General features: G+C 73.0%; 118 protein-coding genes, 4 tRNA genes and 2 pseudogenes (1 of these 124 cut by a window edge). 66 read left to right on the top strand and 58 right to left on the bottom strand.

Annotation, left to right across the window (positions count from 1 at the left end; genetic code table 11):
* The 4 genes in view from IF06_RS0123100 to IF06_RS0123085 are tightly spaced (each overlapping or abutting the next) and all read right to left on the bottom strand, a layout consistent with a single transcriptional unit that may run on beyond the window.
* Positions 1-447 carry the start of a SpoIIE family protein phosphatase gene (locus IF06_RS0123100; protein WP_013283525.1) on the bottom strand. Its footprint begins 567 nt before the window's first position, so the window shows 447 of its 1,014 coding nt (coding positions 1-447); its start codon is at positions 445-447; the stop codon falls past the left edge of the window.
* Positions 444-863 (bottom strand): ATP-binding protein, encoded by a 420-nt coding sequence (locus IF06_RS0123095; protein WP_013283524.1) that lies wholly within the window; start codon positions 861-863, stop codon positions 444-446. The genes IF06_RS0123100 and IF06_RS0123095 overlap by 4 nt, the downstream gene beginning before the upstream one ends.
* Positions 860-1,270 carry an STAS domain-containing protein gene (locus IF06_RS0123090; protein WP_013283523.1) on the bottom strand — a complete coding sequence of 137 codons (411 nt, stop codon included), beginning with the start codon at positions 1,268-1,270 and terminating at the stop codon, positions 860-862. Before IF06_RS0123090 ends, IF06_RS0123095 begins: the two co-directional genes overlap by 4 nt.
* Complete coding sequence (locus IF06_RS0123085) at positions 1,270-2,130, bottom strand: STAS domain-containing protein (protein WP_030273512.1); 861 nt, start codon at positions 2,128-2,130, stop codon at positions 1,270-1,272. The genes IF06_RS0123090 and IF06_RS0123085 overlap by 1 nt, the downstream gene beginning before the upstream one ends.
* Before the next feature lie 159 nt (positions 2,131-2,289).
* Between IF06_RS0123085 and IF06_RS0123080 the strand changes: the two genes are divergently transcribed.
* Complete coding sequence (locus tag IF06_RS0123080; protein WP_018789120.1) at positions 2,290-2,646, top strand: STAS domain-containing protein; 357 nt, start codon at positions 2,290-2,292, stop codon at positions 2,644-2,646.
* Between the two features lie 10 nt (positions 2,647-2,656).
* On the opposite strand, the gene IF06_RS0123075 is transcribed toward IF06_RS0123080, so the two are convergent.
* Positions 2,657-3,925: an MFS transporter gene (locus IF06_RS0123075; RefSeq protein ID WP_013283520.1), complete on the bottom strand. Its 1,269-nt coding sequence runs from the start codon at positions 3,923-3,925 to the stop codon at positions 2,657-2,659.
* 49 nt (positions 3,926-3,974) lie between these two features.
* Between IF06_RS0123075 and IF06_RS0123070 the strand changes: the two genes are divergently transcribed.
* The 5 genes from IF06_RS0123070 to IF06_RS0123050 all read left to right on the top strand — a co-directional run bounded on the left by IF06_RS0123070 (position 3,975) and on the right by IF06_RS0123050 (position 6,695).
* Positions 3,975-4,658 carry a FadR/GntR family transcriptional regulator gene (locus IF06_RS0123070; RefSeq protein WP_030273509.1) on the top strand — a complete coding sequence of 228 codons (684 nt, stop codon included), beginning with the start codon at positions 3,975-3,977 and terminating at the stop codon, positions 4,656-4,658.
* 40 nt (positions 4,659-4,698) lie between these two features.
* Positions 4,699-5,169, top strand: a complete 471-nt coding sequence (gene mscL / locus IF06_RS0123065; protein WP_013283518.1) for a large conductance mechanosensitive channel protein MscL — start codon at positions 4,699-4,701, stop codon at positions 5,167-5,169.
* A 77-nt stretch (positions 5,170-5,246) separates the two neighbouring features.
* Positions 5,247-5,495 (top strand): hypothetical protein, encoded by a 249-nt coding sequence (locus IF06_RS0123060; RefSeq protein ID WP_013283517.1) that lies wholly within the window; start codon positions 5,247-5,249, stop codon positions 5,493-5,495.
* 29 nt (positions 5,496-5,524) lie between these two features.
* Positions 5,525-5,890 (top strand): hypothetical protein, encoded by a 366-nt coding sequence (locus IF06_RS0123055; protein ID WP_013283516.1) that lies wholly within the window; start codon positions 5,525-5,527, stop codon positions 5,888-5,890.
* 79 nt (positions 5,891-5,969) lie between these two features.
* Positions 5,970-6,695 (top strand): DUF3800 domain-containing protein, encoded by a 726-nt coding sequence (locus IF06_RS0123050; RefSeq protein WP_030273506.1) that lies wholly within the window; start codon positions 5,970-5,972, stop codon positions 6,693-6,695.
* Positions 6,696-6,761: 66 nt separating this feature from the next.
* Here the strand turns inward: IF06_RS0123050 and IF06_RS0123045 are convergent, their stop codons facing one another.
* Positions 6,762-7,976 (bottom strand): benzoate/H(+) symporter BenE family transporter, encoded by a 1,215-nt coding sequence (locus IF06_RS0123045; protein WP_030273504.1) that lies wholly within the window; start codon positions 7,974-7,976, stop codon positions 6,762-6,764.
* 58 nt (positions 7,977-8,034) lie between these two features.
* Between IF06_RS0123045 and IF06_RS0123040 the strand changes: the two genes are divergently transcribed.
* The 5 genes from IF06_RS0123040 (at position 8,035) to IF06_RS0123020 (ending at position 12,812) form a co-directional block, all read left to right on the top strand.
* Positions 8,035-8,598, top strand: coding sequence for a helix-turn-helix domain-containing protein (locus IF06_RS0123040; protein WP_030273502.1), 564 nt, complete (start codon positions 8,035-8,037; stop codon positions 8,596-8,598).
* Between the two features lie 93 nt (positions 8,599-8,691).
* The gene (locus IF06_RS0123035) at positions 8,692-9,411 is read left to right on the top strand and encodes a PP2C family protein-serine/threonine phosphatase (RefSeq protein ID WP_013283512.1); all 720 of its coding nucleotides are present in this window, start codon (positions 8,692-8,694) and stop codon (positions 9,409-9,411) included.
* Between the two features lie 52 nt (positions 9,412-9,463).
* Positions 9,464-10,663: a GNAT family N-acetyltransferase gene (locus tag IF06_RS0123030; protein WP_030273499.1), complete on the top strand. Its 1,200-nt coding sequence runs from the start codon at positions 9,464-9,466 to the stop codon at positions 10,661-10,663.
* Positions 10,664-10,702: 39 nt separating this feature from the next.
* Positions 10,703-11,452: a ZIP family metal transporter gene (locus tag IF06_RS0123025; protein ID WP_030273497.1), complete on the top strand. Its 750-nt coding sequence runs from the start codon at positions 10,703-10,705 to the stop codon at positions 11,450-11,452.
* Positions 11,453-11,663: 211 nt separating this feature from the next.
* Positions 11,664-12,812 (top strand): hypothetical protein, encoded by a 1,149-nt coding sequence (locus IF06_RS0123020; protein WP_036311385.1) that lies wholly within the window; start codon positions 11,664-11,666, stop codon positions 12,810-12,812.
* A gap of 405 nt (positions 12,813-13,217) precedes the next feature.
* On the opposite strand, the gene IF06_RS0123015 is transcribed toward IF06_RS0123020, so the two are convergent.
* Both IF06_RS0123015 and IF06_RS0123010 read right to left on the bottom strand, forming a co-directional pair.
* Positions 13,218-14,300: an NAD-dependent epimerase/dehydratase family protein gene (locus IF06_RS0123015; RefSeq protein ID WP_030273493.1), complete on the bottom strand. Its 1,083-nt coding sequence runs from the start codon at positions 14,298-14,300 to the stop codon at positions 13,218-13,220.
* A 37-nt stretch (positions 14,301-14,337) separates the two neighbouring features.
* Positions 14,338-14,637 (bottom strand): hypothetical protein, encoded by a 300-nt coding sequence (locus tag IF06_RS0123010; protein WP_030273491.1) that lies wholly within the window; start codon positions 14,635-14,637, stop codon positions 14,338-14,340.
* A 183-nt stretch (positions 14,638-14,820) separates the two neighbouring features.
* On the opposite strand from IF06_RS0123010, the gene IF06_RS0123005 reads away from it, so the two are divergent.
* Positions 14,821-15,204 carry a DUF6223 family protein gene (locus tag IF06_RS0123005; protein ID WP_013473492.1) on the top strand — a complete coding sequence of 128 codons (384 nt, stop codon included), beginning with the start codon at positions 14,821-14,823 and terminating at the stop codon, positions 15,202-15,204.
* A 67-nt stretch (positions 15,205-15,271) separates the two neighbouring features.
* Here the strand turns inward: IF06_RS0123005 and IF06_RS0123000 are convergent, their stop codons facing one another.
* Positions 15,272-15,934, bottom strand: a complete 663-nt coding sequence (locus IF06_RS0123000; protein WP_030273489.1) for a response regulator transcription factor — start codon at positions 15,932-15,934, stop codon at positions 15,272-15,274.
* A complete protein-coding gene (locus tag IF06_RS0122995; protein WP_036311359.1) occupies positions 15,931-17,085 on the bottom strand; it encodes a sensor histidine kinase in 1,155 nt (384 codons plus the stop codon). The genes IF06_RS0123000 and IF06_RS0122995 overlap by 4 nt, the downstream gene beginning before the upstream one ends.
* Before the next feature lie 131 nt (positions 17,086-17,216).
* Here IF06_RS0122995 and IF06_RS0122990 point away from each other — a divergent pair.
* Together IF06_RS0122990 and IF06_RS0122985 are read left to right on the top strand one after the other, a co-directional pair.
* Positions 17,217-17,288: transfer RNA gene (locus IF06_RS0122990), tRNA-Lys, on the top strand.
* 127 nt (positions 17,289-17,415) lie between these two features.
* Positions 17,416-17,787 (top strand): hypothetical protein, encoded by a 372-nt coding sequence (locus IF06_RS0122985; protein WP_013473489.1) that lies wholly within the window; start codon positions 17,416-17,418, stop codon positions 17,785-17,787.
* Between the two features lie 15 nt (positions 17,788-17,802).
* Here IF06_RS0122985 and IF06_RS0122980 read toward each other — a convergent pair.
* The 3 genes and pseudogenes from IF06_RS0122980 to IF06_RS0122970 form a co-directional block, all read right to left on the bottom strand.
* Positions 17,803-18,168: pseudogene (locus IF06_RS0122980) on the bottom strand (tyrosine-type recombinase/integrase); the annotation flags it as partial.
* Between the two features lie 132 nt (positions 18,169-18,300).
* On the bottom strand, positions 18,301-18,825 hold the full coding sequence (locus tag IF06_RS0122975) for a pyridoxamine 5'-phosphate oxidase family protein (protein ID WP_030273482.1): 525 nt from the start codon (positions 18,823-18,825) through the stop codon (positions 18,301-18,303).
* A complete protein-coding gene (locus IF06_RS0122970) occupies positions 18,822-19,490 on the bottom strand; it encodes a DUF899 domain-containing protein (protein WP_013473487.1) in 669 nt (222 codons plus the stop codon). The genes IF06_RS0122975 and IF06_RS0122970 overlap by 4 nt, the downstream gene beginning before the upstream one ends.
* Positions 19,491-19,609: 119 nt before the next feature.
* Here IF06_RS0122970 and IF06_RS0122965 point away from each other — a divergent pair, with 119 nt between their 5' ends.
* Together IF06_RS0122965 and IF06_RS0122960 are read left to right on the top strand one after the other, a co-directional pair.
* Entirely contained in the window at positions 19,610-20,113 is a 504-nt protein-coding gene (locus IF06_RS0122965; protein WP_030273480.1) for a winged helix-turn-helix transcriptional regulator, read from the top strand.
* 135 nt (positions 20,114-20,248) lie between these two features.
* Positions 20,249-20,986: a class I SAM-dependent methyltransferase gene (locus tag IF06_RS0122960; protein WP_030273478.1), complete on the top strand. Its 738-nt coding sequence runs from the start codon at positions 20,249-20,251 to the stop codon at positions 20,984-20,986.
* A 127-nt stretch (positions 20,987-21,113) separates the two neighbouring features.
* On the opposite strand, the gene IF06_RS0122955 is transcribed toward IF06_RS0122960, so the two are convergent.
* From IF06_RS0122955 to IF06_RS0122945, 3 genes and pseudogenes are all read right to left on the bottom strand, one after another.
* Complete coding sequence (locus tag IF06_RS0122955) at positions 21,114-21,413, bottom strand: hypothetical protein (RefSeq protein WP_013473484.1); 300 nt, start codon at positions 21,411-21,413, stop codon at positions 21,114-21,116.
* Between the two features lie 161 nt (positions 21,414-21,574).
* A pseudogene (locus IF06_RS32285) lies at positions 21,575-22,751 on the bottom strand (endo-1,4-beta-xylanase).
* A gap of 290 nt (positions 22,752-23,041) precedes the next feature.
* The gene (locus IF06_RS0122945; RefSeq protein ID WP_013283488.1) at positions 23,042-23,470 is read right to left on the bottom strand and encodes a winged helix-turn-helix transcriptional regulator; all 429 of its coding nucleotides are present in this window, start codon (positions 23,468-23,470) and stop codon (positions 23,042-23,044) included.
* Between the two features lie 118 nt (positions 23,471-23,588).
* On the opposite strand from IF06_RS0122945, the gene IF06_RS0122940 reads away from it, so the two are divergent.
* A complete protein-coding gene (locus tag IF06_RS0122940) occupies positions 23,589-24,503 on the top strand; it encodes an NADP-dependent oxidoreductase (protein WP_030273476.1) in 915 nt (304 codons plus the stop codon).
* Here the strand turns inward: IF06_RS0122940 and IF06_RS0122935 are convergent.
* The 8 genes from IF06_RS0122935 to IF06_RS0122900 all read right to left on the bottom strand — a co-directional run bounded on the left by IF06_RS0122935 (position 24,485) and on the right by IF06_RS0122900 (position 32,589).
* The gene (locus tag IF06_RS0122935) at positions 24,485-27,646 is read right to left on the bottom strand and encodes a helicase HerA domain-containing protein (RefSeq protein WP_030273473.1); all 3,162 of its coding nucleotides are present in this window, start codon (positions 27,644-27,646) and stop codon (positions 24,485-24,487) included. The two genes, IF06_RS0122940 and IF06_RS0122935, sit on opposite strands and share 19 nt — an antisense overlap.
* Entirely contained in the window at positions 27,646-28,299 is a 654-nt protein-coding gene (locus IF06_RS0122930; RefSeq protein WP_030273471.1) for a hypothetical protein, read from the bottom strand. The genes IF06_RS0122935 and IF06_RS0122930 overlap by 1 nt, the downstream gene beginning before the upstream one ends.
* Entirely contained in the window at positions 28,286-29,278 is a 993-nt protein-coding gene (locus tag IF06_RS0122925) for an endonuclease domain-containing protein (RefSeq protein WP_030273469.1), read from the bottom strand. Before IF06_RS0122925 ends, IF06_RS0122930 begins: the two co-directional genes overlap by 14 nt.
* Positions 29,279-29,389: 111 nt before the next feature.
* On the bottom strand, positions 29,390-30,184 hold the full coding sequence (locus IF06_RS0122920) for an ABC transporter permease (protein WP_030273467.1): 795 nt from the start codon (positions 30,182-30,184) through the stop codon (positions 29,390-29,392).
* Entirely contained in the window at positions 30,181-31,086 is a 906-nt protein-coding gene (locus IF06_RS0122915) for an ABC transporter ATP-binding protein (protein WP_030273465.1), read from the bottom strand. The genes IF06_RS0122920 and IF06_RS0122915 overlap by 4 nt, the downstream gene beginning before the upstream one ends.
* Entirely contained in the window at positions 31,083-31,454 is a 372-nt protein-coding gene (locus IF06_RS0122910; RefSeq protein WP_030273463.1) for a hypothetical protein, read from the bottom strand. Before IF06_RS0122910 ends, IF06_RS0122915 begins: the two co-directional genes overlap by 4 nt.
* Positions 31,454-32,056 (bottom strand): helix-turn-helix domain-containing protein, encoded by a 603-nt coding sequence (locus tag IF06_RS0122905; protein ID WP_232236751.1) that lies wholly within the window; start codon positions 32,054-32,056, stop codon positions 31,454-31,456. Before IF06_RS0122905 ends, IF06_RS0122910 begins: the two co-directional genes overlap by 1 nt.
* Before the next feature lie 71 nt (positions 32,057-32,127).
* Positions 32,128-32,589, bottom strand: coding sequence for a MarR family winged helix-turn-helix transcriptional regulator (locus IF06_RS0122900; RefSeq protein WP_030273458.1), 462 nt, complete (start codon positions 32,587-32,589; stop codon positions 32,128-32,130).
* 94 nt (positions 32,590-32,683) lie between these two features.
* Here IF06_RS0122900 and IF06_RS0122895 point away from each other — a divergent pair, with 94 nt between their 5' ends.
* Positions 32,684-33,775: an epoxide hydrolase family protein gene (locus IF06_RS0122895; protein ID WP_030273456.1), complete on the top strand. Its 1,092-nt coding sequence runs from the start codon at positions 32,684-32,686 to the stop codon at positions 33,773-33,775.
* 9 nt (positions 33,776-33,784) lie between these two features.
* Here the strand turns inward: IF06_RS0122895 and IF06_RS0122890 are convergent, their stop codons facing one another.
* Positions 33,785-34,270 carry a carboxymuconolactone decarboxylase family protein gene (locus IF06_RS0122890; RefSeq protein WP_013283476.1) on the bottom strand — a complete coding sequence of 162 codons (486 nt, stop codon included), beginning with the start codon at positions 34,268-34,270 and terminating at the stop codon, positions 33,785-33,787.
* Positions 34,271-34,437: 167 nt separating this feature from the next.
* On the opposite strand from IF06_RS0122890, the gene IF06_RS0122885 reads away from it, so the two are divergent.
* Complete coding sequence (locus tag IF06_RS0122885) at positions 34,438-35,319, top strand: RNA polymerase sigma-70 factor (protein ID WP_030273454.1); 882 nt, start codon at positions 34,438-34,440, stop codon at positions 35,317-35,319.
* Positions 35,320-35,375: 56 nt separating this feature from the next.
* Positions 35,376-35,669 carry a hypothetical protein gene (locus IF06_RS0122880; protein ID WP_030273452.1) on the top strand — a complete coding sequence of 98 codons (294 nt, stop codon included), beginning with the start codon at positions 35,376-35,378 and terminating at the stop codon, positions 35,667-35,669.
* A 6-nt stretch (positions 35,670-35,675) separates the two neighbouring features.
* Here the strand turns inward: IF06_RS0122880 and IF06_RS0122875 are convergent, their stop codons facing one another.
* A complete protein-coding gene (locus IF06_RS0122875) occupies positions 35,676-36,449 on the bottom strand; it encodes an SAM-dependent methyltransferase (protein ID WP_030273450.1) in 774 nt (257 codons plus the stop codon).
* A gap of 115 nt (positions 36,450-36,564) precedes the next feature.
* On the opposite strand from IF06_RS0122875, the gene IF06_RS0122870 reads away from it, so the two are divergent.
* Positions 36,565-37,041 (top strand): hypothetical protein, encoded by a 477-nt coding sequence (locus IF06_RS0122870; RefSeq protein ID WP_013283472.1) that lies wholly within the window; start codon positions 36,565-36,567, stop codon positions 37,039-37,041.
* On the opposite strand, the gene IF06_RS0122865 is transcribed toward IF06_RS0122870, so the two are convergent.
* Positions 37,020-39,389, bottom strand: a complete 2,370-nt coding sequence (locus IF06_RS0122865; protein WP_030273447.1) for a glycoside hydrolase family 65 protein — start codon at positions 39,387-39,389, stop codon at positions 37,020-37,022. The two genes, IF06_RS0122870 and IF06_RS0122865, sit on opposite strands and share 22 nt — an antisense overlap.
* A gap of 108 nt (positions 39,390-39,497) precedes the next feature.
* Positions 39,498-40,274, bottom strand: a complete 777-nt coding sequence (locus IF06_RS0122860) for a prepilin peptidase (protein WP_030273444.1) — start codon at positions 40,272-40,274, stop codon at positions 39,498-39,500.
* A 559-nt stretch (positions 40,275-40,833) separates the two neighbouring features.
* On the opposite strand from IF06_RS0122860, the gene IF06_RS0122855 reads away from it, so the two are divergent.
* The 12 genes from IF06_RS0122855 to IF06_RS0122800 are packed head-to-tail and all read left to right on the top strand — an operon-like array spanning position 40,834 to position 49,782.
* Positions 40,834-41,400: a hypothetical protein gene (locus IF06_RS0122855; RefSeq protein ID WP_013283469.1), complete on the top strand. Its 567-nt coding sequence runs from the start codon at positions 40,834-40,836 to the stop codon at positions 41,398-41,400.
* Positions 41,394-42,347 carry a hypothetical protein gene (locus IF06_RS0122850; protein WP_013283468.1) on the top strand — a complete coding sequence of 318 codons (954 nt, stop codon included), beginning with the start codon at positions 41,394-41,396 and terminating at the stop codon, positions 42,345-42,347. Before IF06_RS0122855 ends, IF06_RS0122850 begins: the two co-directional genes overlap by 7 nt.
* Positions 42,344-43,012, top strand: coding sequence for an SAF domain-containing protein (locus IF06_RS0122845; protein WP_013283467.1), 669 nt, complete (start codon positions 42,344-42,346; stop codon positions 43,010-43,012). Before IF06_RS0122850 ends, IF06_RS0122845 begins: the two co-directional genes overlap by 4 nt.
* Positions 43,012-43,845, top strand: a complete 834-nt coding sequence (locus IF06_RS0122840; RefSeq protein ID WP_013283466.1) for a hypothetical protein — start codon at positions 43,012-43,014, stop codon at positions 43,843-43,845. Before IF06_RS0122845 ends, IF06_RS0122840 begins: the two co-directional genes overlap by 1 nt.
* Positions 43,835-45,376: a CpaF family protein gene (locus IF06_RS0122835; RefSeq protein ID WP_013473468.1), complete on the top strand. Its 1,542-nt coding sequence runs from the start codon at positions 43,835-43,837 to the stop codon at positions 45,374-45,376. The genes IF06_RS0122840 and IF06_RS0122835 overlap by 11 nt, the downstream gene beginning before the upstream one ends.
* Positions 45,319-46,272, top strand: coding sequence for a type II secretion system F family protein (locus IF06_RS0122830; protein ID WP_369752094.1), 954 nt, complete (start codon positions 45,319-45,321; stop codon positions 46,270-46,272). The genes IF06_RS0122835 and IF06_RS0122830 overlap by 58 nt, the downstream gene beginning before the upstream one ends.
* The gene (locus IF06_RS0122825; RefSeq protein WP_030273438.1) at positions 46,269-47,135 is read left to right on the top strand and encodes a type II secretion system F family protein; all 867 of its coding nucleotides are present in this window, start codon (positions 46,269-46,271) and stop codon (positions 47,133-47,135) included. Before IF06_RS0122830 ends, IF06_RS0122825 begins: the two co-directional genes overlap by 4 nt.
* Before the next feature lie 25 nt (positions 47,136-47,160).
* On the top strand, positions 47,161-47,370 hold the full coding sequence (locus IF06_RS0122820) for a hypothetical protein (protein WP_013283462.1): 210 nt from the start codon (positions 47,161-47,163) through the stop codon (positions 47,368-47,370).
* Positions 47,370-47,852: a TadE family protein gene (locus IF06_RS0122815; protein WP_036311379.1), complete on the top strand. Its 483-nt coding sequence runs from the start codon at positions 47,370-47,372 to the stop codon at positions 47,850-47,852. Before IF06_RS0122820 ends, IF06_RS0122815 begins: the two co-directional genes overlap by 1 nt.
* A complete protein-coding gene (locus tag IF06_RS0122810) occupies positions 47,849-48,322 on the top strand; it encodes a TadE/TadG family type IV pilus assembly protein (protein ID WP_030273434.1) in 474 nt (157 codons plus the stop codon). Before IF06_RS0122815 ends, IF06_RS0122810 begins: the two co-directional genes overlap by 4 nt.
* On the top strand, positions 48,319-48,750 hold the full coding sequence (locus IF06_RS0122805; protein WP_013473465.1) for a pilus assembly protein TadG-related protein: 432 nt from the start codon (positions 48,319-48,321) through the stop codon (positions 48,748-48,750). Before IF06_RS0122810 ends, IF06_RS0122805 begins: the two co-directional genes overlap by 4 nt.
* A 15-nt stretch (positions 48,751-48,765) precedes the next feature.
* Entirely contained in the window at positions 48,766-49,782 is a 1,017-nt protein-coding gene (locus tag IF06_RS0122800) for a LysM peptidoglycan-binding domain-containing protein (protein ID WP_030273432.1), read from the top strand.
* Position 49,783: 1 nt separating this feature from the next.
* Here the strand turns inward: IF06_RS0122800 and IF06_RS0122795 are convergent, their stop codons facing one another.
* A complete protein-coding gene (locus tag IF06_RS0122795; RefSeq protein WP_013283457.1) occupies positions 49,784-50,635 on the bottom strand; it encodes a Rieske 2Fe-2S domain-containing protein in 852 nt (283 codons plus the stop codon).
* 83 nt (positions 50,636-50,718) lie between these two features.
* Here IF06_RS0122795 and IF06_RS0122790 point away from each other — a divergent pair, with 83 nt between their 5' ends.
* Positions 50,719-51,483 carry a crotonase/enoyl-CoA hydratase family protein gene (locus tag IF06_RS0122790; RefSeq protein ID WP_030273429.1) on the top strand — a complete coding sequence of 255 codons (765 nt, stop codon included), beginning with the start codon at positions 50,719-50,721 and terminating at the stop codon, positions 51,481-51,483.
* Between the two features lie 4 nt (positions 51,484-51,487).
* On the opposite strand, the gene IF06_RS0122785 is transcribed toward IF06_RS0122790, so the two are convergent.
* Positions 51,488-52,972, bottom strand: a complete 1,485-nt coding sequence (locus IF06_RS0122785) for a dihydrolipoyl dehydrogenase family protein (protein ID WP_030273426.1) — start codon at positions 52,970-52,972, stop codon at positions 51,488-51,490.
* Between the two features lie 92 nt (positions 52,973-53,064).
* Here IF06_RS0122785 and IF06_RS0122780 point away from each other — a divergent pair, with 92 nt between their 5' ends.
* Complete coding sequence (locus IF06_RS0122780; RefSeq protein WP_030273424.1) at positions 53,065-54,165, top strand: serine hydrolase domain-containing protein; 1,101 nt, start codon at positions 53,065-53,067, stop codon at positions 54,163-54,165.
* Positions 54,166-54,535: 370 nt separating this feature from the next.
* On the opposite strand, the gene IF06_RS0122775 is transcribed toward IF06_RS0122780, so the two are convergent.
* A complete protein-coding gene (locus IF06_RS0122775; RefSeq protein ID WP_030273422.1) occupies positions 54,536-55,858 on the bottom strand; it encodes a cryptochrome/photolyase family protein in 1,323 nt (440 codons plus the stop codon).
* Entirely contained in the window at positions 55,855-56,781 is a 927-nt protein-coding gene (locus IF06_RS0122770; protein ID WP_013283452.1) for a phytoene/squalene synthase family protein, read from the bottom strand. Before IF06_RS0122770 ends, IF06_RS0122775 begins: the two co-directional genes overlap by 4 nt.
* Positions 56,782-56,845: 64 nt before the next feature.
* Between IF06_RS0122770 and IF06_RS0122765 the strand changes: the two genes are divergently transcribed.
* The 8 genes from IF06_RS0122765 (at position 56,846) to IF06_RS0122730 (ending at position 62,376) form a co-directional block, all read left to right on the top strand.
* Entirely contained in the window at positions 56,846-58,000 is a 1,155-nt protein-coding gene (locus IF06_RS0122765; protein WP_013283451.1) for a polyprenyl synthetase family protein, read from the top strand.
* A 29-nt stretch (positions 58,001-58,029) separates the two neighbouring features.
* Positions 58,030-59,511 (top strand): phytoene desaturase family protein, encoded by a 1,482-nt coding sequence (gene crtI, locus IF06_RS0122760; RefSeq protein ID WP_030273421.1) that lies wholly within the window; start codon positions 58,030-58,032, stop codon positions 59,509-59,511.
* A complete protein-coding gene (gene idi / locus IF06_RS0122755; RefSeq protein ID WP_013283449.1) occupies positions 59,508-60,101 on the top strand; it encodes an isopentenyl-diphosphate Delta-isomerase in 594 nt (197 codons plus the stop codon). The genes crtI and idi overlap by 4 nt, the downstream gene beginning before the upstream one ends.
* Positions 60,091-61,038 (top strand): MerR family transcriptional regulator, encoded by a 948-nt coding sequence (locus IF06_RS0122750; RefSeq protein ID WP_013283448.1) that lies wholly within the window; start codon positions 60,091-60,093, stop codon positions 61,036-61,038. Before idi ends, IF06_RS0122750 begins: the two co-directional genes overlap by 11 nt.
* A gap of 76 nt (positions 61,039-61,114) precedes the next feature.
* Positions 61,115-61,903, top strand: coding sequence for a polysaccharide deacetylase family protein (locus IF06_RS0122745; RefSeq protein WP_030273420.1), 789 nt, complete (start codon positions 61,115-61,117; stop codon positions 61,901-61,903).
* Positions 61,904-62,046: 143 nt separating this feature from the next.
* Positions 62,047-62,119, top strand: a tRNA-Glu gene (locus tag IF06_RS0122740).
* Positions 62,120-62,152: 33 nt separating this feature from the next.
* Positions 62,153-62,226 (top strand) — tRNA-Asp (locus IF06_RS0122735).
* Between the two features lie 76 nt (positions 62,227-62,302).
* Positions 62,303-62,376, top strand: a tRNA-Phe gene (locus tag IF06_RS0122730).
* Positions 62,377-62,472: 96 nt separating this feature from the next.
* Here IF06_RS0122730 and IF06_RS0122725 read toward each other — a convergent pair.
* The gene (locus IF06_RS0122725) at positions 62,473-63,000 is read right to left on the bottom strand and encodes a hypothetical protein (RefSeq protein ID WP_013283446.1); all 528 of its coding nucleotides are present in this window, start codon (positions 62,998-63,000) and stop codon (positions 62,473-62,475) included.
* A 202-nt stretch (positions 63,001-63,202) separates the two neighbouring features.
* Here IF06_RS0122725 and IF06_RS0122720 point away from each other — a divergent pair, with 202 nt between their 5' ends.
* A complete protein-coding gene (locus IF06_RS0122720) occupies positions 63,203-64,123 on the top strand; it encodes a TolB family protein (protein WP_232236750.1) in 921 nt (306 codons plus the stop codon).
* Positions 64,124-64,187: 64 nt separating this feature from the next.
* On the opposite strand, the gene IF06_RS0122715 is transcribed toward IF06_RS0122720, so the two are convergent.
* The gene (locus IF06_RS0122715) at positions 64,188-64,625 is read right to left on the bottom strand and encodes an ArsI/CadI family heavy metal resistance metalloenzyme (RefSeq protein WP_013283444.1); all 438 of its coding nucleotides are present in this window, start codon (positions 64,623-64,625) and stop codon (positions 64,188-64,190) included.
* Positions 64,626-64,805: 180 nt separating this feature from the next.
* On the opposite strand from IF06_RS0122715, the gene IF06_RS0122710 reads away from it, so the two are divergent.
* Together IF06_RS0122710 and IF06_RS0122705 are read left to right on the top strand one after the other, a co-directional pair.
* Positions 64,806-65,558 (top strand): hypothetical protein, encoded by a 753-nt coding sequence (locus tag IF06_RS0122710; protein ID WP_013283443.1) that lies wholly within the window; start codon positions 64,806-64,808, stop codon positions 65,556-65,558.
* On the top strand, positions 65,555-65,935 hold the full coding sequence (locus IF06_RS0122705; protein WP_013283442.1) for a winged helix-turn-helix domain-containing protein: 381 nt from the start codon (positions 65,555-65,557) through the stop codon (positions 65,933-65,935). Before IF06_RS0122710 ends, IF06_RS0122705 begins: the two co-directional genes overlap by 4 nt.
* A 57-nt stretch (positions 65,936-65,992) precedes the next feature.
* Here the strand turns inward: IF06_RS0122705 and IF06_RS0122700 are convergent, their stop codons facing one another.
* Entirely contained in the window at positions 65,993-66,823 is an 831-nt protein-coding gene (locus IF06_RS0122700; protein WP_030273419.1) for a hypothetical protein, read from the bottom strand.
* Positions 66,824-67,081: 258 nt separating this feature from the next.
* Here IF06_RS0122700 and IF06_RS0122695 point away from each other — a divergent pair, with 258 nt between their 5' ends.
* Positions 67,082-67,597, top strand: a complete 516-nt coding sequence (locus IF06_RS0122695) for an SRPBCC family protein (RefSeq protein ID WP_030273417.1) — start codon at positions 67,082-67,084, stop codon at positions 67,595-67,597.
* A 25-nt stretch (positions 67,598-67,622) separates the two neighbouring features.
* Here IF06_RS0122695 and IF06_RS0122690 read toward each other — a convergent pair whose 3' ends face one another.
* Positions 67,623-68,327, bottom strand: a complete 705-nt coding sequence (locus IF06_RS0122690; protein WP_013283439.1) for a DUF2786 domain-containing protein — start codon at positions 68,325-68,327, stop codon at positions 67,623-67,625.
* Positions 68,328-68,372: 45 nt separating this feature from the next.
* Positions 68,373-68,762 (bottom strand): hypothetical protein, encoded by a 390-nt coding sequence (locus tag IF06_RS0122685; RefSeq protein ID WP_013283438.1) that lies wholly within the window; start codon positions 68,760-68,762, stop codon positions 68,373-68,375.
* Positions 68,763-68,928: 166 nt separating this feature from the next.
* Here IF06_RS0122685 and IF06_RS0122680 point away from each other — a divergent pair, with 166 nt between their 5' ends.
* Positions 68,929-70,266, top strand: coding sequence for an ABC transporter substrate-binding protein (locus IF06_RS0122680; protein ID WP_013283437.1), 1,338 nt, complete (start codon positions 68,929-68,931; stop codon positions 70,264-70,266).
* A gap of 63 nt (positions 70,267-70,329) precedes the next feature.
* Here the strand turns inward: IF06_RS0122680 and IF06_RS0122675 are convergent, their stop codons facing one another.
* Together IF06_RS0122675 and IF06_RS0122670 are read right to left on the bottom strand one after the other, a co-directional pair.
* The gene (locus IF06_RS0122675) at positions 70,330-71,073 is read right to left on the bottom strand and encodes an enoyl-CoA hydratase/isomerase family protein (RefSeq protein ID WP_013283436.1); all 744 of its coding nucleotides are present in this window, start codon (positions 71,071-71,073) and stop codon (positions 70,330-70,332) included.
* A 52-nt stretch (positions 71,074-71,125) separates the two neighbouring features.
* Complete coding sequence (locus IF06_RS0122670; RefSeq protein WP_013283435.1) at positions 71,126-71,983, bottom strand: 3-hydroxyacyl-CoA dehydrogenase family protein; 858 nt, start codon at positions 71,981-71,983, stop codon at positions 71,126-71,128.
* A gap of 162 nt (positions 71,984-72,145) precedes the next feature.
* Here IF06_RS0122670 and IF06_RS0122665 point away from each other — a divergent pair, with 162 nt between their 5' ends.
* Entirely contained in the window at positions 72,146-72,433 is a 288-nt protein-coding gene (locus IF06_RS0122665) for a hypothetical protein (RefSeq protein WP_013283434.1), read from the top strand.
* Positions 72,434-72,486: 53 nt separating this feature from the next.
* On the opposite strand, the gene IF06_RS0122660 is transcribed toward IF06_RS0122665, so the two are convergent.
* Positions 72,487-73,266 carry a class I SAM-dependent methyltransferase gene (locus IF06_RS0122660; protein WP_013283433.1) on the bottom strand — a complete coding sequence of 260 codons (780 nt, stop codon included), beginning with the start codon at positions 73,264-73,266 and terminating at the stop codon, positions 72,487-72,489.
* 55 nt (positions 73,267-73,321) lie between these two features.
* Here IF06_RS0122660 and IF06_RS0122655 point away from each other — a divergent pair, with 55 nt between their 5' ends.
* Positions 73,322-73,714, top strand: coding sequence for a PPOX class F420-dependent oxidoreductase (locus IF06_RS0122655; protein ID WP_013283432.1), 393 nt, complete (start codon positions 73,322-73,324; stop codon positions 73,712-73,714).
* Between the two features lie 71 nt (positions 73,715-73,785).
* Here the strand turns inward: IF06_RS0122655 and IF06_RS0122650 are convergent, their stop codons facing one another.
* Positions 73,786-73,995 carry a BldC family transcriptional regulator gene (locus IF06_RS0122650; RefSeq protein ID WP_007073996.1) on the bottom strand — a complete coding sequence of 70 codons (210 nt, stop codon included), beginning with the start codon at positions 73,993-73,995 and terminating at the stop codon, positions 73,786-73,788.
* Positions 73,996-74,251: 256 nt separating this feature from the next.
* Entirely contained in the window at positions 74,252-75,091 is an 840-nt protein-coding gene (locus IF06_RS0122645; RefSeq protein ID WP_013283431.1) for a hypothetical protein, read from the bottom strand.
* Between the two features lie 175 nt (positions 75,092-75,266).
* Between IF06_RS0122645 and IF06_RS0122640 the strand changes: the two genes are divergently transcribed.
* Complete coding sequence (locus IF06_RS0122640) at positions 75,267-76,349, top strand: Glu/Leu/Phe/Val family dehydrogenase (RefSeq protein WP_030273411.1); 1,083 nt, start codon at positions 75,267-75,269, stop codon at positions 76,347-76,349.
* 291 nt (positions 76,350-76,640) lie between these two features.
* Positions 76,641-76,856, top strand: coding sequence for a DUF3073 domain-containing protein (locus IF06_RS0122635; RefSeq protein WP_013283429.1), 216 nt, complete (start codon positions 76,641-76,643; stop codon positions 76,854-76,856).
* A 150-nt stretch (positions 76,857-77,006) separates the two neighbouring features.
* Here IF06_RS0122635 and amcA read toward each other — a convergent pair whose 3' ends face one another.
* The 5 genes from amcA to IF06_RS33190 all read right to left on the bottom strand — a co-directional run bounded on the left by amcA (position 77,007) and on the right by IF06_RS33190 (position 81,670).
* Positions 77,007-77,219, bottom strand: coding sequence for a multiple cyclophane-containing RiPP AmcA (gene amcA / locus IF06_RS0122630; protein ID WP_013283428.1), 213 nt, complete (start codon positions 77,217-77,219; stop codon positions 77,007-77,009).
* Complete coding sequence (gene amcB, locus IF06_RS0122625) at positions 77,200-78,291, bottom strand: cyclophane-forming radical SAM peptide maturase AmcB (protein WP_174361756.1); 1,092 nt, start codon at positions 78,289-78,291, stop codon at positions 77,200-77,202. Before amcB ends, amcA begins: the two co-directional genes overlap by 20 nt.
* A gap of 127 nt (positions 78,292-78,418) precedes the next feature.
* The gene (purM, locus tag IF06_RS0122620) at positions 78,419-79,573 is read right to left on the bottom strand and encodes a phosphoribosylformylglycinamidine cyclo-ligase (protein WP_013283426.1); all 1,155 of its coding nucleotides are present in this window, start codon (positions 79,571-79,573) and stop codon (positions 78,419-78,421) included.
* Positions 79,574-79,630: 57 nt separating this feature from the next.
* A complete protein-coding gene (gene purF / locus IF06_RS0122615; protein WP_013283425.1) occupies positions 79,631-81,148 on the bottom strand; it encodes an amidophosphoribosyltransferase in 1,518 nt (505 codons plus the stop codon).
* A 168-nt stretch (positions 81,149-81,316) separates the two neighbouring features.
* Positions 81,317-81,670 carry a sterol carrier family protein gene (locus tag IF06_RS33190; protein ID WP_041798746.1) on the bottom strand — a complete coding sequence of 118 codons (354 nt, stop codon included), beginning with the start codon at positions 81,668-81,670 and terminating at the stop codon, positions 81,317-81,319.
* Between the two features lie 160 nt (positions 81,671-81,830).
* Between IF06_RS33190 and IF06_RS0122610 the strand changes: the two genes are divergently transcribed.
* Positions 81,831-84,155 (top strand): carboxypeptidase-like regulatory domain-containing protein, encoded by a 2,325-nt coding sequence (locus IF06_RS0122610; protein ID WP_030273409.1) that lies wholly within the window; start codon positions 81,831-81,833, stop codon positions 84,153-84,155.
* A gap of 91 nt (positions 84,156-84,246) precedes the next feature.
* Here IF06_RS0122610 and IF06_RS0122605 read toward each other — a convergent pair whose 3' ends face one another.
* From IF06_RS0122605 to purS, 4 genes are all read right to left on the bottom strand, one after another.
* Positions 84,247-84,996 (bottom strand): 2-phosphosulfolactate phosphatase, encoded by a 750-nt coding sequence (locus IF06_RS0122605; RefSeq protein ID WP_030273407.1) that lies wholly within the window; start codon positions 84,994-84,996, stop codon positions 84,247-84,249.
* A gap of 10 nt (positions 84,997-85,006) precedes the next feature.
* Entirely contained in the window at positions 85,007-87,718 is a 2,712-nt protein-coding gene (purL, locus tag IF06_RS0122600; RefSeq protein WP_030273405.1) for a phosphoribosylformylglycinamidine synthase subunit PurL, read from the bottom strand.
* Between the two features lie 64 nt (positions 87,719-87,782).
* Entirely contained in the window at positions 87,783-88,466 is a 684-nt protein-coding gene (gene purQ, locus IF06_RS0122595; protein ID WP_030273403.1) for a phosphoribosylformylglycinamidine synthase subunit PurQ, read from the bottom strand.
* Complete coding sequence (purS, locus tag IF06_RS0122590) at positions 88,463-88,726, bottom strand: phosphoribosylformylglycinamidine synthase subunit PurS (protein WP_013473439.1); 264 nt, start codon at positions 88,724-88,726, stop codon at positions 88,463-88,465. The genes purQ and purS overlap by 4 nt, the downstream gene beginning before the upstream one ends.
* A 470-nt stretch (positions 88,727-89,196) precedes the next feature.
* Between purS and IF06_RS0122585 the strand changes: the two genes are divergently transcribed.
* A complete protein-coding gene (locus IF06_RS0122585) occupies positions 89,197-89,880 on the top strand; it encodes a S1 family peptidase (RefSeq protein WP_030273401.1) in 684 nt (227 codons plus the stop codon).
* 12 nt (positions 89,881-89,892) lie between these two features.
* The gene (locus IF06_RS0122580; protein ID WP_174361687.1) at positions 89,893-90,468 is read left to right on the top strand and encodes a YbjQ family protein; all 576 of its coding nucleotides are present in this window, start codon (positions 89,893-89,895) and stop codon (positions 90,466-90,468) included.
* A gap of 94 nt (positions 90,469-90,562) precedes the next feature.
* Here IF06_RS0122580 and purB read toward each other — a convergent pair whose 3' ends face one another.
* From purB to IF06_RS0122560, 4 genes are all read right to left on the bottom strand, one after another.
* Positions 90,563-91,987: an adenylosuccinate lyase gene (gene purB, locus IF06_RS0122575; protein WP_030273397.1), complete on the bottom strand. Its 1,425-nt coding sequence runs from the start codon at positions 91,985-91,987 to the stop codon at positions 90,563-90,565.
* A gap of 88 nt (positions 91,988-92,075) precedes the next feature.
* On the bottom strand, positions 92,076-92,822 hold the full coding sequence (locus IF06_RS0122570) for a hypothetical protein (RefSeq protein ID WP_013283416.1): 747 nt from the start codon (positions 92,820-92,822) through the stop codon (positions 92,076-92,078).
* Positions 92,819-93,334, bottom strand: a complete 516-nt coding sequence (locus IF06_RS0122565) for a SigE family RNA polymerase sigma factor (RefSeq protein WP_013283415.1) — start codon at positions 93,332-93,334, stop codon at positions 92,819-92,821. The genes IF06_RS0122570 and IF06_RS0122565 overlap by 4 nt, the downstream gene beginning before the upstream one ends.
* Before the next feature lie 93 nt (positions 93,335-93,427).
* Positions 93,428-94,720, bottom strand: a complete 1,293-nt coding sequence (locus tag IF06_RS0122560) for an acetyl-CoA C-acetyltransferase (RefSeq protein ID WP_030273395.1) — start codon at positions 94,718-94,720, stop codon at positions 93,428-93,430.
* Positions 94,721-94,775: 55 nt separating this feature from the next.
* Here IF06_RS0122560 and IF06_RS0122555 point away from each other — a divergent pair, with 55 nt between their 5' ends.
* The 7 genes from IF06_RS0122555 (at position 94,776) to IF06_RS0122525 (ending at position 101,924) form a co-directional block, all read left to right on the top strand.
* Positions 94,776-96,134 carry a 3-oxoacyl-ACP reductase gene (locus IF06_RS0122555; protein ID WP_030273394.1) on the top strand — a complete coding sequence of 453 codons (1,359 nt, stop codon included), beginning with the start codon at positions 94,776-94,778 and terminating at the stop codon, positions 96,132-96,134.
* Positions 96,134-97,231, top strand: a complete 1,098-nt coding sequence (locus IF06_RS0122550) for a MaoC/PaaZ C-terminal domain-containing protein (protein ID WP_030273391.1) — start codon at positions 96,134-96,136, stop codon at positions 97,229-97,231. Before IF06_RS0122555 ends, IF06_RS0122550 begins: the two co-directional genes overlap by 1 nt.
* Before the next feature lie 80 nt (positions 97,232-97,311).
* Positions 97,312-98,070, top strand: a complete 759-nt coding sequence (locus IF06_RS0122545) for an NUDIX hydrolase (protein WP_013283411.1) — start codon at positions 97,312-97,314, stop codon at positions 98,068-98,070.
* A complete protein-coding gene (locus IF06_RS0122540) occupies positions 98,067-99,050 on the top strand; it encodes a serine/threonine protein kinase (RefSeq protein ID WP_030273389.1) in 984 nt (327 codons plus the stop codon). The genes IF06_RS0122545 and IF06_RS0122540 overlap by 4 nt, the downstream gene beginning before the upstream one ends.
* A 10-nt stretch (positions 99,051-99,060) precedes the next feature.
* Positions 99,061-100,020 carry a hypothetical protein gene (locus IF06_RS0122535; protein WP_030273387.1) on the top strand — a complete coding sequence of 320 codons (960 nt, stop codon included), beginning with the start codon at positions 99,061-99,063 and terminating at the stop codon, positions 100,018-100,020.
* Entirely contained in the window at positions 100,017-101,276 is a 1,260-nt protein-coding gene (locus tag IF06_RS0122530) for an adenylosuccinate synthetase (protein WP_030273384.1), read from the top strand. Before IF06_RS0122535 ends, IF06_RS0122530 begins: the two co-directional genes overlap by 4 nt.
* Positions 101,277-101,300: 24 nt before the next feature.
* Complete coding sequence (locus IF06_RS0122525) at positions 101,301-101,924, top strand: DedA family protein (RefSeq protein ID WP_030273382.1); 624 nt, start codon at positions 101,301-101,303, stop codon at positions 101,922-101,924.
* Positions 101,925-101,969: 45 nt separating this feature from the next.
* Here the strand turns inward: IF06_RS0122525 and IF06_RS0122520 are convergent, their stop codons facing one another.
* The gene (locus IF06_RS0122520; RefSeq protein WP_030273380.1) at positions 101,970-102,611 is read right to left on the bottom strand and encodes a TetR/AcrR family transcriptional regulator; all 642 of its coding nucleotides are present in this window, start codon (positions 102,609-102,611) and stop codon (positions 101,970-101,972) included.
* Positions 102,612-102,689: 78 nt separating this feature from the next.
* Between IF06_RS0122520 and IF06_RS0122515 the strand changes: the two genes are divergently transcribed.
* The 4 genes from IF06_RS0122515 to IF06_RS0122500 all read left to right on the top strand — a co-directional run bounded on the left by IF06_RS0122515 (position 102,690) and on the right by IF06_RS0122500 (position 107,671).
* Positions 102,690-103,142: an SCP2 sterol-binding domain-containing protein gene (locus tag IF06_RS0122515; RefSeq protein WP_013283405.1), complete on the top strand. Its 453-nt coding sequence runs from the start codon at positions 102,690-102,692 to the stop codon at positions 103,140-103,142.
* Between the two features lies 1 nt (position 103,143).
* Entirely contained in the window at positions 103,144-104,358 is a 1,215-nt protein-coding gene (locus tag IF06_RS0122510) for an acyl-CoA dehydrogenase family protein (protein ID WP_013283404.1), read from the top strand.
* A gap of 167 nt (positions 104,359-104,525) precedes the next feature.
* The gene (locus IF06_RS0122505) at positions 104,526-106,091 is read left to right on the top strand and encodes an AMP-binding protein (RefSeq protein ID WP_030273379.1); all 1,566 of its coding nucleotides are present in this window, start codon (positions 104,526-104,528) and stop codon (positions 106,089-106,091) included.
* A 77-nt stretch (positions 106,092-106,168) separates the two neighbouring features.
* Positions 106,169-107,671 carry a N,N-dimethylformamidase beta subunit family domain-containing protein gene (locus IF06_RS0122500; protein ID WP_013283402.1) on the top strand — a complete coding sequence of 501 codons (1,503 nt, stop codon included), beginning with the start codon at positions 106,169-106,171 and terminating at the stop codon, positions 107,669-107,671.
* Here IF06_RS0122500 and purD read toward each other — a convergent pair.
* On the bottom strand, positions 107,655-108,902 hold the full coding sequence (gene purD, locus IF06_RS0122495) for a phosphoribosylamine--glycine ligase (RefSeq protein WP_030273377.1): 1,248 nt from the start codon (positions 108,900-108,902) through the stop codon (positions 107,655-107,657). The two genes, IF06_RS0122500 and purD, sit on opposite strands and share 17 nt — an antisense overlap.
* 90 nt (positions 108,903-108,992) lie before the next feature.
* On the bottom strand, positions 108,993-109,916 hold the full coding sequence (locus IF06_RS0122490) for a type IV toxin-antitoxin system AbiEi family antitoxin domain-containing protein (RefSeq protein ID WP_030273375.1): 924 nt from the start codon (positions 109,914-109,916) through the stop codon (positions 108,993-108,995).
* Positions 109,917-110,116: the final 200 nt, after the last annotated feature.

Here is a 110,116-nt window from a genome sequence, read left to right as displayed (position 1 = left end):
CCCGCCCGCCCAGTCCGGCTCCGGCGGTGCGGCGTCCCAGACCTGGACGACCAGGACCGTGCCCCGCCCCGGCGACGAGTAGCCGTCGAACCGGCTCGACTGCCGGGTGATCGCGCCGAGCCCGATGCCGAGCGTGCCGGCGGTGGAGTGGCCGTCGGCGGAGGAGAGCGTGAGGTCGGCCATGCCGGGGCCGGAGTCGATCGCGACCAGCTCCACACCGGCCCGCCCGCCCCGGCGTGCCGGACGCATCAGGAGCGTGCCCTCGCGGGCGTGCTTGACCAGGTTGCTGGTGATCTCGGCGGTGACGATGGCCAGGTCCGCGACGCGCGCCGCGCTCAGTTCGAGCTGCCGGCCGAGACGCTCGGCCGCCCGGCGTACGCTGCCGGCGGTCGCGCCGGTGTCGACCCGGAACCAGATGCCGTGGTCGGGCACCACGTCGGCGATCATCGCGACCACTTGGTGACGGTGATCCGCGTCCCCTCGCCGACAGCCGTCCGGATGTCGAAGTCGTCGACGAGCCGGCGGGCGCCGCTCAGTCCCAGGCCCAGCCCGCCGCCGGTGGTGTAGCCGTCGGTGAGCGCCAGGTCGAGGTCGGGGATGCCCGGGCCCTCGTCGGCGAAGACGATCCGCACGCCGCGCCGGCGGCCGTCGGACACGGTGCTCACCTCGGCGCTGCCCCCGCCGCCGTAGATCAGCGTGTTGCGGGCCAGCTCGCTGGCGGCGGTGACGAGCTTCGTCTGGTCCACCAGGGAGAGGCGGACCGCGACGGCTGTGGTACGCGCCAACTGCCGGACCCGCACCACGTCCTCGTCGCTGCGGATCGCCTGGGTCGCCGGCACACCCAGGTCGACGCCCGTGGTCATGCCGTCGCCGTCGTCTCGGTGTCCTCGTCGTCGGCCGCCTCGTCCCACTCGTCGGCGCGGCTGGCCGCGATCAGCTCCATGCCGCGCTCGACGTTCAGCGCGGTACGGATGCCGTTGAGCGACAGCCCCAGCTCGACGAGCGTGATGGCGACGGCCGGGCGCATGCCGACCACCACCGTCTCGGCGTCCAGCACTTTCGAGATGGACGCGATGGTGGACAGCATCCGGCCGACGAAGGAGTCGACGATGTCCAGCGCCGTGATGTCGATGATCACGCCGTGGCAGCCGGTGGCGACGATCCGCTCGGCCAGGTCCTCCTGCAACTGGACCGCCGTCTGGTCGGACATGTCGACCTGGATGGAGACCAGCAGGATGTCGCCGATCTTGAGGATCGGCACCCGTTCCATCAGGACTCCCGGCGCGGGCGGCGAGCGGTGGTCTCGACCCCGGTCAGGCGCAGCACGTGGCGCAGCGCGTCGGCGAGGCTCGCCTTGGTGGCGATGTCACCGAACTCGATGCCGAGGGCCACGATCGTCTGGGCGATCTGCGGGCGGATACCGGAGATGATGCAGTCGGCGCCCATCAGCCGGGCGGCCACCACGGTCTTGAGGATGTGCTGCGCGACCTGCGTGTCCACCGCCGGTACGCCGGTGATGTCGATGATCGCGTACGGCGAGCCGGTGTCGACGAGCGTCTGGAGCAGCCGCTCCATCACCACCTGGGCGCGGGCCGAGTCCAGCGTCCCGACCAGCGGGACGGCGACCACGCCCTCCCAGAGCTTCACCACCGGGGTGGACAGCTCCAGGAGCTGCTCCGCCTGGTCGGCGATCAGGCTCTCGCGGGCCCGGACGAACGTCTCGAACGTGAACAGGCCCATCTGGTCGATGAGCGCGGAGAAGGAGACGAAGTCGCGCAGGGTCTCGTCGCCCTTCTCCTCCTCCATCAGCTCCAGCAGGGTGTCCTTGAGCGCGAACACGCTGATCGCGGTCTCGGTGGCGGAGAATCCCTGGCGGGCCCGGTTGGTGGACAGCTCGGACAGCACCGCCCGCAGCTCACCACCGTGCTCGTCGGCCAGGTCGGAGACGCCCTGCCGGCCGGCGTCGACCAGCGCGCGGTGCAGCTCCTGGACCTGCCGCGCCAGCTCGGCCCGGCTCAGACGACCGCGCAGCGAACTGCCGACGATCTCCGTCCAGCGGTTGGTCAACCGGTCCGCGTGCTGACTGAGCAGGTGGGCGAGCCGACCACCCTGTTCGGCGCTCAACGCCATGGTGACCTCCCTGATTTGGACGGGCGGACTCTATCACCGGAGGCCGGGGCGCTACTTGTCACGGAGCAAAGAATGATCGACCGCACCCGTGACCGCTCCCGTTCTGCGCGTCGCGCCCATCGTGGGATACCGTTTCCCCCGAACACAGGAGGTCGACGAATGTCCTTGACGGTGCACACGGAACAGCGCGGCGACGTGGTCGTCGTGTCGGTCGCGGGCGAGCTCGACATGGCCACGGCACCGCAGCTCCAGGACCAGATCACGGATCTGCTGGACAAGGGGCGCAGTCGCCTCGTCTTCGACCTGGCCGAGGTGTCGTTCTGCGACTCCACCGGCCTGTCGGTGTTCGTCCGGGCGAAGAACAACTGCGACGAGGCGGGCGGCGTGGTCCGGCTGGCCGCCCCGCAGCGCGGCGTGCTGCGCATCCTCGAGGTCAGCGGCCTGGTCGAGGTGCTGCACACGTACCCGACGGTCGAGCAGGCCGTCGCGGGCGATCCCACCCCGGCCTCCTCCTGACCGATCCCGCTCAGCGCTCGTCCTCGATGTAGCGGGGACGGGCGATCACCATGCCCGCCGCCGTCTGCACGGCCAGCGCCACCAGCAGGAAGCCGATCGGGGCGGTCCAGCCGCCTGTCGCCTCGTAGAGGATGCCCACCAGCAGCGGCCCGAGAGCCGCGATCACGTACCCGGTGCTCTGCGCGAACGCGGACAGCGCCACGGTGCCCTCGGCGGTCCGGGCGCGCAGCCCGATCGTGGTCAGGATGAGCGGGAACGCGCCCTGGCCGAGCGCCAGCAGCAGCACCCACAGCGGCGCCAGGCCGTGCGGGGCGAGCGCCAGCCCGGCGTACGCGGCGGCGGAGAACACGGTCAGCGACAGCACCAGCGGGCGGAGCGTGGCCAGCCGTCCGGCGAGCGCCGGCATCATCAGCGCCACCGGCACGCCCAGCGCGGTCACCCCGGCGAGCAGCAGCCCGGCCGTCTCCGGCCGGTATCCGGCGTCCCGGAAGAGCTGGGCCAGCCAGCCCATGATCGCGTACCCGCTGAGCGACTGCGCCCCGAAGTAGACCGCCATGGCCCAGCCGAGCCGGGTCCGCCCCGGCTGCACGCGGGCCGGGGCGGCGACCGCCACCGCCGGGGGCGCGGCCCGTCGCGCGGCGCGGGCGCGCAGCGCCAGCGGCACCCACGGGAGTACGGCCAGCGCGGCCAGCCCGGCCCAGATGCCGAGTCCGGCCCGCCAGGAGCCGAACGCGTGCGCGACCGGCACGGCGGAGGCGGCGGCCACCGTCGTGCCCACAGTCAGGGCCATCGTGTACGCCCCGGTGACCAATCCGGTGCGGTGCGGGAAGTGCTGCTTGACGAGCATCGGCAGCAGGATGTTCGCCACCGCGATGCCGGCCAGCGCGAGCGCGCTGGTGAGCACGAAGACCGCCGCCGAGCCGGTGACCGCGCGCAGCACCTGCCCGACGGTGAGCGCCACCATGGCCACCACCAGCACCCGGGGCGCGGCCCAGCGGCGGACCAGCCACGGGGTGAGCGCGCCGAGTCCGGCGAAGGCGATGGTGGGCAGCGTGGTGACCAGGCCGGCCATCGCGCCGGAGAGGCCCAGGCCGACCCGGATCTCGTCGAGCAGGGCGCCGAGGCTGGTCACCGCGGCCCGCAGGTTCAGCGCGACGAGCAGCATCCCGGCGAGCACGAGCAGACCGCCCCGGACCGGGCCGGCCGCCGGGGCGGGGCCCGCCGCGGGTGTGACGCCGGGGGCGGGCACTGTCGCGGCGGGCGCAGGTGGCGGAGTCATGACCTCGAACCTACAATCATGGGATGAATTTCGGCACGAGGTGTAACCGGTGACACCCGCCGTGGATTCCGTCGCCGTGCCTCCGCGCGGTCACCGGGTCCGGCAGACGATCGAGCAGCTCCGGGAACGGATCCTCGGCGGCGAGTGGCCGGTGGGCGGGCGCATCCCCACCGAGCCGCAACTGGTCGCCGCGCTCGGCGTCGGGCGGAACACGGTCCGCGAGGCGGTCCGCGCGCTCGTGCACGCCGGGGTGCTGGAGTGCCGGCAGGGCTCCGGCACCTACGTGGTGTCGACCGACGAGCTGGCGCCGGTGGTGGCCCGCCGGCTCACCGACGACCGGATGACCGAGGTGATCGAGGTCCGGCGCGCGTTCGAGGTGGAGGCCGCCCGGCTCGCCGCGCTGAGGCGTACCCCCGAGGACCTGGCGGCGCTCGACGGCGCGCTCGCGGCCCGCGAGGCCGCGTGGTGCGGCGGCCGGGTGGACGAGTTCGTGGAGGCGGACGCCGCGCTGCACACGGTCGTGGTGGCGGCCGCGCACAACGCCATGCTCGCCGAGCTGTACGCCTCGGTCGGCGCCGCGCTGCGCAGCACGGTGGCCCAGGCGATGGGTGAGGCGCTCACTCCGGAGCGGTACGTGGACCACGGCCGGCTGGTCGAGGCGATCCGGGCCGGCGACCCGCAGCGGGCGGCGATCGAAGCCGGTGCTTTTCTCGAAGGGCCCGCCGGGGCATAGGTTGTCCCCGACGCAGACTCATCAGGGCACGGGAGTACGGATGCTCAAGGGCTTCAAAGACTTCATCATGCGCGGCAACGTCGTCGACCTGGCGGTCGGTGTCGTCATCGGCGCCGCGTTCACCGGCGTGGTTACCCAGCTCACCAAGTCGTTCCTGGAACCGCTGGTACGCGTGTTCATCGCGCTGATCACCGGCAGCAAGGACGGCCTCAGCGGCTCGACCCCGAAGTTCCGGGGCATCCCGTTCGACTGGGTGGCCTTCGTCAACGCGGCGATCACGTTCGTGCTCACCGCGGCGGCGCTCTACTTCCTCGTCGTCTACCCGATGAACAGACTCGCCGAGCGGCGCAAGCGCGGCGAGGAGCCGCCGCCCTCGGCCCCCAGCGAGGAGGTCAAGCTGCTCACCGAGATCCGGGACGCGCTGCTCGCCGGCAACCACGGCACGCCCGGCCAGCGCAGCGCCCTGGACGACGTGCTCGGCCGCCGGCAGGAGCCGCCCGCGCCGCGCTGACGCCATAGCCGATCGGCCCCCGCGACGATCTCGCGGGGGCCGACGTGTATCGAACACATGTTCGATAGAGTCCGGGCATGGAGCAGCGTAGGCACTGGTGGAACGGGAAATGGGGACGCCTCGCCCGGCGTGACGTCTTCCTCCGGGTGGACGGCGACCGCTGGCACGTCGAGCAGCGGGCCGGCGGTGCCGAGGGGATCTCCCGCTTCTACGAGCACGCCAGCGTCGAGGAGGCCGAGGAGACGATCCGGGCGCTGCTGGACGGCACCGACACCTGGCGCGAGCTGTCCCCCCGCCCGCCGGGCGGCTGGGCCCCCTCCGTTTAGCTCCCGCGCGCCCCGGGAACCGCTTCTGCATGAGCCAGCAGCAGGACACCGTCTCCCGGGTCACCACCGGCATGCGGGTGGTCGACTCCGCAGGCGTCGAGGTGGGCACAGTCGATCTCGTGCAGCGCGGCGACCCGGCCGCGGTGACCGTGCAGGCGCCCGCCCCGGTCGACCCGGGCAGCAGCCTGGACGAGCTGATCGAGTCGGCGGCGGCCGAGGAGCCGGACGTACCGGCCGACCTGGCCGCCCGGCTGCTCCGCGACGGCTACCTCAAGGTCTCCACCGAGCTGGTCCGCACCGGCGCGGTCTACGTGCTGGCCGACCGGATCGCCGCGGTGGGCGACGGCGCGGTACGCCTCACCGTCCCGGCCGCGGAGCTGCCCGCCGAGGAGTGACACCCGGGGTCGAATGCGCCGATTCGGCGGCCCTGCGCGTCGAGGCGGCCACGCCCGGAAAGCGGCCTACGCTCGTCGGGTGCTCCTGACCTATGTGGACGAGTCGTACACCGATCGCTGGTACTGGATCGGCGCACTTCTGGTCCCGGAGGCCGTGGCCATCCCGCTCAGCACCGCACTCGACGAGGTGATGACGGACGCGGCCAAGGCGTACGGCATCGACCGAGCCGCCGAACTCCACGGGTACGACCTGTTCCAGGGGCGGACGGCCTGGGCGAGGGTGCCGCCACGCGCCCGGATCGCCGTCTACAACGCGGCGCTCAAGGCGATCGGCACGTACGACGTCACAGTCATCCTGCGCGGCGTCGACCGGCACGGCCTCACCCGGCGCTACGGGCTCACCCGCCCCGCTCACGAGGTGGTGCTGTCACACCTTCTGGAACGGGTGGACGGATACGCGGCGATGCGGGACGAACTGGCCCTGGTGATCGCGGACGAGGTCGACAACCCCGCAAGCCACCGCTCGGACCTGACCCGTTACCGGGTCGACGGAACCGGGGGCTACCGTTCCCGGCGGCTCAGCCGGATCGTGGACACCCTGCACTTCGCCCCGTCGCACGCCTCCCGGCTGGTGCAGGCCGTCGACCTGGTCACCTTCCTGTTCCGCAGGATGGCGAGCGGGGCGGGCGCGGATCCTCGGGAGGCGACGACGAACACGCGGCTGTGGTCCTGGGTCGAGCCGCGCCGATACCACTCGTGGTGCTGGCATCCGACCGGGCGGCCGACGCACGAAGGGCCCGCCTGAAAGCGGGCCCTAAGGCGGTTGCGGGAACCCTGACGGGCCTCCTGCGCACTCCAGGTTAACAGTTCGTCACCCGGTCCGGCCGGAAAGCGACGGGGCGGATTCGGTCCGGGGCGGCTCGACCGGCGGGGATGCGACCGCCCGGCGGCGGAACAGCAGCAGCATCAGCCAGCCCGCGACCAGTCCCCAGAACGCGCCACCCACCCCGAGCAGGCTCACCCCGGAGGCGGTGACCACGAACGTCACCACTGCTGCCTCCCGCGCGTCCGGCTGGGCGACCGCCGCCGCGACGGCCCCGGCGAGCGCGCCGAGCAGGGCGAGCCCGGCGACGGCCTCGACCAGCACCGGCGGGGAGAGCAGCACCAGGGCGGTGGCCACGCCGGCGCCCAGGCCGAGCAGGGCCAGGCCGATCCCGGCGGTGACCGAGGCGATCCAGCGCCGCTCCGGGTCCGGGTGGGCGTCCGGGCCGGCGGCCAGGGCCGCGGTGATCGCCGCCAGGTTCACCGCGTGGCCGCCCGCCGGGGCGCCGAGGGCGGTGGCGAGGCCTGTCACCCGCAACGCCGAGCCCAGCGGGGCCCGGTAGCCGTACCCGGCGAGCACCGCGGTTCCGGGCACGTTCTGGGCGGCCATGGTGACCAGGAACAGCGGCAGCGCGAGCCCGACGACTGCGGGCAGCGTCCAGGACGGCGCGGTGAACGCGACGACCGGTGCGACGTCCAGCCGGGCCGGCCCGGAGGTGGTCAGGGCGATCGCGACCACCGCCACGGCGAGCGCGCCCGGTACCGCCCAGCGGCGGGCGAACCGGTGCAGCAGCAGCCAGACCAGCACCACCGGCCCGGCGAGCCGGGGCACCTCGACCAGGGCGCGTACCGGGGCCGTACACAGCGGCAGCAGCACCCCGGCGAGCATGGCGGAGGCGATCGGGGCGGGGATCGCGGCGACCGCACGGCCGAGCGCGGGGATCAGCCCGGCCGCGACGATCAGCAGCCCGGCGAGCAGGAAGGCGCCGACCGCTGCGGGCCAGCCGCCGGCGACCGGTCCGGTGGCCACGAGCAGCGCCGCACCCGGCGTGGACCAGGCGATCGACAGCGGCAGCCGGTGCCGCAGGCCGAGCCAGACCGCGCAGGCGCCGCTGGCGACGCAGAGCGCGAGCAGGCCGGAAGCGGCCTGGTCCGGATCGGCGCCGACCGCGCGCAGCCCGGCCAGGACGACTGTGAACGAGCTGGCGAAGCCGACCAGAGCGGTCACCACGCCGGCCAGGACGGGCTGGAGCCGACCGCCCATGCTCTCCTCCTCCGACCGTTCCGTTTACGGAACGGCACGGTGTAGCACGATAGCCCCCATGACAGCCGCCGCACCAGCCGATGACCGGGGCGCCCGGGAGGTCGGCAGGCGCATCCGCTCGCTCCGCACCGAGCGGGGCATCTCCCTGTCCGAGCTGGCCCGCCTCGCGGGCGTCGGCAAGGCCACGCTCTCCGGCCTGGAGAACGGCGTGCGCAACCCCCGGCTGGAGACCCTGTACGCGATCACCGCGCAGCTCGGCGTACCGCTGACCGCCGTGCTCGCCACGCCCGACCAGGCGCCGCCCCTGCGCGGGGCCGCGGTGGGAGGCACGCTGCTGGAGGTCTTCAGCGACCGGGAGGCGACCTACGAGCTGTACCGGATGTGGGTCACCCCGGGTCCGGCGCAGCTCTCCCCCGCCCACTCCAGCGGCGTGACCGAACACGTGACGGTCTTCTCCGGCGTGCTCCGCGCCGGCCCGGCCGACGCCCCGCTGACCGCCGGTCCCGGGGGCTACCTGCGGTGGACCTCCGACGTGCCGCACACCTACGCGGCGGTGGGCGAGGAGGAGGTTCATGCGAGCCTCCTGCTGCGCTATCCTCGTCCGTCCACACCGGACAGTTGACGCATACCCAGGATGCAAGCTGATGACATTTCTTTCAGCAGACCCGCCAGCGCGTGCAGACGCGGACCCGTTCTTCTTGGCAAGCTTGTCGTCATGACGCTCATCCTCCGCTCGGCCATCCTCAACGACGTCGGCCTCGTCCGGACCAACAACGAGGACTCCGCCCTCGCCGGTGACCGCCTCGTGGCGGTGGCCGACGGCATGGGCGGGCTCCCCGCCGGCGAGGTGGCCAGCGAGATCGTCATCCGGATCCTGGACGAGCTGACGCCGCCCACCGGCGCCGACGAGGCCGCCGACGCGCTGCGCGCCGTCGTCAGCACCGCGAACCAGCGCATCCGCGCGGCCATCACGGTGGACCCGGCCCGCGACGGCATGGGTACGACGCTCACCGCCGCCCTGCTCGCCGGGGACACCCTGGTCCTGGCCCAGGTCGGCGACTCCCGCTGCTACCTGCTGCGCGACCACGAGCTGACCCAGCTCACCCGCGACGACACGTTCGTCCAGGCGCTCGTCGACCAGGGCGCGCTCTCCCGCGACCAGGCCCGGCACCACCCGCAGCGCTCGCTCGTCACCCGCGCGGTGCAGGGCTCCGACGCGCCGCCCGCCGTCGGGGCGCTCACCGTCTTCCCCGGCGACCGGCTGCTGCTGTGCAGCGACGGCCTCTCCGACTACGTGGAGGACGCCGCCATCGCGGCGGCACTCGCCACCTACGGGGACCGCCAGCAGTGCGGCGAGCAACTGGTGAAACTGGCCCACCAGGCCGGCGCGCCGGACAACGTGACTGTGGTCATCTCGGACGTCACCGAGGCGTGAGCGGGCGCCCTTTCCGGTTGCGGACCACGGCGGGTGCGGTTGGGATGAACGGATGCACATTCGCCGGCTGGCCGCCGATGAACGACTGACCACCAGCTTCCCGCTCCAGGCGTACGCGTTCGAGGCCTCGCCGATGGGCGCCACCCGGACCGACCAGTTCCGCGCTTACCTGCCGTACAACGCCGGGAACACGACGCTGGTGGCCGAGGAGGACGGGGTCACCGCGGCGGCCGTGTCGGCGATACCGATGCGGCAGAACCTGCGCGGCGCGGTGCTGCCGATGGCCGGTGTCGCGGGCGTGGCCACCCATCCGCTGGCCCGCCGGCGCGGGCACGTCCGCACGCTCATGCAGCAGCTCCTCGACGGCGTGCGCGACGAGGGCCACCAGCTCACCGCGCTGCACCCGTTCCGCGCCTCGTTCTACGAGCGCTTCGGCTACATCGGGCTGCCCCGGCGGCGTACCGCGATCTTCAACCCGGCGGACCTGGCGCCGCTGCTGCGCGCCGACCTGCCGGACGAGCTGGTGTGGGAGCGGATCGGCGCGGGGTATGCGCGGTGGCGCGCGTACACCGGGCGGTGCCTGCGCGAACGCCACGGATTCGCCGTCTTCCCGGACTTCCGGGCGGTCGGGCTGCGCGACCGGGACGACCGCTGGCTGGTCAGCGTGGTGCGCGGCGGCGAGACGGTCGGCGCTGTCACCTACCGCATCGACGACCACGCCGGCACGCTGTTGGCCGACGACCTGCTGGTCGACGACGCGTACGCCCGCGCGTCGGTGCTCCAGTTCTTCGCCCGGCACGTCGACCAGGTGGCCCGGATCAGCGTCCAGGTGACCCCCGACGAACTGCCCGAGCTGTGGCTCACCGACCTCGACGTGCAGGTGGAGGCGCGGGTCGCCCGGCCCGACCCGACCGCGCCGATGGCCCGCCTGCTCAGCCTGGACGCGCTCGCCGAGCAGCCGGTCGGGGTCGGCCGGGTACTGATCGAGGTAGTCGGCGACCGCTGGCTCGCCGGTCGCCACCTGCTCGACGGCACCACGGGCAAGCTCGCGGTGCTGCCCGCGCAGACCGCCGCCGAGGGCAGCGTGCCGGCCGCGCGGCTCACCGCCGCCGGGCTGTCCGCCCTGGCGTACGGGGTGCTCGACCCGGCCGAGGTGGTCGTACGCGGGCTGGGCGAGGTGCCGGTGGACGCGGCCGGTGAGCTGCGCCGCCTCTTCCCCCGGGAACTGCCGCACCTGTTCGCCGACTTCTGACCCGGTTGACGGCGCACGCCCCGGGGTAGGGTCCAGCGCGTGCCGGAGTGGCTGGAAGCGGGATTCTGGGGCCTGCTCGCCGGGTCGGCCCTGCTGATCGGGGCGGCCGTCGGGTTCTTCGCGCGCGTACCGCGCCGGGTGACCGCCTCGGTGATGGCGTTCGGGGCGGGCGTGCTGCTGTCCGCCGTCTCGTTCGAGTTGATCGACGAGGCGCACGAGCAAGGTGGGCTGCTGCCGGTGGCGATCGGCGCCGCGGCCGGTGCACTGCTGTACACCGCGGCGAACGTGCTGCTGGCCCGGCACGGCGCGCGGCACCGCAAGCGCTCCGGCGACGAGCAGCCCTCCGAGCGGGAACAGCCCGGCTCGGGTACGGCCATAGCGGTCGGCGCGCTGCTCGACGGCGTACCCGAATCGGTGGTGATCGGCGCGAGCCTGCTGGCCGGCGGCCCGGTCAGCCTGGTCACCGTCATCGCGGTGTTCCTCAGCAACGTGCCGGAAGGTCTGTCCAGCGCGGCGGGCATGCGGCAGGCCGGACGCACCCGGCGTTACGTGTTCGGGCTGTGGGCGGCCATCGCGTTGATCTCCGGCGCGGCGTCGCTGGCCGGGTACACGCTGCTCGGCGGCGCGCCCCCCGAGGTGCTGGCGACGATCACCGCGCTCGCCGCGGGCGCGATCCTGGCGATGATCACCGACACCATGGTCCCGGAGGCGTTCGCGGACGCGCACCTGCTGGTCGGGCTGATCACCGTGCTCGGTTTCCTTGTCGCGTTCGCGCTCTCGCACGCCTGACCGTCCCGCTCGGTGCTGCCGGCTGCCGGCTGCCGCGCGGTCGCAGGCTCAGGTGCCGGCTTGGGCTGCGGCTCCCGGTGCCGGCTGCGGCTGCGGTGCCGGCTGCGGCTGCGGCTGCGGCTGCGGCTGCGGCTGCGGCTTAGCGGCGGGTTAAGGATCGGCTGTGGAGTCGTGCCGGGGCGGCCGGTCCTCCTAGCATCGGGCGGTGCGCGTGAAGTCGGCTGTCACTCTGCTCGCCCTCGTCCTGACGATGGCGATGCTCCCCGCCTGCGGTGACGATCCGGCCCCCGCGCCCGCCGCCGGCGTCGCCGGCTCGTCGGCCGGTCCGGCAGCCGCCCCGTCGGCCTCCCCGAGTGGGCGGGCCGGTCTCGGCAGCGCCCGGCCGAGCCCCAGCGCGGCCACCGTCACGTTCCGCGCCGGCAACCCGAACGGCCGGGCCGCCGTACCGGCCGAGGCGCGTCCGGTGGACACCTCGCGCCCGACCCGTACCGTCGGCAGCGGCACCCCGGCGAGCTGCACCTCGGAGGCGGTGGTGAAGGCCGTCGCGGCCGGTGGCGTCATCACGTTCGACTGCGGGCCCGCGCCGGTGACAATCACGATGAAGGCCACCGCGAAGGTGGTGAACTCGCACGGCCCGCGCGTCGTGCTGGACGGCGGCGGCACTGTCACGCTGAGCGGCGGCGGGAAGCGCCGGATCCTCTACATGAACACGTGCGACGAGGCGCAGGGCTGGACCACCTCGCACTGCCAGAACCAGGACCACCCACGGCTCACCGTGCAGAACCTGACGTTCGCCGACGGCGACGCCACGGGCGATCGCACCGAGGGCGGTGGGGGCGGCGCGATCTTCGTGCGCGGCGGGCGGTTCACCGTGATCAACTCACGGTTCGTCGGCAACCGTTGCGACCGCACCGGCCCGGACCTCGGGGGCGCCGCGCTGCGCGTGCTGAGCCAGTTCGAGAACAAACCGGTGTACGTGGTGAGCAGCACCTTCACCGGCGGGGTGTGCGCCAACGGCGGGGCGCTGAGCAGCATCGGCGTCTCCTGGACGGTGCTGAACAGCGTCTTCCGGGACAACCGTGCGGTCGGTACGGGAGCGAACCCGGCCCGGGGCGGCACGCCCGGTGGCGGTAGCGGCGGTGCGATCTACTGCGACGGCAACGAGTTCGCGGTACGGATCGCCGGCACGGTGATCGAGGACAACAGCGCGAACGAGGGCGGCGGCGCGATCTTCTTCGTCAGCAACAACCGCACCGGCACCCTGAAGATCGACAGCAGCACCCTGCGGCGCAACCCCAGCCGAGGCTTCGAGACAAAGGGCCACCCCGGCATCTTCTTCCTGGGCGCCCAGATCTCCTGACCTCCCCGCCCGCTCCTGCCCGACCCCGCCCCGTCCCGTCCCGTCCCGTCCCGTCCCGTCCCGTCCCGTCGATCATGAAGTTGACGGCCTTCCCCGTCGGCGTGTCGCGCCGTCAACCTCATGATCGCCGCCTGACCGACCAGCTCGCGCACGCCGCCCTCGCCCGGGCCTCGTCGATCATGAAGTTGACGGTTCCGTCGTCGGCGTGTCGCCCCGCCAACTTCATGATCACCGGCCAACTCCCGGCCCGACGGCGCCCACCCCGCCCGCCTCACCTCGCGCCTGCCCTCTTAGCTCGGTGATCAAGGAGTTTGCGTCCTAGTTGATCTCTGGGAGGGACACAAACTCCTTGATCAACAGGGCGAGGTGGGGCGGGGCGGGCGGGGTCAGGCGGAGACGGCGGGGTCAGTAGGGGTTGGGGTGGCCCGGGAGTTGGCCTCTGGTCAGGGCTGCGGGCCGCCCTGGGAGCGCCGGGTCCGGGGACAGCGGCGGGGAGCCGGTCCCGGCACGAGTGGCCATGCCGGCGAACAACTCCTTCAGGGCGGTCACCGTGTCGATCTGAGGAGTCCACCCGAGTTCGGTCTCGACACGGTGGCTGGACATCAACGGCACGTTCAGCGCCAGATCGACCCAGCCGGTGTCGACGGGTTGCAGCCGCGCCCGCCACGTCAGCGCCGCCGCGGCGCGCAGCACCGGCACCGCCACCGGCAGCGTCCAGCCGTGGAAGTGCCGGGCCACCAGCTCCGGCGTCAGCACCGGGTCGGCCGCCACGTTGAAGGCGCCGCTCGCATCACCCACGACCGCCCGGGCGTACGCGTCCGCGACGTCGTCGGCGTGCACCGCCTGCATCCGGAGTCGCCGGTTCGACGGCACGAGCGGAATCCGGCCGTACCGCAGCAGGCGCACCGGCACCAGTGGGCCGAGGAAGTACCGGCTGATCTCCGTACCGGCCTCCCGCTGGAAGATCAGTCCCGGCCGCAGCCGTACCACGCGCAGCTTCGGGTGCTCCCGCTGTACGCCGTCGAGTAGTGCCTCGACCTCCGCCTTGTCCCGGCTGTACGACGACGTCTCCACACCGGTCGCCGGCCAGTTCTCGCTGACCGGCTGGTTCTTCGGGCCGGGCGCGTAGGTGCCGACAGATGAGGCGTACACCAGGGCCGGAACGCCGACCCGGACGGCGGCCTCGATCACCGCGCGGCTGCCGCCGACGTTGGTCCGATAGAGCGTGCGGCGGTCGTGGCTGGGCTGGATCTGCCAGGCCAGGTGCACGACCGCCCGCGCCCCGGCGAAGATCCGCACGAGTTGGTCGGCGGCACCCGGTGCACCGATGTCGCAGGAGTGCCACTCCACGTCGCCGTACGGTTCACCGGCGTCCGGTCCGGGCAACCGGCGGGCCACGCCGACCAGCTCGGTGCCCGCCTCCCGCCGCAGCCGGCGCAGCACTGCCGTCCCCACGTTGCCGGTCGCCCCCACGATCACGATGCGCATGACGGGTGCGGTACCCGCTGAACCGGGCAGCAACCGCTCACGGACGGGGGTTCGTCCGCACCCAGCCCCTCTCGCGGTCGCGGCGACCGGCGGTGGCGGCCAGGCAGCGCGGGCAGAGCCAGCCCTCCGGGTCGGCCTCGGTGAGCACGTCGGTGCCGGAGTAGTCGAACGGCACGTGCGGGAAGCGGCGTAGTCGGGTCCGGCTCAGCGGCAGCCCGCACAGCGTCTGGTTCCGGCCCGGCAGCCAGGCGTGCACCTCACCGCCGGGCCGGCGTACGCCGTCGTCGCCCGGCACCTCGCGGGACGCCGCCACGGCGGCGGTGCTCGTGACTCGCATGGTCGCCCAGGTTCCCCGGCCGCCGCCGTTCACGCCTGGCGGCGACAACCCCTGGGGTACGCGGGCGCAGCGCGTACTCCCGTGGTGGTAGCCCGATCGACGACTCCGGGGCGACGACCGGCGGCGATGCCCGTCCATACGCTGCCGCCGTCACCACTTGCCGCGACCCGAGGGAGTCCCAGAATGTCCATCCGTCACCTGCTCGCCACCACTGTCGTCGGAGAGTTCGCCCCGGCCGCGCACACCTCGCTCGCCGCCGGGGGCATCGGCGGCTCCGGGCGGGCCGGCGCCACTGTCATCGCCCTGGTGGGCCTGGCCAGCGTGGTCGTCGGCGGGCTGGCACTCAGCCGCTCTCGCCGGGGGCCGGGCGAGGGGCGGGTCCAGGCCCTGGTGGCTGCCGCGGCCGGACTGGTCAGCCTGGTCCTCAGCGCGTGGCATCTGGCGCTGACCACCGAAGGGCTCGGCAGCGGTCAGGGGCGTGCCGGTGCGGTCGCCGGTGTGGCGTTGGGCCTGATCGGGGCGGTGCTGGGCGGGCTGGCGCTGGCCCGTTCCCGTCGCACCGCCTGACCGGGTCGCTCGTTCCGTCCCGGCGGCTCGCGTCGGCCCGGTTGCCCGCGTCGGCCCGGCGGCTCGCTCAGGAGGCGGTGAGCCATCCGGGGACGGTGAGCCCCGACTCGTATGCGAGCACCACCAGCTGGGCCCGGTCCCGTACCCGCGTCTTGGTCATGATCCGGCTGACGTGCGTCTTCGCGGTGGCCGGGCTCAGCACCAGCCGGGCCGCGATCTCGTCGTTCGACAGGCCGGCGGCGACCAGGGCGAGCACCTCCCGCTCCCGCTCGGTGAGCGCGTTCAGCCGGGGGCCCGGGTCGGGGTGCCGGGTCCGGGCGGCGAACTCGGCGATCAGCCGGCGCGTGACGGCCGGGGCGATCAACGCGTCGCCCCTCGCCACCACCCGTACGCCGTGGATCAGCTCCGCCGGCTCGGTGTCCTTGACCAGGAAGCCGCTCGCGCCGGCCCGCAAAGCGCCGTAGACGTAGTCGTCCAGGTCGAACGTGGTCAGGATGATCACGCGGGCGTCGGTGCCGGCGACGATCTCCCGGGTAGCGGCCAGCCCGTCCAGCAGCGGCATCCGGATGTCCATGAGGACGACGTCCGGCCGTCGTTCCCGCGTCAGCCGTACCGCAGTGGTGCCGTCGGCGGCCTCGCCGACCACCTCGATGCCGTCCTCGCCGTCGAGGATGGAGCGGAAGCCCGCGCGTACCAAAGTCTGGTCGTCGGCGAGCAGCAACCGGATCATGTCGTCTCCCCCTGTGCCGTGCGTGGCGCCGGGACCGGCAGTGGGGCGGGCCGCAGCGGTAGGCGGGCCCGCACCAGGAAGCCGCCGTCCGGGCCTGGCCCGGTGGTGAGCGAGCCGCCCAGCGCCCGGGCCCGCTCGCCCATGCCGAGGATCCCGTTCCCGGGCGGGCCGGCGGGACCGGCGCCGTCGTCCGCCACCTCCACCAGCACCTCGTCGCCGTCCGGCACGACCCGGACCACCGCCGTGGTCGCGCCCGCGTGACGGCTCACGTTGGTGAGCGCCTCCTGGACGATCCGGTACGCGGACAGATCCACCTCCGGCGGCAGCGGCCCAGTCTCCGTCACCTCGGTACGCACAGTCAGCCCGCGCCGCCCGGCCGCCGTGACCAGCTCGTCGAGGCGATCGAGACCGGGCGCGGGCCGGTTCGGCGTCGCACCCTCCTGCCGGAGCACGCCCAGCGCCGCCCGCAGCTCGCGCAGCGTCTCCCGGCTCGTCTGCTTGATCACGGTGAGTGCCTCCGCCGACCGTTCCGGGTCGGGCCGGTGCAACGCCGCGCTCGCCTGCACACTGATCAGCGAGAGGTGATGGCCGAGCAGGTCGTGCAGGTCGCGGGCGATCCGTAGCCGCTCCTCGGTGGCCCGGTGGCGGGCCTCCTCCTCCTTGCGCTGCTCCGCGGCGAGCACCCGGGCCTGCACCTCGGCGAGATAGGCCCGCCGGTTACGGGTGACGCCGACGATGACCGCGACGAGCCACCCGGCGTGCAGCAGCGTCGCGCCGTTCCCGCTGACGCCGGTCCGGGTGTAGCTGTCGGCGACGGCGAACGAGACGACAGAGGCCAGGCCGAGCCCCACCGCGACCGCGAGGTACCCCTCGTCGACGACCGTGTACAGCGCCACGACGAACACCAGCATGATCGGCCCGGGGCGGTGCAGCAGGGCCCCGTACGCGGCGACAGCGGCCAGCGCCACCAGCCCCACGGCCACCGGGTGTCGCCGGCGCAGGTAGAGCGCGGCGGACGAGGCCAGGACGACGGGCAGCGCCACGAGTTCGGCGGTGGTGTCGATGCCCTCCGACTGCACCACCAGGCCGAGCAGGGCCACCAGGGCGACGGCAGGCACGAGAGCGGTCCGCGCCCAGTGCCAGCTCGACATTGCCGAAGCGTAGCGGTCCGTGGACGCAGCGGAGGGCCCCGAAGCGGCGTCGTGCCGGTGTCGGGGCGTGGTCGGAGGGTCGATGCGCGACGCACGCCGGGCTGATCGGCTTCGGGTAACCTGTGCCGTGCGGGCCGCTAGCTCAATGGCAGAGCTGTGGACTTTTAATCCATAGGTTCAGGGTTCGAGTCCCTGGCGGCCCACTCCCCCGCAGGTCAACGCCCCGTCCGGGGTGTTTTCTGCCGTGATCGAGGCCGGTACAGCAGCAAAGTACAGCGGTAGACCAGCCAGGGTCGCAGCGGCGTGAGCGACACAGCGAAGGGGCGGACGATGGCTGACGAGTCGCTCGTGCGCAACTCACGGCTACTCGGCTTGTTCACCGAGATCGTCCAAGGCCCGGAGGGAACCCTGCGGGCCGTTGAGGCCGCCGGGCGCGGCATCGCTGCCGAGGCGCGCTGCACACTCGCCGTACTCGCCGACAAGCTGACCATCAGGTCCGGCAGCCGGGACGAGCTGATTGAGAGCGCTCTTGCATCCGCCGATCGACTCATGGAGCTAGGGGCCATCGAGGACGATCTGAGCGAGCTGTGGTCCCGTCGCCGAGAGCGCGGTCTTGGCGACGAGGCTTTTGAGGCAAGCCTCCAGCAGATCGTCCTTCGCCTGGAGGCATGGCCCCTGTCCTGGTCACGCCAGCCCGAATGATCGGCGGCCCGTCTTTCATCGGTCGAGTGCGCGGCCGAGCCGCTTGAGCACGTCGAGGGTGGCCGCCGAGGACACCACCGTGTAGATCTCCATCGTGATGGCGAACTGCGCGTGCCGGAGGATCTGCATAGCCACCCGAGGGTGCACGTCCAGGTCGGCCAGGAGCGAGGCGCAGGTCCGCCGGGCGTCTCGGACGGTGATCCGCCGGACCCCAGCCGCGTCGCAACGTCGGTCCCAGAAGCGGTTGAAGTTGCGTGGCTCGACCGGCCAGCCATACCGCGTGGTGAAGATCAGCTCGGAGAGCTGCCAGGCCGGGCCCGCGGTGTCCCGGGCGGCGGTCTGCGCGGCCCGCCGACGGTCGAGCGCCACGGTGCAGATGTCGGTACGTCTCAATCAACCCGGACAAAACGATTTGCTCGCTGCCTGAGGTTGACACAGGGGGTGTCATCGGTCGAGCGCGTTGCCGAGCCGCTTGAGAGCGTCAACGCCAAGTGACCGTCGCGGGTTGGCCCGTCAGTGGTGGAACCGCCAGCGGGTCGCGGTCAGTCCGTCCGAGCCGTAGCCGAAGGCCCGGACCAGAGAGATCTCGTAGAAGGCGTACCGGGGTGATCCGGGCAGACTCTCGTCGTGGGCTCGACCGTCGCGGATGTCGAATGCCCAGCCGTACTTCGTGGCGAAGGCGGCGGCCACCCCGCGCAGCGCGGCATCGCCTGCGACCTGGTGGGCCTTGCCCTCCACCACCAGGTCGAGGTCTTCGCCGCCGACGGTAAGGACGGTGTGCGGGTTGCGGGCCAGGTTCCGGCCCTTGCGGGAGGCCGGGCGGCTCGCGACGCACGGCGCGCCGTCCACCAGTACCAGCATCACCGGGGCGGCATGCGGGCGACCGTCCGGCCGCACCGTCGACAGCCAGCCCCGGTGCGCCGATCGGAGGCATGACAACGCCTGGCTCCAGGGCTTGATGGTTGCCACGTCGGTGTCGAACGGTGTCGCGTCCTTCGGCTGGAAGAGCAGCTCGGCGATCGGCGTACTGACGGTCATGACGGATCCGTGGAGTCGTCGTACTCGTCGTGCAGCCGCCACCACTGGTAGGGCTGGGTCTGCGGCCAACCCTCGGGTGAGTCTTCCCAGGTCTCCTGCCGGCCGTACGGCGTCAGGTCGAGAAAGGTCCAGTTGCTGCCGAGCCGTTCCACGCCGCGGGCGGTGGTGGAGTAGGTACGAAAGATCCGGTCGTCGGCGCGGAGGAAGACGTTCAGCGCGAACCCGTCGCCGGCTCCCATGTCGGCGTTGAAGCTGTTGTGCAGCGACGAGTACCAGGGCAGGGTCCAGCCCATCCGGTGCCGTAGCGCCATGAGGTCGGCAAGTGGGCCACCGGAGATCAGCGCGAGGGTGACGTCGCGGGCGTTGAGGTGGGCCGGGTGGCCGACGTTGTCGGTGAACATCGAGCAGCCCGAGCAGATGTCATCGGCCCCGTGCCACATGAAGGTGTACACGATGAGCTGGCGGCGGCCCTGGAACAGGTCGGCCAGACCGACCGGCCCGTCCGGGCCCTCGAACACGTACTCCTGCTCGACCAGCGTCATCGGCAGCCGGCGACGCGCCGCGGCAAGCGCGTCGAGCTGGCGGGTGAGCATCTTCTCGCGGCTGCGCAGGGTGTCCAGCGCGGTCTGCCAGTCCTCGGTCGGCACGATCGGTGGATGGTTCATGCGGCCTCTTCCCCGTCTCGTCAGCGGCATCAGGTCAGACCGTTCCCTTAAGGAACGATGCCGATGTGACGTTAACAGAGTCCGTTCCCTGAAGGAACCATCATGAGTATCGTGGGGCCATGCAGCGAACGCAGTTCGGCGCGATGGCGTGCTCCATCGCCCGCACCCTCGACGTCATCGGTGAACCGTGGTCGCCGCTGATCCTGCGCGACGTCTACGCCGGCACACACCGCTTCGAGCAACTCCAGCGGGGCCTCGGCGTGTCCCGCAAGGTGCTCGCCGAGCGCCTGAGCTGGCTGGTCACCCAGGGCGTGCTGACCCGGCGTGAGTACTCCACCCGGCCGGTCCGCCACGAATACCTGCTCACCGACAAGGGCATGGAACTGTGCGATCTGCTCCTGGTCATGGTGCGGTGGGGCGACCGGTGGACGGCGGGCGAAGCCGGCCCGCCGGTGCTCTACCGCCACCACGCCTGTGGCCGGACCAGCCAGGTGGAACTGCGGTGCTCGGCGTGCGGACAACCCATGCACGCCACGGACATCGACCTACTACCCGGCCCCGGCGCAGACTCGCGCGACGAAGATGGACTACCCGACCGAGACGAACGCCGGCAGCCCGGATGAGCGCCTGTCTCCGCGAGGCCACGCCGGAAGCCGGCCGAGCTTCGTCACCCGGTCGACCATCGACCGCCCTCAGCGGTCGTCGCATCGAAAACGGTGCCCCCACATAAACGCTCGTTAGGCCTAAGGTCAGCGGCTATGGCGAATACGAGTCGCAACCTGGGACTGGGGCACGGCAGCGCGTTCGGCGAGCGTGGGGTGGCGAAGAGGCTGGGCACATTGAGCCGGCACACATCGCTGACCGGCCGGCGATTACTGGAGATCGGCTGCGGGGACGGCACGTACACGATGCGGCTGGTCGGCGCGTTCGAGCAGATCGAGGCCGTGGACATCCAGCAGGATCGGCTGGAGCTGTTCCGGGAGCGGCTGGCCGGCGATCCGGCGGCGGCCCAGAAGATCAACGTGCGGGAGTTGTCGGCTACCGAGCTGGACTACCCGGACGAGAGCTTCGACCTGGTCACCGCCATCGAGGTGGTGGAGCACATCGACGACCTCGATGCCGCCCTGCGGCAGGTCCGTCGCGTGCTCGTGCCCGGCGGCTGCTTCGCGCTGACGACGCCCAACCGGTGGTTTCCGTTCGAGACGCACGGGTTCCTGATCCGCGGTAAGCGTTACCGGCCAGCGCGGGGTCCGTTTCTGCCGTGGATCGTGCCACTGCACCGGCGGCTGGCCGATGCCCGTTGCTTCACCGCCCGTGGCTTGTCCGCGCAGCTCCGGCGGGCCGGGCTGGAGCGGGTAGCGGTGGACTACATCATGCCGCCGTTCGACCGGTCCCACTTCGGGCGTCGTATCCGGCCGGTGACCGACGCGGTCGAGCGATCGCCGTTGAGGTTCTTCGGCATGGCCCTGGCGGTGGTCGCCCGCCGACCGGCATGACGGTCCCACCGAAACCCCAGGGGTACGGCCGGACGCCGCGCACCTGCCCCATCCGTGACGAAGGGCCTCTCGCGCGCGCTGGCGGCCGAGTACCGCACCGAGTTGCTCGTCCCCTGACAGGTACGGATCAGCCGTGCCGAGCGGCGACATCCAGCAGACCTTCGTAGAACTCGACGAGCTCGGTGTCGCTCGGGTCGATCGTCCGTAGGCAGCGAGCCACACCCTCGGTGAGCGCGGCGGCAATTCGCTCGGCTCGGTCCGGTTCCAGGCGCGGCAGCCTCAGCAGGCTCATCGACCGGGCGGGCCACAGATACATGTCCAGGTCGTCGTCCTGAAGCATCCCGGCGGGCACCGCCCTGACGATGTCCGCGTAGACGCGGCCCTGGATGTACCACTCCCGGTCGGCGTCGAAGATCACGATCATCATTGCCGTCTCCGCTCCCCCCGCGCGCCGGCTGTCCCACACAATTCGATCCAGCCTAGTTCTCATCCTGCGTGGACTCGGGTCGCGATCGCAGAGACGCGACGGACGGGCCTGGTGTTCGCGTTCACATCGGGCCCGTCCGTCGCGCGCCTTCCGGATGTGGATCAGCTCGTCGCGACGAGCTGGAACCGCTGGTTGGCCTGGCCGTTGCAGTCGTAGATCTGCACCTGCTGGCCGTTGCCGGTGCCCCAGACGTCGAGGCAGCGGCCGGACTGGACTCCGGTGATGGTGCCGTTGGAGTTGACGTTCCACTGCTGGTTCGTCTGCCCGTTGCAGCTGTAGATCTGGACGGCGGAGCCGTTGCCGGAGCCGGCGGCGTCCAGGCACATCGAGCCGTACACGGTCAGTTGCCGGCTGGAGGTGTACGTCCACCGCTGGTTGGTCAGGCCGTGGCAGTCGTAGAGCTGCACCCGGGTGCCGTTGCTCTGCGAAGAGTTAGGTACGTCGATGCACCGGCCGGACTGGTTGCCGACGATCCGGCTCGCGCCGTTGGTCGGCGGCGGCGTGGTCGGCCCGGCGGTCGGGGTCGGTCCGGCGGTCGGCGACGCGGTCCCGGTCGGCGTGGGGTTGGGCGACGCGGAGTTGAGGACGTTGAGGACCGAGGTGTACGCGGCCTTCTTGTTGCCTCCGCCGTCGAACAGCGCCGTACGACCAGTTCTCGATGTTGTAGTCGTTGTAGCAGAGCTTCACCGACGGATCCGCCGCCCGAGCGGTACGGAACGCCACCTCGATCCAGTCGTTGCCGGTGCCCTGCAGGTTCGACTGGCGGCGGCTGCCGTCCTCGTTGAACGCCTCGTTCACCACGTCCCACGCGGCGAGCTTGCCCCGGTAGTGGGCCATCACGCCGTTGATGTGGTTGATCATGGCGGTGCGCAGCGAGCTGCCGCTCAGGCGCTGCATCCAGGCCGGCTGCTGGGCGTGCCACGCCAGCGTGTGGCCGCGGACCTGGAGGCCACGCTGAGTCGCCCAGTTGTAGATCTGGTCGCCGGAGGAGAAGTTGAACTGGCCCTGGTTGGGCTGGAGCGCGTCCGGCTTCATCTCGTTCTCGGCCGTGATCATGTTGAACTCACGGGCCGCGATGGTGCTGTAGGTGGAGTCGCCGAGCCGGCTCGCCGCGATGGCGGTGCCGAAGTACCGGCCCGACTGTGCCGCGGCGGCGCCGAGCGTGCTCGCCGCCGCCTGGGCCAGGCTGGGCACCACGAGCGCGGCACCGGCCAGTGCCAGCGCGCTGGTGACGGCGGCCAGCACCACGCGGTGACTGCGCCTCGGTAGATGTTTCATGACACTCCTCTGCATATCGGACGATGATGCGCTGGCGATGCCCGGCTGGACGCGGATGAGAGCCGGCGGTGCGCTCACTCCCCGCGTCACTGCCCTGAAACTTTTCGAAGATGTACCGGTAACTTCCCTGGGAAGATATCCGCGACGGCACGATCGGTCAATGTCGATGTCAACGCGAACATGGACTCAACCGGCTGATCAGCGCGGGAGTCCATGCATGACCATGAGAGCGAAGCGCAACGAGAACCGGGACGCGGGCCGAAAGTTTCGGAGAATCCCGGCCCGGCCGCTCAGCGATCGGCGGCGTCGTACCGCTCGCGGTTGGCGTGCACCTCGTCCATGTGCGCCTCGGCCCACAGCTTCATGCCGTACATCAGCCGGTGCAGCGACTGACCGAGGTCGGTCAGCTCGTAGGTGACTGTGACCGGCACGCTCGGCGTCACGGTGCGGGTGACCAGGCCGTCGCGTTCCAGGGACCGCAACGTCTGGGTGAGCATCTTCTGGCTGACCCCGGCCAGCCGCCGGGACAGCTCGGAGTAGCGCATGACCTGCGGCTCCGCGTTGCGGTCCGGGCCGTCGCGGCCGAGCGCGGCCAGGATCAGCGCCACCCACTTGTCGGAGATCCGGTCCAGGAGTTGCCGGCTCGGGCAGCCGGCGAGGAACGCGTCGTACTCCTCACGCGCCTGCGCCCGCTTCTCCGCCGCCGTCTGCGTCGGCATCGTCCGCACCTCCTCCTACCCGGGGGTACCCAACGCACTCCGAAGTGCGTACTTCCCGAAAGAAAGTTACCCCTCCATCGTGGAGCAGGGCATTCCTCAAGAACAAGGAGACACCATCATGGGTACGCGTACCTTCCGCGCCGCCGTCGTCCGCACTCCGGGCGGACCGGACACGATCGAGATCATCGACGTTCCGGAGCGCGAGCCGGGGCCCGGCGAGGTCCGGGTGGACGTCGCGGCGGCACCGGTCAACCCGGCCGACCTCGGGGTCGTCGGCGGCTTCTTCCACTCGCTGGGGCTCATCCACCAGCCGCACCACACCGGCCTGGGCTGGGACTTCGCCGGTGTCGTCGCCGCGGCCGGGCCGGGCGTCGACCTCGCCGTGGGCACCCGGGTCGCCGGGCTGGTCGGCGGGTTCGACCGCGACTTCGGCACGTACGCCGAGCAGCTCGTCGTAGCCGCGGCCGACGTCGCCGTCGTACCCGATGATCTGGATCTGGTGGCGGCGGCGACGGTGCCGCTCAACGGCCAGACCGCGGCGCAGATCGTCGACCTGCTCGGCGACCCTCCCGCCGACGGTCGGCTGCTCGTCACCGGCGCGGCCGGCGCGGTGGGCGGCTACGTCGTGCCGCTCGCCCGGGACCGGGGATGGCGGGTGACCGGCCTGGCGCGGGCCGGGGACGAGAAGTTCGTCCGCGGACTCGGGGCCGACTTCATCACGGCGGCCGAGCCGGGCTGGGACGCTGTCGCCGACGCCGCCGGATGGCAGGACCAGGCGCTCGCGCTGGTAGGCGACGGCGGCGTGTTCGTCGGCGTACGGCCGAACACCCACCCGCCCGCCGAACGCGGTGTCACGGTGCGCGCGGTCGAGGTGCACGCCGACGGGGCACGCCTGCCCGACCTGCTCGCCCGCACCGCAGCCGGTGAGCTGCCGGCCCGGGTGCACGCGGTCCTGCCGCTGGACCGGGTGGCGGACGCGCACCGGGCGGTGGCCGAGGGCGGGGTACGCGGACGCTACGTGCTGCGCCCCTGACCGCCGCGCGCCCGGTCCAGCACCTCCTCGACGGTGAGCGGGCTGCGCGGATGGTGGGTGAGCGACAGCGGGGTGCGGATCTTGCGGGGTGCGGCGCCCTCGGCGGCGAGGTAGAACTCGCCCACGGTGAGGCGGGAGATGTCCGGCACGTCGCCGCCCTTGGCCCGGGCCATCTCCCGGGCCGCCTCGATCTGGATCGGGCTGTTCATCAGGCCGTAGAGCTGGGTCGCCGCATTGCCCGGGATGCGGTTGTGCAGGCCCTTCGGCGCCTGGGTGGCGAAGATCAGACCGAGGCCGTACTTGCGGGCCTGAGCGGCGAGCGCCAGTGTGCTCTGGGTACACGCGGTCATCGCGCCGGACGGGGCGAACGTCTGCGCCTCGTCCATGATGAGCAGCCCGAGCAGCGGCCGGTCTCCGGCCGGGTTCTTCTTGATCCAGGCGAACAGGGCCATCTGGAGCTGGTTGACGAAACTCTGCCGTACGTCGTCGGACGGCAGACCCACCAGGCTGACCACCGAGACGCGGGCCCGTTTGCCGGGGGCGGGGGTGAGGAGCACGCCGGGGTCCATCGGTGTGCCCTCGCCGCCGAACAGCGGGTCGTTCACCATGGCTGCGGTCAGGGTCTGCGCCAGGCTGAGGCCGATCTTGTCGGCGTCGTCCAGGTCGATGATTCCGTCCGGCAGGTCGGCGAGCGTGTCGATGAGGCCCTGCAGGCGGGAGCCGCCGCGCCGTCCGTAGTGCTCGACCGCCTTGCGCAGCACGGCCAGCCCCAGATGAGCCCGGGTGGCCCGGCCGGTGAGCATGGCGCGTGGCGCGAGGGACGCGACGGCGGCCTCGACGGCCTCGCCGAACTCGTCCGGGTCGTCGCGTACGCCGGTGAAGTCGGGCAGCGGCTGGAAGCTCAGCGGGCGACCCGAGTTGCGGCGGGGCGTCCAGACGACGACGTCGGTGTGGGTGAGGTAGTCGCGGGCCCGGTCCGCGTCGCCGGGGCGCCACTGTGCGGGCGGCTCGGGCCATCCCTCGCCGAGCCGTGCGAGGTCGTTGTTCGGGTCGAGCACGATGGCGGAGATGCCCGCCAGCGCGCACTCCTCGACGATGCGGCGGATGAGGACGGTCTTACCGGAGCCGGACCCGGCGAAGATCGTGGTGTGCTTGCGCAACGCCTCCAACCCCAGCCGCACGGGCGTCCCGTCGTCGTACCCGTGCCCGACGACGAAGGAGGGATCGGCCGGGCCGGTGACGGCAGCGGCTGGCGGGGGCTCGGCGGGTTCCGGCAACGGCCGGGCGTCGGGGCCCCACCGGTCCACGTCGGCCAGGGCGTGCTGGAGGAACTTCAGCTCCCGGGTCGGCCGGCGCTCGGCCAGCCAGCCCTGCAGGTCCATGGTGGCCTCGGCGAGCATGACCCGCAGCGCGGAGAGGACTCGCAGGTCCTCCTCGTCGACGCCGAGCGTCTGGCCGCCCGCCGCGGTGAACGCCCCCACCGCCTTGCTGGTGGCCGCGCTGGTCGACCAGGCGCGGTTGCGCAGCAGGAACAGCTTGCGCCTGCCGGAGCCTGTGTCGAAGGCGGCGGCCACTGACGCCTTGCGGAGCCGGGCCAGCGCGGCGTTGCCGTGGTGGTCGTCGCCGATCGCCCGGAAACACCAGTGCACCTGGTCCTCGGTGCGCTCGTCGAGCGTGAGCCGCAGCCGGGCGTGCAGCGGCGGGTCGGTGCTCGGGGGCGGGTCGACGCTGAACGCCTCGCCCGCGTCGCCCCGCTCCAGGATCCAGGCGGTGAGCCCGGCGGCGAGCAGCGGCGGCATCGCCGCGTCCTCGGATGTGCGGCGCAGCGGGCCGGTGACGTCGGCGGCCTCCCGCAGCTCGGCGAACCGGGCGTCGTAGCGGTCCATCTCCTCGCCGGTGGCGGTCACCGGGGCGGGCCGGGGAGCCCGGGGTTCCGCGATGGGCGGCTCGCCGAGGCTCGTCATCTCCCGGACCTCGTCGTCGGCGAGGCATTCGCGGATGTGCTTGTCGATCTCGATGAGCAGCTGACGCGGGGTGAACGCACCGGCCCCGGCGAAGGCGCGCGGGGACACCGGCCACGACGGGTACGGCGGGACGAACCCCGCCTCCTGGTAGCGGAGGGTGAACCGCTTCTCGATGATCGCCCGGGCCACGTCGGCGTCGTCGATGCGGCGCAGCGGCGGCGTCTCCCGGAACCGGTCTGCGACGGTGTCGGCGGCGGTGGACTTGATGATGGTCCACGAGTTCGGAATGCAGGCCAGGACGGTGAGCGTGCGCCGGGTCGTCTGCCGTAACGCCATCAGGCCGTCCGCCATCCGGGCCAGCATCAGCGCCTGCTGCGGGCTCATCGCAGCGGCACCGGCCAGGGCGGGATCGCTCTGGATCGCCAATTGGGCGATGAGCGTGTCGATCTGGTCGATCGCCACCACCGACGGGCCGGTGAGGGCGAGAAGCCAGGACAGGTCCTGCACGATCTGCTGGGCAGGGCGCGGAACGCGGCGCATGCCCCAGGCCGCGCGTTCCCCGGCGGCCACCTCCTCGCCCGAGAGGAAGTAGTTCTCCGCGATGTCGCGGTGGGAGATGTCCTCGGAGGCGCTGAGCGCTAGCGCGCGTGCCGTCTCCTGGCAGGTGCGGGCGGCATGCCTGTCGAAGGCGCCCAGCCCTTCCAGGAATGCATCGAGCGCCGCTCGGGTCAGCTCGGTGTCGCCCATGACGGCCCGGCGCGCCGTCCGGGGTGCCCCGACCAGGGCGGACAGGCGCCGCAGCAGCAGTTTGAGCTGCGTCTCGCGCCTGCCGGGCACCGGCCGGGACAAGCCGTCGAGCATCGCGGCGAGCACGCCGTCCCAGAAGCTACCGGCGTCGAGCAGACCGACCAGAAAGAAGTAGCCGTCACGCTCCTGCACCTGCTGGCGGATCACACCCAGCAGGTGGGTCTTGCCGGAGCCGCGCTGACCCTGGACGACCAGGCCGAGCGGGCTGCCGTGCGGGTTCGACGCGGCCTCGTCCACCCCGGCGAGCACGTCCCGGAGGACCGGGACGTGCAGTCCCTCGACGTGGAAGGGCAACGGCCGCCACACGTCGTCGGGCACCGGCGCCCAGTCGAACCGCAGGGCGGCCAACGCGTTCCGTTCCGCCTCGTTCATCACACGCCGATCGCCAGCAGATGGTTCTCCTGCCCGCCGAGGCGGAGCGCGGCAGCGGTGTCCGCCTCGGTGAGCGTCTTCTGGTTCGACTCCGGCGCGATGGTGACGCCCTCGGACCGGCTGAGCTGCCGCAGCGCCGCGTCCAGGTCGTCGCGGGGCAGATCGGCGAAGAACGGTCGCAGGCGCCGCAGGCTCACCCAGGCGCCGGGCTCTTCGGCGAGCGCCCGGTACGCGGCGACGACACGTGCCTCCAGCGCCCCGGACACTTCGGGAGCCGGTGCCGGGGCCGGGCCGCGCACGTCGGTGAGCGCGAAGAGTTCGGCGAGCGTCGCACAGCCGCTGCGGGCCAGGACACGATCGCGCAGGTGCGCCTGCATCGCGGTGAGCGCGGCGCCGAGCGCGCTCGCTCCCCGCAGCGTGAAGTCGAGGTCGCTCTGCATCCGTACCCAGCCCTTGTCGTCCAGTTGCAGGGCGTACGTCGAGCCGCTCTTGCGGCTGGCGACGTAGTGCAGGCGGGTGAGCTTGTCGCGCTGCGGCTTGCGTACGTCCAGCCCGTAACGGTCGCGGAGTTCGGTGTTCAGCACCTCCCGCGCCTCGGCCATGAGCACGACGAGGATCGCGCTCTCGGATGCGGTCAGGTCATCGCCGGCCATGATGCCGTCCTTCCGCCAGGTCTCGGCGACGTGCCCGCAGATAAGTGCCGATCTGCTGGACCACGGTGCCGACGTCGTGGATTACTCGGGCGTTCGTGAAGCGCAGGACGGCGTAGCCGTCCAGTTGCAGTTGGACGTCGCGTTGCCGGTCGGCCTCGAAGCGAACCGGGCGGCAGTGCTCCGGACCGTCGATCTCCACCACGCACCGCTCGTCCGGCCACAGTAGATCCAGCCGCACCGGCGCGGCCAGGCGGTGCGACTGGTAGCTCTGGTTCCATCTCCGTCCGGCCGCCCAGCTCTGGGCCGCGAGCGCCGCCTCCAGCCTCTTCTCGGCGTCGCTGCCCGGGTGCGGCCAGCCCGCCACCGGCGCCTGGCCGACGGGCGCTGCCGGCGGTGCGACGCGAAAAGCCGGAAGTCCGTCCAGCCCGACCGCACCGGCTCCGGCCAGCCAGACCGCCGGGCCACCGTGCTGCACGAGCCACGCGGCCCCGGCCGCCATCACCGCGCCGTCACCGTGGGCCGGCTCGGCGAGCAGCACCACTTTCCGTCTGCCGAATGCGCCGGCGACGAGACGCGCCAACGCGGCGGCCTGGGCGCGCAGCGGGAGCGTCGTGGCGCCGGACCGTCGCCCGGTCACCGCGAAGACGGCCAGGTCGGACAGGAACGAACCGGGGTAGCGGTCACGGCGCGAGCGTGCGGCGGCCGCGGCTCGCACGGCGGCGAGTCCGGAGGTGTCCGGGCGGACATCGTGCGCGGCCTCGGGCAGCCAGGCCGGCAGCAGCTCGACGGCGACCCGTTCGAGCCGGTCCAGCACGGCGTGCACGAAGTCCACGGGCATGGTGCACGCCGAGACCGGGCGGTGCACGACGGCGGCCAGCTCCGCGTGGTCGCGGGCGACCATCATGGCGACCGCGTCGGCGTCCGCGCCTAGCAGAGCGACGACGCGGTCGGTAGGCAGACCGGCGAGGACCGGGTCCATGCAGCGTCGACCCTCCCCCACCGTCGACCCCGGACGTCGGATGACCAGAGTACGAATCGTCTTCGGCCGGCGCCAGCCCTGATACGCCGGACGGCGACGAATCGGCGACGCTCAGGTGATGTCGCGGCGCATCGGGACGACAACGGCGATCGCGGCGGCGGCGATCGCGTACCCGGTCAGCAGCAGCGCGCCGGCCGCCGGTGGCAGGAGTGCGACGGCGTCGCTGCCGAGCTGCGCGGACATCGCGTCGGCGACGTACGTGAAGTCGGTGAGTGCGGCGGTGGCGCCGCCGGGCAGGAGCGGGTAGAGCGCGTTGACGCCGGGGATCATCATCAGCACGGGCTCGGCCAGGTACAGGTAGCCGACCACGACGCACACGGCCGCGACCTGGTTGCGGAGCAGCGCGCCCACGCCGGTGCCGACGAGGAGGTACACCGCCATCGCGACGCCGATGCGGGCGAGCAGCGCCAGCACTGTGGGAGCGGGCAGGCCCAGCGACACGCCACGCGCGGCGGCGACTGTGAACAGGGCCGCCGCGGCGGAGCCGGCCAGGGCGATCCCGTAGCCGAGGCCGACGATCGCGTGGGTGGCGAGTTTGGCGGCGAGCACCCGTCCCCGGCGCGGCGCGAACATGAACGTGACGGCGGCGGTGCCGTGCCGGTACTCGGACGCGGCCGCGAGGGCCCCGGCGGCGGCCGGCACGAAGGCGGTAAAACCGAGGATGCCGAGGATCGACCGCAGGCCCTCCTCGGTGTGCAGGCCGGGCATCGGCGGGTCGAAGTTCTCCGGTCCGACGAGCGCCATGAGCCCGACCAGGCCGCCGCCGAGCGCGAGGGCGGCGAGCAGCAGCCCGGTACACATGCGGGTGGCCAGGATCCGGCGTAGTTCCGCTCTGATCAGGTTCATCGGGCCTCCGCCGTGTCGGTGGTCAGGTCGAGGAAGAGCTGTTCGAGGCTTGTGGTCTCGGTGACCAGCTCGTGGATCCGCAGCCGGTGGTCCGCGGCCAGGTCGGCGACGCGCGGCGCGTCCAGTCCGCGTACCCGCAGTCGGCCGGGCCCGGCCGGTTCGACGGACCCGGCGCCCGCCGTCAGGGCGGCGGCCAGGTCGGTGGCGTCCGGCGAGATGACGAGCACCGTCGGCGGGCCGGTGAGCCGGGACCACGGCCCGGCGGCGACGAGTTCGCCGCGCCGGATCACCACCACGTCGTCCACCACCTGCTGGACCTCGTGCAGGACGTGGCTGGAGACCAGCACGGTGCGGCCCTCGTCGGCGAGCCGGCGCAGCAGGCCGCGCAGCCACGACATGCCTTCCGGGTCCAGGCCGTTCGACGGTTCGTCGAGCAGCAGGACGCGGGGGTCGCCGAGCAGCGCCGTGGCGAGGCTGAGCCGCTGCCGCATGCCGGTGGAGAATTCCCGGGTACGACGGTCGGCGGCCTGCGCGAGGCCCAGCAGATCCAGCAGTTCCGCGACGCGGCTGTCCGGGCAGCCGGCCATCGCGGCGTAGACGCCCAGGTGGTCACGGGCGGTGTGGCCGGGGTGGAACGCGTTGCCGTCGAACACCGCGCCGACGGTCCGCGACGGCTGGGCCAGCCGGCCGTACGGCTGCCCGCCGATCGTGGCGGCGCCGCTGGTCGGCGTCACCAGTCCGGTCAGCATGCGCATCGTGGTGGTCTTGCCGGCGCCGTTCGGGCCGAGGAAGCCGGTGACCGCGCCGGGTCGTACGGTGAACGTCAGGTCGCGGACGGCGGTGACGTCGCCGTAGCGTTTGGTCAGGCCCGACGCCTCGATCGCCAGCCGGTCGCCGGTCATGGCCGGCTCCCCGTCGCACGCCCGATCGTCTCGGCAAGGCCTGCCGCGGCCGGGTCGGAGACGACGACCTCGTCGAACTCCCCGCCGGCCGCCGCGCGGTCCAGCACCAGGTGCAGGCCGGGCTGACCCCGCCGGGCCGCCACGAGCTGCCGGGGGCCGCCGAAGATGCCCCAGACGCCGACCTTGGCGAAGCCGGACACCGCGTACCCGCGCCGGGCGCCACGCGCCAGCCGGATCGGCTCGTCCACCGGTGCGGCGTGCCGCACGGCGGCCAGGCGTAGCGCGAACCGCTCCCGCCCGACCCACATCCGTTCCCATCCGGTGAACCGGATGTCGATCACATCGCCGTCGAGGATCACGGAGGCCATCAGTCGTCGCCCTTCGTCGTGTCGGAGTCGTGCGCTGACGTGTGCGTGTCGCCGGGGGTCGCCTGGCGGTCGGCGGGCATGAGGACGGTCGCCAGCAGCCGGGGGGTCCGTCCGCCGCCGGGCCCTCTGGCGAGCAACGGGCCGACCAGCGCGTTGAGCCCGGCCGCGAACTCGTGCAGTTCCGCGTCGGTCAGGTGCAGGACGAGCTGCTGGTATCCGACGCCGTCGGCGACGAAGTCGACGGACTCCCGGGCGAGGTAGCGGGAGAACTCCGACAGCAGGCTCGACACGAACGCGGTGAAGTAGCGCGCGTGGTCCTCCGGCGTCGCCGTCGCCAGTGCTGCGGGGTCCAGCGCCGCGCCGTGCGCGGGCAGCGCGTACACCCGCTCGACGGCCCCGCGGACCTTGCGCTCCTGCACCACGTCGAGCATCCCGGTCTTCACGAGCGTCGCCAGGTGCCGGTAGAGGGTGGCCTGCGGGACGTCGGGCAGCAGCTCGACCAGGTCGTGCGTGGTCACCCGGGCACCGGCGACCGCGCGCAGGATGCGGATCCGCACCGGGTGCAGCGCGATCTCCGCCCACCGCTCCATCGACGTCGTCACGCCGCAGACGTTATCACTATCGAGAACGATAACGGTAGGCGGTGAATGAGGACGGTGCCGGAGGGCAGCCGTCAGGCGGGCGGGCGGTTGTGGTGGGCGAGCACCCGTGACAGCAGCCGGGTCAGGTCCGCGCGCTCGTCCGGTGACAGCGGAGCGAGCAGTTCGTCCTGCACGGCGGCGAGTCGCTTCTCCAGCCGCCGCAACTGCCGCCGCCCGGCCGCGGTGATGGTGACGACGTTGCGCCGCCGGTCGGCCGGGTCCGGGCTGCGGGTGACGAACTCCCGCTCGGCGAGTTCGTTGAGTGCGGCCACCACGTCACTGACGTGGATGCCGCTGCGCCGGCCGAGCGCCGCCTGACTGGCCGGCCCGAACTCGTCGAGCGTGGCGAGCAGCCGGAAGTGGTAGCCGCGCGCGTCGACAGCCGCGAGCCCGTCGCTCACCAGCCGTCCGGCGCGTACGGCGGTCCGGGTGATGAGCCAGCTCGGCAGGCCGGCCAGGCGCGTCGGTACGAGATCCGGCTCCGGGTTGTCCACGAACCCAGCCTAACCGGAACCATTGGCGTCCCCAACGATCTGCGATACCGTTGGTCGCACCAACGTTAGTGTGACCAACGATCGGAGCACCACAGTGATCGAGCCGTTCCGTATCCACGTCCCCCAGGCCGACCTCGACGACCTGGCCGACCGCCTGGCCCGCACCCGCTGGCCCGACGAGCTGCCGGACGCCGGGTGGGACTACGGCATCCCGCTGACCCGGGTACGCGAGCTGGCCGAGCACTGGCGCACCGCGTACGACTGGCGGGAGGCCGAGGCCGAGCTGAACCGGTATCCGCAGTTCACCACCACAATCGACGGGCAGAACATCCACTTCCTGCACGTACGCTCCGCCGACCCGGACGCGCTGCCGCTGATCCTCACCCACGGCTGGCCCGGCTCGGTCGTGGAGTTCCTCGACGTGATCGGCCCGCTGTCCGAACAGTTCCACCTGGTCGTACCGTCGATCCCCGGGTTCGGCTTCTCCGGCCCGACCTGGGAGCGCGGCTGGGACGTCGACCGCGTCGCCCGCGCCTGGGCCGAACTGATGCGCCGGCTCGGCTACCGGCGGTACGGCGCACAGGGCGGCGACTGGGGTTCGGTCATCTCCACCCGGCTCGGCGGCATCGACCCGGAGCACGTCGTCGGCGTCCACCTCAACTACCTGCCCACGCCCCCGCCACCAGGCTGGACCGGGGAAGCCGGACTGTCAGGCGAGGACCGGGACCGGCTCGCCCGCATCAGGCGGCTCAAGACGCAACGGCACCCTCATCAGGTGCTCTACGCCAGCCGGCCGCAGACCGTGTCGTACGCGCTCAACGACTCACCCGTCGGGCAGCTCGCGTGGATCGCAGAGAAGTTCACCGAGTGGACCGACGCCCGATCCAGCATCAGCGTGGATCGCATCCTCACTGACGTCTCGGTCTACTGGTTCACCGGCACCGCCGCCTCGTCCGCGCGGCTGGTGCGGGAGAGCGCGTTCGGTGGCCCGCCCGCGCCCTGCCCGCCCCCGCTCGGGGTCGCCGTGTTCGCGCACGACATCACCCGGTCCGTGCGGCCGATCGCCGAACTGACGTACACGATCCGGCAGTGGAGCGAGTTCGACCGGGGTGGTCACTTCGCCGCGCTGGAGGTGCCGGAGCTGTTCGTCGACGACGTCCGGTCCTTCTTCTGGAACCTGCGGTGACGGCGGCGCTCAGCCCATCGCCGCCGCGAACATCCCGGGCTCGTACGAGCCGCCGCGCTGGTGCACGAGCACCGCGAACCGGTTCGCCGCGTTGATCAGCCCGAGCAGGCAGACCAGCGCGGCGATCTGGTCGTCGTCGTAGTGCTTGCGCACCTGCTCCCACGTCTCGTCGGACACGCCCTGGTGGGCGTCGGCGAGCCGGGTGCCCTCCTCGGCGAACGCCAGCGCCGCGCACTCGGCCTCGGTGAACACAGTCGACTCGCGCCAGGCGGCGACCAGGTTCAGCCGGACCGCGCTCTCGCCCCCGGCCACCGCCTCCTTGGTGTGCATGTCGATGCACCAGCCGCAGCCGTTGATCTGGCTGGCCCGCAGCGACACCAGCTCCTGGACGGTGCGGGGCAGCGACGACTGGTGGATCATCAGGCCCGCACCGGCGAAGCGCTTCATGAACGTCGCCGAGACCGGGTTCTCGAACAGGTTGAATCGGGTCTGCATGGTTGCGCCCTCTCTGCTGGGGTGGACGTCGGACGAACACGAGATGCCGGGGACCGCCCCGGCGTGACGGCGGCGCCGGGTGAGGACCACCACAGCGACCGGCTGTCACACGGCGACAGCGGCCGGCGTCTGGTGGCGAACGCAACCGAGCAGCGAAGGAGCCAGTCATGGCGGACCGCGCCACCGAGGACTTCCTCGCGCACCGGAACCTGCTCTTCACCGTCGCGTACGAGATGCTCGGCTCGGCGGCCGACGCGGAGGACGTGGTGCAGGAGACCTGGCTGCGCTGGGCCGGCGTCGACCTGGAGGCGGTCCGGGACCGGCGTGCCTACCTGGTCCGGATCGCCACCCGGCAGGCGCTGTCCCGGCTGCGCACGCTGGGGCGGCGCAAGGAGTCGTACGTCGGCTCGTGGCTGCCCGAACCGCTGCTCACCGCGCCCGACGTCGCAGACGACGTGACGCTTGCGGAGAGCGTGTCGATGGCGATGCTGCTGGTGCTGGAGACGCTCACGCCGACCGAGCGGGCCGTGTTCGTCCTGCGGGAGGTGTTCGACGTCGGCTACGACGAGATCGCCGAGACGGTCGAGCGGACCCCGGTCGCCGTGCGGCAGATCGCGCACCGGGCGCGGGCCCACGTCGCGGAGCGCCGCCCCCGGCGTACCGTCCCGGCGGCCGAGGCCCGCGACGCGCTCGACGCGTTCCGGCGGGCGGTCGAGACCGGCGACCTGGACGGGCTGCTCCGCGTCCTGGCCGCGGACGCGGTGCTGGTCGGCGACGGCGGCGGGATCAAGCAGGCGATCGCCCGCCCGGTCACCGGCGGCGACAAGGTGGCCCGCCTGCTCGCGGGCGGCTGGCGCCGGATCGCCGCCGTGGCGTCGATGGAACCGGTGCAGGTCAACGGCTACCCGGCGCTGCTGGTACGCCTCGACGGCGAGCTGGACACGGTCGTCGCGGTACGCCTCGACGACGGCCGGATCAGCGGCCTCTACGCGGTGCGCAACCCGGAGAAGCTGTCCCACATGACCCGCGAGACGACGCTGCGCCGGTGACCGGCGGAAAGGCACGGCGGGAGGGCACAGCGGGCGGAGCGTGCGACGATCGCCGGATGAGCAGCGCCGCCTCCCCCGACGTCAGCGCCCTCGCCATCAACGTCACAGTGCCGGAGGAGTTGCGCTGGACCGACACCCGGCGCGGCGAGGAGTTCACGCTGACCACGCTCAACATCCGGCTGCTGCCGGACGGGCGCCTCGCCGCGAAGGCGTACGGCCGGCCCACTGCCGGTGGACGCGGCGCGTACGTGTCGTTCCGGGTGCCCGACCGGCCGGAGCTGGCCGCGCTCATGGCCGCGGCGGCCGACCGCGCCGCCGCGCTCTGGGCCGCGCACGGCGGCCTGGACTGACCGCGCTCAGCGGCGGACGCCCACCCCGCCGTAGCCGTGCGACACCGCCGCCTGCGGCTCGCCGTCGGGCCGCCAGTCCGCCACCTTGACCAGGCCCGGCTCGACCAGCTCGTACCCGTCGAGGAACCGGGCCACCTCGTCGCGGGTGCGGGGCACGAGCGGGGAACTGCTGCGGCGGTAGATCGCTGTGCCCTGCTCGGTGGGCAGCGTCGGCAGGCCGTCCAGGGTGAGGTGGGACAGCGCGAGCACGCTGCCCGGGACTGTCGCGTCGCGCAGCGTCGCCACCGCCGCGTACGGGTCGTCGGCGTCCGGCACGAAGTGCAGCACCGCGAGCAGCAGCACCGCCACCGGCTCGCTCAGGTCGATGGTGTCCCGCAGCGCCGGGTCGGCCAGCAGGTCGCCGGGACGCCGCAGGTCGCCCTGGAGCACGACGGTGCGGCCGTCGGCAGGCAGCAACCGCCGGGCGTACGCGACGGCGACCTCGTCGTGGTCGACGTAGACCACCCGGGCGTCGGGGCGTACGGCGCGGACCACCTCGTGCACGTTGCCCTGGGTGGGCAGGCCGGCGCCGATGTCGAGGAACTGGCGTACGCCCTGCCCGGCCGCCCAGCGCACGACCCGGCGCAGGAACGCGCGGTTGCTCTGCGCGGCGACGCCGGTGTCCGGGAAGATCTTCAGGACCTCCTCGGCCGCGGCGCGGTCGGCCGCGAAGTTGTGGCAGCCGCCGAGGTAGTAGTCGTACATCCGGGCGACATTGGGTCGGTTCTCAGCCTCCGTCACGCCTCGATGTGTAGCACTCTGGGCGACACACCGCTGACCCGTCGTGTCGGCGGTCCGGCCGATCCCGCCGTCCACCTGGTACGACGGTGGGACACGCCGGCGCGAGGAGGTACCGATGACAGGTGGACGGGAGACAGTGGAGGTCGAGCCGGTGGTGTTCCGCGCCGTCTACGACTCGCCCGCGTCGCTGCCCGGGCGGCACCGGTGGACCACCCCGGAGGCGGACGTGCGACGGCTGGAGAAGCTGCTGAACATGCCGGCGCGCAGCATCGGCGCGCCGCTGTGGGTCAGCGGCGACGAGCCGGACTGCCCGAAGTGCGGGCGGCGGGTCACCTGGTACGACATCGTCGCGTCCGCGCTGCACGGCGTACACGACCACACGATGATCGCGCGGGTGATCCTCGGCGAGCGCAAGTACGTGAACACCGAGGTGCCGGACGCGATCCCGGGTGTCCACTGTGCCGACTGCCGCACCCCGATCACCGGGCTGCGCAGCTTCAAGTGCCACAACTGGGCGTACGCGTTCGAGGCGCTGGAGGAGGTCGTCGCCCGGATGTCCGGCCTGCCGGCTCAGTCGCCGCCCGCCTCCTGAGCGCGCCGTTCTGGACGGCGGCCGGGCGGGGCCTCCGGCTCGGGACCGGGGTCGGGCACCGGCGGCATCGGCCGGGTGACCGGCCCGTCGCCGGTGACGCGGAGCTGTTCGCCGTGGTGCCACAGCTCCACCGCGTCACCAGGCCCGGCGTCCGGCAACTCGTAGCGGGCCTCCTGCGGCGTGAGCGTGACCCGCAGCCGGTGCCCGTGCCGGCGCAGGTGGAACGCGAGCCGGGTGATCGGCCGGGGTAGCCGCGGCTCGAACGCGAGCACGCCCCGGTCGTCGCGCAGCCCGCCGAAGCCCTGCGCCACCACCAGCCAGGCGCCGGCCAGGGACGCCAGGTGCAGCCCGTCGGCGGTCTTGTCGCCCAGGTCGGCGAGGTCCTGGAACGCCGTCTCGGCGAACAGGTCGTACGCCAGGTCGAGGTGCCCGACCTCGGCGGCGAGGATCGCCTGCGCGGACGCCGACAGCGACGAGTCCCGGACGGTCCGCGCCTCGTAGTAGGCGACGTTGCGCGTCTTCTCCTCGGCGGTGAACTCCCCCGGGCAGCGCAGCATGGCCAGCACCAGGTCGGCCTGCTTGACCACCTGCTTGCGGTACAGCTCCAGGTAGGGGAAGTGCAGCAGCAGCGGGTAGTCGTCCTCGCCGGTGCCGGCGAAGTCCCACTCCGGCTGCGCGGTGAATCCGGCCGACTGCTCGTGCACACCGCGCTTGCCGTCGTACGGGACGAACATGGCGTCGGCGGCGGCCCGCCAGCCGGCCGCCTCGGCGGCGTCGACGCCGAGCCGCGCGGCCACCTCGGGGCAGCCCTCGGCGGCGTCGGCGGCGCCGCGCAGGTTGCGCCGGGCCATCAGGTTGGTGAAGACGTTGTCGTCGACCAGCGCCGAATATTCGTCCGGGCCGGTGACGCCGGTCAGGTGGAACGCGCCGCCGTCGTCGAAGTGGCCGTAGCCGTGCCACAGCCGGGCGGTCTCGATCAGCACCTCGGCGCCGCACTCGGCGAGGAACGCGGTGTCGCCGGTCGCCGCCACGTACCGCAGCACCGCGTCGGCGATGTCGGCGTTGACGTGCAGGCCCGCGCTGCCGGCCGGCCAGTAGCCGGAGCACTCCCGGCCGCTGAGCGTCCGCCACGGGTAGGTGGCGCCGGTCAGGCGCAGCTCGGCCGCCCGGTCGCGGGCCTCGGGCAGGTGGGCGTGCCGCCAGCGCAGCGCCGAGCGGGCCAGCTCCGGCGCCAGGTACGTCAGCACCGGCAGCACGTAGCCCTCGGTGTCCCAGAGCACGTGCCCGTCGTAGCCGTTGCCGGTCAGCCCCTTGGCCGGGATGGTCCGGTCGCCGTCGGCGCGGCCGGACTGGAGCAGGTGGAACACCGAGAACCGCACCGCGAGCTGCAGCTCCGGGTCGCCCTCCAGCTCGACGTCGGCGGTGGTCCACGCCACGTCGAGCGCGGCGCGCTGCTCGGTGAGCAGGGCGTCGAACCCGTCGTCGCGGGCCGTGGCCGCCTCCGCGACGACCAGGTCGGCCAGCTCGCCAGCCGGGGTGCCGTCGACGTCCGCGCACTCGTACGCGGCGAACCGGGTGACCCGGATGCGCTCGCCGGGGCGTACCGGACCGGACAGCGCCAGCCGGAACCGGTCGGCGGTCAGCTCGGTGTCGGTGGCGATCTCGTCGGGCGCTTCGACCCGGTGTGCGACGGCGACGGCGACCCGCTGGCCGCTGCGCCCGGTCCGGTGCACGAGCACCCCGTCGAGGCCGTCTTCGCGGCGGATCTCGCCGGTGAGCGGGTCGTGGATCACCGAGGCGGCCCGGGGGTCGTCGGCGCGTTCCGGCACCCGCTGGTTGGCGAGCAGGTCGGCGCCGACCCGCAGCCGGACCGGCTCGTCCAGCGGCTCGACCGCCCAGTCGACGGCGGCGACCGGACGGCGGGTCAGCGAGACCAGGCGGGTGCTGCGGATCCGCACACCCCGGCCGCCCGGCGAGACCCACTCGGTCTCCCGGCGGACCACCCCCGCGCGCAGGTCCAGTTCCTGGTGGTGCCGCCGGATCGTGCCGGTGCTCAGGTCCAGCGGCTCGTCGTCGACCCAGAGCCGGATCAGGGCGGCGTTCGGCGCGCTGATCACGGTGTCGCTGCGTTCCGGGAACGCGTACCCGCTCTCCGGGTAGGTCAGCTCGTGCTGCTCGTGGAACCCGTTGAGGTAGCTGCCGGGCATGCCGCAGGGCTCGCCCTCGTCGAGCGTCCCGCGCCAGCCCACCCAGCCGTTGGCGAGCGCGAAGACGGACTCGGTCTCGCCCAGCCGGTCCAGGTCCGCGCTCGTGCGCCGGATCCGCCAACCGTCGTCGCCGTGCGGCACGTGCCCTCCCGAGTCCGAAGCCTGGACCGCCACCGAACCAGACCCGGCTGGGAGGTGGCTGGGACTCCGATACCCGTGGCGAACCCGCCCGCACCTGCGGGTGGCCGATCACACGGTGACGAGCACCAGCGTGGCGGCGGTGCCGAGCACCAGGAACGGACCGAACGGCAGGTGCCCGGACCAGCGGACCCGCCGGGCGGCGAGCAGCGCCACCCCGGCCGACCCGGCGAGGAGGAGCGCGAGCACCAGCCCGGCCACCAGCACCGGCCAGCCGTACCAGCCGAGCAGCGCGCCCGCGCCGAGCGCCAGCTTGGCGTCGCCGAGACCGAAGCCGCGCCGCCCGAACAGCAGCGTGGTCGCGGCGAAGCCGCCGCCGAGCGCCAGAGCGGCCAGGACGGCGCGTACCAGCGGGTCGACGCCCGGACCGGTCAGCGCGGCCACCCCGAGCAGCGCCCACACGCCGGCGGCGGCCAGCCAGGTGAGCCGGTCGGGCAGGCGGTGCGCCATCGCGTCCACGATCGTCATCGGCACCGCCCAGACCAGCCACCACGCCAGCGCCAGCCGCGCGGCGGGCGCGCCGCCGGCGAACACCGGCACGGCCACCGCGAGCAGCAACGCCACCTCCACCACCGCGGGCGGCGCGCCGACCCGGGCCCGGCAGGCCGGGCACCGGGCCACGGGGCCGAGCGCCGGCAGCGGCCGGTCCAGCCCGATCGGGGCGCCGCAGCCGTCGCACGCCGTCCGGTCCGGACACCCCGGCGGTACGGCGTAGCGCGCCACCGCCAGCCGGAGCAGGGGTACGACCGTCAGGGCGGCGGTCAGCCGGGTGCTCGGACGGCGGGCATCGGCCACCGGTCCGGTACGCCGCACCCGTTCAGCCGTCATGCCGGATCCCCCGTCCGGTCGCCGTGCGTTCCATCGTGGAGCACACAGAGTGATTTATCGCTCGCGCGGATGTGACGGAGGAAGCCCGCAGCGGCGTGCGGCGCGACGCGCGACCGGCCGGGACTAGCCAGGGCGTGAGCCCCGGCGAACCGACGGGACGGATCGGACGAGCGGCATGCTCCCCACCCATACCGGCGGCCCGTCGCCACCGCCGCGGCGCGTACGGGTGAGCACACACCAGCCGGCCCGGAGCCCTGCCGAAGCCCACCAGTCATCGTGGTGACACACACCGGCCACCACCTCCCGTCTTCACTCACCGTGTTCACGTGAATTGCCTCTGTTGCATCGGCGGACGTGAGCCTATGCTCGCCCCTTGGGTACGACGCAACCCCCGATCAATTGGCGTCGGAGGCACCAGGGCACAGAATCCGCAGCGATCAGTACAGGTCAATACAAGTGGCGGCGACGGGGGCCCGGAGTGACAGTTCCGGGCGCGCTTCCGCATGCCCGGAGCGGGTCGGCGTGATCGCCCCGGGCCGGCACCGAGGAGGGATCGGCGTTGCGCACACGGCAATCCCGCCGATGGGAAATCTTCCTGCTCAGCATCGTGCTGGTGGTCGGCTCGGCCGGCTGCGGCACCGAGCCGGAGGCGGTCACCCGTCCGCTGACCGGCCGCGCCGCCGCACCCGCCGCCCATTCCAGCGCCGAGGAGAACGCGGCCGGAAAAGCGGCTCTGGCCGCCTATTCCGGCTATCTCGACGCGTCCCGGGCAGCCAGTGCGCGCAGCGATCCGTCCCATCCCGCTCTGACCCGTTTTCTGGCTGATCCGCTGCTGACCCGGGTGCGAATGGCGATTCTCGACGCGAAGGAGCACGGCGCGATGCGTACCGGGAAACTGGTCTCCGACCCCGAGGTCGTGTCGGTCGACCTGGCCGCCCGCCCGCCCACAGTCGAGATCCAGGACTGCCTGGACGCGAGCGGCTACCGGCTCGTCTACGCCAAGGACCGCAAGGCCGTGCCCGGCACGCGCGGCGGGCGCTACCTGGCCACCGCCACGGCGGTCCGGTACCCGGACGGCCGGTGGCTGATCAACGGCGGCGCCGCGCACCAGGACCAGCCGTGCTGACCTGGGGAGGAAGGGGTGTCCCGGCCCGGCCGGCCCGGGCCGGGACGCTCCGCCGGCTGCTGCTCGCCGCCGGCCTGGCCGCGCTGCTGACGCTCACCGGCGCACCCGCCCGCGCCGCCGACCCCGGCGGCTCGTGCCCGCCGGAACAGACCGACTGCGACGTCTGGGACGACGACCCCGGCACCCCGGGCGGACCGGGTGGGCCGGGTGGGCCGGGTGGCGGCGGGGACAACGGCGGCGGGGGCGGCAGCACCCCGAAGTGCCAGTGGAACGGCCGGGCCATCCCCTGCTACCACCCGATTCTCGGCTGGTTCAACAACGCCGACGGCTGCTACTACAAGCTCGAAGAGCCGCAGGACGAGGCCCCTCCCGGCAAGCAGTGGTACCAGCTCACCTGCAACGGTGGCGACCTCGGCAGCCTGCGCCGGGCGCTTCTCGACGCGCCGCCGCCCGGCTACGGCGCGCCGCCGGACCCGGAGGAACTGGCCCGCCGTGCGCTGGCGTCGATCTCGCTGCTCCCGCCCCGCGCCGCCGTGGCGCCCCGACGCAGCCAGGGCCCCGGCCTGGTCGGGCTGCCCGTCTGGATGTGGGCCAGCCCGGGCGCGGCGTACTTCGGGCCGCTGTCCGCGTCCGCCTCCGACCGGGGACTGACCGTGGAGATCACCGCGAAGGTGGACCGGATCGTCTGGCACATGTCCGACGACATCGACGTCACCTGCGACGGGCCGGGCACGCCCTACCGGGCCGACGGGCCGAGGGCCGGCTCCACCTCACCCGACTGCGGCCTCGACCAGGGCTATCCGAAGGCCGGCACCTACCAGGTGAGCGCCACGACGTTCTGGACCGTCGAGTGGTCCGGCGGCGGCGAGAGCGGCGTCATCGCCCAGAGCCGGTCCAGCGGCGTCGTCCTGGTACAGATCAACGAGCTTCAGGTGGTGACCCGATGAGTGTCGTGGCAGCCCGCAACGGAACCCCGGTGGAGGCTCCCGTCGCGCCGCCGAAGGTGGTCCGGCAACGACGCGTCCGCCCCGGCCTGCTCGGCCTGGCGGTCCTGCTGATCGCCCTCGGCGGCCTGGGCGCCGCGTTCGCGGTCACCTCGGTCCGCTCCACCGGCACGTACCTCGCAGTGGCCCGGCAGGTCGACGTGGGACACCAACTGACCGCCGACGACCTGGTGCCGGTACGCGTCTCCGGCGGGCGGGAACTCCAGCCGGTGCCCGCCGACCGGATGGACGAGGTGCTGGGGTTGCGGGCGGCCGTCCGGCTCACCCCCGGCACGCTGCTCACCCCGGCGCAGCTCACCGAGGCCCCGCTGCTCGGCCCCGGTCAGCAGCAGATCGCGCTGGGGCTGGAACCCGAGCAGGTGCCGGCGCGCAAGCTGCACCCCGGCGACAAGGTGCTGCTGGTCAGCACCCCGTCGAACGCCACCGGCGGCGGCTCGGAGGCGTCCCGCGGCGGCGGCACCCGGTTCGAGGGCACCGTGATCGACACCGCCGCGCCGCAGAACGGCGACGTGGTGGTCTACCTGGCGCTGGCCGTACGGGACGTACCAGCTGTCGTGGCGCTCGCCGCCGACGACCGGATCGCGCTCGTGCTCACCGAGGCGGCCTGATGGCGATCATCGCCCTGGTCTCGGCGAAGGGTTCGCCGGGCGTCACCACCGCCGCGCTCGCCGCCGCGCTGAGCTGGCACCGGCGGCTCGTGCTGGCCGAGTGCGACCCGGCGGGCGGCTCGATCCTCGCCGGTTACCTCGGCGGGGCGCTGGACGGCCCGCGCGGCATCGGTGAGCTGGCGGTGGGTGAGCTGCGGGACGGCAGCCTGGAGCACGCGTTCTGGTCCCAGCTGGTCGACCTGGACGCGCCCCGCCGCGAGCGGCTGCTGCTGCCCGGCGTCGTGGACCCGGCCCAGGCCGGCAGCGTGATCCCGCTCTGGCAGCGCTTCGCCGACTACTTCACCGGGCTGGAGCGGGGCGAACCGCCGTACGACGTGCTCGTCGACTGTGGCCGGCTGGCAGTGGGCGGTCCACCGTGGCCGCTGCTGCGGGCCGCCGCGGTGGTACTGCTGGTGACCCGCGCGCACCTGCCCGACCTCTCCGCCACCCGGGCCACCGCCCGCGCGATCGAGCGGGACCTCACCGAGCACCGCGTACCGCCCGGCACGCTGCGCCTCCTCGTCGTCGGGGACGGGCACGGCACCAGCGAGATCAGCAAGGCGCTACGGCTGCCGGTGATCGCCCGCCTGCCGCACGACCCGCGTACCGCCGAGGTGCTCGCCCACGGCGGCACCGTACGGGCCAACCGGCCGCTGATGCGCGCGGCCGGCGCCCTGGAGGTGCCGGTCCGGGCGCTGCTGGACCGGCGGCGCGCCCGGCTGGCCTGGCCCGGGGCGACCACACCGCGCGCGGTGACCGCGCCGAGCGTGCCGGGGGTGTCCGGTGCGGTTTGAGCCGGTCTCCCACGACCCACGCGCGCAGCAGCCGGGCGTCGTCTCCACTGTGCCGCCGCTCGCCCCGCCGAACGGGCGGCACCACGTCCCCGGCCCGGCGCCCGCCGCGCCACCGGCGCCACCGCCACGCCCCCGGGTCGACTTCGCCGTGGTCCGCGAGCTGCGCCGGGAACTGAGCGAGCGACTCACCCACTGGCAGCGCGGACGCGAGTTCGACGCCGACGCCGAGGAGGTCGAGCGCGCCCGGCTGGCGGTAGCCGTGGTGTCCGCGTACGCCGACTCGGTACGCCGGGCCGGCACGCCGATGGCCGCGGACTCGGAACGCCTGCTGCTCGACCAGGTCACAGCCGAACTCGTCGGGCTGGGCCGACTCCAGACGCTGCTCGTCGACGACAGCATCGAGGAGGTGCACATCCTCGGCTGCGACCAGGTACGCATCACCCGGCACGGCGGCGGCGTCGACTGGGCCGAGCCGATCGCCGAGACCGACGACGAGCTGGTGGAGATCCTCCAGGCGGCGGCCCGCCGGGCCGGTGCCACCGAGCGGTCACTGTCCACCTCGAAGCCCACGCTCGACCTGCAACTACCGGACGGCAGCCGGCTCGCCGCCGTGTTCCTGGTCAGCCACCGCCCGTACGCGGTGATCCGCAAGCACAACACGCTCGAAGTGAGCCTGGAGGACATCGCGGGCGGCCGGCCCGACCTGGACGAGATGATCGACCCGCTGCTGCGCGACTTCCTCCGCGCGTCCATGCGGGCCGGGCTGAACATCATGGTCGCCGGGCTCGCCGGTGCCGGGAAGACCACTGTCATCCGCGCGCTGATGGACGAGATCCCGGCCGACGAGCCGTACGTGCTGCTGGAGGAGAGCCGGGAACTGCTGCCGGCCCGGCGCGGGCACAAGCACCGGGCGGTGATGAGCTTCGAGTCCCGGGAGGGCCACGGCGAGCGCGGCGCGGACGGGCGGCCGGCGGGTGAGGTCAGCATCGCCGACCTGATCCCGGTGTCACTGCGCATGGGCGTGCTGCGGATCATCGTCGGCGAGGTGCGGTCCCGGGAGATCGTGCCGATGCTCCAGGCGATGACCACCAGCCGCGGGTCGATGTGCACCATCCACGCGCGTACCCCCTCGGGGGTGAGCGAACGCATCATCGAGCTGGCGCTGTCCCACGGCCGGGAGATGACAGTCGACCAGGCCCGCCGGATGGCCGGTAACGCGCTCGACCTGATCGTCTACGTGACGGTCGAGGACGAGACAGCGATCGGCGGGCGCAAGCACCGGTTCGTGTCGCACGTCGAGGAGGTCATCGGCGTCGGCGAGGGCAACCGGATCACCACCACGACCGTCTTCGGCCCCGGACCGGACGGCCGTGCGGTCCCCCGCCACCTGCCCGAACGCATCCGCGACCAACTGCTGCGCGTCGGCTACGACGCCCGCCTGCTCACCCGGTTCGTCGAGGCCGGCGTGGGCGCTTGGCGGCGGCCCCGGCACACCCGCCTCGGGGCGCGGCCGAGCGGAGGCCCGGCGTGACGCAGATCGAACTGATCGCCCTGGTCTCCGGCGCGGCCTGCGTGGCCGGGCTGGTGCTGACAGTGGTCGCGCTCGTCGGCACCCGCCGCCCGCCGGGTCCGGCGCCCGGTGCCGGGCCGGGCCTGAGCCGGCTCTGGACCGGTTCCGGCGCGAGCCGCGCCGACCAGCGCCGCTACCAGCTCCTGCTCGGCGCCGCTGTGGTCGCCGGGGCGGCGGCGTTCCTGCTCACCGGGCTGCCGGTGGTCGGCCTGCTGGTGGCGCTCGCGGTACCGGGCGTGCCGTGGCTGTTCGCGGTCGGCCGGGCCGAGCAGCGGGCCATCGCCCGGGTCGAAGCCGTAGGCGAGTGGACCCGCCGGCTCAAGGACATCTCGGCCACCGGCCAGGGACTCCAGCAGGCGATCATCGGCACCATCGCCACCGCGCCGGAGGAGATCCAGGAGGAGGTACGCACGCTCGCCGCCCGCCTCCAGGCCGGCTGGCTGGCCCGCTCCGCGCTGCTCGCCTTCGCCGACGAGATCGCCGACCCGGTCGCCGACCAGGTGGTGGCCGCGCTGATCCTGCACCTCACCGACCGGGGCGAGCGCCTCGGCGACGTGCTCGGGTCGATCGCCACCGCCGCCTCGGCCGAGGTGGCGACCCGGCGCGAGGTCGAGGCCAAGCGCACCCAGCCCCGGTTCGCGGTCCGCTTCCTCACCGGCATGACGCTGGCGACGCTCGCGTACGGGCTGGTGAACAGCGACTACATCCGTCCCTACGGGACGCTGACCGGTCAGCTCGTGATGGCGGTGCTCGGCGCGGCGTTCGTCGGCCTGCTGGTCTGGGTGCGCTCGATGAGCCAGCCGCCCCGGCCGGCGCGGTTCCTTCCGGCGCCCGACCTGGATGAGGCGATCGCGTGAGCGCACTCAACTGGCAGCTGGCGATCGCGGTGCTCGGCGGGTGCGCGGTCGGGCTCGGGCTGTTCCTGGTCGTACGCGAGGCGCTGCCGGCCACCCCGGCGCTCGGCCCGGCGCTGCGCCGGCTGCACCAGCCGCCCGGCCAGGCCCCGGCCGCCGGCGCCGGGCCGGACTGGCTCGGCGGGTTCGCCCGCTGGCTGCGCCCGCCGCACCGGCAACTCGCCCTGCTAGACCGCACCCCGGAGCAGTACGCGCTGTCGGTGCTGCTGTCCGCGCTCGTCGGCTTCGCCACCCCGGCGGTCGCCTCGGCGGTGCTCTTCGTCGGCGGGGTGGCGCTGCCGGTGGCCGTACCGGTGGTGGCCAGCCTGGGCCTGGCGCTCGGCGCCGGACTGCTCGCGCACCGCACGGTCCTGGCCAAGGCGGACGCCGCCCGGGACGAGTTCCGGCAGGCGGTCTGCACCTACCTCGACCTGGTGGCGTTGCAGCTGTCCGCCGCGCACGGCCCGGTGCAGTCGCTGGAGCGCGCGGCGGCGGTCTGCGACGGCTGGGTCTTCGACCGGATCCGGGAGGCGCTGCGGCTCGCGCAGCTCCAGATGCACTCGCCCTGGGACGAGTTGCAGGAGCTGGCCGAGCGCATCGGCATCCCGGAGCTGGGTGATGTGGGCGCCATCATGCGCTCCTCCGGCAGTGAGGGCGCCCAGGTGCACGAGACGTTGCGGTCCCGCGCCGACTCGCTGCGCGACCAGATCCGTACCGACAACCTGGCCCGGGCCGAGGGGGTCACCAGCAAGTTGGACATCCCCGGCTCGCTGCTGGTGTTCGTCCTGCTCGGCTTCGCCGTCTATCCGTTCCTCGCCCGTCTGTGAACCCACCTTCGAGAAGGAGACGACCATGCACCTCTACGCCTACCTGTACGTGGCGGTGAGCACCCGCCTCGCCGAGCTGCGCCGGGACTCCGAGCGCGGCGACAGCCCGGTGCCGACCGCGGTGATCATCTTCGGCCTGGTCGCGGTGGCCATGGCGGTCACCGGGCTCGCCCTGGCCAAGGCGAACAACTGGATGAACGCCATCCCGAACAACACGGCGCCGCAGGCCCCGTGATGCCCCGCCCCGCCCGTACGGTCCGGAGCCGGCCGGCGTCTGCCGGCCGGCTCGCCGGCCCGCCCGGTCCGGGGCGGTTCACCGCCGCCCTGCGCGCCCGCCTGGCCGAGGGCGAGCGGGGCGCCAACCCGGTCGAGCTGGCCGTGGTGATGCCGGTGATCCTGGTGATGCTGTTCGGCTCGATCCAGGTCGCCGTCTGGTTCGTGGCCCGTTCCACAGCGCTGAACGCCGCGCAGACCGCTGTGAACGCCCAGCGCACGATCGACGCCGGGCCGGACGCCGGACGGCAGCGGGCGATCAGCTTCCTGCAACAGTCCGGGGACTGGCTGGTCGGCTGGGAGCAGACCGGCCCGACCTGCGTCGAGACAGCCACAGCTGTCACCTGCACGGTGCAGGGACGCTCCCTGTCGGTCATCCCGGGCGTCTCGTTCGAGGTCACGCAGACCGCGCACGGCCCGGCCGAACACTGGACCACCGGATGAGCGCCGGGCCACGGCGGGACCGGGGTTCCGTCTCGATCGAGGTGGCGGTGCTCGCGCCCGCCTTCATCGGGCTGATGGTGCTGGCCGGGGTCGCCGGGCGGACCGCGATCGCGGACGAGGCGGTGGAGTCGGCCGCCCACGACGCCGCCCGGGCCGCCTCGCTCGCCCGCACCGCCGACGACGGCGCGGAGGCCGCCGAGGTGGCGGCCCAGGACCAGCTCGGCTGGGCAGGGCTGAACTGCACCGGCCCACCCCAGATCGATCTCGCGGGCTCGGTGGCCGGGACGACGACGAGCTTCGCCGCCGCGTACCAGAGCGCCGCAGGCGTGCCGGCGACAGTGACCGTCACGGTGACCTGCACCGTCTCCTTCGACGACCTGAGCGCGCCCGGCCTGCCCGGCGTCCCGGGCGGCAAGACCGTCTCGGCGAGCTTCACCTCGCCGCTGGACACCTACCGGAGTCGCGGATGACCGGGCGGCGCGAGGCGGAGAACGGCCGGGTGAGCCTGTTCCTGGCCGTGGCGATGACGGGCGTACTCGCGATCATCGGCCTCGCCTACGACGGCGCCGGTCAACTGCGCACGCTCCAGCGCGCGGACAACCTGGCCGCCGAGGCGGCCCGCGCCGGCGGCCAGATGATCGACCGCGCGCGGGCCATCGAGGGCGGCCCGAAGCGGATCGACCAGGTCGCCGCCCGCGCCGCTGTCGCCGCCTACCTCGACGCCGCGGGCGGCGTCCAGGACCACGACGTCGACTTCCCCGTGGTCGGCACCGAGACCCAGATCCGGGTACGCGTGCAGATCACCTACAGCCGGGACCTGCTGAGTCTGTTCGGCGTGCAAGAGAACGCCACCGTCACCGGTGAGGCCACCGCTCGGGCGCTCACCGGACCACCGTAGGAAGGGAAGGCCGCCATGGGCGCACCCCGACGCTCCCCCGTCCGCCGCGCCGGCCAGGTTCTCACCGGCCTCGGCGCCCTCGTCGTGCTCGTCGGCGTGCTGGCCGGCGGGCCGGTCGCGTTGCTGGCGTTCGCCGGCAACCCGCTGCCGGATCACCTGCCCACGCTGGCCGAGGTCGGTACGGCGTTGACCAGCCGCGACGACGGCCGGCTGTTCCTGCGCGCGCTGGCGGTGGTGGGCTGGTTCGGCTGGGCCACGTTCGCGTTCTCCGTCCTGGTGGAGCTGCTCGCGGCGGCGGTACGCCGGCCGGCGCCGAAGCTGCCCGGCATGCACCGCCAGCAGAAGGCCGCAGCCGCACTCGTCGGTTCGGTCGCGCTGATCCTGGTCGCGAGCCCGGCCGCGGCGAGCGCCGCCGCGCTGACCGCCCCGCAACCGGCGGTCGCCGCCGTCACCTCACCGGCCGTGGCCGCGAGCCAGGTCACCCCGTCGACCCCGGTCGCGTCGAAGGCGGACGACCCGGCCGTGTACCGGGTGGCGAAGGGCGACTACCTGGGCGAGGTGGCGGATCGCTACCTGGACGACTTCGACAGGTACAAGGAGCTGGCTCGGCTGAACCGGCTCGCCGACCCGGACCGGATCCGCCCGGGTCAGCTCATCACGCTGCCGGAGGGCGCGACGGATTCGGGTGCCCGGCGGCACGCCACCGGACGGATCGTGGTCACCAAGCCGGCCGAGACGGCGCCGGTCAAGCCGGGTGGCGGCGGCGCCTCGTCGACCACCCCGAAGGCGAAGCCCAAGCCCACGCCGCGGGACGCGACGCCCACCGTGGAGGCGCCTGTCGGTCAGCCGCCGGCCATGTCGGCGGGCGCGTCCCGCGCCACCGCCGAGGAGGGCATCAACCGTCCGCTCGCCATCTCGGCGGTGCTGGCCGTGGCGAGCATCGTGGGTGCGCAGATCGGCGCGCTGCTCGGGTTGCGCAAGCGGCCGGTACCCGCCCGCGCGTTGTCCAGCGGACGGCACCGGCGGGACTGAGTCAGGGCAGCCGGGCCTCGACCCGGCCGGACACGACGCGGCTGGGCAGCACGACCTGGTCGTTCGCGGCCGGGCCGTGCACCACCTCGCCGCCGTCGAGCCGGAATGCGCTGCCGTGCCAGGGGCAGACCACGCAGGCGTGGCCGTCGATCTGCTCCACCGTGCCCTCGCCGAGCGGGCCGCTCTGGTGCGGGCAGCGCTCCAGCATCACGCTGACGTCGTCGCCGTCCCGGTAGAGGATCACCGGGACGTCGTCGATCTTCTTGGTGACCAGCTCGTGCCGGGGCAGGCTGCTCAGGTCACCGACCCGGTGCCAGCCGTCGCTGATCAGGTGCAGCTCGGAGACGCTCTGGCTGGCCTGGGCGCCCTGCTTGTACGCGAGGTGCCCACCCAGGTACGCCCCACCGCTCGCGGCGGACAGCCCCAGATAGGACAGCGTCCGGCCGAGTCCGTGCCGCCCGTTGAGCCGAGCCGCCAGCGAGCCGGCGAACAACGCGAGGCCGACGGTGTTGGCGGCGGCGTGCACCAGCCCGACCCGGCGCTGGTCGCGGGTGAGCGTGGCCCAGTCGTTGAGCCCGGCGACCGCCGCGGGCACCGCGCTGACCGTACCGAGGCCCACCAGGGCGGTGGCGGCGCGGCGCTGGCCGGGCAGCAGGTCCACCACGGCGGCGGAGATCCATGCGCCGACCGGCACCTGCACCATCGCGGGGTGCAGCGGATGGCCGAGCCACACGCCGTGCAGCGCGTCGCGTACCCGCTGGGAACGCAGAGTGCCCTGGACGGCGCGCTGCAGCCGGTCACCCACCCGGTCGAGACCGGTGGCCTGTTCGAGTTTCGTCAGTAGTTCGCGCACCCGTTCCGACTTCCCGGCAGGAGAGCCCCCAAACCGGACGCCCCGGAATTCCCTCCCAGGTGCGTCGCGGGCATGCTGAGCCCATGGGGGTACGCGTCGAGCACGCCGGTGCCGTGACCACTGTGATCCTGGACCGGCCCGAGGCTCGTAACGCCGTGGACGGGCCCACCGCACGAGCGCTGGCCGACGCGTTCCGCGCGTTCGACGCCGACCCGGACGCGGCGGTCGCCGTGCTCTGGGGCGCGGGCGGCACGTTCTGCTCCGGCGCCGACCTCAAGGCCGTCGGCACGCCGCGCGGCAACCGCGTCGAGCCCGGCGGCGACGCGCCGATGGGCCCCACCCGGATGCGGCTGTCCAAGCCGGTGATCGCCGCGATCTCCGGGTACGCGGTGGCCGGCGGCCTGGAGCTGGCACTCTGGTGCGACCTGCGGGTCGCCGAGTCGGACGCCACGCTCGGCGTGTTCTGCCGCCGGTGGGGCGTACCGCTGATCGACGGCGGGACGGTCCGTCTGCCCCGGCTGATCGGGGAGAGCCGCGCGATGGACCTGATCCTCACCGGCCGTGCGGTGGGCGCCGACGAGGCGTACGCGATGGGCCTGGTCAACCGGCTGGTCGCGCCGGGTGAGGCCCGCGCGGCGGCCGAGGAGCTGGCCGTCGCTATCGCCCGGTCGCCGCAGACGTGCCTGCGCAACGACCGGGCGGCGGTGCGGGACGGCGCGGGGCAGCCGGAGCCGGAGGCGATGGCGACCGAGCTGGCCTACGGCCTGGAGTCGCTGGCTGTGGACGGGGTACGCGGCGCCGGCCGGTTCGCCGACGGGGCCGGCCGGCACGGTGCGCCGGCCGGCTGAGGCGTCACTTCAGCGCGCGTAGCGCGTCCTCGATGGCCCTGTGGAACGTCGGGTACGCGTAGATCATGTGCCGGAGCTGGCTGATCGGCACCGCGGCGTGCACCGCCACGACGAGCGCGGAGAGCACCTCGCCGCCGGCCGGTCCGGCCGAGGTGGCGCCGACGAGGACGCCCTGGTCGGCGTCGGCGATCAGCTTGATGAACCCGGCGTTGCCGGTCTTGTGGATCCAGCCCCGGGCCGACGAGGTGAGGTCGGCGTACCCGACCTGGACGTTGACGCCGCGCTCGCGGGCCTGCTGCTCGGTGAGGCCGACCGCGCCGACCTCGGGATCGGTGAACGTGACCCGGGGCAGCGCCCGGTAGTCGGCCACCGGGACGCTGCCGGGCGCGGCAGTCGAGCCGCCCGCGCTCATCGCGCCGCCGACCGCGCTGACCACCCCGGCCGCGCCGCCGACGACACTCGCGGTGCCGCTGGCGTCCGGGCCGCCCTTGGTACGCCGCATGTGGTCGAGCACGTCCGGCACCACGATGCCGGCCTGGTACATGGCGATGTGAGTGAACGCGCCCTCGCCGGTGAGGTCGCCGACCGCCCAGATCCCGTCGGTGACGTGCATCCGGTCGTTCACCGGCAGGTAGCGCTGCCCGGCGTCCACCCCGACCGTGTCCAGCCCGAGCTCCTCCAGGTGCGCCTTGCGGCCGGTCACCACGAGCAGCTTCTCGCCGGTGAACTCGGCGCCGTCGGCGTGCACGGTGAACGTGCTGCCGTCGTGGCTCACCCGGCCGGCCTTGACCCCGGTGTGGATCTCCACCCCGTCGGCGCGCAGCGCGTCGGCGGCGAGCGCCGACGCCTCCGGCTCCTCGACCGCGAGCACCCGGTCGGCCGCCTCGATGACAGTCACCCGCACGCCGAACCGGGCGAAGACCTGGGCGAGTTCCAGCCCGATCGCGCCGCCGCCGAGCACCAGCAGCGACGCGGGCAGCTCCTCGACCTCGATGGCCTGGTGATTCGTCCAGTACGGCGTGTCGGCCAGCCCGTCGATCGGCGGGACCGAGGGCCGGGTGCCGGTGCCGAGGACCACGCCGTAGCGGGCGTGGAACACCTGGTCGCCGACGCGTACCCGGTTCGGGCCGTCGAGCCGCCCACTGCCCCGGACGAACCGGCCGCCCTTGCCGGTGAACCGGTCCACCGCCACCTTGTCGTCCCAGGTGTCGGTGGCCTCGGCGCGGATGCGCTTCGCCACCGGCGCCCAGTCGGGCCGCACCTGGGCGGACCCGGCCAGCTCGTTGACCCGGTGCGCCTCGGCCAGCGCGTTCGCCGCCCGGATCATCATCTTGCTCGGCACGCACCCCCAGTAGGGGCACTCGCCACCGACCAGGTCCCGTTCGATGCCGACCACGCTGAGGCCGGCCTCGGCGAGCCGCCCGGCCACCTCCTCGCCGCCGACGCCGAGCCCGACCACTACTACGTCCACCAGTTCCGGCTCCGCCATTCCGCAAGCATTCCGCACCTTCGGGACACCGACCACCGCACCGGGCCGGAATTCCCGCGCCGGTAACGAACGCGACCGCCTACCGTGGCCGCATGCACGCGCGCTTCACCCCGGTCCGGGACTGCTTCCACGACCTGTTCACGACCGGCCGGGAGACCGGTGCGTCGCTGTCGGTGTGGCACGACGGCGTACCGGTGGTGAAGTTGGTGGGCGGCACCACCGCGGCGGTCCCGCCCGGCACTGTCGTACCGGCCGCCGGGGCGGACCGGCCGTGGCGACCGGACACGCTCGTCGACGTCTACTCGGTCGGCAAGCCGGTGGTCGCGCTGTGCCTGCTGCTGCTCGTCGACCGGGGCCGGGTCGACCTGGACGCGCCGGTGTCCGCGTACTGGCCGGGTTTCCGCGCCCCGGCCACCGTGCGGCAGGTGCTCACCCACACCGCCGGGCTGCCCGCCTTCCCGGTGCCCCGGCCCGCCGCCGCCATCGCCGACTGGGACCTGCTCTGCGCCGATCTGGCGGCGGCCGAGCCCGAGTGGACGCCGGGCGCCGTCGCGGCCGAGCACGCCTGGACGTACGGGCACCTGGTGGGCGAGCTGGTCCGCCGGGTGGACGGACGCCCGGTGGGCCGGTTCCTGGCCGAGGAGATCGCCGGACCGTGGCGCCTGGATCTGGCCTTCGGGCTCGGTGAGGCCGACCGGCGGCGGTGCGCCGATCTGTCGTACGCGGATCCGGCCTGGCCGGACGCGATGCGCGGCGAGCCGGGCTCGTTGCGGGCGCGGGCGCTGGACAACCCGCCGGGCGGGCGCGACGTCGCGATGGTGAACAGCGACCTGTGGCGGGCCGCCGAGATCCCGGCGGTGAACCTGCACGCCACCGCCGCCGGGCTCGCCCGGCTCTACGCGGGCCTCCTCGCCGGCGGCACCCTGGACGGGGTACGCCTGTTCAGCCCGGAACTGGTCACCGAGGCGACGCGGGTGCAGTACAGCGGACCGGACCTGCTGCTGGACCGTCCGGTGGACTGGACGCTCGGCATGCAGTGGGAGCCGGACGGCAGCTGGGGCATGGGCGGGATCGGCGGCAGCAGCGCCTGGGCCGACCCGGAGCGCGGCTACACCTTCGCGTACGCGACAGCCCGGCTGGCCGATCACGACCGGGTGGAGGAGCTGGTCGAGGCGTTGCATTCCTGCCTCTGACAGTCGGTCACCCTCGGTGATCCCGAGCCATCGTCACGCAGCGCATTCGGCCGGCCGGGCGGCCCCGTGTTCCCTTTTCCGACTTTGCTCTGCAGCCATCGGCGCAGCACCGCGCTGAACAGGGGTTTCCTTGCAGGTCCGAAACCCGCGCGAGGCCCAGTTGGTGACGTTCCGCAACCGATGCGGATATGGCTGCAGAGCAAAGGGGCCGAGAGGCACACGGTCCCGGCGGGCGAGAGGTCACTTGGAGTGACCGATTTTGCCGAGCCCACACTGCCACGGGAGCGGTGCGCCGGCGTGTCCGGACACGTTCGTGCGCCGGTGATGCGCGGTGCCGGCGGGACGCACGAGCCGGCGTCAGCGGGCGGCGTCAGCGCAGCCAGACCGGGTCGGCGCCGGGCACCTCCAGCGGCGGCGGGTAGTCGAGTGTGCGGCGTACCTCGTCGGGCAGCCGCCACGGCTGGTGCACCGCCTTGCCCGCCACCGACGCCAGCTCGGGCACCCAGCGCCGCACGTACGCGCCGTCGGGGTCGTAGCGTTCGGCCTGCCGTACCGGGTTGAAGCCGCGGTACGGCCGGGTGTCGTTGCCGGTGCCGGCCACCCACTGCCAGTTGCCCGAGTTGTTGACCCGGTCGCCGTCGAGCAGCCACCGGAAGAAGATTTCCAGGCCGGGCCGCCAGTCCAGCCCGAGGTGCTTGGTCAGGTAGCCGGCGGTGATCAGCCGCGCCCGGTTGTGCATCCAGCCCTCGGCGCGCAACTGACGCATGCCCGCGTCCACGACCGGCATGCCGGTCCGCCCCTCGGCCCAGGCGTCGAACGCGTGCGGGTCGTCGCGCCAGTCCTCCCGCGCGCCGCGCCGGTAGGCAACAGTGGACAGGTCGGGGAAACCGGCCACCACCTGGTGGTAGAAGTCGCGCCAGCAGAGCTGCCTGACGAACGGCCCGTCCCGGTCGCCGGCCCGGTTCGCCACCGCCAGCGGCGAGACACAACCGAACCGCAGGTACGGGCTGAGCCGCGAGGTCTCGTCGCCGGCCATGTCGTCGTGGATGTCGTCGTACCGGTCGAGGGTGGGCAGCCAGGCGGTGAGCCGGCGCCTGGCGACGGTCTCGCCGCCGACGGCGGCATCCGGGCTGTCGCCCTTCGGCGGGTCGGGCAGCCGGCCCGGGTCGACGCCGTCGGGCAGCCGGACCCGCTTCGGCGCGGCCAGCTCGTCCCGCCACCGCACGCCCTGCCAGGTCCGGAAGTAGGGGCTGAAGACCCGGTAGTGGTCGCCGCCGCCGGGGCGCAGCGCGCCCGGCTCGACGATCGTCAGGCCGGGGAACAGGCGCAGGAACATCCGGTGCCTGTCGCACTCGGCGCGCAGCCGGCGTTCCCGGCGGTGGGCGTAGCGGCTCACGTCGGCGGAGAGCCCGACGCCCTCGGCGCCCACCTTCCGGGCCAGTTTCACCGTCTCGGCCACCGGGTCGCCACGCCTGATCACCAGGTCGCCGCCGCGCTTGCGCAGCGCCTCACGCAGGTCGGCCAGGCTCTGGTGCAGGAAGCGGGTGCGGTTCGGCGAGAGCTTCTGCAGCGCCGGGTCGAGCACGTAGAGCGGCACCACCCGGTCGAACGCGGAGCAGGCGGCGGCGAGCGCCGGGTGATCGTGCACCCGCAGGTCACGGGTGAACAGCACGACCGCCGTACGGCCGGTCATCCGGCCAGGGCCGGTTCCAGTGCCGGGCCGGGCACCCGCACCGGCGTACCGGGCGGGGTGAGCAGCGCCCGCGCGGCCACCGCCATCCGGCGCCGCTGCGGCACCAGGGCACGGCGCACGAAGACGTCGTAGTCCTGCGCGGCCACCTCGTCGAGGATGCCGCCGTAGAGCGCGTACGCGGTGCGCATGCACGCCTGCGAGGCCGGGTCGAGCAGCGGGATGCCCGGTGCGGCGGCGACGTAGTGGGCCTGGGCGCGGGTCACCTCGTACTCGATCAGCTCGCGGATGCGCGGCGTGGTGCGGCCGGCGGCCTTGGCCGCGAGCAGGTCGTCGCGGGTGAGGTCGAACTTGGCCATGTCCTCGTCGGGCAGGTAGGTCCGGCCCCGGTCGAGGTCCTCGGCGACGTCCCGGATGAAGTTGGTGAGCTGGAACGCGAAGCCGAGCTGACGGGCGGGCTCGCGGGCGGCGGCCGGGTCGGAACTGCCCAGGATCGGCAGCATCATGGTGCCGATGACAGCGGCCGAGCCCTCCATGTAGTCGAGCAGGTCGTCGTAGGTCGGGTACGACATGACAGTCAGATCCATCGCCATGCTGCGCAGGAACGACGCGAAGTCGTCGCGGTCCAGGTCGAACACGGCGATGGTGTGCAGCACCGCGGGGAGCAGCGGGTCGTCGACCGACGCACCGTGCAGCCCGGCGACGAATCGATCCGACCACTCGCGCAGCCGGGCGGCGCGCTCGGCCGGCGGCAGGTCCTCGGTGCGGTCGACGATCTCGTCCGCGTACCTGGTGAAGCCGTACAAGGCGTGCACATGTCGCCGTTTCCAGGCGGGAAGCAGCCGGGTGGCGAGATAGTAGGTACGGCCGTGACGGCGGTGCAGCTCGCGGCAACGGTCATAGGCAGCGGTCAGATCCGTGTCCATCGGCCCTCCTCAGTTTCGACGCAGCAATCGACGCAACTCGTAACCCTAGGGTACGCTCGCCCACATGGCCAACGACGCAGTTGCGGGTAATGCGCTCCGCGTCGCGCCGGCTCAGCCCGGGGCGACGGACGATCCGGTCCGCGGCGTACTGGCCGCGTTCACGAAAGACCTGATCAAAGGGGTCGATGAGACGCTCGCGGCGTTCCTGGCCGCGGAAGTCGAATCGCTCACCGAGATCGACGCAGCGATGGGTGGTTTCGCGACCACGGCACGCGACTGCGTGCTGGCCGGCGGCAAGCGGGTCCGCCCCACGTTCGCGTACTGGGGATGGCGGGGTGTGGTCGGCGGGGAGGAACCGCTGTGCTCGGTGCTCCCGGCCCTGTCCGCGCTGGAGTTGCTGCACACGTTCGCGCTGGTGCACGACGACGTGATGGACGCGTCCGACACCAGGCGAGGGCTGCCCACCGCGCACCGGGCCGCCGCCGCCCGGCACCGGGCCGCCGGACACACCGGCGACCCCGACCGGTACGGCGAAGCCGTCGCCGTCCTGATCGGTGACCTCTGCATGGTCTGGGCCGACCGGCTGATGGCGCACGCGGCGGTCCCGGCGGAGCGGCTGCTCGACGTGCGCCGCTGCTACGACCAGATGCGGGTGGAGACGGTCGCCGGGCAGTTCCTGGACGTGCTCGGCGAGAACGACTCGGCGAGCTGGACCGTCGACCGGGCGCTGCGGGTGGCCCGGTACAAGACCGCCAGCTACACCGTCCAGCGTCCGCTGCTGTTCGGCGCCTGTCTGGCGGGCGCTGACGCGGACGACCCGCTCATCGCCGCGTACACCCGGTACGGGCTGGCCGTCGGCGAGGCGTTCCAGCTCCGCGACGACCTGCTGGGCGTCTACGGCGACCCGGAGACCACCGGCAAGCCGGCCGGGGACGACCTGCGTACCGGCAAGCCGACCGCCCTGCTGATGCTGGCCCGGCAGCTCGCCGACCCGGCGCAGCGCCGGGTCCTGGAGCGGGCCGGCTCGGTCACCTCGGCAACTGAGGTGGACCGGCTGGCCGACGTGGTCCGGGACACCGGGGCCACGGCCCGGGTGGAGCGGATGATCTCCGACCGGGTGACCGAGGCGCTCGCCGCGCTCGGCACCGCACCGATCGACGAGACCGCGCGCACCGCGCTGACCGGCCTCGCCACCGCCGCCACGGCGCGGCGGGCATGATGAGCAACTTCGTGAGCAAGGGGGCCGGAATGCGTACCGTCAAGGGACGGACCGACCGGGTGGTCGTGGTCGGCGCCGGGCTGGGTGGGCTGGCCTGCGCGCTGCACCTGGCCGGCAGCGGCCGGCAGGTGACAGTGCTGGAACGCGAGCCGGTGCCGGGCGGGCGCGCCGGGCGGCTCAGCGTCGACGGGTACGAGTTCGACACCGGCCCGACAGTCCTCACCATGCCCGACCTGATCGCCGAGGCGCTCGGCGCGGTGGGCGAGGAGCTGACCGACTGGCTCGACCTGACCCCGCTCGACCCGGCGTACCGCGCCTACTACCCGGACGGGTCGACGCTCGACGTCATCACCGACACCACCCGGATGGCCGCCGAGATCGCCCGCGTCTGCGGCCCCCGGGAGGCCGACGGCTACCTGCGTTTCGTCGAGTACGCCCGCAACCTGTGGCAGTGGGAACGGGCCGACTTCATCGAGCGCAACCTGGACGCGCCGACCGACCTGCTCACCGGCAACCTGCTGAAGCTGTTCGCCAGCGGCGCCTTCCGGCGGCTCCAGACGAAGATCAACCAGTTCTTCCGCGACCCGCGTACCCAGCGGATCTTCTCCTTCCAGGCCATGTACGCGGGCCTGTCGCCGCACGACGCGCTGGCGATCTACGCGGTCATCGCGTACCTCGACTCGGTGGCCGGGGTCTGCTTCCCGCGCGGCGGCATCCACGCGGTCTCGCGTGGGATGGCCGGCGCGGCCGAGAAGCACGGCGTGCAGATCCGCTACGGCACCACGGTGACCCGGGTGGAGACCGCCAACGGCCGCGCCACCGGCGTCGTCACCGCCGACGGCGACTTCATCCCCGCCGACACGGTCGTGCTCAACCCGGACCTGCCGGTCGCCTACCAGGACCTGCTGCCGCCCAGCCGGCAGCGCAAGCTCACCTACTCGCCGTCCTGCGTGGTGCTGCACATCGGTTCGACGCAGGGCTATGGCAAGATCGCCCACCACAACATCCACTTCGGGCGGTCCTGGAAGGGCACGTTCGACGAGGTGATCCGCCGAGGCGAGCTGATGACCGACCCGTCGCTGCTGGTGACGAACCCGAGCCGCACCGACCCGTCGGTGGCGCCGGCCGGCAGGCACACCTACTACGTGCTGGCCCCGGTGCCGAACCTGGAACGGGCGCCGTTCGACTGGACGGGCGACCTCACGCAGCGGTACGCCGACCAGCTCGTCACCACTCTTGAGGAGCGCGGCTACGTCGGCTTCGGCGACGGCATCGAGGTGATGCGGGCCGTCACCCCGGCCGACTGGGCGGCGCAGGGCATGGCCGCCGGCACCCCGTTCGCCGCCTCGCACAGCCTCTTCCAGACCGGCCCGTTCCGCCCCTCCAACCTGCACCGGACGCTGGAGAACGTGGTCTTCGTCGGCTCCGGCACCCAGCCGGGCGTGGGGGTGCCGATGGTGCTGATCAGCGGCAAGATCGCCGCGGCCCGGATCACCGGGGCGATGTCGTGAGCGAGCGGGAGACCCACCTGGTCGAGCTGGTCGACGACGACGGGCTGGTGATCGGCGAGACCACGGTGGCGACCGCCCACCAGCCACCCGGGCGGCTGCACCGCGCCTTCTCGGTGCTCCTCGTCGATCCCGACGGGCGGGTGCTGTTGCAGCAGCGGGCCGCGGTCAAGACGCGGTTCCCGCTGCGCTGGGCGAACTCCTGCTGCGGACACCCGCTGCCCGGTCAGTCGCTGACCGAGGCCGCCAACCGGCGGCTCGCCGAGGAACTCGGCGTCGACGCGGTCGACCTCACCGAGGTGGGCGTCTACCTCTACTACGCCGAGGACCCGGCGACCGGACGGGTCGAGTTCGAGTACGACCACGTGCTGCGCGCCGACGTACCCGCCGACCTGGTCACGCGGCCCGACCCGGACGAGGTGGCCGACCTGCGCTGGGTCGACCCCGGCGCGGTGGTGGCCGACCTGGACGCCCACCCCCGCGAGTACGCGCCGTGGCTCGGCGGCGTGGTCAACCGGCTGCTGCACCCCACCGACGCGTCCCGGCCGGGCGTACCGGCCACCGAGGCACCGGAGCGGTCGGGTGGCCGATGAGGCGCTGAGCGCGGGGGCCGTCGCACGCCGACTGGGCGTGGCGGTCACCACGCTGCGTACCTGGCACCAGCGCTACGGTCTCGGCCCCAGCGAGCACGTACCGGGCCACCACCGGCGGTACACGCCGGCCGACCTCGCCCGCCTGGAGATCATGCGCCGGCTGACCACCGAGGGGGTCGCGCCCGCCGAGGCCGCCCGCTGGGCCCGGCAGGCGCCGGCCGTGCTGCCTCCGGAGCGGCTCGGCCTCAAGGCACGGGCCTCGACGGTACGCGACGGCGGCGGCACCACCATCCCGGTCGGCCGGGCCGGGCCGGCGGCGCGCGGGCTGGCCCGTGCCGCCATGCGACTGGACTCGGTGACCATCGGCCGGACCATCGCCGACGCACTGGCCGCCGACGGGGTGGTGGCGACCTGGGAGGGGCTGCTGCGGCCGGTGCTCGCCGGCATCGGGGAGCGGCACGCCGCCACCTCCGCGCTGATCGAGGTGGAACACCTCATGTCCCGGTGCGTCTCCGAGGCGTTCGCCACAGTGGCGCGGACGTACCCGATGACCGGTCCGCCCCGGATCCTGCTCTCCTGCGCCGACGAGGAGCAGCATTCGCTGCCGCTGGAGGCACTCGCCGCCGCGCTGGCCGAGGTCGGTGTGAGTTACCGCATGCTCGGTGCCCGCGTACCGGTGCCGGCCCTGGTCGAGGCCGTCAACCGGACCGGTCCGGCGGCCGTGGTGCTCTGGTCGCACATCCGCGCCACAGCCGACCCGTGCCAGCTCACCGCGCTGCTGGCGGTGCCACGCCGGCCGCTGCTGGTGCTCGCCGCCGGGCCCGGCTGGCGGGCCGACTCGCTGCCGGCCGGGGTGGTCCGGCCGGTGGACCTGGCCGAGGCGTTGTCGCTGGCCGTGGCGGTACGGGACTCGCTGGACCAGTCGACGACAAGCTGAGCCCCTCTCCCGTTCCGGGTCGGCGTCCACTACGGTCGGAAAGTCCGTCTGACCCCGACCCCTCCGGGAGCGACGAATGCGTCCACGCGCCCTGTCGGCGCTCGCCCTGGGCCTGGTGCTTCTCGTCACCGGCTGCGGCGAAGCCGGCAAGTCACCCGAGAAGGCCGCCGCACCGCCGTCGGCCTCGGCGTCGCCGTCCCCGACGCCGGTGACGAAGCCCTCACCGACCCACACCACCCCCGCGAAGCCCAAGCTGCGCCCGCTGCCGAAGAAACTGCCGGCGGGCCTGCACCGGGCCAGCGGGAGCAACGGGGTGGCGCTCACCTTCGACGACGGGCCGGATCCCCGCTACACCCCGCAGATCCTGGCCCAGCTCCGGGCGGCCCACGTGAAGGCCACCTTCTGCGTCGTCGGCAAGCAGGCCAAGCGCTACCCGGAACTGGTGGCCCGGATCGTCCGGGAGGGGCACCAGCTCTGCAATCACAGCTGGCACCACGACGTGAACCTGGGCCGGCGCTCCGCCGCCGAGATCCGATCCGACCTGGAACGGACGAACGAGGCCATCCACGCCGCCGCGCCCAAGGCGCCGATCACCTGGTTCCGCCAGCCCGGTGGCCGCTGGACGGCCGAGGAGGTCACGATCGCCAAGCAGATGGGCCTGCGCCCGCTGCACTGGAGCGTGGATCCGCAGGACTGGGACCACCCACCGGCGAAGACGATCATCAAGCGGGTGAAGGGCGCCACCCGGCACGGCTCGGTCGTGCTGATGCACGACGCGGGGGGCGACCGGGCCCAGACGATGGCCGCCTGCCGGCACCTAATCCCGGACCTGAAGCGGCGGTACGGCATCGCCCTGCCGCGCTGACCTGCGGTTTTGCCCGGCTCCACGGCCGTGCCCATACCGGTTTTGTCGTCCGCGCAGGCATGACATATGCTTCTCCTGCCTCCGGCGGGGCCGGATGGGAGCAAGTCCGCTTGAAGTTGCGAGTGTGCAATGATGGCGGGGCCGCCCTCATCGTCTAGCGGCCCAGGACGCCGCCCTTTCAAGGCGGTAGCACGGGTTCGAATCCCGTTGGGGGCACGGTCCGGCTCGCGCCGGATGCAACACCAGCCAGGTCCTGTGGAGCAGTTGGAGTGCTCGCCGCCCTGTCAAGGCGGAGGTCGCGGGTTCAAGTCCCGTCAGGACCGCAAGCGCTGACGCCGCGCAGCTCGATGCGCGGCGTTCTGCGTATCGGCCCGTGCGGTAGCATGTGCCGAGCACCACGGCCAGGTAGCTCAGTTGGTACGAGCGTCCGACTGAAAATCGGAAGGTCGGCGGTTCGACCCCGCCCCTGGCCACATAGCCTTTCGCCGGGCTACAGGAGCGCCGACCAGCGGGAACGCAGGTCGGCGTTCTGCTTTGTGCGCTAGAAGCCTGCCTGTCCGGTCTGCCCGTTACCTTTTTGCTTCGATCCGGCGCCGTCGCATGGACACAGCGACCAGTCCGGCGGCGAGAACTGTCAGCACGGCACCGCCCACGAGCCACAGACGGCCCGGCACCTGTGCAGGTGCCGGTAAGGCCGTGACGAGCGTCGGGGCGGCTGCGGGCGCGGACGGTGTGGTCTGCACCTGCGCAGGTGCGGCGGTGATTCCCGCGCACAGCCCGGTGACGCCGTCGCGGGAGTTCACGCGGTACCGGGTGCCGGTGCGGAAGTCGTAGCCGCAGCTCTCCTCCTGGCGGCCCACCCTCAGCCGGAGCGTGGCCCCTGCCCGGAGGCTGCCCTTCTCGACCGATTCCACCGCGAGCTGGACCCCGGTGTCCGTCACCTCGGTGATCGTGCCGACGACGATGAGGTCGGCACGCTCGTCCGCGCCGGTGCGCGCGCAACTGCACGCCCAGGCCGGCTCCGCCGGTGAGGCGACCACGACGAGGCCGAGGCTGAGGGCGGTCAGGGCGAGCAGAATCGCGGCGCGCAGCTTCACACCGATACCGACGCTCGGACGGCCCCTGTGGTTCCATCGGCCGGGTGCATCGCGACGGAGGCACCGCGGCGTGGAGCGGGCACTCGCGCGACGCGTCCCGCGTCTACGGTGAGCGGGCCCGCCGAGTGGCGGACAGGATGCCACCGGAAGGCCACGTGTGCGTGCGCTGCGTACGGCTCTGACGCCGGTCCTCGTACTGGCCGTGATCCTGCTCGGCGGGTGTGGCCGGGTCTCGGGGCTCCTGGACCGAGTCTCCCTGTTCCATCCGGTCTGGGCCGCCGACGGCTGGGTCTACTACCTGCGGGAGGTGACCTCGACCTCGGGCTCGGGAGTAGCCGAGGTGTGGCGGCAGCGACCCGATGGGAGCGCCGAGGAACCCGTTCTCAAGCGCGCGCCAGCGGTATCCACCTGCGAAGCGGGCTTGTTCAGCTTCCTGTTCGCCGGCCCCGGCGGCGACCTCGGGGTGGCCCTCGAATGCGGCTGGGACGAAACCGAGCTGCTCAGCTACTCGCCCGCCGACAGGACGTTCGAGCCTCTGGCGTCGACGCGTTTCCTCGCCGAAGCCGCACTCGTGAACCGTGGCGGCGGGGGATATGTGGAGGCGCCCCGGGAGTGCGGTCCGGGGGGAGTCCAGTTGCTCGCCGACGGGAAGGCGTACGAGTTCGGCTCTCCGGTGACGGTGGGCGGAGTGACCTTCAACCTGAGCGGCGGTGACACGGATTGCGAGTCGACGGTGCTGGCGCGGTCGCCTGCGGCGCTGGGTGAACGGCTGTTCTTCATCACCGCACCCGACTCCCTCGGCAGGTTGCCGCTGCCGCCCGAGGTGAGTCCGGACGATCTCACCTGGCACCTGACGGAGTGGGCCGTCGGATCGGCCACAGCCAGGTTCATCACGGAGCTTCCCGGCCTCGCCGACCTGGCGGTGTCGCCGGACGGCCGGTCGGTGATCGCCGCCGTCGCGTCGGACCACGTGGGCGGGGTCTGGTCGGTCGACGTCCGCACCGGGAAGAAGACGAGGATCGCCGGCGGCGCCCGCGCCTACCACCCGAGCTTCTCGCCGGACGGGAAGCGGTTCGTCTACGTCGAAAAGCTCGAACGGCTGAAATTCGCCGAGGCACGGTAGCCGCCGGCGCACGAAAGAGGTCCCCACCGGCGTGCAGGCCGGTGGGGACCTCGTGGCATCCGGCTCAGACAGCGGCGGGCTGCTCCGCCGCGTCCGAGGCGCAACAGGCGCTCTCGGTCGCCTTCGCCAGCTGCGGCGAGTCGGCCTTGACCGTGTAGACCTCCCACGGCTCGTCGCCGGGGCCGCGTACCCAGACCTTGTCCTGGAGCGCGTAGCAGCACTCGGTGTCGTTCTCCTCCAGCGTGATCAGGCCGGACTCGGTGAGGCGGTTGGTCGCGGCGTTGACCTCCTCGGTGGTGGACACCTCGACCCCGAGGTGGTCCATCACCGTCGGCAGGCCGGGCTCACCTTCGAGGAGTACGAGCTTCAGCGGCGGGTTCTCCACCGCGAAGTTGGCGTAGCCGGGGCGGCGCTTGGCCGGCTCGACGCCGAACAGCTTGCTGTAGAAGGCCACGGAGCCTTCGAGGTCGGACACGCGCAGGGCGAGCTGGACGCGGGACATGGGAACCCCCTGTCTAGATGTTTATCGAAGCAGTCTCCACCCTGCCTCTTGATTCGAAGTCTGTCAACCTAGAGAAATGTCGAAACAGGCGCGGATGTTCGAGACCCTCGACCTCTTGCGCGAATAGGTTTGCGCTGCAAACCTATTTGGGTCACAGCGCTACGGCTGCCGGGAGGAACCATGCCGTCCGAGTCACCCCGCGAGGACGATGCCCAGGAACTGCTCGCCTCGATGACCACCCTCCGCCGGCAGGCGCGGGCGGCCCGTCAGGCGTACTGGCTTCCGCTCCTGCTCTTCGGGGTGCTCATCGCGGCGGCCGCGCCGCTGTACGTGGAGTCGGCGGAGCCACCCGCGCTGCGCGCCGGGTCCGACGGTCCTGTCCTGACCGGTCTCGGCGGCGGCTTCCTGGAGAAGTCGACCGCTCTGGGCTGGTACTGGCTGGCCGCGCTCGTCGGCGGCTACCTGGCCGGCCTGGCCTGGTACCGCTGGCACGGCCGGCGAGCGGGCGTTCAGACCCCGACCCGTGCGTACGTCATCGCCGGCATCGCGGGCACACTCGTCGGCCTCACCCTTCCGGTCGTCCTGGAGTTCCTGCTGTTCAACACCAGCGCACCCGTGTCGGGCGGCACCAGTTGGCTGACCGGTCCGCTGCTCGGCCTCGCCAACCGGGGCATGCTGCCGCACCTCGTGATCGCCGTGGGCCTGGCGGTCCTCGCCCACCTCGAACGCAGCCGTAGCCTGTGGGTCGTGGTCGGGCTCTACACCGTCGTGCTCGTCGCCGTGAACGCCTGGTTCCAGGTCTCCGACCTGCAACCGGGTGATCTGACCCGGTTCAGCTTCATGCTTGCGGCAATGCTCCCGGCACCGGTCCTGCTGATCGGCGGGGGTCTGACGCTCGCCGCCGCGAAGAAGCAGCACAATGGGTACGCGTGAGCACCGTGGACGACCCTCGCGCGGGCGGGCCATTCCCGACGAACGGTCTCGACGACACGGTCCACCAACGGCACCGGCTCGGCATCCTGACCATCGCCGCCGAAGGCGAGCGGGTGGAGGTGGCCTATCTCCGGGAGGCCCTCGAACTCACCGCGGGCAACCTGTCCCGGCACCTCACCGTGCTGGAGGAGGCACGCCTGATCCAGGTGGAGAAGGGTTACCACGGCCGTCGTCCGCGGACGTGGATCCGGATCACCAGGGAGGGACGTCAGGCCCTGCAGTCCGAGATCGCCGCCCTCCAGGAACTCCTCCGCCGCCACCAGCAGGCCGCACAGCCCTCCACCTCGGCCGGTCCGGACGACTTCCCACCCGCGTGACGCCCTCCCCGGTCACCCGATCCCGGACGGACGGGCGGCGGGACCGGCGGCGGGCGGTCAGGTCTCTGGGGGGCGGCGGTTCTGGGTGGGGCTGCCCTGGATCGCCTCCCAGACGCTCCGGCCGGCCTGCCGGAGTGCCTGTCCGGCCTGTCCCGCCAACTGTGCCGCCTCGGCGGCGGCGCTCGCCGGCTGGCCGGCCCCGCCCGGGCGCTCCGAACCGCGCTTCTTCTCGGTGGGACGTTCCGCCGACGGGCCCGCACCGGCGCCCTGCCCCGATCCGGCGGCACGCTCGGACTCCGTCCTCCCCTCCCGCCCGGCACCTGGCGGTGGCGGCTTCGGCCGATCGCCACCGGCCGACGGTGGTGGCTCCGTCCGCGCCGGGCGCCGGGGCGGCTCGGGTGCCTCGATCGGGCCGGACACCGCCGGAGCGGTGCGCTCGACCACCTCGCCGGCCGCGGCCACCGTACGACCGGTCTGGTCCACCACCGGCGCGGCGAGCCGGTGCACGTCGTCCAGGGTGACACCGGCCGAGCGGGCCAGCGCGTCGATCAGCTGCGGGTTCCGGTCGATCGTGGTCAGCGCCCGGTCCAGGATCTGCACCAGCTTCTCCAGCCGTACCTTGAGCAGCGCCTCGGCGCTCACCCCGGTGATGTCCAGCTCGACGCCCTCCAGGTGCACCCGGACTCCGGCGTCGAGCTGGAGCAGGTTGGCCAGCCGGGCGCGCAGCGACAGGTCGGCGTCGAGCCCGTCCACCGCGAGCCGGATCTCGTCGACTGTCAGCTCAGGCACGTCGAGCAGGACGTCCGGCTCCGACTCGGGACCGGCCGGCGAGCCGGTCAGTTCGTCACCGGGGTCCGGCACTGGTTCGGTGGCTCGGCTGTCGGTCATGCTCCCCGCTCTCCCATCGGTCCGATCGGCCGCGGTTACCCGCTTTCCGGTACGGCATCCGTCGCCCACCCCCACCTCGCGGATGCCCGCCCTGACCTCCCGGAAGCCCCGCCGGGGCACCTCCCGGAAGCGCCGTCGCGCCTTGCGCAGAGCGCCTGTCCCACCACTCAGCGCTGTCGGGAACCGGTGTTCCCGGTGTCCGGAAGCGGGCGGAACGGAAGCTGCACACCGAGACATGAGCCGGTATGGTCCGGACCTATGGGACAGGAGATGGCCGATCCGGATGAGGTCCGGCAGGAATCCGACCGCTTCTCCCTCCGCAGCAGCCTGCTCGTCCCGGCATCCGCCGAGCGGGCGTACGCCGTCTTCACCGGCGCGCTCGCCGACTGGTGGGTGCGCGAATACACCTGGTCCGGCCCGGAGGCGCTCGCCGCGATCGGCATCGAGCCGCGGGCCGGCGGCATGCTCTACGAGATCGGCCCGTACGGCTTCCGCAACGACTGGGGCCGCGTGCTGACCTGGGATCCGCCCCGGCGCCTGGTGTTCACCTGGCAGATCGGCCCGGACCGGGTGCCGGTGCCGGATCCGGCGCGGGCCAGCGAGGTGGAGGTCCTGTTCCACGCCGACGGTCCGGAGCGGACCCGGGTGGACGTCGAGCACCGCTACTTCGACCGGCACGGCACGGCGGCCGAGGGCTACCGCGAGGCGCTCACCGCGGGCTGGCACGAACTGCTCTGCCGCTACCTGGCGACCGTCGCCCGCACCAGCGCCTGACCCGCACCGACCGGACAGCAGCCCGTCAGCCGGCGATACCGGGCGCCGCGCCGGTCCCGGCCACGCCGGTGCCACCGAGGTCGGCCCGGCGGCCGGCGTCCGCGCCGGAACCGAAGCCACCGCCCGCCAGCCGCCGTCGCGGGGCGGTGCGCAACCGGGGGTACGCCTCGGCGACCCGGCGCTGGACCCGATCGGAGCGGTCGGCGAGCACCAGAGCCGTGGAGGTTCCACCCGACTCCGCCACCGCCTTGCTCTCGGCCGCGCGCAGTCGTTCCGCGACGACGTACGCGAACCCGGCCAGCCAGGTACGCCGGAACGCCGCCGGGTGCTCCCCGGCCGGTACGACAGCACCGGCGAGCCCGTGCGCGGCCTGCACCAGCAGCGAGGTGAACAGCAGCTCGACCCGTTCCAGGTCGCTGGCGAAGCCGAACAGGTGCATGACGAAGCCGTTGCCCTGCCGGCGGCGTACGCATCGGCACCGCAGCGGTTCGGCGACCGCCGCGAGCAGGCCGGCCTTGTCCCGGGCGTACGGCGCGACCACGTCGACGGTCCGGTCACCGACCGGGTCGGCGGCCGGGTCGCGGGCGGCGAGCAGCGCCCGGTCGACGCCGTAGCGGGCGATCAGCTCGGTGGCCTTGGCCATGAAGGCGGCCGACTCGGCGGGCGTGCAGGCCGGGTCCTCGGCCTGGGCGAGCAGCTTGCGCACCTTGCTGAGCATCGCCTCGGACATGCACCCAGAGCTACCACAGCCGAGGGGCCGGGCCGCGCGCCGGGCTCAGTCCGACCGGCTGCGCAGCGTGGCGATGGTCGACCCGGCGAGCGTGAGCAGGCAGTCGGGCAGCAGCCCGTCGGCGGCCGCCGCCCCGAACAGCGCCTCGCCGGTGTCCGCGTCGTCGTTGGCGCACGCGCTGACGAAACGGGCCACCCAGCGGGTGTCGTAGTCGGCCTGGTCGATGCCGGGGAAGTCGAGGGCGGCGCCGCCGCCCGGGGTGTCGTCGCCGAGCATGGTGGCGGCGAGGCACCACGCCACTCCGTACGCCCCGGCGAGGCCGGAGCGGTCCACCACCGCGTCGAACGTGCCCACCACGCCGGCGCCGTCACCGGCGAGGGCGGAACGGAGCACGGCGGTCGCGTCGTCGAGCGTCTGCTGTGCTTCGTCGTTCACCCGCGGAACAGTATCGCCGGGGGTCAAGCCGTGACCCGGAAACGGCTCGTCGACCACGCAGAGTGATACCCGCAGTCGGGGTGCCGACGGAGCCGACTCCACAGTCCCGCATGCCGCGCGAGCACGCTAAGGTGCGCAGCGGACCTTCGCCGGAGGAAGGACGACCATGCTGAGAACACGCACGTCGCGCGCGGCCCTGTCCATGGCCTGCGCGGCGCTTCTGCTCGCCACGAGCGCCTGCGGGAGCGACGAGCCGGAGGAAACGCCTGCCACCCAGGTACGCCTCTACGGCACCGACGGCAACATGCTCAATTCGTACGCCGCGGAACTCAAGGACCGCGCGGACCTGGTGAACGGGATGAAGGGCACCACGCCCCTCACTCCGCTTGCCGAGAGCTTCAAGGAGCGACTACTCGCCGTAGACCCGAAGCTGGGTGACTTCCTCTACTCCGCCGAGTCGTACGACGCGGTGGTGATCAGCGCGCTGGCCGCCCAGCTCGCCGGCACCACCGCTCCGGCCGAGATCGCCAAGCAGATCGTCGGGGTGACCACCGGCGGTGAACGCTGCGACGACGTGACGGCCTGCCTCCAGCTCGCCCGCGCGGGCCGGGACATCGAGTACCGGGGCGTGTCGCTGACCCGCGCCGGGTTCACCGACACCGGCGAGCCGGCCACCGCGAGCTACGGCACCATGCACTTCGACAACCAGAAGATCGACGACAGCAAGACCGAGTTCGTCGGCGCCGGTGAGGAGTCGGGGGCGAGCACGAAGGCCCCGCCGCGTGGGCGCAAGCCGCGCGACGGCAAGGCGAAGGACGCCCCGCTGGTCCTCGGCGGGCTGCTGCCGAAGACCGGTGACCTGGCGCTGGCGAACCCGCCGCTGGCGGCCGGCGCGGCGCTCGCGATCCGTGAGGTCAACGCCGCAGGTGGTGTGCTCGGCGAGCCGGTGAAGTGGATCGAGGGCGACGACGGCACCAACCCGGAGGTCGCCAAGGCCACCGTCGCCTCGCACGTCAGCAAGGGCGTCCAGGTCATCATCGGCGCGGGCGGCTCCGGCATCTCCCGGGCCGTACTGCCGGACGTGGTGGCCGCCGGCCGGATCCTGTTCTCCCCGTCGAACACCGACGCGGGGCTGAGCGCTGTGGACGACAAGGGCCTCTACTTCCGTACCGCGCCGCCGGACAGCCTCCAGGGCCGCGCGCTGGCCGACGTGATGCTCCGGGACGGGCCGCGCAAGATCGCGATCCTGGCCCGTAAGGACTCGTACGGCGAGGGCCTCCAGGAGAACGTCCGCTCGGAGCTGGAGAAGGCCGGGATCGGCGCGGACCGGATCAAGCTGCTGACCTACGAGCCGCCGGCCGACCCGAAGACGCCTGTCGACTTCAGCGGCACCGCCAAGGAGATCAAGGCGTTCGGCCCGGAGGCGCTGCTGCTCATCGGCTTCGCCGAGTCCGCGCCGGCGATCACCGCGCTGGACGACGCGGGAGTCGACATCAAGCACTGACGCGTACCGACGCGAAGGGCCGCACCGGGGAGACCGGTGCGGCCCTCGTCGTCTCTCCCGGGCTCAGCGGGCCCGGCGCCGGTCCAGGAACTCGGTCATCCGCCGGTGTTTCTCCTCGTCCTCGAAGAGCACCGCCTGGCTCAGCAGGTCCAGCTGCGGGTGCGCGGCCGCCGGGGCGTCCACCGCCATCTTGGTCAGCCGCAGCGCCAGCGCGGAGCCCTTCGCCATCTCGTCGAGCAGGCCGTGCGCGGTGGGCAGCAGCTCCGCCGGGTCGGCCACCACCCGGTTCACCAGCCCGATCCGCAGCGCCTCCTCGGCGTCCACCCGCCGGCCGGTGAACAGCAGCTCCTTGGCCCGGGCCTCACCGATCAGCGCCGGCAGCCGGTAGGTCGCGCCCGCGCCGGCCAGGATGCCCAGCCGCACCTCGGGCTGGCCGAACACCGCTCGGTCCGTGCACACCCGGAGATCGCAGGCGTACGCCAGCTCGGCGCCGCCGCCCAGCGCCGGCCCGTCGACTGCGGCCACGGTGGGCATCGGCAGCGCCCGGATGCGGGCGAAGACGCCCTGGTTGATGGCGGCCAGCGCGTCCAGCCGGCCACGCTCCCGGAGCTGGGCGATGTCGGCGCCCCCGGCGAAGATGCCCGCCGTCCCGCCGGTGAGCAGCAGCAGCCGGGGACGCGCCTCCAGGTCGGCGCAGACCGCATGCAGCTCACCCACCAGGTCGGCGTCGATGGCGTTGCGCTTCTCCGGCCGGTCCAGCGTGACCACGAGCCGGTCCGGCAGCTCCTCGATCCGCAGCCCGCTCACTGTGCCGGCCTGTCGTTCGCGACTGCGGGGCTCGCAAGCTCACTCCTCGCGCTCACTGCTTCACGCCGTCCTTCCACGTGTAGAAGCCCCGCCCCGACTTCTTGCCCAGCTTCCCGGCGGCCACCATCTCGACGAGCAGCGGCGGCGGCGCGAAGCGGTCCCCGTACGCGGCCTGGAGCGTGCGCGCGATGTCGAGCCGCACGTCCAGGCCGACCAGGTCGGTCAGCTCCAGCGGGCCGATCGGGTGCCGGTAGCCGAGCACCATCGCCTTGTCGATGTCGGCCGGGCTCGCCACCCCGTCGGCCACCATCCGGATCGCCTCCAGGCCGAGCGTGACGCCCAGCCGGGAGGTGGCGAAGCCGGGCATGTCGCGTACGACGACGGGGTCCTTGCCGAGCCGGGCGGCGAGCGCGACGGCCGCCTCGGTCGTCTCCGGCGCGGTGGCCGGGCCGACCACGACCTCGAGCAGCGCCATCGCCCACACCGGATTGAAGAAGTGCAACCCGACGAAGTCGGCGGGGCGGTCCAGCCCGGCGGCCAGTTCGGCGATCGGGATGCTGGAGGTGTTGCTGCCCAGCAGCGCCGGCCGGCGGCTCTCCGCCTCGCGCAGGACGGCACGCTTGAGGTCGAGCCGCTCGGGCACCGCCTCCACGATCACGTCGGCGCCCTCGGCCACCTCGGCGAGCCCGGCCCGGAGCGTGACGCGCTCACGGTTGGCGGTGGCGGCCTCCTCGGTCAGCTTGCCGCGCTGCACGCCCCGGTCCCACAGCTCGCCGAGCCGGCGCAGGGCCTCGGCGCCCCGGGCGGGGTCGACCTCGACCAGTTCGACCGCGTACCCGGCGCCGGCCGCCACGTACGCGATGCCGAGGCCCATGGTGCCGGCCCCGACGACCACAAAACGACCACTCATCGACGTCCCCTCGCCGCGGCGGGGGCGCGCGGGGTCTCCGCCGCCGGGCCCGTCCGCTCGCTCGTTCCTGCATGCGACCCTATGCATGGCCGGGCCGCCGGGATGCGTGGGGGCGGAGCGGACGGGGTAAGGACGGCCCTCAACGCCGAAGGAAGGAACGAGATGAGCCAGGCACCGGAGAGCGCGGAGAGCACCGAGACGGTCGAGACCCGCGGCGACGAGCGGGTGGACCTGCTCCGTGCGGACACCAACAACGACGGCAAGACCGACGTGTGGGTGGTGGACACCGACGGCGACGGCAAGGCCGACCTGTTCCAGTTCGACACCGACGGTGACGGCAAGGTGGACATCACCATGGTGGACATCGACGAGGACGGCACGCCGGACGAGGTGGTCGACGGCGACGGCGGGCTGCCCCCGGAGCAGACCACCCCCACCGTCCAGGTCTGAGCACGTAAGGAAGGGCCCCTTCTTAACGCCTAGGCGCTTGAAAGGGGCCCTTCCTAACGCCGCAGCTCCAAGGTGGCGAGGTAGTAGGGGTGGTCGGTGTCGTCCACGTCGGTCAGTCGCCACTGTGAGCCGTGGACCAGCTCGGCGAACTCCTCGGGCGAGCAGACCAGGTAGTCGAACCAGTCGGTGCCGAGCAGCCGGTAGCGCAGCCGCAGCCGTAGTTGCCCGCCGATCCGGCCCCGCCGGCGGTTGCGCTCGTGGTAGGCGGTGTGCACCGGGTCGGTGGTCCCGTACGGGTCGGTGCCGTGGGCGATCACCCGGGCGCCGGGACGGGCCAGCGCGGCGAGCGCCGCGAGCATCGCCGGGGCGCGTTCCCGCCCTTCGAACAGTCCCAGGTTGTTGCCGAGCAGCAGGAACGTGTCGTACCGGCGGCCGTCGGCGGCGTGCTCGTCGACTGTGCCGTGCACCAGGTCGCGTACGCCCCGGTGCCGGCTGACCCGCAGCGCCCCGAGCGAGGTGTCCAGTCCGGTGACCGGTACGCCCCGGTCCTGGAGGTGCAGCGCGATCCGGCCGGCGCCGACGCCGACGTCGAGCACGTGTCCGCGTACCCGGTCCACGGCCCGGTGGTCGTGCGGCTGCCACCGCTGCGGCGGGTCCAGGTAGTGCTCGGCGGGCGCGCCGTTGACCAGCCCGTCGTCGCGCTCGATGATCTCGATGACCGGGCGGGGCAGGCGACCGCCGGCCATCGGGCGCGGTCCGATCCCGGTGGCGACCGCGTACGCGTCGCGGATCATCTCGCCGAACACGTCGCCGATCTCGGGTTCCCCGGTCATGCCCGCAACGCTATCCGGGGGTCGGCGGCGCCGTCGCCGCCGTATCCTTGGCGGCGTGACCGACCTGGACCGCCTGGCGGCGGAGAAGTACGTCCTGCTCACCACGTTCCGCAAGGACGGCCGGGCGGTGCCGACTCCGGTGTGGGCGGTACGCGACGGCGACGGGCTGGCGGTGTGGACGGTGGCCGACTCCGGCAAGGTGAAGCGCATCCGGCGCGACGGCCGGGTGACGGTGGCCCCGTGCGACGTGCGCGGCCGGCCGCACGGCGAGGCGGTGCCGGGTCACGCGACGATCGCCGACCCGGAGAGCACGAACCGGGTCCGAGGGCTGCTCAAGCGGAAGTACCGGCTGATCGGACGGCTGAGCCTGTTGGGCAGCCGACTGCGCCGGGGTGAGCGCGGCACTGTGGGGCTGCGGATCGTGCTGGACGGCCCGGGGCGCGACTGAGCCCGGACACGATCAAGGGCGGCGCCGCGACGGCACCGCCCTTGATCGGAACGCCGGAGAACGCCGGTTCGTCAGTCTCCCTGGCGCTGCTGGGGGATCTGCCCCTGCAGCAGGGCCCGAACCTCCGACTCGCGGTAGCGGCGATGGCCGCCCAGGGTCCGGATGGCACTGAGCTTGCCAGCCTTGGCCCACCGGGTCACCGTCTTCGGGTCGACACGGAACATCGACGCCACCTCGGCCGGTGTGAGTAGCGGCTCAGGTTCGTGCGTTCGCGATGCCATCGGGGTCACTCCTCCACATGTATAGACATCGGCCGGGGTCCCGCCGGCCGACGCGTCTCCCATGGTCCGGCTAGTCCCCGATGTCCGACATGGGCCGAACGGCTGAAGGTCCCTAGACGGACGGATGAAGCATGCCCGATTTTTACGACTTTTATGCCGCAGAAACTACCTTATTCGGACTCATGATCACGGTTCGTGACGCATCAACTACGAGACACTCTCGTGTCCAAGGCCACTTAGCAGGGCAAACCGGGCGTCAGTTGCACCGTTCGAGCAGCTGCACCGCGCGCCAGCGGGCGACCAGCTTGTCGTACGCGGCGGACGCCTCCTCGGCCTCGCCCCGACCCAGTCCGGACAGTCCGGTGGCCACCAGCTCGGTCGAGTCGTCGGCTTCGAGCGTCTCGTCCGGCAGCAGTTGCACCAGGCCGCCGTAGTCCAGCTCGACCACCGAGCGCGGGTGGAACTCCTCCAGCCACCGGGCCGCCTCCTCGACCGCCTCGGTGATGGGCGCCTCGCCGATCGACTTGCGCAGCACCGACAGCGCCCGGGACGCCCGGCGGCGCGCCTTGGAGATCTCGGTGCGGTAGCGCAGCGCCCGCCGCTCCGGCTCGGTGACCAGGTGCCGCTCGCCGGCCTCGAACAGCACGAACCAGCGCAGGGGCACGCCCCAGGTGGCGATCTGCTCGTGCACCCGGGGCACCCCGTGCTCCAGCACCCGGGCGCCGCTGCGCCAGTCCTCCACCACGGCCTTGGCCTGCCCGGCGAGCACGGGCGGCACGAACGCGTCGGCCAGCACCGAGGGCACGCCGTCGCGGGCGCTCAGCGCCGCCTCGGCGACCCGGATACGCAGGTTCCAGGGGCAGACCAGCAGCGCGTCGTCGGACTCCAGGACGTACGCCTCGTCGGGCAGGTCGGGCAGCCGGGTCCAGCCGGCGCCGAGCGCCTCGATCACCGCCGTCCGCTGCCGTACCGGTCCCTCCAGCGGGGCGATCGCGCGGCCCTCGCTGACGTACCGGCGCCAGTACGACTGCCGGTCCCGGTCGAAGGCGGTCAGCGGCTCGTACACGCGCAGGTATGAAGCGAAGAGCGACGGCACGGCGCGATCCTCCCACGAGACGGGACCGCCCGTCGCCGCCCTCGGGCCCGTGGCGTGACATGCGCGACAGTACGGTTCGGGCCGATATTAGGCTCAACGACACCGGCAGCATCCCGCCGGCGTGCCACCCGGGTTCCGCGCCCCACAAGGGCGCACACCGACACAGGAGTCAGCCATGGGCGTATTCGCCAGTACCGACGACCCCGTCTCCACGGGGCATGAGCAGGTCGTGTTCTGCCAGGACAAGCAGTCCGGCCTGAAGGCGATCATCGGGATCTACTCGACCGCGCTGGGCCCCGCGCTCGGCGGCACCCGGTTCTACCCGTACGCCAGCGAGGCCGAGGCCCTCGCCGACGTGCTCGACCTCTCCCGCGGCATGGCCTACAAGAACGCCCTGGCGAACCTCGACCTCGGTGGCGGCAAGGCGGTCATCTGGGGTGACCCCGAGCAGATCAAGAGCGAGGCGCTGCTGCGCGCGTACGGCCGCTTCGTCGAGGCGCTGAACGGCCGCTACTACACCGCCTGCGACGTGGGCACCTACGTGGCGGACATGGACGTGATCGCCCGGGAGACCCGCTACGTGACCGGCCGCAGCGTGGAGCACGGCGGCGCGGGCGACTCCTCGATCCTCACCGCCTGGGGCGTGTTCCAGGGCATGCGGGCCGCCGCCGAGCACGTCTGGGGCAGCCCGACGCTGGCCGGCCGCCGGGTCGGCGTGGCCGGGCTGGGCAAGGTCGGCAAGTACCTGACCGCCCACCTGCTCGACGACGGCGCCGAGGTCGTGGCGACCGACGTCAGCCCGCGCGCCCTGGAGTGGGCGCGCACCACCCACCCGCAGGTCACCCTGGTCGACGACACCGAGGCGCTGGTCACCTCCGACATCGACGTGTACGCCCCGTGCGCGCTCGGCGGCGCGCTGAACGACGACACCGTGCCGGTGCTGCGGGCGAAGGTGGTCACCGGGGCGGCGAACAACCAGCTCGCCCACCCGGGCATCGAGAAGGTGCTCGCGGACCGGGGCATCCTCTACGCGCCGGACTACGTGGTGAACGCCGGTGGCGTGATCCAGGTGGCCGACGAGATCGAGGGCTTCAACTTCGACCGGGCCAAGCTGCGCGCGACCCGGATCTTCGACACCACCCGGCAGATCCTCCAGCTCGCCGACGACGAGGGCGTGCCGCCGGCGGTCGCCGCGGACCGGCTCGCCGAGCGGCGGATGGCCGAGGTCGGCCGGCTGCGCACGATCCATCTGCGGTGAAGCTCACCTCCGGGGGCGGGGCGGCGCTCCACCCCCGGAGGCGGCGCGCGTTAAGCTGATTCTCGGGCTCGTTAGTACCGGTATGTCCGGTGTCATGGCCAGCCCCGGGGCTTACCCCTTACCCGGTACACTTTGTGACGGCTGGACCACTGCGACGCGCAGGTCCGGTCGACGGTGACCCGAGGTGCCGAACGATGGCATCCCCATGTACCGTAAGAGCCACGAGAGATGCCTGACGTCATCGGGGCCCGCCTTCGGGCTGCCCCGCATTCTGTGCGAGGGGGTCGAGCCATGGGGCGCGGCCGTGCTAAGGCCAAGCAGACGAAGGTGGCCCGGGAGTTGAAGTACCACTCCCCGAACACCGACCTAACCGCCTTGCAGCGCGAACTGGCGGGTAGTGGAAAGTCTGAGCACAACTTCGACGACGACTACAAAGAGTATGTCGACGACGATGACGAGGACCACGCGGACGACGACCCGGACACCTGGGCTCGTCCGACCCGCTGACCTCCGGTCACATCTGAGCACGCGGTAACCCCCGCGTGCTCACGCATGTGCTCTGCTGAGCCGGCGTACGACCGACGATCAGGGACCTGCCGGCGCTCCGGGGCGCCCGCTCCGACGCGCCGGCAGGTCCTTGATCGCGGAACCGTTCCCTCAGCGTGGCCGGTTGTTCCAGTTGTAGAACGTCGGGATGTTCTCGAAGTGGTTCCACGCGCACACCGCGTCGGCGCCGTCGCCGCCCGACACCTCCGCCCGCAGCAGCCGCGCCGCCTCCGCCTCCCGAAGCAGAGCGGTAAGCCCCGCAGCGGCGTCCCGCACCCGGTCGGCGACCGCCTCCCGGTCGGTGTCACTGATGGTCTCGGGCATGCTCCAACACTCCCTCCAGTAGGCGGATCTTGCTGTTACGGCAGTGCTCGGTCTCCGTACCGTCGAAACGCCCCAGCTCGAAGTAGCGGTTGGCGGCGTGCCCGCCGCCACAGAACCCGAAGTACGCGCAGGACGCCCGGCACGCCTCCACGCCGGTGAGGAACTCGCCCACCCACGGCGTACCGGCCGCGCCCGCGAGGATGTCGCCCAGCGGCGTGGTCAGCACGTTCCCGCTGGCGAAGTCGCCGTACCGGGGGTCGGTGAAGCCGGCCAGCTCCGGCGAGAGCACCACCACCGAGCCGTCGTGCCCGACCGTCGGGATCGGGTCGAGGCTCCGGGGCAGCAGGTCGTCGGCGGTGCCGGCCAGGACCGCGCCCGCGTACCGCAGCGACCACTCCACCTCACGCAGGTGGATCCGGGGATCCCGGCGCCAGGCCGCCACCAGCTCCGCCCAGAACCCGGTGACCGCACCCTCGTCGCGCGCGTTCGTCCGGGTGTTGACGCCCTCGGTCTCCTCGATGTTGACGCCGAGCACGTCGCAGCCCAGGTCGAGGAAGTAGTCGTACAGCTCGGTCGCCAGGCCCGGTTCCGGCCGCGAGACCACCGCGAGCGCCGAGAACGGCAGGCCGTGGCGGCGCAGCGCCGCCACACCCGCCACGATCCGGTCGTACGCGGGCCGCCCGCCCCGGGTGACCCGCTCGCCGTTGCGCGCCCGCGGCCCGTCCACGCTGATGCTGACCCGCACCCGGTGCTCGGCGAAGAACGCGCACCAGGCGTCGTCGATCAGGGTGGCGTTCGTCTGCACGTGGTGCTCGACGTCGGGCCCGAACGGCGCCAGCAGCGCGGCCAGGTGCTCCCGGCCCGCAGCGAGCGGCTCCCCTCCGTGCCAGACCACGGAGAATCGACCGCCCGCCGCCCACGGGTTCACCGACGCCGCCACCGCCTCGGCGACGGCCACCGGCATCCGCCTGTCGACCGCCCGGAAGGGGAGGTAGCAGTAGGCGCAGTCGAGGTTGCACAGCGTCGTCGGCTGCATCACCACGTACGACGGGACGGCAGAGATGCCCCGCATCCCTCCGGGCGTGCGCGCAGCCATCAGCACCTCCCCCGCCTGCCTGAAAACCGAACCTCCAGGCTAGGCCGCGGCGACCGCTCGGGTGAACCCCCGATAAAGTGCCCGGCCGATCGGCGCAGGGTGATCAGCCTCGGGTGTGCTGTCCGACCATCTGCACGTTGCCGGACCCCTCGATGATCTCGCCGGCCTGCCAGGCGTCCACGCCCCGGCCGGTCAGGGTGGCCAGCGCGCGGTCGGCGTCCTCGGCGGAGACGATCGCGAACATGCCGACGCCCATGTTGAAGGTCGCCTCCATCTCCGGGTCCTCGATCCGGCCCTTGGACTGGATCAGGTCGAAGATCGGCTGCGGCTTCCAGGTGGAGCGGTTCACCACGGCGTCGACGTGCTCGGGCAGCACCCGGACCAGATTGCCGGGGATGCCGCCGCCGGTGACGTGGGCCAGCGCCCGCACCTCGGCCTCGGCGATCAGCTTGAGGCAGTCCTGTGCGTAGATCTTGGTCGGGGTGAGCAGCTCCTCGCCGAGCGTCCGCTGGCGGCCGAAGTCGTCGATCACCACGTCCAGCCGCATCCGGCCGGCGCCGAGCAGCACGTGCCGGACCAGGGAGTAGCCGTTCGAGTGCAGGCCGGACGAGCGCATGGCGATCACCACGTCGCCCACCTCGACGCGCTCCGGGCTGAGGATCTCGCTCTCCTCCACCACGCCGACGCCCGTGGCCGAGATGTCGTACTCGTCGGGGCGCAGCACGCCCGGGTGCTCGGCGGTCTCGCCACCCAGCAGCGCGCAGCCGGCGTACCGGCAGCCGTCCGCGATGCCCGCGCCGATCTCGGCGACCTTGTCCGGCACGACCTCGCCGGTGGCGATGTAGTCGAGCAGGAACAGCGGCTCGGCGCCGCAGGCCACCAGGTCGTCGACGACCATGGCGACCAGGTCGATGCCGACCGTGTCGTGGATGTCGAGCTGCTGGGCGATCACCAGCTTGGTGCCCACGCCGTCGGTCGAGGAGGCCAGGATCGGGTTCTTGTACTTCTTCGTGTCCAGCCGGAACAGGCCGGCGAAGCCGCCCAGGTCACCCATGACCTCGGGGCGCCGGGTCTCCTTGACCTTCGACTTGAGCAGCTCGACCGCGCGGTCGCCCGCCTCGATCGACACCCCGGCGTCGGCGTACGAGACCGAGCGTTTGCGCTGCGTCCGGCCGGAACCCGCCGACCAGGGCTGGCGGTCGCCGCCGGCGCCCGTCGGGCTGGATCCTGCGCCGCTGCGCTCGGACACGTGCGTCACGGTTCTCCCCTTTGTGGTTCCCGCGGGCCCGGAGCGGCCGGACCCGCGTCGGTGGTGCTACGGGTGGTGGGTCGGTGTGGCGACGAGCGGACCGGTCGGCCCGGCCGCCTCGGCGGCGACCCGGCGTCCCACTCCTTCGAGCACGTGCTTGCCGATCAGGTTCCCGGCCGGCAGTTCGATGGGGTACTCCCCATCGAAGCACGCCCGGCAGAGCCGGCTCTTCGGCTGCTCGGTCGCGGCGATGAGACCGGGCAGCGATACGTAACCGAGCGAGTCGGCACCGATGGACCGCCGGATGCCGTCGTTGTCGAGCCCGTTGGCGAGCAGCTCGGCGCGGGTGGCGAAGTCGATGCCGTAGAAACAGGGCCAGCTCACCGGCGGCGAGGAGATCCGGACGTGGACCTCCAGCGCGCCCGCCTCGCGCAGCAGCCGGACGATCGCCCGCTGGGTGGTGCCCCGAACGATCGAGTCGTCCACCACCACCAGGCGCTTGCCGCGTACGTTCTGCCGCAGCGGGTTCAGCTTCAGCCGGACGCCGAGCGCGCGCAGCGTCTGCGAGGGCTGGATGAACGTGCGCCCGACGTACGGGTTCTTCATCAGGCCCTGGCCGTAGGTGATGCCTGATTCCTCGGCGTAGCCGATCGCGGCCGGCGTGCCGGACTCCGGCACCGGGATCACCAGGTCGGCCTCGACCGGATGCTCCTTGGCGAGCTGGCGGCCGATCTGCACCCGCGCGGCGTGCACGTTGCGGCCGGCGATGGTGGCGTCCGGCCGGGCGATGTACACGTACTCGAAGAGGCAGCCCTTGGGCTCGGGCGAGGCGAACCGGCTGGAACGCAGCCCGTTCTCGTCGATGGCGATCAGCTCGCCCGGCTCGACCTCGCGCACCACGCTCGCGCCGACGATGTCCAGCGCGGCGGTCTCGCTCGCCACCACCCAGCCGCGTTCGAGCCGGCCGAGCACCAGCGGGCGTACGCCGTGCGCGTCCCGCGCCGCGTAGAGCGTCGACTCGTCCATGAAGACGAAGCTGAACGCGCCGCGCAGCTGCGGCAGCACCTCCAGCGCGGCCGCCTCGACCGACAGGTCGGGCCGACTCGCCAGCAGCATGGTGACCAGCGAGGTGTCGTTCGTCGAGCCGTCCGAGTCGAGCCCCCGCACGGCCGCCTCGCGCTGCAACTCGGCGGTGTTGACCAGGTTGCCGTTGTGCGCCAGCGCGATCGTGGTGCCGGCGGTCGTGGCACGGATGGTCGGCTGGGCGTTCTCCCAGGTCGAGCCGCCGGTGGTGGAGTAGCGTGCGTGCCCGATCGCGACGTGGCCGCGCAGGCTCGCCAGCGTCGGCTCGTCGAACACCTGGGCGACCAGGCCGAGGTCCTTGTAGACCACGACACCGGAGCCGTCACTCACCGCGATGCCCGCGGCCTCCTGACCGCGGTGCTGGAGGGCGTAGAGCCCGAAGTAGGTGAGGTTGGCGACCTCTTCACCCGGCGCCCAGACGCCGAAGACGCCGCACGCGTCCTGTGGGCCGGGTCGCTGGGGGTCAAGGTCGTGGCTCAGCCGGCCATCGCCTCGGGGCACCTGCCGCTCCCTCGCAGTGGGGTCTGGACTGGCCTGGCGGAGTCAGGGGGGCAGCTCCGCACGCATGGGCCGGGACCGTCGTCGGCTCTCAGTGTACGCGACCAGCAGTCGACACCGACAGTCACGAAGCGTCCGCTCAGCGTGAGCAGGGTTTGCCCTGCTCGACGCCTAAATCGGGAGGTACGGGGAGAGGTCAGCCCGGTTCCCGGAAACCCGGATGCGACCCTCAGTGACCGTTTCCGCCCATCCCTGGCGTCCGGTGGCGACCGCCAGCCAGGTCGGCGGGTCCATCTCCACCACGTTCGGCGGCGTACCACGGGTGTGTCGTGGACCACTCACGCACTGGACCGCACCGTAGGGTGGGACGCGCACCTCCACCGATCGGCCGGGGGCGCGATCCGCGAGGGCAGCCAAGAGCGTCCGGACCGCCTCCCGGAGCACCGGCCGTTCGGGCGTACGCCCCTCGTCCAGCGCCACCAGTGCGGCGCGTACCGCTTCGGAATAAGCGTGCGGAGAGGACACGACGGGACGATACGACCCGGCAGAAGGCCGCCCGACGGCGGCCCTGGGTAGAGATGATCCGGTCAGACAAGGCATAGTTGCCGACGGCGTTATTCGTACCGTGAGTGATCAACCTCGGCCGAGCGGCCGACGGGGGGATCAGACCCGGAAGGCGGTGGACGTGTCAACACACCGACGTGCCTGGAAGCAGCGGGCCGGTGTGGTCGTAGCGCTGGTCTTCGGCGCCCTGCTCACCGTCCCCGCAGCTCCCGCCCTCGCGGCGAACCCAGACGTGCAGATCACCAGCCTGTCGACAGACTCCCTGTCAAGCGGTCAGCAGACCGCCATGAGCTTCACCGTCAAGAACAACAACGACTCGACGAGCATCTTCAGCATCAATGTCGAAACGTTCGACGGACTGAAGTGTCAGGGCGAGTGCCGGATCCCCGCCCGATCCATCGGGAACGGTGAGTCAGCGACCTTCAACGTGACGCTCGTCGCCGACAACCTCGCGCCCGGTGCCAACAAGGCAGGACAGGTCCGGGTCTCCGCTCGGGCCGGCGGCGACCAGGCTGGCGACTCGCGGAACATGACGGTGCGTGGTCCGGAGGCGCCGCAGCAGCCGCAGACCGTCAAGACGGTCTCGGGCAAGGTGGTAAACGCCGACGGCGATCCGATCGAGGGCGCCCTCGTCATGCTCCGCGACAGCGCGGGCAAGGAACGCCGCACCAACACCAGTGGTAACGGCAACTTCAGCTTCAGCGGCTCCGAGTCCAACCCGATCGCGCCCGGCCGGATCGACCTCGGCGCCTCCACCGACGGCGCATCGCCGGTCGCCCGGTCGATCAACGCGAACGCCGGCCAGTCGGTGACCGGTGTCCGGCTCAGCATCCAGGTGAAGGCGTCGGCGAGCCCGAGCGCCACCCCGTCGGCGAGTGAGTCCGCCCCGCCGTCCGAGGAGCCGCTCGACGAGGAGGCGACCGACACCCCGTCGGCCGAGGCGCCCGCCGCGCAGCAGCCGGCCGCGAACGAGGACTCCGGCGGCTTCGGCTCCTGGCTGCTCATCCTGCTCGGCGGCCTGTTCGTCGCCGTCGGCGTGGGCACCATCGTGCTGCTCTACATGCGCCGCAAGAACGAGGGCGACGACGGCGATGGCGACGGTCCGGGTGGACCGGCCGGTCCGGGTGGTCCCGGCGCGGCCGGTGCGATCCCGGCGGCCCGGGGCGCGTACCACGGCACCGACGACCAGACCCGCGTGGTGAACGGCATGGGCGCCCCGGCCGCGACGATGGTCGGCGGCCCCTCGATCAGCGACGCCCCCACCATGCTCCAGCGGCCGGTCGTGGACGACGTCCCGCCGGACCCGTACGGCGCGCCGCCCGGCCCGGCGTACGGCGCGGGCGGCGGCCAGGGCGGCTACGGCTACGGCGACGACGCAGCGGGCCAGGGCGGTTACGGCGGCGCGGGCGGCTACGGCAACGCGCCCTCCTCGGGCGGCGGCTACGGCAACGGACCCTCCTCCGGTGCCGGCTACGGCAACCCGGACTATGCCGCAGGTGCCGCTGCTGGGGCAGCCGGCTACGCGGCCCAGGGCGGTGGCTACGGCAACGAGCGCTTCGACGAGCCCACCGGCCGCTACACCGGTGACAGCACGCAGTACGCACCGGCGGCCGACCCGTACCCCACCAGCACCTACCAGCCGGAGCAGGACCGCGGCGGCTACGACCAGGCCGGCTCGGCCCCGTACGGCCGTGGCCCGGAGCAGGGCGACGCTTACGGCGCGGCCGGTGGCTACGGCGCCGCGTCGGGCGGCTACGACAACGGCGCGACCGGCGGCTACGACAGCACCCGCCAGCAGGGCGGATACGGCGAGCCCACCGGCGCCTACGGCAACGCCGCGGGCGGTGGCTACGGCGACAACCCGACCGGCGGGTACGGCGACGCCCCGGCCTACGGCGGCGGTCGCGCGGCGGGCGGCGGCTACGGCGACGCACCGACCGGCGGGTACGACAATGCCCCTGCCGGTGGCTACGGCGACGCCCCGGCCGGCGGCTACGACAGCACCCGGCAGCAGGGCGGATACGGCGATGCGCCCGCGGGCGGCTACGACAACCCCGCCGGCGGCTACGACAGCCGGTCCCAGGGTGGCTACGACAAGGGCGCCGGGGGTTACGACAGCGGCGCGACAGGTGGCTACGACAGCGCTCGTCAGCAGGGCGGATACGGCGACGCGCCGGCCGGCGGCTACGGCAACGCCGGTGGCGGTTACGACGGCGGTCACCAGTCCGGCGGCTACGGCCAGCAGGGCGGCGGATACGGCGAGGGCTACGGTCAGAACCCGCAGGGCGGTTACGGCCAGCAGGGCGGTTACGGCCAGGAGCCGCCGCAGCAGCGCGGGGGCGGCTACGACAACGGCTACTCCAACGACCCGGCGCAGGCGGGTCGCGCCCGCCCGGACGGGCAGGCGGACCGGAGCGGACGACGCCTCGACTGGCTGGACGACTGACAGACACCAGACGTGAGAACTGTGGCCGCCCGCGAACAGCGGGCGGCCACAGTCGTCAGCGGGCCCCGCAGGACGGGAGCAGAAGCGGTGCTCAGGCGGGGGCGAAGTAGCCCTGGCGGAGCACCGGCACCACGTCGGAGACGCCCACCTCGGTCGCGACCGTGACGTCCTCGGCGAAGCCGCCCTCGGCGAGTTCCCGCCCGGAGACGCATCCCCGGACCGCTGCCGGCACGTCCGGCGTGCTCGCCAGCGCGGCGAGCGCCATCGCGGCCTCCACCGAGAGCCCGCCTGGCACATCGGCGAGCGCGTCGAGCACGCAGGCCGCACCGAGCTGGTCCTCCACGCACGGCCGGAGCGACCCGTCGGGCCAGCGCTCCCCGGCCGCCACCACGCCCACGGGTGCGTCCTTCGAGCCGTACCCCTCGGCGCGCAGCCAGCGCCCGACGGCGGGTGCGTTACGCAGGCACGCCGCGACCACCGGCACTCCGGTGGCGCTCGCAGCGGCGCTGATCGCCGAACCGTTGGGTGACGGCAGCACCAGGTCGGCGACGACCGGCGCGGCCCGCAGCGCCGCCGGGGACAGCGACCACGGGTGTTCGGTCGTCGTCTTCCGGCGGCCCACAGCGGCCACGGCCCCCACCCGGCGGGCGTAGTCGGCAGCCTGCTCGCCCCACGGGAACGGGTGCACCCGCATGCCGCGGCTCACCGCAACCTCCACGGCGGTGGTGAACGACAGCACGTCCACCACCACCAGGGCGGCACAGACCCGGCCGAGTTCCGCCGCCCCGGTCAGTCCCCAGTCGAACCGGGCACCGGCGCCGGGTTGGGCGAAGACGGCCAAGGCCAGCGCCTCAGCGCTGACCCGGCGCCGGCTCACCGGGAGCCGGACCGTCGGACCCGTCGGCGGGCGCCGACTCGTCCTGGGCCGGGGTTCCGTCGACTGCCGGCGTCGCCGTACCCTCTGCCGGCTCGGCCTCGTCGGACGCCGCAGCCGACGCCTCGGGCTCCGCCGCGGCGGCGGGTGCGGACGCCTCGGCGTCGGCCGCCGGAGTGTCCCGGCCGGCCTTGGCGATCGGCTCGGCGTCGACAGCGGCCGGGTCCACGCCGACCGGCTGCTCGGCGGTGGCCGGAAGCACAGTGGTGGTCCCGGTACGGGTCGCCTCCACCTCCACGCGGGCCGCCTCGGCGGCACCGAACAGCCGCGGGAGCGTACCGGTGTGCGCCTCGCGCAGCTCGTCCAGGCCGATCCGGAACTGGCCGTGCACCTCCAGCCCACCGGAGGCCGGGTCGGTGACGCCGATGAACTCCCACGGCACTCCGCGCTCGGCGCAGAGGGCGGTGAACGCCTTCTCGTGGCCGCGCGGCACCGACACCAGCACGCGGCCGGCGGACTCGCTGAACAGGAACACGAACGGCATCGAGCCACCGGCGAAGTGCTCCGGCACCACGACCCGGGCGCCCACGCCGCGGCGCAGAGCCGACTCGACCAGGCTCTGCGCCAGGCCGCCGTCGGACAGGTCGTGCGCGGAGCTGAGGTGCCCGACCCGGGCCGCCTCGGCCAGCAGTTCGGCGAGCTGCCGCTCACGGGCCAGGTCGACCTGCGGCGGGATGCCGCCCAGGTGCTCGTGCGTCACCCAGGCCCACTCCGAGCCGGACAGCTCGACGTGCGTCTCGCCCAGCAGGAAGAGCTGGTCGTGGTCGCCGGCCGGACGCGGCACGAAGCCCATCGGCACCCGGTCGGCGACGTCGTCGAGCACGCCGAGCACGCCGACCACCGGGGTCGGGTGGATGGCGGCGGCGCCGGTCTGGTTGTAGAAGCTGACGTTGCCGCCGGTCACCGGGATGCCCAGCTCCAGGCAGCCGTCCGCCAGGCCGCGCACGGCCTCGGCGAACTGCCACATCACGCCCGGGTCCTCCGGCGAGCCGAAGTTCAGGCAGTTGGTCACCGCGATCGGCTTCGCGCCGGTCACCGCCACGTTCCGGTACGCCTCGGCCAGCGCCAGCTTCGTCCCGTGGTACGGGTCGAGGCGGGCGTACCGGCCGTTGCCGTCGACGGAGAGCGCGACACCGAGGCCGCTGCGCTCGTCGATCCGGATCACGCCGGAGTCCTCCGGCTGGGCGAGCACGGTGTTGCCGAGCACGTACCTGTCGTACTGCTCGGTCACCCAGGTCTTGTCGGCCAGGTTCGGCGACGCGATCATGCGCAGCACGGTCTCCCGGAGCGCCTCCGGGGTACTCGGCCGGGGCAGCGTCTCGGCACGGTCGGCCTGGAGCAGGATCAGGTCGGCCGGCTCGCGCATCGGCCGGGCGTACACCGGGCCGTCGTCGACGAGCGAGCCCGGCGGCACGTCCACCACGAGCTGGTCGCGCCAGGTGACGACCAGGCGGCCCGGCTGACCGTCCGCCGACGGCGCGGTGACCTCGCCGATGGCGGTGGCCCAGACGCCCCACTTCTCGGCGGTCTTCAGCACGGCGTCGAGCTTGTCCGGCGAGACGACGAGCAGCATCCGCTCCTGGGACTCGCTGGCCAGGATCTCGTGCGGCTCCATCGACGGCTCGCGCAGCGGCACGCGCTCCAGCCAGACCCGCATGCCGGTGCCGGCGGAGGCGGCGGTCTCGGTGAGGGCGCAGGTCAGGCCGGCGCCGCCGAGGTCCTGGATGCCGACGACCAGTTCGGCGTCGTACAGCTCCAGGCAGGCCTCGATGAGCAGCTTCTCCATGAAGGGGTCGCCCACCTGCACGGACGGGCGGCGCTGCTCGCTGCCCTCGTCGAAGGTGGCGCTGGCGAGCACGGACACTCCGCCGATGCCGTCGCGGCCGGTCTTGGCGCCCATCAGCACCACGATGTTGCCGGGGCCGGTGGCGTCCTTCTTCTGCAGCCGGTCGACCGGCAGCACGCCCAGGCAGAGCGCGTTGACCAGCGGGTTGCCCTGGTAGCAGGGGTCGAAGACGACCTCGCCGCCGATGTTGGGCAGGCCCAGGCAGTTGCCGTAGCCGCCGACGCCGGCGACCACGCCGGGCAGCACCCGGGCGGTGTCCGGGTGGTCGGCCGCGCCGAAGCGCAGCGGATCCATCACGGCGACCGGGCGGGCGCCCATGGCGAGGATGTCGCGGACGATGCCGCCGACGCCGGTCGCCGCGCCCTGGTACGGCTCGACGAAGCTCGGGTGGTTGTGCGACTCGACCTTGAAGGTCACCGCCAGCTCGTCGGAGACCCGGACCACGCCGGCGTTCTCCCCGATGCCGGCGAGCAGCCGGTCACTCGGCGGCGCCTTCTCGCCGAACTGGCGCAGGTGCACCTTGCTCGACTTGTAGGAGCAGTGCTCACTCCACATGATCGAGTACATGGCCAGCTCGGCCTGGGTGGGCCGGCGGCCGAGGATGTGCCGGATCCGGTCGTACTCGTCGTCGCGGAGGCCCAGCTCGGCGTACGGCTGAAGCTCCTCCGGCGAGTCGGCGGCCCGGGGAACGGTGTCCACGCCCAGCGCCCAGTCGTCGGTCGGGCCGGCCTGCGGCACCACGCCCTGCGGCTCGCGCAGGGCCGGGTCCGGATGGGTGGTCATGACGTCTCCTTGCTGCGCTCGCCGCCGGTGCGGCGGGTGGGCCGACCGATGTTCCCGGCCACCATCACGCCGGCGCTCCCACCAGATGCTTGAGCACCGAGGTGAAGAAGCCGAGGCCGTCCAGGGAGGGGCCGGTGAGCGCCTCCACCGCGTGCTCGGGGTGCGGCATGATGCCGACGACGTTGCCGGCCTCGTTGGTGATCGCGGCGATGTCGCGCTGCGATCCGTTGGGGTTGCCGCCGACGTAGCGGGCGACGACGCGGCCCTCGCCCTCCAGCCGATCGAGCGTCGCGGGGTCGGCGACGTAGCAGCCCTCGCCGTTCTTGACCGGGACGAGCACCTCCTGGCCCGGCTGGAACGTGTTCGTCCAGGCGGTGCCGGTGCTCTCGATCCGCAGGACCTGGTCCCGGTTGCGGAAGTGCAGGTGCTGGTTGCGGGTGAGCGCCCCGGGCAGCAGATGGGCCTCGCAGAGGATCTGGAAGCCGTTGCAGATGCCGAGCACCGGCAGGCCACCGCGCGCGGCCTGGACGATCGTCTCCATCACCGGTGCGAACCGGGCGATGGCGCCGCAGCGCAGGTAGTCGCCGTAGGAGAAGCCGCCGGGCAGGACGACAGCGTCCACCCCGTGCAGGTCCGGGTCGCCGTGCCAGAGCCGGACCGCCTCGGCGCCGGCGATCCGTACGGCCCGGGCCGCGTCCCCGTCGTCGAGCGAGCCGGGGAAGGTGACCACACCGACCCGGGCGGTCACGACTGCGCGCCCGCGGTCTCGTCGGCGGTGACCACGCGGACGGTGAAGTCCTCGATGACCGGGTTGGCCAGCAGCTTGTCGGCGATCTCCCGGGCCCGGTCCAGGTCCGGTTCGCCGGTGAACTCGATCTCGATCCGCCTGCCGATCCGAACCGAGGCGACGTCACTGACGCCGAGGCGGGGCAGCGCGTTTGCGACGGCCTGGCCCTGCGGATCGAGGATCTCGGGCTTGAGCATGACGTCGACTACGACGCGAGGCACTGGGCACTCCTGACTGTGTACGCAGTTGGGTGCCGGCCCAACAATCGGGCGAGCGGAGCCAGCCTACCTGGCAGATACCGCCCGGCCCGCACCGGCCGGGGGCAGTTCCGGCACTGATCGGCCCCACCGGCGGCACCGGACGGGCACCGTTGCCCGTTCGTTGCGGCGCCGATGCGAATTCGTTGCGCTCCGTGCTTGTGGACGCCCCCTGGCACCACCTCCTACCAGGCATTCTGCCGCGAAACACCCCACCTTCGACCGGTATCCGACAGCGCGCCCGCGCGGCACGCGGCGCGCGTCACGCCATCGGCGCGATTCGATCCGCACCTTGTGACAGAGGGTGTCACGGCCGTAGCATGCATCGTCAGACGTCGATGAGTTAGATCGACGTCCCTCGCCGGCCCACCCCATCCGGCGGGTGTCACCCCCTGCCCGGCAACCCCGGGCGTCCGCGCAGAAGGAGCCCCGACATGCGCCTCCGTCCCCTAGTCGCCGTGCTGACCACCGCGCTGGCCGGCGTCCTGGCCACCGCCTCCGGCGCCACCGCCGCGCCGGCCGGCCCCCAGCCGATCATCGGCGGCGGCACCGTCTCGTCGGCGCCGTGGGCCGCCGCCGTCTTCAGCAACGGCTCGTTCACCTGCTCCGGCAGCGTCATCGCGCCCCAGTGGGTGCTCACCGCCCGGCACTGCGTCAGCGGCACCATGTCCGTCCGGGTCGGCAGCGTCTACTACGCCTCGGGCGGCGTGACCCGCACCGTGAGCGCCTCCTACACCCGCTACGACCTGGCCCTGCTGCGCCTGTCCAGCACGGTCAGCACCTCCGCCGTCTCGCTGGCCAGCAGCAACCCGCCGGTCGGCTCGACCAACACCATCTACGGCTGGGGCATGACCTGCTACAGCGGCTGCGGCGCGTCGCCCCAGCTCAAGACCGCCAGCGTCCGGGTGACCAGCACCAGCGTCACCGACGCGTACGGCGGCCAGGCGATCCGGAGCACCCGGGTCAACGGCAACGCGTGGCGGGGCGACTCGGGCGGCCCGCAGTTCTACAACGGCCGGCAGGTCGGCGTCGCCTCCACCGCCGACGGCCAGAGCATCCAGAACTACGGCAGTGTTGCGTACAACCGGGCCTGGATCACCTCGACGGCCGGTGTCTGACGGTTGATGCCGATGCGGCGCGGATCGGTCGGGTGCGGCCCGGCCGTCCGCGCCGCGCCGTTTTTCAGCATCCGATCAGCTGAACACGGCTCGCGAACCACCCGGCCGGGGACTGACAGCATCGGAAGCGTGCTGGTCGTGACGACGGATCAACTGCCCGGCTACGAGATCCGCCAGATCCTCGGCGAAGTGGTCTCCTCGATGGCGAGGACCCGCAACCCGTACCGCGAGGGGGTCAAGAACCTGCGCGGTGGCGCCTACGACCCGATGGCGCCGGACAACCTGACCCGGTGGCGTACCGACTCGGTGGCCCGCCTCGGCGAGGAGGCGCGCCGCCTGGGCGCGAACGCGGTGATCGGCATGCGCTTCGACAGCCGCGACTGCGGCGAGATGTGGATGGAGATCTGCGCGTACGGCACGGCGGTGATCGTCGCGCCGAAGATGCCGGACGTCATGCCGCCGGACCAGCCGGCGATCGCGGCCGAGACCGCTCACGAGCCGGAGATCGCCTCCGCGCCCGGCGGCATCGCCGAGCCCGCGAGCGCCCCCAACCTGAGTTCCGCGGCCGAAACCCCCACCGGCCCCTGACCCCCTTGTCCTGCCGCGTCGATCATGAAGTTGACGGCAGGAATGATCTACCTGAGTGCCGCCAACTTCATGATCGACCAGAAGAACAGGGCGGTCAGAGGATGGGGGGTGGGGAGTAGGCCGCCGCCTCGGGGTGGGACTCCACGACCCTGGTGATTCTTGCGGTCACGCGGGCGACCTGGTCGGTGGCGGCGCCCACGAAGGCGTTGCGGTCGGCCACCAGCGTGTCGATCTCGGCCCGGGTCAGGCCCAGCCGGCCGTCCGCGGCCAGGCGGTCGAACAGGTCGTTCTCGGCCGCGCCCTTCTCCCGCATCGCCAGCGCCACGGCGACCGCGTGCTCCTTGATCACCTCGTGCGCGACCTCCCGGCCCACACCCCGGCGCACGGCCGCCACCAGGATCTTCGTGGTGGCGAGGAACGGCAGGAAGCGCTCCAGCTCCCGGTTGATCACCGCCGGGTACGGGCCGAACTCGTCCAGCACGGTGAGGAACGTCTGGAACAGCCCGTCGGCGGCGAAGAACGCATCGGGCAGCGCTACCCGGCGCACCACCGAGCAGGAGACGTCACCCTCGTTCCACTGGTCACCGGCCAGCTCGCCGACCATCGACAGGTAGCCCCGGATGATCACCGCGAAGCCGTTCACCCGCTCCGACGAGCGCGTGTTCATCTTGTGCGGCATCGCGCTGGAGCCGACCTGGCCCGGCTTGAAGCCCTCGGTGACCAGCTCCTGGCCCACCATGAGCCGGATCGTGGTGGCGAGGGACGACGGCGCGGCGGCCACCTGGGCCAGCGCGGAGAGCACGTCGAAGTCCAGCGAGCGCGGGTAGACCTGGCCCACGCTGTCCAGCACCCGGCTGAAACCCAGGTGCCCGGCCACCCGCTGCTCCAGCTCGGCCACCTTGGCGGCGTCGCCGTCGAACAGGTCGAGCTGGTCGGCGGCGGTGCCCACCGGCCCCTTGATCCCGCGCAGCGGGTAGCGGCCGATCAGGTCCTCCAGCCGCTCGTACGCGATGAGCAGCTCCTCAGCCGCCGACGCGAAGCGCTTGCCGAGCGTGGTGGCCTGCGCGGCGACGTTGTGCGACCGGCCGGTCATCACCAGGGCCGAGTACTCCCCCGCGTGCCAGCCCAGCCGGGCCAGCGTGGCGACCACCCGGTCCCGGATCAGCTCCAGCGAGGCACGGATCTGGAGCTGCTCGACGTTCTCGGTGAGGTCGCGGGAGGTCATCCCCTTGTGCACGTGCTCGTGCCCGGCGAGCGCGCTGAACTCCTCGATCCGGGCCTTCACGTCGTGCCGGGTGACCCGCTCCCGCGCCGCGATCGAGGCCAGGTCGACCTGGTCGACCACGCGCTCGTACGCCTCGACCACCCCGTCCGGCACCGGCACGCCGAGATCACGCTGGGCCTTGAGCACCGCCAGCCAGAGCCGGCGCTCCATCCGGACCTTCTCCTCCGGTGACCAGAGGGCGACCAGTTCGGGCGAGGCGTACCGGTTGGCGAGCACGTTCGGGATCGTCGTCACGTACCTCAGTCTTTCATGAGGCCCGGGCCGGTCCCGGCGACGCCGGTACCCGGTCCGGCCTGTGGGCGGGCCGGACCGGGACACACCGTCAGCCCAGCCGGATCTCCGGGTCCAGCGCGACCGCTGCCATCTCCTCGACTGTCATCAGGTGTCGGTCGGTGGACGAGACCGTCTGCACCGACACGAACGCGCCGTCGGCCCGCTTGACGGTCACGGTACGCAGGACCGTGCGCTTGGTCACCGGCTTCGCCAGGTTCCTGCCCTCCGCGTCGTGCGCCACCACCAGCTCGCCCCCGGGGCCGGTGAAGGACCGGCACGTGACCTCGCCGGGGCGGCACCGGTCCGGGCCCGACGTGTGGCCGGGGCGTACCCGGCCCACGTTGATGTTCAGGTACGACCGGACCTCGCCCCGAGCGGCGACACCCACAGCCAACCAGCCGGTCGCGGACTCCCACTGCAACCGCTGCACCCACCACGGCGGCTCGTCGGTGACCGGGCCGTCCCAGGTCTCGCGGTCCCCGGTCGACGCGCCCTGCACCCACCGCAGGTCCGGCGCCTCCCGGTGGAACGCGGCGAGCATCGCCGCGCGCAGGCGCTCCGGCTCGGTCCGTGCGGCGGCGGACGCGGCCGAGTGGGCGGGCGCCGGACCACCGGACGCCCCCGGCTGCACGACCACGCCGACGCCGAGCGCCAGTGCCAGCACCGCGGTCGCCGAGGCGTACGCCCCCACCGTTCGCCGCCGACGCCGGCCCTCCCGCGCCACCAGGGCGTCCACGTCCACCGTCGTCGGCGGCGCATCGCCGATCGCCTCGTCGAAGATCTGCCGGTACGTCATCTCTGCCTCCCGCTCTCCGCTGCCGAATGGTGCGAGGCGAGCAGCCGCAGCGTCTCCAGCGCACGGGCGGCCTGACTCTTCACGGTTCCGGTGCTGACGCCCAGGATCTGCGCGGTCTCCTCGACCGACAGGTCGCAGTAGAAGCGGAGCACCACCACCGCCCGTCGGCGCGGCGCGAGCCGGCCCAGCAGCTCCAGCAGCATCTCCCGCTCACCGACCGACGGCTCCCCGGCTGCCAGGTCGGCCCGGTCCGGCACCTCGTCGGTGCTGCGCTCCCGCCGCCACGGCCGGCGCCGCTCGTCCAGCCACGCGTTGGTGAGCATCCCCCGGACGTACGCGTCGAGGTTGTCCGCGCCGAGCGCCCGCCGCCAGTTGCGGTAGAGCTTGCTCAACGTGATCGACACCAGGTCGTCCGCCGTATGCCAGTCCCGGCAGAGCAGGTACGCCGTCCGGCGCAGCGGCTCCAGCCGGGCGGTCACGTAGTCGCGGAACTCCTCGTCGCGCCCGGTCACGAAGTGCCACCCCTCGCTCGCCTCATGCCCAGGGGACGGAACGAGCCGGCACGCGGGTTGCCCGCCCGGCGCAGAACCGGGCGGGCGTCCTCGTCAGCGCTCCAGGATCGCTGTCACGCCCTGCCCGCCGGCCGCGCAGATGGAGATCAGGCCGCGCCCGCTCCCCTTCTGATCCAGCAGCTTGGCCAGCGTGGCGACGATCCGGCCACCGGTGGCGGCGAACGGGTGTCCGGCCGCCAGCGACGAGCCGTTGACGTTGAGCTTGTCCCGATCGATCGAGCCGAGCGGGGCGTCCAGGCCGAGGCGCTCCTTGCAGAACTCCGGCGACTCCCAGGCGGCGAGGGTGGCCAGCACCTGGGAGGCGAACGCCTCGTGGATCTCGTAGAAGTCGAAGTCCTGGAGGCTCAGCCCGGCCCGGGCCAGCATCCGGGGCACCGCGTACGTGGGGGCCATCAGCAGGCCCTCGTCGCCGTGCACGAAGTCGACGGCGGCGGCCTCCGACCAGGAGAACCAGGCCAGCACCGGCAGGTTGTGCGCCTTGGCCCACTCCTCGGAGGCGAGCAGCACAGTGGACGCGCCGTCGGTGAGCGGCGAGGAGTTGCCGGCGGTCATGGTGGCCCGCTCGGCGTCCGCGCCGGAGGCGCCGAAGACCGGCTTGAGCGAGCCGAGCTTCTCCAGGCTGGTGTCCGGGCGCAGGTTCTGGTCGCGGGTCAGCCCCAGGTAGGGGGTCATCAGGTCGTCGAAGAACCCCTTGTCGTACGCGGCGGCGAGCCGCTGGTGCGAGCGCAGCGCGAGTTCGTCCTGCGCGGCCCGGTCGACGTTCCAGCGCAGCGCGGTGCGGGCCGCGTGCTCACCCATCGACAGCCCGGTACGCGGCTCGGCGTTGCGCGGGATCTCCGGCTTGAACGGCTGGTGCGGGCGCAGCTTCGCCGCGATCTTGAGCCGTTCGCCGAGCGTACGGGCCGAGTTGAGCTGGATCAGGGTGCGCCGCATGTCCTCGTTGACGGCGAGCGGCGCGTCCGAGGTGGTGTCGACGCCGCCGGCGATGCCGACCTCGATCTGCCCGAGGGCGATCTTGTTGGCAACCAGGATGGCCGCTTCCAGCCCGGTGCCGCAGGCCTGCTGGATGTCGTACGCGGGGGTGTGCGGGTCGAGCCGGGAGCCGAGCACCACCTCACGGGTGAGGTTGAAGTCGCGGGAGTGCTTGAGCACCGCGCCGGCCGCCATCTCGCCGACCCGCTCGCCGGCCAGCCCGAACCGGGCGATCAGCCCGTCGAGCGCCGCGCCGAGCATGTCCGCGTTCGACGCGTGCGCGTAGCGCGAGTTGGACCGGGCGAAGGGGATGCGGTTGCCCCCGATGACCGCGACCCGCCGGACACTCTGCACGATCGGCCTCCCTCGAAACTGTTGCCCGAACCCTACTCGCCAGTAGGCTACGCCTATGACCGACAGGTACGCGAGCTTCGTCCAGACGGGGGCCGGTCGCGCGCTGGTCAAGCGCCTCGGGCTGCCCGACCCGCCCCGACTGCGCCGGCACACGCCGGGCGACCCGCTCGTTCCCGGGCCGGTCCTGCTCGGCTCCTCGGCCGGCGGCCGGATCGCCGAGCCGGCCGGCAAGATCCTGACCGCCGCCGGGGTCGAGCTGGCCGACCCGGTCGCCGCCCACGACGCCGACCGCCGCTTCGCGGCCCTGGTGTACGACGCCAGCGGCATCACCGACTCCGCCGGGCTGCGCCAGCTCTACGACTTCTTCCACCCGCAGGCCCGCTCGCTGCTGCCCAGCGGCCGGGTGATCGTGCTGGGCACCCCGCCGGCCGAGTGCGGCTCCCCCCGGGAGGCTACCGCCCAGCGTGCGCTGGAGGGCCTGACCCGAAGCATCGGCAAGGAGTTCGGCCGGGGCGTGACCGCCCAGCTCGTCTACGTGACACGCGAGGGTGACGCCGGCACCCCGGTGAGCCTGGAGTCCACGCTCCGGTTCCTGCTCTCCGGCCGGTCCGCGTACGTCTCGGGCCAGGTCGTCCGCGTCGGCACCGGCACCGCCGTGGCGCCGGCCGACTGGGACCGGCCGCTTTCCGGGCAGGTGGTGCTGGTGACCGGCGCGGCCCGGGGCATCGGCGCGGCACTGGCGAAGGTGCTGGCCCGCGACGGCGCCCAGGTGGTGGCGCTGGACATCCCGGCGGCCGGGGACGAGCTGGCCGCTGTCGCGAACGACATCGGCGGCAGCGCGGTGCAGCTCGACCTGACCGCGCCTGATGCGCCGACGCGGCTGGCGGAGCATCTGGCGTCCCGGCACGGCCGGGTCGACGTGGTGGTGCACAACGCGGGCATCACCCGGGACAAGACGCTGGGCCGGATGGACGCCGACCGGTGGGACTCGGTGATCGACGTGAACCTGTCCAGCCAGGAGCGGATCAACGACGTACTGCTGGAACGCGACCTGATCCCGGCCGGCGGCCGGATCGTGTCGGTCTCGTCGATCGCCGGGATCGCCGGCAACCGGGGGCAGACCAACTACGCGACGAGCAAGGCCGGCGTGATCGGCCTGGTCGACTCGCTGTCGCTGGTGCTGCGCGGGCGCGGGATCAGCCTGAACGCCGTGGCGCCGGGCTTCATCGAGACCCGGCTGACCGCGCGCATCCCGCTGACGATCCGCGAGGCGGGACGCCGGATGAACAGCATGGCCCAGGGCGGCCTGCCGGTGGACGTGGCCGAGACGATCGGCTGGCTCTCCTGGCCGGCGACCGGCGCGGTGAGCGGCAACGTGGTCCGGGTCTGCGGCCAGAGCCTGCTGGGGGCGTGATGGCACCCCGTGACCACGAGGACGACCTGAGCCTGCACGACCTGATCGAGGGCCCCACCCGGGACCTGACCGCAGCCCGAGCCGCCGCCCAGGCCCAGTCCCACCCCCAGTCCCACCCCACCCAGGCCCGCCCCTCCTCCGACGATCATGAAGTTGACGGCACTTCTGGAGATCCACAAGGCAGCCAACTTCATGATCGACGGGGTGAAGGGGAGGGGGAAGAGGCGGGGCCGGAAGGGCGGCGGCGCGTGGCACTGTCGCGGCTGCCTGCCAGTGGGGCGCTCTATCGGCGGGCGCTGCTCGGAGTGGTGCCGGGGGTCGGGGGGCGTCGCGGGGCGGACGTACCGGGGCTCGAACTGGGCGTCTCGGGGGTCGCTGTGGATCAGCGGCACCTGGCGGACTACGACCGGGTGTGCGGGTTCCGGCTGACCGACCGACTGCCGGCGACGTACCTGCACGTGCTCGGATTCCCGCTGTCGCTGCGGCTGATGACGGGTCCGGGCTTCCCGATCCCGCTCACCGGCGTGGTGCACGTGGCCAACCGGATCACCGTGCACCGCCCGGTCGAGGTCGGCGAGAGCGTCGACTTCCACACGTACGCGGAGAACCTGCGCCCGCACGAGCGGGGCCGCCAGCTCGACGTGGTGCTGGTCGGCTCGATCGGCGGCGAGGAGGTGTGGCGCGGCGTGTCCACGTACCTCGGGAAGGAGCGCACCGCGGGCGGCGGCCCGCGGCGCGATCGGGGTGACCGCCCGGCGCCGCCGGCCGCCTCGGCGCGGTGGCGGGTGACGCCCCGGGTGGGTACGGACTACGCGCGCGTCTCCGGCGACCACAACCCGATCCACACCTCGAAGCTGGGCGCGCGGCTGTTCGGCTTCCCGCGCCCGATCGCGCACGGCATGTGGAGCAAGGCCCGCTGCCTGGCCGCGCTGGAACCCCGGCTGCCCGAGGCGTACACGGTGGACGTGTCGTTCAAGCTGCCGGTGCCGTTGCCGTCCACTGTCGCGTTCAGCGCCTCGCCGACCGGCGAGGGCTGGGACTTCGCGCTGCACAGCGCCCGGGACGGAAGGCCGCATCTGGTCGGTTCGGTGCGCTGAGCGAAAGAGGGGACTTGCCGTCCCCTCTTTTCGGCGCTAAGTTGTTCTCAGATTGAGTTGTTCTCAACCTGAGAGAGTGAGTGGCCGTGAACGAGCAGGAGTTCCTCGCCGGGTACGACCCCCGGGACTACCCGGCGGTCGCGGTCACCGTCGACGTGGTCGCCCTGACCATCCGCGAGGGCGCGCTGCACCTGCTGTTGATCCGCCGCGGCGCGCCGCCCTACGAGGGGCACTGGGCGCTGCCCGGCGGCTTCGTCCAGCCGGACGAGGACCTCGCCGCGGGCGCCCGGCGCGAGCTGGCCGAGGAGACCGGCCTGGGCGGTGAGCGGCTGCGCCGGGTGCACCTGGAACAGCTCGGCAGCTACGGCGCCCCGGACCGCGACCCCCGCATGCGCGTGGTCTCGGTCGCGCACCTGGCGTTCGCCCCCGACCTGCCCGACCCGGTCGCCGACACCGACGCCGACGAGGCGATCTGGCTGCCGGTCACCGCGCTGACCAGCCGGCAGCTCGCCTTCGACCACGGCCGGATCATCGACGACGGTCTGGAGCGCGCCCGCTCCAAGCTGGAGTACACGCCTCTCGCCACCCGGTTCCTCGCCCCCGAGTTCACAGTCACCGAGCTGCGGGAGGTCTACGAGACGGTCTGGGGCCACCCGCTGCACGCCGGCAACTTCCACCGCAAGGTGCTCTCGGTGCCCGGCTTCGTGGAGAGCACCGGCGCCAGCACCGAACGCGGCGGCGCGCGCGGCGGCCCCCGGGCCAAGCTCTACCGCGCCGGAGACGCCCGGCTGCTGCACCCGGCGCTGCTGCGCCCCGCCCGGGAGGAGACGGTGCGGTGAGGACCGAGGAGGCGATCCGGCTGGTCACGGCCGCGCGCACCGACGCCGACCTGTTCGGCACGCAGGAGCCGGCCCGCCGCTACCGCGAGCTGGTCGGCGCACTGCACCCCGACCGGCTGGGCGCGGCCGACCCGGGGGTACGCGCCGCCGCGGCCGACGCGCTCGTCACAGTCACCACCCGGTGGCGCACTCCCGCCCCCACGTACACCGGCGACGTCGCCACCCTGCACGAACGGAAGGAAGGGCCCCCTGTTAACGCCTCCGGTAGAGGAGGGGCCCCTTCTTATCACCTGGCCAAGGTAGCCCGGCACCCCGGCGACAACGACCTGATGGCCCGCGAGGCACGCGCGTTGCGGCGGATCGCCGAGCGCGGCGACGCCAAGCACCTCGCGTACGTGCCCCGGCTCGTCGACTCCTACCCGGCGCGTGACCCGTCGACCGGCGTGCAACGGCAGGTCAACGAGCTGGTGACGGTACCCGGGCTGCACAGCCTGGACGACGTGCGTCGCGCGTACCCGGACGGGCTGGACCCGCGCGACGCGGCCTGGATGTGGCGGCGGCTGCTGGTGGCGCTCGGCCTGGCCCACCGGGCCGGCGTGGTGCACGGCGCGGTGCTGCCCCGGCACGTGCTGATCGAGCCGGACGCGCACGGCGTGGTGCTCGTCGACTGGTGCTTCTCGACCGAGCCGGGCGGGCTCGTGCCGGCGCTGGTGCCCGGCCACGAGGACTGGTATCCGCCGGAGGTCGCCGCGAAGCGGCAGTGCGGCCCGGGCACCGACATCGCGATGGCCGCCCGCTGCATGACCTGGCTGATGGGCGACCGCGCGCCGCGCGAGCTGCGCGCCTTCGCCGACGGCTGCCGGGGCACCGCGCTCGCCACGCGGCCGGACGACGCCTGGCGGCTGCTGCGCGAACTGGACGAGGTGCTGCACCGGCTGTACGGGCCGCGCACCTTCCGACCCTTCACCCTCAACCCGTAGGGAGGCTGCCATGGGCAGTGGAATCTGGTCCACCGACGTGTACGACGCCGCCGACCGTTACCGGCGCCGCACCGGCAAGAGCGCGTTCTCGTACAGCGACAGCGGCGCCCGCAAGGTGCACCCGGCGCTCGACCCGCGCGACGCGCTGCGGGAGAGCCGCGACTCCGCCGAGCACCCGCAGTCGACGCCGATCGCCGTGCTGTTCGACGTCACCGGCTCGATGGGGCACGTGCCCCGGGTGCTGCAGAGCAAGCTGCCGCAGCTGCTGGGCCTGCTGCTGCGCCAGGGGTACGCGAAGGATCCGCAGGTCATGTTCGGCGCCATCGGCGACGCCACCTGCGACCGAGTGCCGTTGCAGGTCGGGCAGTTCGAGTCCGACAACCGGATGGACGACGACCTCGGCCGGATCGTGCTGGAGGGCGGCGGTGGCGGCCAGATGATGGAGTCGTACGAGCTGGCGCTGTACTTCATGGCCCGGCACACGGCCACCGACAGCTGGGACAAGCGCGGCCGGCGCGGCTACCTGTTCATCATCGGCGACGAGCTGGCGTACCCGGCGGTGAAGACCGCGGAGGTGACCCGGCTGATCGGCGACGACCTGCGCGAGGACGTGCCGGTCCGGCAGATCGTGGACGAGGTGACCGCGCGCTGGGACACCTACTACCTGCTGCCCGCCGGCAGCCACTACGCGGGCAACCGCAAGGTGCTCGACTTCTGGCGCGGTCTGCTCGGGCAGAACGCGGTCGAGCTGGACGACCTGGACGCGGTCTGCGAGACGATCGCGCTCACCGTCGGCCTGGGCGAGCAGGCCATCGACCTGGACGCCGGGCTGCGCGACCTGGACCGGGCCGGCTCCACCGCCACCCGGACGGTGTCGAAGGCGCTGGCCCGGCTCGGCTCCGGCCGGCGCGCGGTGGCGACGCTGCCGTTCAGCCCGGCCGGCGGCGGAAGCGGGGTCACCCGGCTGTGAACCACGTGATGGTGGTCGACCTCGGCTACGGCGACGCCGGCAAGGGCACCGTGGTGGACCTGCTCTGCGCCACCCGGCAGGTCCACACGGTGGTCCGGTTCAACGGGGGCGCGCAGGCGGCGCACAACGTCGTCCTGCGCGACGGGAGGCACCACACGTTCGCGCAGTTCGGTGCCGGGACGTTCCGTCCGGGCGTACGGACGCACCTGGCGCGGCACGTGGTGGTGGACCCGCTGGCGCTGGCCGCCGAGGCCGACCACCTCGCGTCGGTCGGCGTGCCCGACGCGCTCGACCGTCTGACAGTGGACGGGGAGGCGCTGCTCGCCACCCCGTACCACCGGGCCGCCAACCGCGCCCGGGAGATCGCCCGGGGAGCCGACCGGCACGGCTCCTGCGGGCTCGGGGTGGGCGAGGCGGTCGCGTACGGCCTCGCCCACCCCGACGAGGCACCCCGGGTGGCCGACTGCCGCCGCCCGGCGGTGCTGCGCCGGCGGCTGGCCGCGCTGCGCGACCGGCTCACCGCCGAGCTGGGCCCGCTCGACGCGCCACCGGTGGACGACTGCCTGCCCGCGTACGCGGCCTTCGCGCGCCGGGTGGCAATCGTCGACCGGACCTGGCTGGCAGGTGCCCTGCGCGAGGGCACCTGCGTGTTCGAGGGCGCGCAGGGGGTGCTGCTGGACGAGTGGCACGGCTTCCACCCGTACACGACGTGGAGCACCACGACGTTCGCCAACGCCGAGACGCTGCTCGCCGAGGCGGGCATGGCCGGGACCGCGCAGCGGCTCGGCGTGCTGCGCACGACCACCACCCGGCACGGTCCCGGACCGCTGGTCACCGAGGACGCGGCGCTGCCGTTCCGCGACCGGCACAACGGGACGAACCCCTGGCAGGGGCGGTTCCGGTTCGGGCACTTCGACGCGGTCGCCCACCGGTACGCGCTGGAGGTGGCAGGTGGCGTCGACGGCCTGGCGCTCACCCACCTCGACCTGGCCCGGCCCGAGCTGCGGATCTGCCGCCGCTACGAGGGCCTGGACCGGCTCGTCCCCGGCCCGGCCGGTGACCTGGACCGGCAGGCGGCGCTCACCGAGCGGCTGATGCGGGCTCGGCCGGTGCTGGACGAGTCGCCTGCCGACTGGCCGGCTGCGGTCTCGGAGGCGCTGGGCGCGCCGGTGGTGCTCACGTCGCGCGGGCCGACGGCCGAGGAGAAGGAAGGGCCCCTTGTTAACGCCTTTTGTATGGGAAGGGCCCCTGCTTAACACCGCACCCCCGAGCATGGGTGCATGGGGGACGTGCTCGACCTGCTGCACCACACGGTGACGTCGCCGTGGGTGTACCTGGTGATCATCGCGGTCACCGCCGTCGACGCGTTCTTCCCGGCGGTGCCGGGCGAGACAGTGGTGATCACCGCCGGGGTCTTCGCGGCCGGCGGCGAGCCGAACCTGGTGCTGGTGATCGTGACCGCCGCGTTCGGCGCGCTCGCCGGCGACCACATCTCGTACGCGATCGGGCGCGGCGGCGGCGCGCACCGGCTGGCCCGCTTCCCAGCGGACAGCAGGCGGCGGGCCAGCTCGGAGTGGGCCCGCCGGGCGGTCGACAGGCGCGGCGGGATGATCCTGACCACCGCCCGGTACGTCCCCGGCGGCCGGACCGCCGTCACGCTGACCATGGGCGCGGTCCGCTATCCGGCGCGCACGTTCCTGCTGTACGACGGCCTGGCGTGCACCACCTGGGGGATCTACTGCGGGCTGCTCGGCTACTTCGGCGGCCTGGCGTTCGAGCACAACCCGCTGTCCGGGCTGCTCGCCGGCGTGGCCATCTCGCTGGCCGTCACCGGCCTGTTCGAGGCCGTCCGCTGGGGCCGGCGGCGGGCGCACCGGCGGGCTGCCGCCCGGCGCGACTGTTAACAAGGGGCCCTTGTACTACCGCAGGCGTTAAGAAGGGGCCCTTCCTTACCCCGCGGCGGGCGGGTGCCAGGTGACGCCGCGCAGGAGCTGGTCGGCGCCGAGCCAGGCCACGTTCATCATCCGGGTCGCTGTCTTCCCGGCGTCCGCCTCAGGGTGGTCGGCCAGCCAGTCGGCGAGCGACTCACTGGCGCCCACCAGCCCGTACGCGACCACCTCCAGGTCGGTGGCGCCGACCTCGCGGCCGGAGGCGCGCAACGCGTGGTCGAGCATGCCGGCGACCACCTCGACCAGCCGGCCGCGCATGGCGGCGAGTTCGGCGGCGAACGGCTGGGAGCCGCGGGCCTGCCGGTAGAGGACCGCCCAGCCGTCCCGGTGCGCGCCGACGAAGCCGAAGAACGCGCGCAGTCCGCGCCAGAGCCGCTCGTCGGCGGGCAGGTCGGGGGCGGCGGCACCGGCGATCGCCTCCATCATCCGGGTGCTCTCCCGGTGCAGGCAGGCGATGAAGAGTTCCTCCTTGGTGCCGAGGTAGGCGTACACCATCGGCTTGGAGATGCCGGCGTCGTCGGCGATCTCGTCCATGCTGGCGGCGTGGAAGCCGCGGCGGGAGAACACCTTCACCGCCGCGTCGAGCATCTGCTGCTCGCGTACGGCGCGGGGGAGGCGCTTGAAGGTCGGCGTGCTGGACACCCTTGCGAGCATACCTACCCGTGCGTAAGGTTACGCCAGAGTAACCAAAGTGGCCCCGCCCGAGAGGTGCAATCCCCCATGACTGACTTCGACCCGGCCAACTTCGCGAACGTCGGCCCGAAGGAGTTCGCGCAGCTGGTCAAGTCCACGCCGGACGCCAAGATCAACGAGATCATGTCCGGCGAGGCGCGCGGCAAGATCCTCAGCGAGGTCTTCAACCGGATGCCCACGCTGTTCCGCGCGGACCGCGCCGGTGCCACCAACGCGGTCATCCACTGGAACATCACCGGCCGTCCGGACGGTGGCACCGACACCTACGAGATCGTCATCGAGAACGGCACCTGCACCGTCTCGGAGACCGCGACCCGCGACCCGAAGCTGAGCCTCACCATGGGCCCGGTCGAGTTCCTGAAGATCGTCTCCGGTGGCGCCAACCCGGTGATGATGTTCATGACCGGCAAGCTGAAGGCCAAGGGCGACCTGGGCCTGGCCGCCAACATCGCCAACCTGTTCGACATCCCCAAGGCCTGACATGGCCGAGTTCTCGCTCGACCTGAACGAGGAACAGCGGGACCTTCGCGACTGGGTGCACGGCTTCGCCGCCGAGGTCGTGCGCCCGGCCGCGGCCGAGTGGGACGCCCGGGAGGAGACTCCCTGGCCGATCATCCAGGAGGCCGCGAAGGTCGGCCTGTACGGGTTCGAATTCCTCGCCACCTGCTGGGCCGACCCCACCGGCCTCTCCCTGCCGATCGCCAGCGAGGAACTCTTCTGGGGTGACGCCGGCATCGGCCTGAGCATCTTCGGCACCTCCCTCGCGGTCGCTGCGATCTACGGCGCCGGCACCCCCGAGCAGCTCGTCGAATGGGTGCCGCAGTGCTTCGGCGACGTCGACTCCCCGGCCGTGGCCGCGTTCTGCACGAGCGAGCCGGAGGCCGGATCCGACGTCGGCTCGATGCGTACCCGCGCCGTCTACGACGAGGCCACCGACGAGTGGGTGCTCAACGGGCAGAAGGCGTACGCCACCAACGGCGGCATCGCCGGGGTGCACGTGGTCACCGCCTCGATCGAGCCCGAGCTGGGCTCGCGCGGCCAGGCCGCGTTCGTCGTACCCCCCGGCACTCCCGGTCTGACCGCCACCCGCAAGCTGCGCAAGCTGGGGCTGCGCGCCTCGCACACCGCGGACGTCTTCCTCGACGACGTCCGGGTGCCAGGCCGCTGCCTGCTCGGCGGCAAGGACGCGCTCGACGAGCGTCTGGCCCGCGCCCGGTCCGGGCAGCGCGCCTCCGGCCAGGCGGCGATGCGGACGTTCGAGCTGTCCCGCCCGACAGTCGGCGCGCAGGCGCTCGGCGTGGCCCGCGCCGCCTACGAGTACGCCCTGGACTACGCCAAGGAGCGGGTCCAGTTCGGACGGCCGATCATCTCCAACCAGGCGGTCGCGTTCGCGCTCGCCGACATGAAGATGGAGATCGACGCGGCCCGGCTGCTGGTCTGGCGCGCCTCCTGGATGGGCCGCAACAACCGGCCGTTCACCGCGGGCGAGGGCTCGATGTCCAAGCTCAAGGCCGGTGAGGTGGCCGTCTCGGTGACCGACAAGGCGGTCCAGCTCCTCGGCGGCGCCGGCTTCCTGCGCGACCACCCGGTCGAGCGGTGGTACCGCGACGCCAAGATCTACACCATCTTCGAGGGCACCTCCGAGATCCAGCGGCTGGTCATCTCCCGGGCCATCTCCGGGATGCAGATCCGCTGACCGCCGGCGGGCCGCGGCCCGGCCCGTGACGACGTCGCACGCCGTCGCGGGCCGGGTCGCCGCTCCCGGGCCGACCCGAACCGCGATCGGGCGCAAGATCATGCCGAACCGGACGGCCGACCGTCCGGAGCCTGGTCGACGAACCACGAACGCGAAGGAGTTGCGCCGTGGACCTGCCGTTCATCGCCGCCACGCTGACCCGACGTGGACTGCTCGCCCCGGGCGGACCGATCCGCGTGGTCTCCCAGCTCAACGCGCTGCGCCGGTGGGGCTGGAGCCTCGCCGGGGAGCTGCGCCAGGCCGCCGCCCGCGACCCCGGCCGTGTCGCCGTTGTCGACGAGCAGGGCGCCACCATGACGTACCAGGAACTGCTCGACCGCTCCGAGCGGCTGGCCCGGTCGCTGCGCTCCCACCTCGGCGTGCAGACCGGCGACCGGGTCGGTGTGCTCTGCCGCAACCACCACGGCCTGATCGAGGCGATAGTGGCAGCGATGCTGCTCGGCGCGGACGCCGTCCTGGTCAACACCGGGCTGTCCGCCGCTCAACTGGTGACTGTGGCCGAGGAACAGGGCCTGCGCGTCCTGGTGCACGACGGCGAGTTCACCGAGCGCGTCCTCGGCCTCCCGGCCGAGCTGCACCGGGTCGACGAGCGGCGGCAGGAGGAGCTGATCGCCGCCGCCGTGCCCGGCGAGAAGCTCCAGCCGCCGGAGCGCGACGGCCGCACCATCGTGCTGACCTCCGGCACCACCGGCGCGCCCAAGGGCGCCCGCCGGCCCACCCCGCACGGCTTCGGCCCGCTGGTGTCCATCATCGACCGCATCCCGCTGCACGCGCGGGACACCGTGATGATCGCCGCGCCGATCTTCCACACCTGGGGGTACGCCGCACTTCAGGTGTCGTTCGCGCTGCGCGCCACAGTCGTACTGCACCGGCGCTTCGACCCGGCCGCCACGCTCGCCGCGCTCGCCGCTCAACCGTGCGACGCGATGTTCGCCGTACCGGTGATGCTGCAACGGCTGATGGAGGTCGCGCCGCCGCAGCCCCGGCCGCCGCTCAAGGTGGTCGCGGTCAGCGGATCGGCACTGCCCGGCAACCTGGCCACCGCGTTCATGGACCGGTACGGCGACGTGCTCTACAACCTCTACGGCTCGACCGAGGTCTCCTGGGCCTCCATCGCCGGCCCGGCCGAGCTGCGCGCCGCGCCCACCACCGCGGGCCGGCCACCGCACGGCACCCGGCTGGCCATCCTGGACGAGACCGGCCGGCCGGTCCGCGACGGCGAGGTCGGACGGATCTTCGTGGGCAACGAGATGCTGTTCGAGGGCTACACCTCGGGCGCCGGGCGGGAGAGCCGCGACGGCCTGCTCGACACCGGCGACCTGGGCCGGCTGAACGCCGACGGCCTGCTCTTCGTCGACGGCCGGGCCGACGACATGATCGTCTCGGGCGGCGAGAACGTCTTCCCGTCCGAGGTGGAGGATCTGATCGCCCGGTTGCCGCAGGTCCGCGAGGTCGCCGTGATCGGCGTACCGGACCCCGACTACGGCCAGCGACTGGCCGCGTTCCTGGCGCTGCGCACCGGCGAGACGCTCGACCCGGAGGCGGTCCGCGAGTACGTCCGGCGCTACCTGGCCCGCTTCTCCGTGCCCCGCGACGTGGTGTTCGTCAAGTACCTGCCGCGCAACGCCACCGGCAAGGTGCTCAGCCGGGAACTGCGCCGCTACTTCGACTGATCCACATCGGTCACACGGCTGCCGTCTTCCGGTGCTACGGTCTCCCCCGATCGAACGGGGAAACGGGGAGCACCACAATGGACAGGCTTCGGCGGCGTACCGCACTCGGCCTCCTCGTCGGCGGCGCGTCCGCCGCCGCGCTCGGCCCGTTCGACCCGGTCCTCGGCGGCCGGCCCGACGACTCACCCACCCGGTGGCCGGTCCCGCCCGTCGAGCGGGAGAACCGCGCCGCCGGTGAGCCGTGGTGGCCCGAGCACGGCGGCCGGGCCGCCGACGACCGGCGGCGCCAGATCCAGGGGTACGCCTCGACGACGAGCGTCGCCCCCGGCGAGGAGATCGACTTCCACGTCGCGGTCAACCCGGGCGGCCGGTTCCGGATCAGCGTGCACCGCCTCGGCTGGTACGACGGCGCGGGCGCCCGCACGATGCTGACCAGCCCCGAACTGCGCGGCGTACCGCAGCCGGTGCCGGTGGCCGACCCGGACACCGGTGTGCTCGACTGCCGGTGGCCGGTGTCCTGGCGCCTGTCCGTCCCGCACGGCTGGACCTCCGGCCTCTACCAGGCGGTCTTCACCTCGGCCGACGGCTGGCGGGCCTGTACGCCGTTCGTGGTACGCGACGACCGGCGCCCGGCCGCGCTCTGCGTGGTGCTGCCGGTGACCACCTGGCAGGCGTACAACCAGTGGCCGCGCGACCGGCGGACCGGCAAGAGCCTCTACAACGGCTACCGGGCCGACGGGCGGCGCGACCCGGCGCTGCGGGCACGCGCTGTCACGTTCGACCGCCCGTACTCCGGCGCCGGCCTGCCCACCCACTTCGACCGCGACGAGGCCGCGATCCGGTGGCTGGAACGCAACCTCTACGACGTCAGCTACGCCACCAGCTTCGACCTGCACTCCGGGCGCCTCGACCCGGCCCGGTACCGGGGTCTGGTGTTCTGCGGGCACGACGAGTACTGGTCGGCCGAGATGCGCCGCGCCACCGAGGTCGGCCTGGACGGGGGCACCAGCCTCGCGTTCCTCGGCGCGAACAGCGTCTACTGGCACGCCCGCGTACGCGCCGCCGCCGACGGCCGCCCCGAACGGCTCGTCGAGTGCGCCAAGACGCTTCCCGACCCGGGCGCGGGCATCGGCGACCCGACCGTGACCTGGCGCAACCTCGACCGGCCGGAACAGGCGCTGCTCGGCGTGCAGTACAACGGCATCGTGTTAACCCCGCAGCCGCTCGTGGTGCGCGCCGCAGACAACTGGGTGTGGGCCGGCACCGGCGTGGCCGACGGCGACCGCATCCCGGGCGTGGTCGCGGGCGAGGCGGACGGGCTGCACGCGGCCCTCCCGCGGCCCGCCGGGACCACGCTCAGCTCCTCGCCGTACCCGGCCCAGCAGGGCGGCCGGCGGCTCCAGAGCAGCTACGTCCACGAGACGGCACGCGGAGCTGTCGTCTTCGCCAGCGGCACGCTCGGCTGGACCCTGGCACTGGACCGGCAGGGCCACCGCGACCCGCGCATCGAGCGGGCCACGGCGAACGTGCTCAACCGGATGGCCGGCCGGCGCCCCGGGCCGGTCAGCCCGGAATCGTGACCCGGCCGTCCACGGCCGCCGCCGCGATGTCGGTGCGGTGGTGGGAACCGGCCAGCTCGACGTTGCGTACCAGGGCGTAGGCGGCGTCGCGCGCGGCGGCCAGGTCCGGCCCGGTCGCCGTACCGCAGAGGACCCGGCCCCCCGCGGAGCGCAACGTGCCGTCGGCGTCGCGGCGGGTCCCGGCGTGGATGATCCCGGCGCGGTCCGCGCCGGTGATCACGTCACCGGTACGCGGGCCCGCCGGATAGCCCTCGGCCGCCACCACGACCGTCACCGCCGCGCCGTCGCGCCAGCGAAGCGGCGGGTGCGCGCCGAGCGTGCCGGTGGCAGCGGCGTGCAGCAGCCCGCCCAGCGGCGTCTCCAGCAGGGCGAGTACGACCTGCGTCTCCGGGTCGCCGAAGCGCGCGTTGAACTCGATCACCCGCGGGCCGGACGGGGTGATCGCCAGGCCCACGTAGAGCAGGCCGGCGAACGGGGTGCCCCGGCGGCGCAGCTCCGCCAGCGTCGGGTGCACCACGTCGCGCATCACGTCGTCGACCAGATTCGGCGGGGCCCACGGCAGCGGCGCGTACGCGCCCATGCCGCCCGTGTTCGGCCCGGTGTCGCCGTCGCCGACCCGCTTGAAGTCCTGCGCCGGCAGCAGCGGCACCGCCGCCTCGCCGTCGGTGACCACGAACAGGGAGACCTCGGGACCGGACAGGTACTCCTCGATCACCACCCGGCCGCACTCCGCGGCGTGCCGCTCGGCGACCGCCCGGTCTTCGGTGACCACCACACCCTTGCCGGCGGCGAGCCCGTCGTCCTTCACCACGTACGGCGCGCCGAACTCGTCCAGCGCGCGCCCCACCGCCGCCGCGTCCTCGCAGGTGTACGCGCGGGCGGTCGGCACCGCCGCGGCGGTCATCACGTCCTTCGCGAACGTCTTCGAGCCCTCCAGCCGGGCCGCCTCCGCGCTCGGGCCGAACACCGCGATGCCCTTGGCGCGTACCGCGTCGGCGACGCCCGCCACCAGCGGCGCCTCCGGCCCGATGACCACCAGGTCGGCAGCGACCTCGACGGCGAGGGCCGCCACTGCTGCCGGGTCGGTGGGTGTCACCTCCCGAAGTTCGGCCACCGCAGCGATCCCCGGATTCCCCGGAGCCGCGACGAGCGCCTCGACAGCCGGGTCACCGGCGAGTCCGAGCGCGAGAGCGTGCTCCCGCCCACCACCACCCACAAGAAGTACGCGCACGACCGGCATCCTACTGACCACCCCACCCCACCCCGTCGATCAAGGAGTTTGCGTCTCAGATTGAGCGGTGCGGGTCCGCAAACTCCTTGATCACCGGCGCTTCAGGGCGCGCTTGACCGTCTGGGGGATGTAGTCGGGGCGCAGGGTGTCGGACCAGGTGAAGCGGAGGATCCGCCAGCCGGCGTTGACCAGGCGGTTCTGCCAGAACCGGTCCGCGTAGACGGCCTGCGGCGTCAGGTGCGGGCCTCGGCCGTCCGCCTCCGCGATCAGACGCGCCCCGCGCCATGCCAGGTCCCCGACGCCGAGCAGGTAACCGTCCTCGTCCCGCACCGGCAGTTGCAGGACGTCCGGCGGCACGCCACCGTCGACGCACCGGAGCCTGGCGCGGGTCTCCAGCGGTGACTGTGCCCGGCCGTCCGCCTCGGCCAGGTATCCCCGAGCGGCGGCCGCGCCACGGCGTCCGGTGAGGTGCGTGAGCACCAGGGACAGGTCGTTCTCGGCCAGGATCCGCTGATTGAGCGCGGAGTCGAGGACGCACACCGCCGGATAGCGCCGCGCCCGCAGCAACACGTCGGCGACGGTGCGCGCCGGTGTGGTGACCGGTACGCCGCCGGCCCGGCACACGTCCGCTTCGGCGAGCGTCAACTGGTGCACCGTCAGGCCCGGCTCCGCCCGGCGCTGCACGTGCGGCCGATCCGGCGGCACCGAGACGTGGATCGCCGCCATCGGCGGGAGACCGGCGATGCCGTGCAGCTCGGCGGCGGTACCCAACACGGCGACCGCGCCCCGCCCGAGGCTGGCGACCGTGGCGCGGATCATGGCACGTCGTAGTGCCACATGCGTCAGCACGGCGGGAGACGGCAGGTAGCAGCCGCGCGAGACCCGGGTCCATCGCCCGGACCGGACGAGGTACCGGATCTGCTCCCGGCCGAGGCCCAGGCGCAACGCCTGCCCCGCCGTCACGAACCCGCCCTGCGTCGCGGCCAGCCGCGTCAGTTCGCCGAATTCACCCACACGCGCAGGCTCCCCCGCGCCACCCCACAGCCGACACCCCTGTGGACAACCCTGTGGAAAACCGCCCTCCACTCCACGCCCCACCCTGCCCCGGTGATCAAGGAGTTTGTGTCCGGATCCGACGCCGAAATGGACACAAACTCCTTGATCAACGGAGTGGGGCCCGGAGGGCCCGGGGAGGGTGAGGGCGGGGTGGGGGG

The sequence above is a fragment of the Micromonospora globosa genome, assembly GCF_000717585.1.
Taxonomy (GTDB): domain Bacteria; phylum Actinomycetota; class Actinomycetes; order Mycobacteriales; family Micromonosporaceae; genus Micromonospora; species Micromonospora aurantiaca.
Note: the sequence above shows the minus strand (reverse complement) of the source record. Positions and strands in the feature narration are given on the sequence as shown.

Bases quoted from the DNA above. Each gene is read 5' to 3' on its own strand.
- IF06_RS0122910 (WP_030273463.1), bottom strand. From the start codon at position 31,454: ATGGCCTCCGTGATCCTCGACGGCGATGTGATCGACATCCGGTTCACC.
- IF06_RS0122775 (WP_030273422.1), bottom strand. From the start codon at position 55,858: ATGACCGGCCGTACGGCGGTCGTGCTGTTCACCCGTGACCTGCGGGTG.
- IF06_RS0122700 (WP_030273419.1), bottom strand. From the start codon at position 66,823: ATGACCGACAGCCGAGCCACCGAACCAGTGCCGGACCCCGGTGACGAA.
- IF06_RS0122925 (WP_030273469.1), bottom strand. From the start codon at position 29,278: ATGGACCCGGTCCTCGCCGGTCTGCCTACCGACCGCGTCGTCGCTCTG.
- IF06_RS0122550 (WP_030273391.1), top strand. From the start codon at position 96,134: ATGGCACCCCGTGACCACGAGGACGACCTGAGCCTGCACGACCTGATC.
- IF06_RS0122870 (WP_013283472.1), top strand. From the start codon at position 36,565: ATGACAGGTGGACGGGAGACAGTGGAGGTCGAGCCGGTGGTGTTCCGC.
- IF06_RS0123045 (WP_030273504.1), bottom strand. From the start codon at position 7,976: ATGGGCGGTCGGCTCCAGCCCGTCCTGGCCGGCGTGGTGACCGCTCTG.
- mscL (WP_013283518.1), top strand. From the start codon at position 4,699: ATGCTCAAGGGCTTCAAAGACTTCATCATGCGCGGCAACGTCGTCGAC.
- IF06_RS0122555 (WP_030273394.1), top strand. From the start codon at position 94,776: ATGACCGACAGGTACGCGAGCTTCGTCCAGACGGGGGCCGGTCGCGCG.
- IF06_RS0122885 (WP_030273454.1), top strand. From the start codon at position 34,438: ATGGCGGACCGCGCCACCGAGGACTTCCTCGCGCACCGGAACCTGCTC.
- IF06_RS0122515 (WP_013283405.1), top strand. From the start codon at position 102,690: ATGACTGACTTCGACCCGGCCAACTTCGCGAACGTCGGCCCGAAGGAG.
- IF06_RS0122635 (WP_013283429.1), top strand. From the start codon at position 76,641: ATGGGGCGCGGCCGTGCTAAGGCCAAGCAGACGAAGGTGGCCCGGGAG.
- IF06_RS0122535 (WP_030273387.1), top strand. From the start codon at position 99,061: ATGGGCAGTGGAATCTGGTCCACCGACGTGTACGACGCCGCCGACCGT.
- IF06_RS0123035 (WP_013283512.1), top strand. From the start codon at position 8,692: ATGACGCTCATCCTCCGCTCGGCCATCCTCAACGACGTCGGCCTCGTC.
- IF06_RS0122680 (WP_013283437.1), top strand. From the start codon at position 68,929: ATGCTGAGAACACGCACGTCGCGCGCGGCCCTGTCCATGGCCTGCGCG.
- IF06_RS0122890 (WP_013283476.1), bottom strand. From the start codon at position 34,270: ATGCAGACCCGATTCAACCTGTTCGAGAACCCGGTCTCGGCGACGTTC.
- IF06_RS0122960 (WP_030273478.1), top strand. From the start codon at position 20,249: ATGGCGAATACGAGTCGCAACCTGGGACTGGGGCACGGCAGCGCGTTC.
- IF06_RS0122765 (WP_013283451.1), top strand. From the start codon at position 56,846: ATGGCCAACGACGCAGTTGCGGGTAATGCGCTCCGCGTCGCGCCGGCT.
- IF06_RS0123010 (WP_030273491.1), bottom strand. From the start codon at position 14,637: ATGCGAGTCACGAGCACCGCCGCCGTGGCGGCGTCCCGCGAGGTGCCG.
- IF06_RS0122845 (WP_013283467.1), top strand. From the start codon at position 42,344: ATGAGTGTCGTGGCAGCCCGCAACGGAACCCCGGTGGAGGCTCCCGTC.
- IF06_RS0122570 (WP_013283416.1), bottom strand. From the start codon at position 92,822: ATGACGTACCGGCAGATCTTCGACGAGGCGATCGGCGATGCGCCGCCG.
- IF06_RS0122510 (WP_013283404.1), top strand. From the start codon at position 103,144: ATGGCCGAGTTCTCGCTCGACCTGAACGAGGAACAGCGGGACCTTCGC.
- IF06_RS0122715 (WP_013283444.1), bottom strand. From the start codon at position 64,625: ATGTCCCGCGTCCAGCTCGCCCTGCGCGTGTCCGACCTCGAAGGCTCC.
- IF06_RS0122745 (WP_030273420.1), top strand. From the start codon at position 61,115: ATGCGTCCACGCGCCCTGTCGGCGCTCGCCCTGGGCCTGGTGCTTCTC.
- IF06_RS0122585 (WP_030273401.1), top strand. From the start codon at position 89,197: ATGCGCCTCCGTCCCCTAGTCGCCGTGCTGACCACCGCGCTGGCCGGC.
- IF06_RS0123095 (WP_013283524.1), bottom strand. From the start codon at position 863: ATGACCACGGGCGTCGACCTGGGTGTGCCGGCGACCCAGGCGATCCGC.
- IF06_RS0123090 (WP_013283523.1), bottom strand. From the start codon at position 1,270: ATGGAACGGGTGCCGATCCTCAAGATCGGCGACATCCTGCTGGTCTCC.
- amcA (WP_013283428.1), bottom strand. From the start codon at position 77,219: ATGCCCGAGACCATCAGTGACACCGACCGGGAGGCGGTCGCCGACCGG.
- IF06_RS0122995 (WP_036311359.1), bottom strand. From the start codon at position 17,085: ATGTCGAGCTGGCACTGGGCGCGGACCGCTCTCGTGCCTGCCGTCGCC.
- IF06_RS0122665 (WP_013283434.1), top strand. From the start codon at position 72,146: ATGAGCCAGGCACCGGAGAGCGCGGAGAGCACCGAGACGGTCGAGACC.
- IF06_RS0122580 (WP_174361687.1), top strand. From the start codon at position 89,893: ATGCGGCGCGGATCGGTCGGGTGCGGCCCGGCCGTCCGCGCCGCGCCG.
- IF06_RS0123055 (WP_013283516.1), top strand. From the start codon at position 5,525: ATGAGCCAGCAGCAGGACACCGTCTCCCGGGTCACCACCGGCATGCGG.
- IF06_RS0123075 (WP_013283520.1), bottom strand. From the start codon at position 3,925: ATGACTCCGCCACCTGCGCCCGCCGCGACAGTGCCCGCCCCCGGCGTC.
- IF06_RS0122805 (WP_013473465.1), top strand. From the start codon at position 48,319: ATGACCGGGCGGCGCGAGGCGGAGAACGGCCGGGTGAGCCTGTTCCTG.
- IF06_RS0123015 (WP_030273493.1), bottom strand. From the start codon at position 14,300: ATGCGCATCGTGATCGTGGGGGCGACCGGCAACGTGGGGACGGCAGTG.
- IF06_RS0123085 (WP_030273512.1), bottom strand. From the start codon at position 2,130: ATGGCGTTGAGCGCCGAACAGGGTGGTCGGCTCGCCCACCTGCTCAGT.
- IF06_RS0123040 (WP_030273502.1), top strand. From the start codon at position 8,035: ATGACAGCCGCCGCACCAGCCGATGACCGGGGCGCCCGGGAGGTCGGC.
- IF06_RS0122770 (WP_013283452.1), bottom strand. From the start codon at position 56,781: ATGGACACGGATCTGACCGCTGCCTATGACCGTTGCCGCGAGCTGCAC.
- IF06_RS0122965 (WP_030273480.1), top strand. From the start codon at position 19,610: ATGCAGCGAACGCAGTTCGGCGCGATGGCGTGCTCCATCGCCCGCACC.
- IF06_RS0122695 (WP_030273417.1), top strand. From the start codon at position 67,082: ATGGGACAGGAGATGGCCGATCCGGATGAGGTCCGGCAGGAATCCGAC.
- IF06_RS0122970 (WP_013473487.1), bottom strand. From the start codon at position 19,490: ATGAACCATCCACCGATCGTGCCGACCGAGGACTGGCAGACCGCGCTG.
- IF06_RS0122860 (WP_030273444.1), bottom strand. From the start codon at position 40,274: ATGACGGCTGAACGGGTGCGGCGTACCGGACCGGTGGCCGATGCCCGC.
- IF06_RS0122840 (WP_013283466.1), top strand. From the start codon at position 43,012: ATGGCGATCATCGCCCTGGTCTCGGCGAAGGGTTCGCCGGGCGTCACC.
- IF06_RS0122650 (WP_007073996.1), bottom strand. From the start codon at position 73,995: ATGGCATCGCGAACGCACGAACCTGAGCCGCTACTCACACCGGCCGAG.
- IF06_RS0122985 (WP_013473489.1), top strand. From the start codon at position 17,416: ATGGCTGACGAGTCGCTCGTGCGCAACTCACGGCTACTCGGCTTGTTC.
- IF06_RS0122790 (WP_030273429.1), top strand. From the start codon at position 50,719: ATGGGGGTACGCGTCGAGCACGCCGGTGCCGTGACCACTGTGATCCTG.
- IF06_RS0122815 (WP_036311379.1), top strand. From the start codon at position 47,370: ATGCCCCGCCCCGCCCGTACGGTCCGGAGCCGGCCGGCGTCTGCCGGC.
- IF06_RS0122810 (WP_030273434.1), top strand. From the start codon at position 47,849: ATGAGCGCCGGGCCACGGCGGGACCGGGGTTCCGTCTCGATCGAGGTG.
- IF06_RS0122500 (WP_013283402.1), top strand. From the start codon at position 106,169: ATGGACAGGCTTCGGCGGCGTACCGCACTCGGCCTCCTCGTCGGCGGC.
- IF06_RS0122800 (WP_030273432.1), top strand. From the start codon at position 48,766: ATGGGCGCACCCCGACGCTCCCCCGTCCGCCGCGCCGGCCAGGTTCTC.
- IF06_RS0122690 (WP_013283439.1), bottom strand. From the start codon at position 68,327: ATGTCCGAGGCGATGCTCAGCAAGGTGCGCAAGCTGCTCGCCCAGGCC.
- IF06_RS0122915 (WP_030273465.1), bottom strand. From the start codon at position 31,086: ATGACCGGCGACCGGCTGGCGATCGAGGCGTCGGGCCTGACCAAACGC.
- IF06_RS0123000 (WP_030273489.1), bottom strand. From the start codon at position 15,934: ATGATCCGGTTGCTGCTCGCCGACGACCAGACTTTGGTACGCGCGGGC.
- IF06_RS0122920 (WP_030273467.1), bottom strand. From the start codon at position 30,184: ATGAACCTGATCAGAGCGGAACTACGCCGGATCCTGGCCACCCGCATG.
- IF06_RS0122670 (WP_013283435.1), bottom strand. From the start codon at position 71,983: ATGAGTGGTCGTTTTGTGGTCGTCGGGGCCGGCACCATGGGCCTCGGC.
- IF06_RS0122880 (WP_030273452.1), top strand. From the start codon at position 35,376: ATGAGCAGCGCCGCCTCCCCCGACGTCAGCGCCCTCGCCATCAACGTC.
- crtI (WP_030273421.1), top strand. From the start codon at position 58,030: ATGCGTACCGTCAAGGGACGGACCGACCGGGTGGTCGTGGTCGGCGCC.
- IF06_RS0122780 (WP_030273424.1), top strand. From the start codon at position 53,065: ATGCACGCGCGCTTCACCCCGGTCCGGGACTGCTTCCACGACCTGTTC.
- IF06_RS0122785 (WP_030273426.1), bottom strand. From the start codon at position 52,972: ATGGCGGAGCCGGAACTGGTGGACGTAGTAGTGGTCGGGCTCGGCGTC.
- amcB (WP_174361756.1), bottom strand. From the start codon at position 78,291: ATGCGGGGCATCTCTGCCGTCCCGTCGTACGTGGTGATGCAGCCGACG.
- IF06_RS0123005 (WP_013473492.1), top strand. From the start codon at position 14,821: ATGTCCATCCGTCACCTGCTCGCCACCACTGTCGTCGGAGAGTTCGCC.
- IF06_RS0122660 (WP_013283433.1), bottom strand. From the start codon at position 73,266: ATGACCGGGGAACCCGAGATCGGCGACGTGTTCGGCGAGATGATCCGC.
- IF06_RS0123030 (WP_030273499.1), top strand. From the start codon at position 9,464: ATGCACATTCGCCGGCTGGCCGCCGATGAACGACTGACCACCAGCTTC.
- IF06_RS0122820 (WP_013283462.1), top strand. From the start codon at position 47,161: ATGCACCTCTACGCCTACCTGTACGTGGCGGTGAGCACCCGCCTCGCC.
- IF06_RS0123060 (WP_013283517.1), top strand. From the start codon at position 5,247: ATGGAGCAGCGTAGGCACTGGTGGAACGGGAAATGGGGACGCCTCGCC.
- IF06_RS0122640 (WP_030273411.1), top strand. From the start codon at position 75,267: ATGGGCGTATTCGCCAGTACCGACGACCCCGTCTCCACGGGGCATGAG.
- IF06_RS0122975 (WP_030273482.1), bottom strand. From the start codon at position 18,825: ATGACCGTCAGTACGCCGATCGCCGAGCTGCTCTTCCAGCCGAAGGAC.
- IF06_RS0122930 (WP_030273471.1), bottom strand. From the start codon at position 28,299: ATGGCCGGCGATGACCTGACCGCATCCGAGAGCGCGATCCTCGTCGTG.
- IF06_RS0122525 (WP_030273382.1), top strand. From the start codon at position 101,301: ATGGGGGACGTGCTCGACCTGCTGCACCACACGGTGACGTCGCCGTGG.
- IF06_RS0122955 (WP_013473484.1), bottom strand. From the start codon at position 21,413: ATGATGATCGTGATCTTCGACGCCGACCGGGAGTGGTACATCCAGGGC.
- IF06_RS0122935 (WP_030273473.1), bottom strand. From the start codon at position 27,646: ATGAACGAGGCGGAACGGAACGCGTTGGCCGCCCTGCGGTTCGACTGG.
- IF06_RS0122710 (WP_013283443.1), top strand. From the start codon at position 64,806: ATGCCGTCCGAGTCACCCCGCGAGGACGATGCCCAGGAACTGCTCGCC.
- IF06_RS0122940 (WP_030273476.1), top strand. From the start codon at position 23,589: ATGGGTACGCGTACCTTCCGCGCCGCCGTCGTCCGCACTCCGGGCGGA.
- IF06_RS0123080 (WP_018789120.1), top strand. From the start codon at position 2,290: ATGTCCTTGACGGTGCACACGGAACAGCGCGGCGACGTGGTCGTCGTG.
- IF06_RS0122945 (WP_013283488.1), bottom strand. From the start codon at position 23,470: ATGCCGACGCAGACGGCGGCGGAGAAGCGGGCGCAGGCGCGTGAGGAG.
- purL (WP_030273405.1), bottom strand. From the start codon at position 87,718: ATGACCACCCATCCGGACCCGGCCCTGCGCGAGCCGCAGGGCGTGGTG.